Here is a 112,445-nt window from a genome sequence, read left to right as displayed (position 1 = left end):
GGCGAATCCATGGCCCTGGTGCGCCTGGTCAGCGTGGCGCTGATCATCTGTGGCCTGGTCGGGCTCAAGGTCAGCGCCAGCTGACCCCGCCCTGCCCTGTCAGCGTGAGTCGCCGCGCAAGGCGCTGACCCGCTCACGCAACAACGCCGGCTCTGCCGCTTCCACCGGGACGGCAGAACCGGCCACCAGGGTCACCCGCGACCACAAGCGGCGAAAGAAACCCTTGGCCGGATCGCGGCTGAAGAAACTCCCCCACAAGCCCTGCAACGCCATCGGGATCACCGGCACCGGCGTCTGCTCGATGATCCGCCGCAGGCCGCCCTTGAACTCGTCGATTTCACCGTCACTGGTCAGCTTGCCTTCAGGGAAGATACACACCAGCTCGCCATCGGCCAGGTACGCGGCAATCTGCTTGAAGGCCCGCTCGTAGGTCTGGGCATCTTCATTGCGCCCGGCAATCGGGATCGCCCCGGCGGTGCGGAAAATGAAGTTGAGCACCGGCAAGCGGTAGATCTTGTAGTACATGACGAAGCGGATCGGCCGGCGCACCGCGCCACCGATCAGCAACGCATCGACGAACGACACATGGTTGCACACCAGCAGCGCTGCGCCCTGGTCCGGAATCTGCTGCAGGTCGCGGTGCTCGACGCGGTACATGGAATGGCTGAGCAGCCAGATCATGAAGCGCATGGTGAATTCAGGCACGATGCGGAAGATGTAGAAGTTCACCGCAATATTGAGCAGCGACACCACCAGGAACAACTGCGGGATGCTCAGCTTGAGGACACTCAGCAGCACCACGCTGAAGATCGCCGAGACCACCATGAACAGCGCGTTGAGGATGTTGTTGGCAGCAATTACCCGCGAGCGTTGATCCTCGGGGGTGCGCGACTGGATCAGCGCATACAGCGGCACGATATAGAAGCCGCCGAACACGCCCAGGCCGAGAATCGACCCCAGCACCCACCAGGCCTGGCCAATACCCAGCACCGCCAGCCAGTCATACGGCGCGGCCGCCGGCTGGATCTCGCCGGAGTGCCACCACCAGAGCAGGCCGAACAGGCTCAGGCCAAAGGAGCCGAACGGCACCAGGCCGATTTCCACCTTGTGCCCGCTCATGCGCTCGCACAGCAGCGAGCCGACAGCGATGCCCACCGAGAACAGGGTCAGGATCAGGGTCACCACGGTCTCGTCGCCATGCAGCCATTGCTGGGCGTAACCGGGAATTTGCGTCAGGTACACCGCACCGACGAACCAGAACCACGAGTTGCCGACAATCGAGCGCGACACCGCTGGCGTCTGCTTGAGGCCCATGCGCAAGGTGGCGATCGTCTGGCTGGCGATGTTCCAGTTGATTTTCAGCGCCGGCGTGGACGCAGCGGCGCGCGGGATGGCGCGGCTGGACAGGTAGCCGAGCACCGCCACCAGCAGAACTGCCGACGACGCCCAGACGCCGTAATGGGCGCTGGACATCAGCACCCCGGCACAAATGGTGCCGGCCAGGATCGCGAGGAAGGTGCCCATTTCCACCAGGCCATTGCCGCCGACCAGCTCTTCTTCGCGCAAGGCCTGGGGCATGATCGAGTACTTCACCGGGCCGAACAGCGCCGAGTGGGTGCCCATGCCGAACAACGCCAGGAGCATCAGCCCCGGCATCTGGGTCATGATGCCCATGGCGCCGACCGCCATGATGGCGATCTCGGCCAGCTTGATCACGCGGATCAAAGCGTCCTTGGCGTACTTCTCGCCAAACTGCCCGGCCAGCGCCGAGAACAGGAAGAACGGCAGGATGAACATCAAGGCGCAGGCATTGACCCAGATGGCAGTGTCCTGACCGTGGGGGCTGGCGATCTTGTAGAGAAACAGCAGGATGACCGACTGCTTGAACAGGTTGTCGTTGAACGCACCCAGCGACTGGGTGACGAAGAACGGCAAGAAGCGCCGTTTGCCAAGCAGGCTGAATTGTGAAGACTGACTCATCGTCCGTGTACCTGAGTGGGGCTTTGTTATTGGATACGCGCAGGCCGCACAAAGCCACAAACACCCAGGTAAATGCAATCTACTTGTTCAGCCCGGCAATGCACGGCGATACAAACAGCTCACCGCGCCAGGCGCCACGCAGGGTCAGGGCCGTGACCAGCAACCACATTGCCGCCAGCGCCAGCACCAGTAGCATGCCCATGTGCTGGAAGAAACCGAGGCCCAGCCAGGCCGCCAGCTTCAGGGTGGCCAGGGTGTACACCCCGAGCGGGAAGGTAAAGCCCCACCAGCCGAGGTTGAACGGCATGCCATGGCGGATGTAGCGCAGGGTGATCAGCACGGCGGTCAGCAACCACCAGAGCCCGGCGCCCCACAGCACGATACCGGCGATCAGGCCCAGGCCACGGGCGATTTCACCCAGGCTGCCGAGGCCGTTGGCGGCGAAGATCGCCGGGGCATCGGCGCCCAGCAGCAACATGCCCAGCGCACCGGTACCGATCGGCCCCAAGGCCAGCCAGCTCGATGCGGCCATGTTGGCATGCGGCAATTTGTGCAGGGCCATGCGCAGCATGAGGATGGTGAGGATGCTGAACGCCACCGGCAACGACACCGCCCACAGCACGTAGCTGGTGATCAGCACCTGGAACTGCGCATGGGCATCCACCAGGTGCGGCGCCAGCAGGCCGCCACTGGCAGCGGCGACTTCCGCGGCCACCACCGGCAGCAACCACACCGCGGTCATCTGGTCGATGCTGTGTTCCTGGCGGGTGAACATCAGGTAGGGAATGGCCACCCCGCACAGCAGCGCCAGGCCGACGTCGAACCACCACAGCGCTTCGACCCACGGCAGGATCCCTTCGCCCCAGCGATTGATGCCGAACACCAGGCAGCCGTTGAGGATGGTCGCCAGGCCCATGGGGATGGTGCCGAAGAACATCGATACGGTGGAATGGGCGAAAATCCGCCGCGCTTCGTCGAAGAACATGACCCACCGCGCGGTGTACAGCAGGGTAAACAGCACGAACAGGCCGATGGTCAACAACCACAGCGATTCGGCCAGGCCACGCAGGCCGGGTACATCGACCTGTGCCAGGGCCAGGGCGAGCACGCCGGTGCCCATGGTCGCGGCGAACCAGTTGGGGGTGAACTGACGGATCACTTCACGCGGGTGCGCCAGCTGGCTCAGCGGGCGTAACGGCGAGGTGCGGGTTTGGCTGCAAGACATGATGGATTCTCCTGTCCTCCGGTGAGGTTGTATCCATCTTAGGCCGGGAAAATATATCTATATAACGGGTATTTTCTCTATCTGTTATCGGTTTTACAGATATACAGATTTCACTGCCCGCGGCGTATGCTCGGCAGCGATAACAACAAGGACGTGGCCACTCAATGCTCACCGCTATCAAAGGTTACTCGGCGCAGGTACGCCTGCTGCTGGCAACTACCTTCATCCTCACCCTCGCCCGTGCAATCACCCTGCCCTACCTGGTGGTCTACCTGGCGCAGAACTTCGCCCTGGATATCAGCGGCATCGGCCTGATGATCGGCGGCGCGCTGATTGTCGCCTCGTTGCTGAGCCTGTATGGCGGCTACCTGATCGACACCCTGCGCAGCTACACGGTGATCATCGCCGCGACCCTGACCTTTACTTTGGCCTTTGTCGGTGCGGTGGTCAGCCGCGAACTGAGCCTGTTCTTCACCTGCCTGGTGCTGATCAATCTGGCCCTGGCGGTGGTGGACATCGCCGCCAAAGCCGGCTTCTGTGCACTGCTGCCGCTGGAAGAACGCAGCGAGGTGTTCTCGATCAAGTACACCCTGAGCAACGTCGCCTACGCGGTCGGGCCCTTTGTCGGCGTGGCGCTGGTGCTGCTGGACGATCACTTGCCGTTCCTGCTCTCGGCGCTGCTGGGCCTGGCCATGTGCCTGAGCTACCAGCGCTGGGGCGAGCGAGCGGCGCGGGCGCGGGTCGAAGGCGGCGAACAGGCCGGTTTCTTCAGCGTTGGCGTGCAACTGGTCAAAGATCGCCGGCTGATCTGCTTCACCCTCGGTGGCGCCTTGAGCGCGGTGGTGTTCGGCCAGTTCACCGCCTACCTGTCGCAGTACCTGGTGGTGACCAGCAGCGCCAGCGAGGCGGCGCGCTACATCAGCTACCTGGTGGCCACCAACGCGGTCACGGTAATTGCCCTGCAGTACGTGATTGGCCGGCGCATCAGCAGCCGCCAGTTGATGCCCTGGCTGATGGCCGGCATGGCGCTGTTTCTGGTTGGCCTGCTGGGCTTCTCGCTGGCGCAAACGCTGCTGGCCTGGTGCCTGGCGATGCTGGTGTTCACCCTTGGCGAGATCATCGTCATCCCCGCCGAGTACATGTTCATCGACAGCATCGCCCCGGAACATCTGCGCGGCGTGTATTACGGCGCGCAAAACCTGTCCAACCTCGGCGCGGCGCTGGGCCCGGTGATCTGCGGCTTTGCCCTGGCGCACCTGGTGCCGGTGGCGACCTTTTACCTGCTGATTCTTTCGGTGTTGCTGGCGGCGCTGTTCTATTACCTGGGGGCCCGGCGAGCGCCGAATTAAAGCATCGCGGGGTCTACGATGAACCAGTGGGAGCGGCGGTGCGGCGACCCGACTTGCCCCGCGATGAGGCCAGTACCGTCAGCCGCGGGACAAAGCCCGCAGCGGCAAACTCAGAACCGCCGCAACGGCGCACAAAATGATCACCGCCAAGGCATACACCTCGCCGGTCGGCACCAGGCCGAAGCTGCGCACCATCCACCCCGCCAGCATGGCCGGCACGCAGAACGCCAGGTAGCTCAGCACATAGAACGTCGCCATCAGCCCGGCGCGTTCGTGGGCCTCGGCCAGCGGCATGATGCTACGCAACGCGCCAAGGAAGCTGGCGCCAAAGCCGATGCCGGTGACTACAGTGGCGAGGAAAAACAGCCCCAGCTCACCGCGATGCAACGCCAGCAGGATCAACAGCATCCCGACCGGCAACACCCCTGTGCCCAGGCGCAGGATCTGCCCGGCCGGACGCAGCCGCAGGTGGTAGATCGCCACGGCGCCGGTCACCGTCAACGCCGCCACTAGGCCACCGCCCACCAAATTCGAGGTCGCCCCGGTGGCCTCGCGCGCCAGTGATGGCGCCAGCGACAGGAAGAACCCGCCCAGCGCCCAACCGGCGACGTTCACCGGTAGCATGCGCAACACTGCAGCCCGCGCCTGGGGCGGTACATGCAGGGCCGGACGCAAGGAGGCCAGGGCGCCGGGCTGGCGGCTGACGCTCTCGGGCAGATGCCACACCAGCAACGCCAGCGTGACGAACAAGCCGAGCAACAGCCAGTAGGCCAAACGCAGCGGCCACGGCGCAAATTCCACCAGCAGGCTGGTACCCAGGGCGCCGCTGGCCATGCCGAGCAAGGGCGTCAGGCTGTTGACCAACGGCCCCTGCTCGCGATCGATATCCAGCAACGCAGCGCCCAGCACGCTGGTAGCCATGCCAGTGGCGAAGCCTTGCAGAATGCGCGCAGCAATCAACCAGCCGACACTGTCGGCCTGCAGGAACAACAGCATGGAGACGCTTTCCAGCACCAATGCAGTGAAGATCAGCGGCCGCCGCCCCAGGTAGTCCGACAACGAACCGACTGTCAGCAGCGCCGCCAGCAAGCTGACGGCATACACCGCAAAAATCAGCGTCAGGGTTACCGCCGAGAACTGCCAGGCTTGCTGGTACAGGTGATACAAAGGCGTCGGGGTGCTCGAGGCGGCGAGAAAGCCGAGCAAGGCAAGTGCCAGGAACATCAGACGAAAACGCCGTGAGGCCGGGGATTTGAACAACATGAACATGATCAGCACTCCGCTAAAGCAATTATTTAGCTTTTGCGCAGTCTGCTCGCCTTCATTCCTTAACGCAAACCCTTTGTGTTAAGGTCGACCGATGGCGATTAAAGAAGGTATCCGCACGGGTGGGCGCAGCGCCCGTGTGCAGGCATCGGTACATGCGGCGGTACGCGAACTGCTCAAGGAGCAGGACCGCGCGAGCCTGACCGTGCCGCAAATTGCCGCTCGCGCCGGCGTCACCCCGTCAACTATCTATAGGCGCTGGGGCGAATTGGCCGCCCTGCTCGCCGATGTCGCCGTCGAGCGCGTGCTGCCTGACGTGGCGCCGCTGGACACCGGCGAGCTGCGTACCGACCTGCGCGCCTGGACCGAACAGTACCTCGACGAAATCACCTCCGAACCAGGCCGCAACCTGATGCGCGACGTGCTCAGCAGCGCCTGCCCGGGTTACTGCACCAACATTCTGCGCGGGCAACTGCAGGTCATCCTCGACCGCGCCCAGGCGCGCGGCGAGGCCCTGCCAGACATCGAACGCCTGCTGGATCTGCTGGTCGCACCGACCGTCTACCGCACCTTGTTCGCCGAAGCCCCGCCGACCCTGGAACAGCTCTACAGCCTGCTTGACCTGGCCTTGCCCGGCTAAGGCCCTGCGACGCTCTGCCACTGCGACCATCGTCGGCGCTGACGAAGCCTTTGCGGCGTGCCAGACTGATTGATCGAGGTTCGCTGTCAGGCTGAATCACCCTTTTGTTTCGGAGTTGTCATGTCGCTGTCCAGTGGGCTGATCGCCGTGGTCGCCCTGGCCTATATGGCCATCATGTTCGCCATCGCCTTTTACGGCGACCGCCGCAGCACACCGCTGCCGCCGCGCCTGCGTGCCTGGGTGTACAGCCTGTCGCTGGCGGTGTACTGCACCAGCTGGACCTTCTTCGGCGCCGTCGGCCAGGCCGCCGAACAACTCTGGGCGTTCCTGCCGATCTACCTGGGCCCTGTGCTACTGCTGCTGTTCGCGCCCTGGGTGCTGCAGAAGATGGTGCTGATCAGTAAACAGGAAAACATCACCTCGATCGCCGACTTCATCGCCGCCCGCTACGGTAAATCCCAGAGCCTGGCGGTGGTGGTGGCGCTGATCTGCCTGATCGGCGTGCTGCCGTACATCGCCTTGCAGCTCAAGGGCATCGTGCTCGGCGTCAACCTGCTGATCGGCGCAGGCGCCGATGCTACTGGCAGCCGTGTGCAGGACACCGCGCTGGTGGTGTCGCTAGTGCTGGCACTGTTTTCGATTGTCTTCGGTACCCGTAGCCTGGACGTCACCGAACACCATCGCGGCATGGTCCTGGCGATTGCCTTCGAATCGCTGGTCAAGCTGCTGGCGTTCCTCGCCGTCGGCGCCTTCGTCACCTTCGGCCTGTTCAACGGTTTCGAAGACCTGTTCAGCAAGGCGCAACTGGCGCCACGCCTGGAAGGCTTCTGGAACGAGACCATCAACTGGCCGTCGATGATCGTGCAGACCGGCGTGGCGATGATGGCGATCATCTGCCTGCCGCGCCAGTTCCATGTCACCGTGGTGGAGAACATCGAACCCCAGGACCTGCGCCTGGCGCGCTGGGTGTTCCCGATGTACCTGATCCTCGCCGCGCTGTTCGTGGTACCAATCGCTCTGGCCGGGCAGATGCTGCTGCCCGACTCGGTGCTGCCCGACTCCTTCGTGATCAGCCTGCCGCTGGCCGAGGCGCATCCGGCGCTGGCCCTGCTGGCCTTTATCGGCGGCGCGTCGGCGGCCACCGGCATGGTCATTGTCGAGGCCGTGGCGCTGTCGACCATGGTTTCCAACGACATGCTGCTGCCCTGGCTGCTGCGCCGCAACAACGCCGAGCGCCCGTTCGAAGCCTTCCGCCACTGGATGCTCTCGGTACGCCGGGTGACCATCGTCGTCATCCTTTTGCTGGCCTATGTCAGCTACCGCCTGCTCGGCTCTACCGCAAGCCTTGCGACCATCGGCCAGGTGGCGTTTGCCGCCGTGACCCAGCTGACCCCGGCCATGCTCGGCGCCCTGTACTGGAAGCAGGCCAACCGCCGCGGAGTGTTCGCCGGCCTGGCCGCCGGGGTGTTCCTGTGGTTCTACACCCTGGTGCTGCCGATTGCCGCCCATAGCCTGGGCTGGTCGCTGGAGCTATTCCCGGGCCTGGCCTGGCTGCACGGCAACCCGCTGAACCTGCCGATCACACCACTGACCCAAGGCGTGGTGCTGTCGCTGGCGGGTAACTTCACCCTGTTCGCCTGGGTGTCGATCCTCTCGCGCACACGGGTGTCCGAGCACTGGCAGGCCGGACGATTCATCGGCCAGCAGACCAGCGCCCGCCCTAGCAGCCGTTCGCTGCTGGCGGTGCAGATCGACGACCTGTTGCACCTGGCCGCACGTTTTGTCGGCGAAGAGCGCGCACGACAGAGCTTCATCCGTTTCGCCTACCGCCAGGGCAAGGGTTTCAACCCCAACCAGAATGCCGACGGCGAATGGATCGAACACACCGAGCGCCTGCTCGCCGGCGTGCTCGGCACCTCCTCGACCCGCGCAGTGGTCAAGGCCGCGATCGAAGGCCGCGACATGCAGCTTGAGGACGTGGTGCGCATCGCTGACGAAGCCTCGGAAGTGCTGCAGTTCAACCGCGCCCTGCTGCAAGGGGCAATCGAGAACATCAGCCAGGGCATCAGCGTGGTCGACCAGTCGCTGCGCCTGGTGGCCTGGAACCGCCGCTACCTGGAGCTGTTCAACTACCCCGACGGGCTGATCAGCGTCGGCCGGCCGATTGCCGACATTATCCGCTACAACGCCGAGCGCGGCCTGTGCGGCCCGGGCGAGGCCCAGGTGCACGTGGCCAGGCGCCTGCACTGGATGCGCCAGGGCCGTGCGCATACCTCCGAGCGCTTGTTCCCCAACGGCCGGGTGATCGAGCTGATCGGCAACCCGATGCCCGGCGGCGGCTTTGTCATGAGTTTTACCGACATCACCCCGTTCCGCGAAGCCGAACAGGCGCTCAAGGGCGCCAACGAAAGCCTTGAGCAACGGGTCGCCGAACGCACCCACGAGCTGTCGCAACTGAACCAGGCACTGAGCGAAGCCAAGAGCCACGCCGAGGCCGCCAACCAGTCCAAGACCCGCTTCCTCGCAGCGGTCAGCCACGACCTGATGCAGCCGCTGAACGCCGCGCGGCTGTTCTCGGCGGCGCTGTCGCATCAGGGCGATGGCTTGTCGGCCGATGCCCAGCAACTGGTCCAGCACATGGACAGCTCGCTGCGTTCGGCCGAAGAGCTGATCAGCGACCTGCTGGACATCTCGCGCCTGGAAAACGGCAAGATCACCCCGGACGTCAAACCCTTCGCCCTCAACGAACTGTTCGACACCCTCGGCGCTGAATTCAAGGTTCTGGCCCAGCAGCAAGGCCTGGATTTCCGCCTGCGCGGCAGCCGCCTGCGGGTGCAGAGCGACATGAAACTGCTGCGCCGGATTCTGCAGAACTTCCTCACCAACGCCTTCCGCTATGGCAAAAGCCCGATTCTGCTCGGCGTGCGCCGCCAGCAGGGGCGCTTGTGGCTGGAGGTCTGGGACCGTGGCAGCGGCATCGCCGACGACAAGCTGCAGGTGATCTTCGAGGAATTCAAACGCCTGGACAGCCACCAGACCCGCGCGGAAAAAGGCCTGGGCCTGGGCCTGGCGATCGCCGATGGCCTGTGCAAGGTGCTTGGCCATCCGCTTGAGGTGCAGTCGTGGCCGGGCAAGGGCAGCGTGTTCCGCGTCAGCGTGCCGCTGGCCACGGCGCCGGCGGCCCCGGTGGCCAGCCCTGCCGAACAGGCCGGGCAGCCATTGGCAGGCCTGCAGGTGCTGTGCGTCGACAACGAAGACAGCATCCTCATCGGCATGAACAGCCTGCTCAGCCGCTGGGGCTGCCAGGTATCCATCGCGCGCAATCGCGCCGAGTGTGAAGCCTTGCTGGCAAGCGGCCTGCGCCCGCACCTGGCGCTGGTGGACTACCACCTTGACGACGGCGAGGTCGGCACCGAGCTGATGGCCTGGTTACGCACACGCCTGGGCGAGCCGGTCCCCGGCGTGGTGATCAGTGCTGACGGGCGCAGCGAGATGGTCGCCCAGGTGCATGCCGCAGGGCTCGACTACCTGGCCAAGCCGGTCAAGCCGGCGGCCTTGCGCGCCCTGCTCAATCGGCATCTGAGCCTGGTCCAGTAAGGGCGCTGGCAGCCAGCGGGTCGCCTTCGCTCATGGCCCGCTCGAGCAGGTCGGCCGGCAGGCTCTTGCTGGCCCGGGCACCGAGCAGCTTGAGCTGTTCGCTGCGGCTGATCAGGTTGCCGCGCCCTTCGCAGAGCTTGTTGCGCGCCGCGCTATAGGCTTTGTCGACCTGCTGCAGGCGGCTGCCAAGCTCGTCCAGGTCCTGGATGAACAGCACGAACTTGTCGTACAGCCAACCGGCACGCTCGGCGATCTCCCGGGCATTCTGGCTCTGGCGCTCCTGCTTCCAGAGGCTGTCGATAACCCGCAAGGTGGCCAGCAAGGTGGTCGGGCTGACGATCACGATCTGGCGGTCGAAGGCTTCCTGGAACAGGTTCGGCTCTGCCTGCAAGGCGGCCGAAAACGCCGCCTCGATAGGCACGAAGAGCAGGACGAAATCCAGGCTGTGCAGGCCTTCGAGGCGGTTGTAGTCCTTGCCGGACAAGCCTTTGACATGGTTGCGCAGCGACAGCACGTGTTGCTTGAGCGCGGCCTGGGCAATCTCGCTGTCGTCGGCGCCAACGTACTGCTGGTAGGCGGTGAGGCTGACCTTGGAGTCGACCACCACCTGTTTGTCGCCCGGCAGCATGATCAGCACGTCGGGCTGAAAGCGCTCGCCGTCGGCGCTCTTGAGGCTGACCTGGGTCTGGTACTCGCGGCCCTTCTCAAGCCCGGCGTGCTCCAGCACCCGCTCCAGAATCAGCTCGCCCCAGTTGCCCTGGGTCTTCTGGCCCTTGAGCGCCTGGGTCAGGTTGGTGGCCTCATCGCTCAGGCGCAGGTTGAGCTGCTGCAGGCGTTCAAGCTCCTTGGCCAGCGAGAAGCGCTCGCGGGCCTCTTGCTGATAGCTGTCTTCGACGCGCTTTTCAAAGGCCTGGATGCGCTCCTTGAGCGGGTCGAGCAACTGCCCCAGGTGCTGCTGGCTGGTCTGGGCGAAGCGCTGTTCGCGCTCATCGAAAATCTTCGTGGCCATTTCGGCGAACTGCGCCCGCAGCTCGTCACGCGAGCCCTGCAGGTCGTCGAGGCGTTGCTGATGGCTTTCCTGCTGTTCGCGCAGCTCGGCGCTCAGGGCTGCGCTCTGGGCGTCCAGGCGACGCAATTCGGCTTCGCGGCTGGCGCGTTCGAGCTGCCAGGCATGGGCGGCATCGCGCGCTTCGTCGCGATCGATCTGCAGCAATTCAAGCTCACGGGCCTGAGCGGCCAGCGTCGCCTGCTTGGCGGCATTGGCCTGGCTCAGGTCGCTGATTTCGTCGCGGCTGGCATCGAGCTGGGCGAGCAAGCCTTCCTGGGCCAGCTGCACACTGCTCAGGCGCTCCTCAAGCAAGGCCGCGTCGGCCTGGCGCGCACTCAGGCGCCGTTGCACCTGCAGCACCAGCGCCAGCGACGGCACAGCTGCCACCACAATACCCAGCACAATGCTGGTCAGATCCACTGCCATAGCCACCCCGATCTCCCTCGGCCAACGATCAACGGCTCAGCTTATCAGCCTTGGGCGCACGCGCCGCATTCAGGCTTCAGGCAATTGCCTGAGCAGGCGCAAGGCCTCCTGCGAACCCTGGGCAGCGGCCTGTTCGAGCCAGTAGCGGCCCTGGGCGGGTTCGTTCAGTTGCCCCAAGGCGCACAGCCGGCCGTACTCGAGCTGGGCCCGGCGATCACCGGCGCGCGCTGCCTGGCGCAGCAGTTCGTGGCCGATCCGGCGGTCGCGGGCATTGCCGCAATCACGGCAGAGCATCTGCCCCAGGCGGCTCTGGGCCACCACCACGCCCTGGCGCGCTGGCTGCTTGAGCAAGCGCCCGGCAAAGTGCTTGACGTTGGGGTTGTCACCCAGGCGCGGGCTGTCGAGCAACCACAAGGCCACTTTCAAGGAGAAGCGCTTGGGCTCGGGCAGAGGCGACTGGGCAGTGGGGGCAACGAGGCTTTTGGAGCGAAACTTCATAAAAAACAGCGAAGGCAACTCGAGAGGCGCGCCACTCTACTCCATTTTTCTGACAATGGCCCGGTGCTTTTCTGCACTTTTTTCAAAATATTTCAGTGTTTTTTTCTTGACGTCAGGACGGGTATTTTGTCCCTGACGGAAGACTGTCGAAGGATTGTCGGACACCGGCCAAAAAGCTGGCACGCCCGTCCTAGAGCAAGCGCTCGGGACAATCCACAGAAGCTGTGGATAACTCGGTGGACAACCCCCTAAACCTCCCCGCAAACCCCTATGGAATGGGGCTTTCAGTCAAACTGTCGATTTTTTCACCAGCTAAAATAAGTGTTTTTTTTCATTGACTTAAGGCAACGGCCAAGTCATTGGCGGCCACTTGCCGCCTTGTTGCAGCGCTGTAACAAGGGCTGCCCCAAGTGTGCACAACCGCCCTTTAGCGAGGCATTTCCCTGCACGAAATTGGCACGTTCCCTGCCTTGTTGCACTGCAAAGCCGGCGAATTAGCCCTTCACAGACAGCCTGGAACGCGACATACTGATCGGCTCGCCAGACGAAAAGCCAAAAAGCTTGCCAGCAACGCAAAACTGCGGTAGTCTTGCCGCCGTTAGTACCAAGCTGAAAGTCAATTCTGGCCAAAGCAGTCCTTACAGTGCCCTGCCCCCTCACATCGGACAGGCCTGTTGAAACCAGGACCGGCCCACTCGATGGTTCCCCAGGTAAATCACTTCTTACTCTGACCGAACCAACCTGCAGATTGATCAGGATCTTCACCCAGCGGCATTGAACCCGACCCTGGCTGTTGCCTGTCCTCTGACGTACCTACCAGTCAGCCCCAGCGCCACATGATAAATGCGCCCAAAACTGGCTGCCCTGTTCCAGTCAGGTTCTTCGCACCGGCTTAAATGCTCGCGTTACTGGAACGTTTTATATGTGCACGGATCGAAACCGTGTCTATTGCAGGAACATCTAATAACTATGAATCACTCTACTCATACTCAGGCTGCCATTCGCACCCTTTCCCAGGCATTTGCCCCTCTGAACTGCTTGATCCTGGCGTCGCGCAAAGGCGGCTTCAGCTTCACCCTGGTCAACGAGCACGGCATTGCCCGGCACAGCGAGCGCCTGTACCCGGAGCAATACTCCGAAGCCGAGCCGCTGCAGGCCGTTATCGAGCGCACCCGTCAGGCCCTGGTGGCCTGATCCGCACGACGCTGCAAACGCTCAAGCCCCGCCCTCTGGCGGGGCTTTTTTATGCCTGGCGCCCAGCAATCACTAATTGCCGCACGGCATATGATTTATAACTAAAAGCCGCAAATGTTTTAAAAACAGGCCTTTACAGCGCGAATATGACACTACACTTCAACTCAAGCGGCAAAGGCCGCTTCCGGCGGGCCTGACCGACTCTCCAGCTGCCAAGCTCCAGCGTCCGCCGGCCAATTTCAAGTTCGAGGGCATCATGGGTATCGCCGCGAGCGAGTTGAGCCAGTTTGTCATTCGTCCGACCCTGATCTACCTGGGTCGCCACTGCGCCAGCGCCGAAGCCCTGCTGCTCGGCGTCGCCGCCAGCCAGTCAGCACTCGGCTCAGCATTGCACGACCGCCGCGGCCACGGCCTGTACCGCATTGGCGAACTGCGCCACCAAAGCCTCTGGGACCAGTTCCTGGCCCGCGACCCGGATCTCGCCAGCCTGGTCCGTGGCCTTGCCAGCCAGCATGCCTTCCTCAGCGGCCCACACCTGGAACTGACCGTAAACCTGCGCTATGCCACCGCCATCGCCTGGATGTTGATCGAAGAACAAGCCCCCGAACTGCCCGCCGCCGACGATCTGCTCGGGCTTGCACGTATCTGGCGACAAACCTTCCAGCCTCAGGGGCGCCTGCGCGATTTCACCTGCGCCTGGCAAACCTGCATCGCCCCTGTGACTCTTCAGGCCTGCTGAGAGTCACTGCTTTCCATAATCGGAAAATTCCCGCCATTTTGGTCGGATTGTCCTACAAAACCGCTCTATCTCCTGCGATACAGCCTATAGCGCTGCGGGCGAACTGATGGTAATTTTCGCCCCGGAGATCCCAAGGAGTTCTAATAATGAAAAAAGTAATGCTCAAAACCTCTCTCAGCCTCGCCGTCACTCTCGCCTCGACTCAACTGTTCGCCAGTGGCTTTGCCCTCAACGAACAAAGCGTCAGTGGCATGGGCACAGGTTTCGCGGGTCGTTCTTCTTCTGCCGATGATGCCAGCACCGTATTCGGCAACCCTGCCGGTATGTCGCGCCTGAAACGCGAGCAGATCACCGTTGGCGGCGCCGCCGTCATCGCCAAGTCCGATATTTCCGGCGGCGGGCGCCCAGGTGGCACCACCGACGGCGACATGGTGCCGTTCGTTGGCGTACCCATGGGCTACTACGTCAAGCCTCTGGATGAACACTGGACCGTCGGTTTCGGCGTCTACGCGCCGTTCGGCCTGGTCACCGATTACGAGAGCACTGCCGCCAGCCGTTACTGGGGCAAGAAAAGCCACGTTGAAGTGGTCACCTTCCAGCCAACCATCAGCTACGCCTTCAATGACAAGGTGTCGATCGGTTTCGGCCCGACCATCAACAAGATCAAGGGTGAGCTCAGCGCCAACACCCTCAACCCGCGCACCCCGGGTTTCAACGATGGCGAAGTGAAAATCAAGGGTGACGACACTGCCGTCGGCTACAACATCGGCGTGCTGGTCCAGGCCACCGACAAGACCCGCCTGGGCCTGACCTACCACTCGATGGTCGACTACAAGCTCGAAGGCAACACCAAGATCAACAACGCCCTGATCGGCCCGTTCAGCGGCAGCAAGTTCGACGCTGAACTGAAGATCAAGACCCCTGAATCGGTCGACTTCTCGGTTACCCACGAGCTGGATGACCAGTGGACTATCTACGCTGGTAGCACCTGGACCCGCTGGAGCCGCCTGGAAGCCATCACCGTCACCAACAAGGTTCCTGCCCCGCTGGCCGGCCAGTTCGGCACCATCAGCGAAGAGCAGAACTGGCACGACACCTGGGCCCACGCCATCGGCGCGTCCTACAAGCTGAACAAGGAGTGGGTACTGCGTACCGGCTTCACCGTCGACCAGTCGCCGACCAACAACCACGACCGTTCGCCACGCATCCCGACTGGCGATCGCAAGATCTTCAGCCTGGGCGCCGGCTACAGCCCAACCGACGACATGACCATCGACGTGGCGTACTCCTATCTGTGGGAAGAAGACACCAAGGTCAACCTGGCCAGCCCAACCAAGGGTTCGTACAACGCCAAGTACGAAAACAGCGCTCACGGTATTGGCGCGTCGCTGACCTATCGCTTCTGATAACAGCGCCGCAACGAAAAACCGCCGTCATCGGCGGTTTTTTTATGCCTGAGCAATCGGCCAGGCGTGCCCGACTTCCAGCTGGAGGTACTCCATGAACGCCCGCACCTTGGGGCTCAAGGCGAAACGGTCGGCCACGCACAGGTAGATATCCATCGGTTCGGTCTGGGCGTAGGCCCGTGCCGGCTGCGAATACTCGAACAACGCCACCAGCTGGCCGCGCTCGAGCAAAGGGCGGGCGACGAACTCGGCCAGGCGAGCGATACCGCCATCGCGCACCGCCATCTGCGTCAGTACGTCGATGTCATCGCTGATCAGCACCTTGTCGAACTCGGCATCAAAACGCAGCCCCTCGCGGATAAAGCCCCAGCGCAAAAAGCGCCCATCCACCGGGTAGCGGAACACCAGGCAGCGGTGCTCCTTGAGCTGCTCGGGCGATTGTGGCCAACCGGCCGCCGCCAGATAGCCCGGGGAAGCGCAGCAAATGAACGGCACCCGGGCAATGTGCCGGGCCAGCAGGCCGTCTTCGAGCTGTGGCTGGATGCGGATACTGACATCAACGCCTTCCTGGGCGTGGTTGACCCGCCGATCATTCGTAACCAATTCAATTGAAAGCTGCGGGTAGCGTGCACTGAAGGCCGGAATCAGCGGCGCCAGTACATGGCGGCCAAAGGCCGACGATGAAGCGATGCACAAGCGCCCCTTGGGCTCGCAGTCCGGGGCGGTGACCGCCTGCTGGGCCTGCTCGAGGTCGCGCTCGATGTGCTTGACCTTGTCGTAGTACAGGCTGCCACTGGGCGTCAGCACCATACTGCGCGTGGTACGCGCCAGCAGGCGCACCTGCAGGTGGGCTTCCAGGCGGGCGATATTCTGGCTCACCGCGGCGGCACTCAAGCCCAGGCTGCGAGCGCCACCGGCGATGCTGCCGGCCTCGACCACCTTGATGAAACTCTTGATCGAACCGAGCAGGTTCATGACGGCATCCAGGCATTCGTAAGATCTTCTTTATAAAGACCTAAGTCCAGCTCGTCTACCGCAGTCCAACGCCCCCTTGCTAGGCTGCCCCCTCACCCACCAGAAGGAGTCAGCATGACCTTCCAGACCAGCGCCCGCCCCCGGCGCAAACTCGGCGTTCGCGCCACCCCCTACGTGTTTGCCTTCTACATGTCGGCAATCATGGCCCTGTTGATGTGCTTCGTGATTACCGCCGCCAACGCAGGCATCAACGAGCAGTACCTGGGCAACGTGCTCAAAGCCTATCAACTGGCCATGCCAGTAGCCTTTGCCTGTGTGCTGGTGGTGCGCCCGATCGTGCTCAAGCTGGTGGCCTGGACCGTGCATCCGAGCCACTGACGCAGCTCAGGGCCGGGAAGCAATGGCCTTTTCAATCGCCGCCTTGAACGCCGGGTCATCCGGCTTGGTCAGGCTGGTGAAATTGGCCACAACCTTGCCCTGGCGATCAACCACGTACTTGTAGAAATTCCACTTCGGCGCACTGCTCTGCGCGGCCAGTTCCTTGAACAGCGGCGTGGCATCGTCGCCACGCACGGGCCGGGCCTGGGTCATAGTGAAGGTCACGCCATAGTTGGCGTAGCAGACCTTGGCGGTTTTCTCGGCATCGGCGTCTTCCTGCTTGAAGTCGTTGGACGGCACCCCGAGCATTTCCAGGCCCTGTTCGTGGTACTCCTTGTAGACGCTTTCAAGTCCCTCGAACTGCGGGGCAAAGCCGCAATAGCTGGCGGTATTGACCACCACCAGCGGCTTGCCTGCAAAACGCTGGCACAGGTCGATCTGCTCCTTGCCGCGCAGCTCCGGCAACGAGCCCTTGAGCAGCGCCGGGCAATCGGCGGCCAGGGCATTGGCCGCAGCGGCCAAGGTCAACAACGGAACCAACATCCAGCGTGCGCGCATCGTCTCTCTCCCTCGAACGTTCCCGAAGTATTCAGAGTACTCCTAGCACACGCCCATGCCCAACTGCATCAACGCCAGGCCGCCCTCATGCCAGCCCCACCAGGCCAGCGCCAGCAGCAATAGCGCGGCGAGGCCGAGCACGCTGCCAATGGCGACCCGCTTCATGCTGCCTGCGCCTGCAAGCGCGCTACCGGGCGTTCGCGTACTGGCCAGTTCAGCGCTGCGGCGAGCAGGCTGAGGAGGATGGAAATTTGCCAGACCAAATCGTAGTTGCCGGTGCGGTCATACACCACCCCGCCCAGCCAGCCGCCCAGAAATGCCCCCAACTGGTGGAACAGGAAGACGATACCGCCGAGCATCGACAAATTGCGCACACCAAACAGGGTGGCCACGGTGCCGTTGGTCAAGGGTACGGTCGACAGCCACAGCAGGCCCATGGCAATGCCGAACAGGTAGGCGCTGAACTGGCTGATTGGCGCCCACAGGAACAACACGATGACTACCGCGCGCAGCAGGTACAGCGCGGTCAGCAGCCGCGGCTTGGACATGCGCCCACCCAGCCAGCCGGCGGTGTAGGTGCCGACGATATTGAACAGCCCGACCAGCGCCAGCACTGTGGTGCCGATGGTCGCCGGCAGGTGCTGGTCGACCAGGTAGGCCGGCAGGTGCACGCCGATGAACACCACCTGGAAACCACAGACGAAAAAGCCCAGGGCCAGCAGCCAGAAACCGGAGTGCGAGCAGGCTTCGCGCAGGGCCTGGCCGAGGGTCTGGTCATTGCCCTGACTGGGCAGCGGACGATCACGCAGCAGCCCTACCAGCGGCACGATAAAGGCCACCAGCAAACCCAGCACCAGCAAGGCCGCCGACCAGCCCAGCCAGCCGATCAGGCCGAGCGTACCCGGCAGCATGGCGAACTGGCCGAAGGAGCCGGCGGCGCTGGCAATGCCCATGGCCATGCTGCGTTTTTCTGGCGGCACGGCACGGCCAACCACGCCGAGGATCACCGAAAACGAGGTGCCCGACAGGCCGATACCGATCAACAAACCGGCACTGAGCGACAGGGTCAGGGCCGAGTCGGACATGCCCATCAGCACAAGGCCAGCGGCATAAAGCATACCGCCGACCATCACCACCTTGGCAGCACCGAGGCGATCGGCCAGGGCTCCGGCAAACGGCTGGGCCAGACCCCAGATCAGGTTCTGCAAGGCAATGGCAAAGGCAAACACGCCGCGCCCCCAGCCAAAGTCGGCGCTCATCGGCGCCAGGAACAGGCCAAAGCCGTGCCGCACGCCCAGCGACAAGGCCAGGATCAGCGCCGCGCCAAGCAGAATCCACCCACTGGTTCGCCATACTGATGTCATTTTTGTTGTCTCCAGTGCCGCAAGGTTATGCGGGTATATACCCGCTTATACTCGTAAAAAGCTCAGGCCAACAGCTCCAGCAGGCGCACCAGTTCGTCACGCTGACCTTCGCCGAGGGTCTCGATCAAGCCGCTTTGCGCTTGCTCCCAGGCCGGCTCCGCCGCTTGCAGGCGTGCCCGGCCCTGCTCGGTCAGCAACACGATACGGTTGCGCAGGTCCTGCCCTTCGGCCAGGGCCACCAGGCCCTCGGCTTCCAGTACCCGCAGGTTGCGCCCCAAGGTGCTGCGGTCCAGGCCCATGGCCTCGGCCAGGGTGGAAATACTCGGTTGATCCAGGCGGCGTAAATGACGCAACAGGGAAAACTGCGCGACATTGATCCCGAAGCCTTCGAGGGCCTCGTCGTAGTGTCGGCTCACCCCACGGGCGGCGCGACGCAGGTGGGTGCAGATGCATTCGCTGGTCAACATAATGCGTGTATATACCCGCACTTTGGCAACTGCAAGCTTTTATTCGCCGCTCACAGCACCAAAGCGATCAATACCGCCAGCTCCAGCAGCTCGAGCAGGGCCCCGGCGGTATCACCGGTGGTGCCACCCAGACGGCGCACCATCACGTGGCGCAGCCAGGCGAAGACGATGGCGGCAACCAGCAGCACCCACAGGCCCTTGAACCCTGCCAGCAGCACACAGGCCAACGCACTGACGAGCATCACCAGCTGGCCCGCCCGACGCGGCAAATGATCGGCAAGCGCCTGGCCGAGCCCGCCGCTGCGCACATAGGGCGTGCACAGGAACAAGCCCAGTAACCCCGCGCGGCCGATCAGCGGTGCGAGCAACAGCAGCAGCCCGTCACCGCGCTCGATCAACGCCAGTAAGGCGCAGAACTTGAGCAGCAGCACCAGTACCAGGGTGACCACGGCAATCGGCCCGCTGCGCGGGTCTTTCATGATCAGCAAGGTACGTTCGCGGTCGCCGAAACCGCCGAGCCAGGCATCGGCGCTGTCGGCCAGGCCGTCCAGGTGCAAGGCGCCGCTGAGCAGCACCCAGGCGCTGAGCAGCAAGGCGGCGTGCAACAGCACCGGGCTACCCGCCAGCAGCGCGTTCCCCCCCCAGAGCACCACCCCGAACAACAGCCCTACCAGCGGGTAAAACAGCAATGAGCGGCCCATTTGTTCCGGCGCCGGCATGCCCGGCAGGCGCACCGGCAAGCTGCTGAGAAACTGCAGGGCGATCCAGAACCCCAGCATCTCAGCACACCTCGCGCAGGCTGCCGTCGGCCAGCAGTTCCAGGCGGCACAAGGCGCCATGGACCACTTCGACCTGCAGCAGCTGTTCACGCGGCAGGCCACGGGCGCGGGCCAGCAACAGGCGCATGACGCCGCCGTGGGTGACCAGCAGCAACTGCTGGCCGGCATGGGCCTGGTGCAAGGTGCTGATGGCCTGCAACACCCGTACGGAGAAATCCGCCACCGGCTCGCCACCTGGCGGTGTGTAGGCATAAGGGTCAGCCCAGAACCGGCCGAGCTCGGCTTCATGGGTGAGCATCAGCGCTGCCGCGCTGCGCCCTTCCCACTCACCGAAATGCAGCTCTTGCAGCCCCGGCGCCAGCTGCAGCGGCAGGTTCAACTGCGCGCCCAGCTCCTGGGCAAAGCGTGCGCAGCGCTGCAATGGCGAGCTGACCAATGCATCCCAAGGGCCGGCATCACTCACCGCCGCGCGCATCTGCGCCCAGCCCTTGTCAGTCAGGGCATCGTCGAGGCTACCGCGCAGGCCGCCGCCCAGTTCGGTTTCTCCGTGGCGCAGCAGGTCGATGATCATGCCGGGCGGTCCGCTACCGCAGCTTCGGCGAAGGTCGCCATCTGCCCGTGCAGGTCACAGGCCAGGCGCAACAGCGGCACCGCCAGTGCCGCACCACTGCCCTCGCCCAGGCGCAGGCCCAGCTCCAGCAGCGGCTCGGCGTCGAGTTCGGCGAGCACCCGGCGATGACCGGGCTCGGCGCCGCGATGACCGAACAGCAGCCAGTCGCGGCAACCCGGATTGATACGCGTCGCCACCAGCGCGGCAACGGTGCAGATAAACCCATCCACCAGCACCGCAACACCAGCCTGGGCGCAACCCAGGTAGGCGCCGACCAGCGCGGCGATCTCGAAACCACCAAAACACAACAGCCGCTGCAGCGGGTCGTCGCCAAGATTGGCATGCTGCAGCAAGGCGCGCTCGATGACCTCGGCCTTGTGCCGCACACCGGCGGCGTCCAGGCCGGTACCCGGACCACTGAGCTCGCTGGCCGGACAACCGAGCACGGCGCAGGCCAGGGCGCTGGCGGCGGTGGTGTTACCGATGCCCATCTCGCCGCCGATAAACAACCGGGCGCCGCTGGCGGCCGCGCGCAGGGCACTCTCGCGCCCGCCTTGCAGAGCCTGCAGGCCTTGTTCGTAGGTCATCGCCGGTACCCGAGCGAAGTTGGCCGTGCCCGGGCCGACGCGCAGGTGGCGCACGTCCGGCAGGTCCAGGGCCAGGTCGATGGTACCCAGGTCGATCACTTCCAGTTGAGCATTCAGCTGCCGCGCCAGCACGCTGATCGCAGCGCCGCCGCTGACGAAATTGAGCAGCATCTGCCCGGTCACCGCCTGCGGGTAAGCCGAGATGCCTTCGGCGACCACACCGTGATCGCCGGCAAAAATCGCGATCCACACCTGCTCGACGCTCGGCTTGAGCTGGCCTTGCAAGCCGGCCAGTTGCACTGCCAGCTGCTCCAGGCGACCCAGCGAGCCTGCCGGCTTGGTCAGTTGCTGTTGCCGCGCCAGGGCCTGTTCGCGAACAATCGGGTCGACAGCTCGACAGGCTTCACGCCACCAGGTTTGACTCATAGTGCAGGTCCTTTCAGGGTAAGCGGCAAGCCGGCGACAGTCAGCACCACGCGCTGGCAGCGCTCGGCAATGGCCTGGTGCAGCGCGCCTGCTTCATCGACATAACGGCGGGTCAGCTCGCCCATGGGCACTACGCCCAGGCCGGTTTCGTTGCTGACCAGTATGATTTCGCCCGGCAACGCTGCCAGGCACTCGAGCAGCGCCGTGCGTTCGGCCGCCAGGCGCTCAGGGTTGTCGAGCATCAGCAGGTTGGTCAGCCACAGGGTCAGGCAATCGACCAGCAGGCAGCGCTCGGCACTGGCAGTGGCACGCAGCACCCGCACCAACTCCAGCGGCTCTTCGATCAATCCCCACTCGGCCGGACGCCGCTCGCGGTGCAACTGCACCCGTGCATTCATCTCGCCGTCGAGCGGTTCGCTGGTGGCGATGTAGGTGACCGCCAGGCCGCTCTGCACCGCCAGTTGTTCGGCCAGGCGGCTCTTGCCCGAACGGGCGCCGCCAAGGATCAGGTTGAGCATTTCAGTTCTGTCCGCAGAGTTGGCGCAGGCGCGCGGTGTCCAGGTGCTGCTCGACCAGGTCGGCCAGGCGCTCGATGTCGCGTTCGCGCAGGGCGTGGTAGTCGATCTGCTCGACCTCCTGCAGCCCGGCCCAGCGCAACAGCGCGGCGCAGCAATGCGGCGCCTCGAACAGGCCATGCAGGTAGGTGGCGAGGATCTGCCCGTCGGCGCTGATGGCGCCATCGGCGCGGCCGCCGTCGAGCAACACTGCCGGGCGCTCCAGCGCCGGCCCCTGGGTTACCCCGGCATGAATCTCATAGCCGCTGATGGCCGCCTGCTCCAGCTGCAGGGTGCCGGCGACATTGCGCAGCTGCTTTTCGGCTTCGAGCACGGTGACAAAATCCAGCAGACCGAGGCCATCGCTGGCCCCCGCTGGGCCTTCCAGGCCCAAGGGGTCTTCCACCCGCTGGCCGAGCATCTGCAGCCCGCCGCAAATGCCCAGGACCTTGCCGCCGTAACGCAGGTGGCGACTGATCGCCTGGTCCCAACCACGCTCACGCAATTGCGCCAGGTCGCCGCGCACGCTCTTGGAGCCAGGCAAAATGATCAGGTCAGCGGGCGGAATCGGCTGACCGGGGCCGATAAACTGCAGATCGACCTGCGGGTGCAGGCGCAGCGGGTCGAAATCGGTGTGGTTGCTGATGCGCGGCAGCACCGGCACGATCACCTTGAGCTGGCGCCCGGCCTTGAGGCCCTGGCGCTGGTCGATACCGTCTTCGGCTTCCAGGTGCAGGTCCAGCACATAGGGCAGCACGCCCAGCACTGGCTTGCCGGTACGTTCTTCAAGCCAGTCCAGACCCGGCTGGAGCAAGGCGATATCGCCACGAAAACGGTTGATGACAAAGCCTTTGACCCGCGCCTGTTCGCTCGTCGAGAGCAACTCCAGGGTACCGACCAGATGCGCAAACACCCCGCCCCGATTGATGTCGGCAATCAGGATCACCGGGCAGTCGACTGCCTCGGCAAAGCCCATGTTGGCAATGTCGCCGGCACGCAGGTTGATTTCAGCCGGCGAGCCGGCGCCTTCGACCATTACCACCGGATAGGCCGCGCTCAGGCGCTGGTGCGAAGCCAGCACGGCCTGCATGGCGATGGCCTTGTAGTCGTGATAGGCCACGGCGTTCATGCTGGTGACCGCGCGGCCATGGACGATCACCTGGGCGCCGGTGTCGCTGTTGGGCTTGAGCAGCACCGGGTTCATGTCGGTGTGGGGCGCCAGGCCCGCGGCCTGCGCCTGCACCGCCTGGGCGCGGCCGATCTCGCCGCCCTCGGCGGTCACGGCACTGTTGAGCGCCATGTTCTGCGGCTTGAACGGCACCACGGCAATACCCTGGCGCAACAGCCAGCGGCACAGCGCGGTCACCAGGGTGCTTTTGCCGGCATCGGAGGTGGTGCCCTGCACCATCAGGGTGGTCATGCTTGTTCCTTGCGGTAATCGCTGAAAGCCTGGGCCAGGCGCTGAAAGTCCGGTTCACTGGCCGGCAGGCCGAAACGCAGGCTCGGCGGCTGGCTGAACAGGCGCAGGAGGATGCCGCGCCGGGCCATGAATTCATGCAGGCGCGGCGCCTGCTCGGTGACCAGGTACTGGAACAGGTCGCAGCTGCCGCTGGGGGCGAAACCTGCCGCACTGAGCACCTCGGCCAGGCGCTGGCTGGCAGCGGCGCAGCGGATGATCTGCTGCTGATGGGCGGCGCCGTCGAGCAGGCAGGCCTGGCCGAGGATCCGCGTCGGGCCGCTGATGGTCCAGGGCCCGAGCTGTTCGGCGAGCAGTTGCAACAACTGGCGCTCGGCCAGAACAAAGCCCAGGCGTACGCCGGCCAAGCCGAAGAACTTGCCGAACGAGCGCAGCACGATCAACCCGCTGCGCTCGGCATGGGCGCCAATGCTGTGTTGCGGGGTGTTGTCCATGAACGCTTCATCAACCAGCAGCCAGCCGCCACGGCGGGCCAGGCGACCATGCCATTCCAGCAGTTGCTCGGCAGCAATCAGCTGCCCGGTGGGGTTGTTGGGGTTGACCACCACCAGCACGTCGAGGCTGTCGAGGTAATAATCGACCTGGTCCAGCGGCAACTCGCGCACCCGGTGCCCAGCGCGGCGCCAGCCTTCGGCGTGTTCGGCGTAGCACGGCGACAGCACCCCGACCGTGCCGGGGCGACGCAGGCGTGGCAAAGCCTGGATCGCCGCCTGGGAGCCGGCCACTGGCAACAGTTGCTCGACCTGATAGTAATCACGGGCCGCCTGCTCGAGGCCGTCTTCGGTTTCGGGCAAGCGCGCCCAGGCCCGCAGCGGAATCTCAGGGATGGAATAAGACCACGGGGCGATGCCGCTGGACAGGTCCAGCCAGTCTTCGCGGGCGATGCCGTATTGCTGCACTACGCGTTGCAGGCGACCACCGTGTTCAAGCATAGAATTCAGCCCCCAGGCACAACAGCAGCAACCACAACCACACGCCCTGGCAAACCAGGCGCCAACCGCGTTCGATGGCGTCGGCATCGGCCTGCGGGCCTTCGCCCAGTTGCGGGCGCTCGTGCAGCTCGCCGTGATACACCGCCGGCCCGCCCAGCTCGACGCCCAGGGCTCCGGCCCCGGCCGCCATCACCGGCCCGGCATTGGGGCTGTCCCACAACGGCGCCTGGCGCCGCCAGCAGCTCAGGGCCAGGCGGGTCTTGCCCAGCAGCGCGTAAGTCAGCGCCACCAAGCGTGCCGGAATATAGTTGAGCACATCGTCGATCTTCGCCGCAGCCCAGCCAAAACGCTCGAAGCGTTCATTACGATAGCCCCACATGGCGTCGAGGGTGTTGCTCAGGCGATAGAGCACCACCCCCGGTACGCCGGCAACGACAAACCAGAACAGCGCGGCGAACACCGCATCGCTGCCGTTCTCCAGCACCGACTCGGTGGCGGCGCGGGCCACGGCGGTTTCGTCCAGCTCGCGGGTTTCGCGGCTGACCAGATAACCGACGCGCTGGCGGGCTTTTTCCAGGTCGCCCTGGCGCAGGGCTTCGGCCACCGGCGTTACGTGCTCGCCAAGGCTGCGCAGGCCGAGGGCGCAGTACAGCGCCAAAACTTCAATCAGCCAGCCAATGTACGGCAGCCAGGACAACAGCATGGCGATGAAGGTCAGCGGCACCACCGCCAGGAACCAGGCGCTGACGCCGTGGCTGCGCCAGCCTCGGCCGCCGGCATTCAAGCGCTGTTCCAGGCGCCCGGCCAGGCGCCCGAAGGCTACCAGCGGATGCCGGCGCTTGGGCTCGCCCAGCAGCGCATCCAGCGCCACCCCGGCCACTGTCAGCAACGCCACGCTCATCAAGACTCCCCCCACTGGTTTTCAAACAGCATGTCGTGCAGCGGCCGCGCTGTGGTCCAGCCTTCAAGCACCAGCATCGGCGCCGGGTAAAATTCGTGAACCGGGCCCAGGCAGAGGATTGCCAACGGCTTGGCACCGGCCGGCATGCCGAGCAGCTCGGCCAGGGCCCGGGGCTCGAACAGCGACACCCAGCCCATGCCCAGACCTTCGGCGCGGGCCGCCAGCCACAAGTTCTGGATCGCACAGGACAACGACGCCAGGTCCATCTCCGGCAAGGTCCGGCGGCCGAAGATATGCGCTTCGCGCTCATCCATCAGCGCCGCCACCAGCAGCTCGGCGCAGTCGTTGATACCTTCGACCTTGAGTTTCATGAAGTCATCGGAGCGCTCGCCGAGCGCCTGCGCTGTACGCAGGCGCTCCTCTTCCACCAGGGCCTGTATCCGCTGGCGCAGTTCGCGCTGGGTGATACGGATGAAACGCCAGGGCTGCATCAGCCCGACGCTGGGCGCCTGGTGCGCGGCCTCAAGCAGGCGCGCGAGCAACTCGGGGGCGACTTCGCCGCCACTGAAGTGACGCATGTCGCGACGCTCGCCGATGGCGCGGTAGACCGCCGCACGTTCGGCCTCGGTAAAAGCATGTTCAGTCATGGACACAGCAGCGCCGCCGACGCCTGGGGGTTGGAAGCAAAATAGAAATGCACGTAGGAGGCGGTCAAGCGCCCCTGGCGGTACACCGCCTCGGCACCACGACCACCGTTGGGGCTCTGGCCGCGGGCAACCGGCTCAAGCTCGGTATGGGTCAGCGAATGATGATAGGTGTGCCCGCGCAAGGTGCCTTCAGGCAGTTCTACGGCCTGCAGGGCCAAGGCGGCCAGGCGCTTTTGCATCACTGCCTCGCCTGCCAGCAGGCCGAGCAGTTCGGCACGCTCGCCGGCAACATCGGTGAGCGCATCAAGCAGGTAGAGCATGCCGCCGCATTCGGCGAGCAACGGCTTGCCGGCGTGGTGATGGGCGCGGATAGCCTCGAGCATCGGTGTGTTGGCCGCCAGCGCCTGGTGATGCAATTCGGGGTAACCGCCGGGCAGGTACAGGCTGTCAGCGGCTGGCAAGCTTGTGTCATGCAGCGGCGAGAAAAACGCCAGCTGCGCGCCCATGGCCCGCAGCAGATCGAGGTTGGCGCCATAGGTAAAGGCAAAGGCTTCGTCGCGGGCAACGGCAATACGCACACCTTGCAGCAACGGCTCGATGGCAAACTCGGTCGGCGCGGCAAAGCGCACCGCTGGCGGCAACGCCGCATCGCAACTGGCGCCCAGGGCCGCTGCGGCAGCATCCAGCCGCGCATCAAGGTCGTTCAGTTCACTGGCTTGCACCAGCCCCAGGTGACGGCTCGGCAATTCGATGCCGGTTTCTCGCGACAGCCCACCGTACCAGCGCAGCCCCTCGGTCAGGCTGCCTTCAAGCAACTGGGCATGGCGCAGGGTACCGACACGGTTGGCCAACACCCCGGCAAACGGCAGGTCCGGCTGATAGCGCGCCAGGCCCAGGGCCAGGGCGCCGAAGGTCTGGGCCATGGCGGTGCCATCGATCACCGCCAGCACCGGCACGCCAAAATGCCGGGCCAGGTCGGCGCTCGATGGCGTGCCATCGAACAGGCCCATGACCCCTTCGATGAGGATCAGGTCGGCCTCGCCCGCCGCCTCCCACAATAGCCGGCGGCTTTCCTGCTCGCCGACCATCCACAGGTCGAGCTGATACACCGGCGCACCACTGGCGCGCTCGAGGATCATCGGGTCAAGAAAGTCCGGGCCGCACTTGAACACGCGGACCTTGCGCCCCTGGTTGCGATGCAGGCGCGCCAGTGCGGCGGTCACCGTGGTCTTGCCCTGGCCGGAGGCCGGTGCGGCGATCAATACCGCCGGGCAATGGCGCGCATCACTCATAGTTCGACGCCCTTCTGGGCGCGGATGCCGGCCTGGAAGGCGTGCTTGATCATGCCCATTTCGGTGACGGTGTCGGCCAGTTCGATCATTTCATCCTTGGCCGCGCGACCGGTGACGATCACGTGCTGCATCGGCGGGCGCGCCTGCAGGTCGCTGAGCACCTGGTCGAGGTCGAGGTAGCCGTGCTTGAGGGCGATGTTCAGTTCATCAAGCACCACGAAGGCGATCGACGGGTCCTGGAGCATCTGCCGCGACACTGCCCAGGCAGCTTCGGCGGCAGCGATGTCGCGCTGGCGGTCCTGGGTTTCCCAGGTAAAGCCCTCGCCCATCACGTGGTAGCGCACCTGCTCGGGAAAGCGCCGGAAAAACAGCTCTTCGCCAGTGCTGTTGCGGCCCTTGATGAACTGCACCACGCCGCACTGCATGCCGTGGCCCATGGCCCGGGCGAGCATGCCGAAGGCCGAACTGCTCTTGCCCTTGCCGTTGCCGGTAAGTACCAGCAGCAAGCCGCATTCGTTGGGCGAGTTGGCGATGCGCTCGTCGATCACGGCCTTTTTGCGCTGCATGCGCGCCAGGTGGCGTTCGTCGCGCTCGGTGGATTCAGTCATGAGGTTCTCCGCAAACCACTGTCGGCCGATCTGCAACGAACGCAGCAGCCGACGGCTGCTCAGCATATCGAAGGAACGTGCGTGACAGATGAATGGATATGGCAGACGGAAAACGCGCAGGGCTGCGGCACAGGCCGGAGGAACCGCGCATCACCCTCCGTGATGCCGTTGGCTGTTACAGGCCGGTCTCCGGGCTTGTGAGCGGGGCCATCGACACCCGGGGCTGCGCGCCTTCCCGGGCATGAATGCCCAGTGGCCCTGCACAGCCTTGACTCACCTACCGTTGCGGGGGCAGCGCCGGATTCGCGCGTTTTACGCGCCCACCGGCTTCCCTGTTTCACCCTGCCAGGCCATCGCCTGCAGAGCACCTGAAACAAGTCGCGAAGGTTAGAGGGTTGCACCCGGAGCGTCAATGAAAGGCGCTGCACTGGCCTGGATCAATGGCGCCTTTGTCATCTTGTGCAACACTGACTTCAGTGATATCAAATAGCCATACCTCGGCTGTACTCGATCACAACTATAAGGGAGAGCAGCATGCAAGGCCTGATCATCAATAACGCGCGCCTGGAGTTCCTGCGCCCGGCCCTGGAACGCTGGGTCGATTGCATCGACCGCTTCAACCAGACCCTCGGTGACGGTGAGGCGCCCTATTGGCACGGCGCCCAGGCCAACCTCGGGCTGCTCTCGGCCGCCGCCTGGCAGGCCGAGCTGGTGACCCTGCAGCAGCACCAGAGCAAGAAGCAGCGCGATGACGGCGATCGCGAAGGCCGCTGCGACCTGTACATCGCCAACCGCGAAGAGGCCGCCTACCTGCAGGCCAGCCAGCGCTGGCCACGCATCGCCAAGCTCGACCTGAATAACGCCCTGGGCGAAACCGTCCAGGCTGCTCGGCAAATTGCCGCGCCCAGCCAGCTTAAAGTCGCTGCGCTGTTCGCCAGCCCCTGGAAAGCCGGCCAGCACGCCAGCCCCGAAGAGCTGCAGGACCTGGTCGACGACCTGCAAAAGCATAACGCCTGCGCCATCGCCTGGTACTTTCCCTACGCCTACCGCAAGCTGCACAACGAAGCCGGCCAGTATCACCCCGGCATCGCCCTGTTGCTCAAGCAGGCCTGACCCGGGGAACCTCCCACCCCTGGCGTGCCTCTACTGGCAATAGCGGCCATCATTGCGAGGGAAACGACATGGGTATCAAGCCGATTGCACTGCTGCTGGCAGTGACTGCGGGGTTAAGCGGCTGCGGCGAGAACGCCCGCCTTGAGGTCAGCGACGGGATCGGCCCGTCGCCGCAATTGCCCGAACCGAACAAGACCCTGATCCCCACCGTCAACATCGCCCCCGCCATTGGCTGGCCCCAGGGCATGACGCCCAAGGCCGCGCCCGGCACCCAGGTGGCGGCCTTCGCCGCAGGCCTGGACCACCCGCGCTGGCTCTATGCCCTGCCCAACGGCGACATCCTGGTAGCCGAAACCAATGCCCCGCCCAAGCCCGATGACGGCAAGGGTATTCGCGGCTGGGTGATGGGCAAGGTCATGGACCGCGCCGGCGCCGGCGTGCCCAGCGCCAACCGCATCAGCCTGCTACGCGACAGCGACCACGACGGCGTGGCGGAAACCCGCACGACCTTTATCGAGAACCTCAATTCACCGTTCGGCATGGCCCTGGTCGGCAATGACTTCTACGTTGCCGACACCGATCGCCTGCTGCGCTTTCACTATGAACCCGGCGCGACTTCGATCAAGGGCCCGGGTACAGCCGTGGCCGAACTACCGGGCGGCACGCTGAACCATCACTGGACCAAGAACGTGATCGCCAGCCGTGACGGCAAGAAGCTCTACGTCACCGTCGGCTCCAATAGCAATGTCGGCGAGAACGGCATGGACCAGGAAAAAGGCCGCGCGGCGATCTGGGAAGTCGACCCGGCCAGCGGCCAGACGCGGATCTTCGCCTCGGGCCTGCGCAACCCCAACGGCCTGGCCTGGGAGCCGCACACCGGACAGCTGTGGACCGCAGTCAACGAGCGTGACGAGATCGGCAGCGACCTGGTGCCCGACTACATTACCTCGGTCAAGGATGGCGGCTTCTATGGCTGGCCCTACAGCTATTACGGCCAGCACATCGATCAGCGGGTCAACCCGTCTGATCCGAACCTGGTGGCCAGCGCCATTGCCCCGGACTATGCGGTGGGGCCGCACACGGCGTCGCTGGGCCTGACCTTCGCCGAAGCAGGGGTGCTGCCGGCACCGTTCGAGCAAGGCGCGTTCATTGGCCAGCATGGCTCGTGGAACCGCAAGCCGCACAGCGGCTACAAGGTGATCTTCGTACCCTTCAGCACTGCCGGCAAACCTGCGGGCAAGCCGATCGACGTGCTCAGCGGGTTTCTCAATGATGAAGGCAAGGCCATGGGCCGGCCGGTCGGGGTGATCAACGATCAGCGCGGCGGCTTGCTGGTAGCCGATGATGTCGGGAACACGATCTGGCGGGTGAGCAAGGCCCGGTAAGCCGGGGGAGCTTAGCGTTTGCGGCAGAGGGTCAAGCCATCGCCAATCGGCAGCATCGACAGGTCCACCCGTGGGTCGTCCTTGAGCGTGCAGTTCAAGGCCTGAATGGCGCGGGTGTCTTCGCTGTGCGGGTTTTGCTCAAGCACCCGCCCGCTCCACAAGGTGTTGTCGAACAGTACCAGCCCGCCCACTCGCAGCAGTCGCAGGGCCTCATCCAGATAGTGCGGGTAGTTGGCCTTGTCGGCATCGATGAAGATCAGGTCGTAGCGCGCTGATGGCAGTGTCGCCAGGGTCTGCAACGCCGGTGCCAGGCGTAGCTCGATGCGCTCGGCGACTCCAGCCTCCTGCCAGTAGCGCCAGGCCACGGCGTTGTAGCTGCCCTCAAGGTCGCAACAAAGCAACTGCCCGTGCGCCATGGCCTGAGCCATGCACAAAGCGCTGTAGCCGGTGAAAGTACCCACCTCGATCACCCGCTCGGCACCGATCAGGCGCACCAGCAGCGCCAGCAACTGGCCTTGCTCCGGTGCCACCTGCCAGCGTGCTTCGGCCAGGGCCTGGGTTTCTTCACGCAAACGGGCGAGCAACGGCGTCTCGCGCAGCGACACGCTTTGCAGGTAGTGGTAGAGGGGGTCGTCGAGGTAGAGCGTCTGGGCGGTCATCGTCTACCTCGCACAGGTCAGGGGTTGCGCGCCAGGTGCGCTGGCTGCAGCACCCGCTTGGCGTTCAGGTAGGTCTTTTGCCAATAGCTGTTGGACAGGTAGTCCAGGCGCACCGTTCCGCCGGTGGCCGGGGCATGGACGAAGCGCCCTTCGCCGACATAGATACCGGCATGGCTGACCTGCGAGCCACCATTGGTGGCAAAGAACACCAGGTCGCCGGACTGCAGGTCGTTGCGCTCGATGCTCGGTGCGCGGATGCCGATCATCTCCCGGGTCGAACGCGGCAACGAGATGCCCGCAGCATCACGATAGACGTAGCCAATCAGGCCGCTGCAGTCGAAACCCGAATCCGGGGTGTTGCCGCCCCAACGGTACGGCGTGCCGACCAGGCCGAGGGCGCGGAACAGCACGTCTTCGGCAACCGGGGAGAAATACACTTGCGGGGCCATGACTGCCGGCTCGACCACTTTACGCGGGGCCGGGGCATGACTTGAGCAGGCACCGAGCAGTGCTGCGAGGGAAAGTAGAGCGAAGCGCGCCATCATCGCCATGGTCAGAACATCCTGTCTGAAGCCGCTTCGGCCAAGAGCCGAAAAGAGTTGAGAATTTAGATTAGACGCTTTCTGTAAACACGCACGGCGACGAGCTTTTCAGCTACGTCGCCGTGGTCAAACCTGTCGAAGGATCAGTTGCGCGAGAGCGTGGTCGCGGCCGGAGCCATGGCCAGTGCACGCTTGGCTTCGATGAAGGTCTTGCTCCAGTAGCGATCACCGAGCTTGTCGATGCGCACGCCACCGCTGCGGCGGCTGCTGGAGTGGATGAACTGATCGTCGCCGAGGTAGATACCGGCGTGGCTGACGCGGCCGCGACCATTGGTGCTGAAGAACAGCAGGTCGCCTGGCTTGAGGTTGTTGCGAGCAACCAGCGGGGCCTTGACGTTGATCATTTCGCGGGTAGAGCGCGGCAGGTTGAGGCCGGCTTCTTCGCGGAACAGGTAGCCGATGAAGCCGCTGCAATCAAAGCCGGTGTTCTCGGAGGTACCACCGAAACGGTAGCGGGTACCGATCAGCGACATGCCGCGCTCGAGAATGTTGTCGGCCAGGGCTGGCAGCTGGTAAGGCTTGCTGCTGGAGAAATCTTGCAGCTCTTCTTCGGTGGCCAGCTCTTCCTCGAACGTCGCCTGGACGGAGGACTTGGTCGAAACCTGAGCGGAAACCGGTTGCTGCTGAACCTGCTGCTGCGATACGGGACCGGTGGTCGCGCAGCCAAAAAGCAGGGTCACGAGTGCGAGGGGCACGAGGGGTGCGAAGCGATTTAGCATGGGCACGACCGTGTCTGGAATTTAAAGAAGTCGAGACTATGCCTTCTATCGCATCGATTTGCAAATTCAATCGAAAAAAATGTGACTTTTATGTGCCGAGGCTCTAGCCCCTGCCTTACCAGCCCAAAGTTTCTTTCAAGAACGGGATGGTGAGCTTGCGTTGAGCCTGCAAAGAGGCCTGGTCGAGGCGCTCAAGCAGGTCGAACAGTGCGCTCATGCTACGGGTGCCACGGGTGAGGATGAAGTGCCCGACCTCGTCGGTCAGGTGCAGGCCGCGGCGCGAAGCACGCAATTGCAGGGCGCGCAGCTTGTCTTCGTCCGACAGCGCACGCATCTGGAAGATCAGCGCCAGGGTCAGGCGCGACTTGAGGTCGGCGAGCTTGATCGGCAGTTCGCGGGGCGAGCTGGAGGCAGCCAGCAACAGGCGCCGACCACTGTCGCGCAGGCGATTGAAGAGGTGGAACATGGCCTCTTCCCACTCCGGCTTGCCGGCAATGACATGCAGGTCGTCGAGGCAGACCAGTTCATACTGTTCGAGGTTGTCGAGCAATTCGACGCCGCGATCGAGCAATTGCGCCAGGGGCAGGTACACCGCCGGTTCACCCAGTTGCTCGAAGCGCAGGCAGGCGGCCTGCAGCAGGTGGGTGCGGCCCACGCCCTGTTTGCCCCACAGGTAGATCAGGCTTTCGGTCCAGCCGGCGTCGGCTTCGCAGAGTCGCTCGACGTAGCCCAAAGCGGCGGCGTTGGCACCCGGATAGTAGTTGATGAAGGTGGCGTCATCACGCAGACGCACACCCAGGGGCAACTGGATCGGTTTCATGCTGGCTGGGCAGTTCCGGGGAACCGCAAGGGGCCTTTTGTGAAAAGTCTGCAAAGTTTATACCCGTGGAGCCCCTCGCACAATCGGCGCAGACCACAAGTAAAATCAAAGGCTTGCATTAGCGGGTAAAGGCCAATGCAAGCCAGGTGCTATCAAGCTAGAGATCCGGGTCGATTTCACCCGCGTAGATATCCGACTCTTTATACAGGTCATGCACATGGCGCAGCAGCACCATGATCACCGCCGCCACCGGCAAGGCCAGCAACACCCCGGTAAAACCGAACATCTCGCCACCAGCCAGGATCGCGAAGATCACCGCCACCGGGTGCAGGCCAATGCGATCGCCCACCAGCAGCGGTGTCAGCACCATGCCTTCGAGCGCCTGGCCAACCATGAATACGGCTGCGATGCCGAGCAAAGGATAAGGGTCGCCGCCAAACTGGAACAGCCCGGCAATCATCGCCGCGCCGATACCAATAATGAAGCCCATGTACGGCACGATCGCCGCCAGGCCCGCCAGCAGGCCGATCAGCAAGCCCAGCTCCAGGCCCACCAGCATCAGCCCCGAGGCATAGATGATACCCAGGGCCAGCATCACCAGCAGCTGGCCACGGACGAAGGCGCCCAGCACTTCGTGACACTCACCGGCCAGGGCCACCACCCGCTCCTCGCGCTGGCGCGGCAGCAGGCTGCGGATCTTGGCCATCATCAGGTCCCAGTCGCGCAGCAGGTAGAAGCTCACCACCGGGATCAGCACCAGGTTGGCCAGCCAGCCGATCAGGGCCAGGCCCGAAGCCGTGGCCTGGGACAGGATGACCCCGACGATGTCAGTGGTCTGGCCCATGTGCTCGCTGATGGCCGCCTTGATCTTGTCGAACTTCCAGAAGCCGTCGGCCAGGCCCAGGCGCGTCTGCACCCAGGGCAGGGCCTGGTGCTGCAGCCAGTCGAGCATCTGCGGCGCCAGCTCATACAGGCGCACCAGCTGTTTGGCCAGCATCGGCACCAACACCAGCAGCAACAAGGTCAGCAGCAGGGTGAACAGGGCAAACACCACCACCACGCCCCAGGTGCGCGACAGGCCGGCGCGCTCCAGACGGTCGACCAGCGGATCGGCCAGGTAGGCCAGCAAAATGCCGACCAGAAACGGCGAAAGAATCGGGTGCAGCCAATACAGCAAGGCCGCGCACAGCAGCGCCCCGCCCACCCATACCCAACGACGTGTATCAGTCATGAACGGCTCCCGGCCAGGTCAGGGTTTACCAACGAAAACGCAGCCCGCTGAAAGGTTGCGGGGCGGCGGCCTGGGTTGCCCCGGGGTTGGCCGGATCGACGGCTGCAGGTGCCGCGGGCGCATCGGCCGGCAGTTCCTGCAACTTGGCCAGGCCCAGTTGCGCGCGCAACTGATCGCTGTTGCCGGTGACCTGGTAGGTCAGGGTATCGCCCTGCACCACCTTGAGCCGCGCGCCGTAAGGCTCGAGCACCCGGCCCAGTTCGGCATAACGTTCCAGGGTCATGCCCTGGACCTGCACCTGCATTTCGCTGCTGGCCCCTGGACGGGCGACGAAGCGCGGCGCCAGGCGGTTGCTGACGGCGAGCATCACGGCATCGGCCAGGGCCGCCTGATCAGCGCCCTCGGCAGTGCCCTGCTCGCGCTGCTCGCCCAGCCACAGGCGCCACTTACCCTGCCATTTGCCATCGGCTTCGCTGGCGTGCACCGCCAGCAAGGCATCGGCGCCGTAGCGCTCGGAAGCCTCGCGCAGCGGCGCCGGGTCGGTGCCTTCAAGATTCTTGCCGGTTGCCACCAGTTGCTCCTGCAGATCGGCCAGCGGCAAGCGCAGCGGCAGGCCGCGGTGCTGGGCGGCGCGACGCAGCGGTTCGGCGCTGCCCTGGCCGTCGCCGACCAGGTTCGAACCTTCGACGCTGTCGTTCAACCACCAGCCGAGGATCGCTGGCCGGTTATTGCCCCACAGGGCCAGGCCCGCCTGACGCAAGGTGCGCTCGGTGCTGCCCGGGTCGAAGTCGACCAGCACGGTTTCCGGCGGGCCGGCCTCGAAGCCGAACTGGCTGATGATTTGTTGCGGGTCTTTGCGCAGCGCAGCCAGGCCCGGGCTTTGCACAGCCTTGGCGTCGCCGGTGAGGCGCAACACCAGGGTTTCAAGGGCTTTTTCGGTGGCCTGGGTACGGGCTTCGGCGCCCTGGCCGGTGACCGGTTCGCGGACCTGATAAAGGCCGGAGAGGGTTTCGGCCTGAGCCGAGAGGCCGAACAGGGCCAGACAGCCGGCGGCCAGGTAATTACGCAAACGCATGGAGGATTCCTGTCCAGGTAATAAAGAAGCGTGGGCGACAAAAACGGACGCAGCTCAGACCGCAGCACCCGGTAAAACATTCAACCGCTGGCGGCAAATTGCGCCCATCGCCTTTGCTATACCTTATACAGCCTGCGCCGTGGCAACCAGTCGCGCACTGTTAAAGCGTATTTTTCGCAACATTTAAGGCCCTGCCCGTCGGCCTGAGGATGGCCGCTACCGGGCAACCCTGATAAAATCGCGCGCCTTCGCAGACCGGCGACGGTCAGGCAGCCGGATTCCCTCCGCCTTGCCTGGCAGGTCACGGTCGATTCCCCTGAATCCCTCCCCCCTAAAGGCCTGGATCATGAGCAAGCAACCCTCCCTGAGCTACAAGGACGCCGGTGTAGACATCGACGCCGGTGAAGCATTGGTCGAACGCATCAAAGGCGTTGCCAAGCGCACGGCGCGCCCGGAAGTCATGGGCGGCCTGGGCGGTTTTGGCGCCCTCTGCGAGATCCCGGCCGGCTACAAGCAGCCGGTTCTGGTCTCCGGCACCGACGGCGTCGGCACCAAGCTGCGCCTGGCACTGAACCTGAACAAGCACGACAGCATCGGCCAGGACCTGGTCGCCATGTGCGTCAACGACCTGGTGGTCTGTGGTGCCGAGCCGCTGTTCTTCCTCGACTACTACGCCACCGGCAAACTCAATGTCGACGTTGCCGCTACCGTGGTCACCGGTATCGGCGCTGGCTGCGAACTGGCTGGTTGCTCCCTGGTCGGCGGTGAAACCGCTGAAATGCCAGGCATGTACGAAGGCGAAGACTACGACCTGGCCGGCTTCTGCGTTGGCGTGGTAGAAAAAGCCGAAATCATCGACGGCTCCAAGGTTGCCACTGGCGACGCGCTGATCGCCCTGCCATCGTCCGGCCCGCACTCCAACGGCTACTCGCTGATCCGCAAGATCATCGAAGTTTCCGGTGCCGACATCGAAACCGTACAGCTCGACGGCAAGCCGCTGACCGAATTGCTGATGGCCCCGACGCGCATCTACGTAAAGCCGCTGCTCAAGCTGATCAAGGACACCGGCGCGGTCAAGGCCATGGCCCACATCACCGGTGGCGGCCTGCTCGACAACATCCCGCGCGTCCTGCCAAAAGGCGCCCAGGCTGTGGTTGACGTGGCCAGCTGGAATCGCCCGGCGGTGTTCGACTGGCTGCAACAGCAAGGCAACGTCGACGAGCACGAAATGCACCGCGTATTGAACTGCGGCGTCGGCATGGTCATCTGCGTCGCCCAGGACCAGGTCGAGATCGCCCTGAAGGTCCTGCGTGAAGCCGGCGAGCAGCCATGGGTCATCGGCCAGATCGGCATCGCCGCCGAAGGCGCTGCCCAGGTTGAGCTGAAGAACGTCAAGGCACACTGATGCCGAGCAAGACCTGTGATGTCGTGGTGCTGTTGTCCGGCACCGGCAGCAACCTGCAAGCATTGATCGACAGCACCCGCACCGGCGACAGCCCGGTGCGGATCTGCGCGGTCATCTCCAACCGCGCCGACGCCTATGGCTTGCAGCGCGCCAAAGACGCCGGTATCGCCACCGCCGTGCTCGACCACAAGGCCTTCGACGGCCGCGAGGCATTCGACGCGGCACTGGTCGAACTGATCGATGGCTACCGCCCGCAACTGGTGGTGCTGGCCGGTTTCATGCGCATCCTCAGTGCCGGCTTTGTCCGTCACTACCAGGGCCGCTTGCTGAACATCCACCCGTCCCTGCTGCCCAAGTACAAGGGCCTGCACACTCATCAACGAGCGCTGGAAGCCGGCGATGCCGAGCATGGCTGCAGCGTGCACTTCGTCACCGAGGAACTCGATGGCGGACCGCTGGTCGTACAGGCAGTGATACCGGTAGAGTTGGATGACACGCCAGAACGTCTGGCACAGCGGGTTCACAGCCAGGAACACCTGATCTATCCGCTGGCGGTGCGCTGGTTTGCCGAGGGCCGTTTGCGCCTGGGCGAGCACGGTGCTCTACTGGATGGCCAGCCTCTGGCGGCCAGCGGCCACTTGATTCGACCCTAGGAGAAATTATGCGTCGTGCCCTGCTCTTCGCTCTCGCCGTGCTCGCGCTGCCGTTGCAGGCAGCCGATCTGAAGCCATTCTCGGCCAGCTACACCGCCGACTGGAAGCAACTGCCCATGAGTGGCACTGCCGAGCGCAGCCTGGAAAAGAACGCCAACGGTACCTGGAACCTCAATTTCAAGGCGTCGATGATGATCGCCAGCCTGATTGAGCAAAGTACCCTGAAGCTGGACAAGGACACCCTGCTGCCCCAGACCTACCACTTCGAACGTGGCGGCCTGGGCAAGGCCAAGAAGGTCGATCTGGATTTCGACTGGAGCAGCAAGAAGATCACCGGCACCGACCGCGGCGACGCGATCAACCTGCCGCTCAACCGCGGTGTGCTCGACAAGTCCACCTATCAACTGGCCCTGCAGCATGACGTGGCAGCCGGCAAGAAGAGCGTGAGCTACCAGGTGGTCGATGGCGACGAGATCGACACCTACGACTTCCGCGTCCTGGGCAGCGAGAAAGTCACCACCAAGACCGGCCAGGTCGATGCCATCAAGGTCGAGCGCGTGCGCGACCCGAGCCAGAGCAAGCGCATCACCGAGCTGTGGTTCGCCAAGGACTGGGATTACCTGCTGGTGCAACTGCGCCAGGTCGAGACCGACGGCAAGGAGTACGTGATCGTCCTGCAGGACGGCACGGTCGACGGCAAGACAGTCAAGGGCAACTGATTGCCTGACTGCTGGTAACACCCGAAACCCCGCCACGTGCGGGGTTTTTTTTACACCCTTGGTAGGAGCGGGCTTACCCCGCGATCGCAGGCTACCCGTCACATCGCATCGCGGGGCAAGCCAGCCCCCACAGGGACATGAAAGATGTTTCATGCGCCGTTTATTTACTTAGCCTGCTAACAAATTCTATAAAAGAGACCTGCGACACGGTGCCGCAGTTAACTGAAAGTGGAGTTTGCAGATGACTGTCAAAGTAACTGAGCGCGACGAAAGCAAAATGTCTCACGAAGGCCTGGCTGCGGGCGTGCGCATCTGGGATGTGCATCAGCAGGGTGAGCTGGTCGGCATGTTCCACAACGAGCATGAGGCCCACAGCTACCGCATCGAGCTGGAATACCTCGAGAACAGACGGCAACAGCAATAACCCCCTCCAGAAAAAACAAACCCCGCCGAAGCGGGGTTTGTCGTCTTTACCACATCAGATCGTCAGGGATCACGTAGGCCGCGTACGGATCGTCGGCATCCGGCTCTTCAACCTGGGTGTTGAGCAGGACAATACGCTGCGGGTCGCGCTCCTGGATCTTCAGCGCCGCTTCACGAGGGATCACTTCGTAACCACCGCCATGGGCCACGATGGCCAGCGAACCGCTGCTCAGCTTGCTGCGCATCAGGGCGTTGACCGACAGACGCTTGACCTTCTTGTCGTCGACGAAGTTGTAGTAGTCCTCGGTGGTCAGCTTGGGCAGGCGCGAGACTTCGATCAATTGCTTGACCTGGGCGGCGCGGGCCTTCTGCTCGGCCTTCTCCTGCTGCTGGCGGTTGAGCTCCTGGTCGCGCTTGGCTTTTTCCGCCATGGCTTCCTTGGCCAGCCGCTGCTGGGTATCGTCGACCTCGACCTGGCCTTTGTGCTCCAGGCGCTTTTGTTTCTTCTGATCTTTACTGACCTGCTTGACCTGTTTCTGGTTGACCAGACCGGCCTTGAGCAATTGGTCGCGAAGGGAAAGGCTCATCGTTCACTCACTTATGCAACAGCTCAGCCGCAGCTGGGCAGGTTCTTTTCCTGACGTTTGGCTTCGCCCCAGAGCGCATCCATGTCTTCGAGGGTGCAATCTTCAATCGGACGGCCTATGTCGCGCAATGCCTGTTCGATAAAACGGAAACGTCGCTCAAACTTTTTGTTCGCCCCGCGCAGGGCGTTTTCCGGGTCGACCTTCAGGTGGCGGGCCAGGTTGACCGCCGCGAACAGCAAATCGCCAAGCTCGTCGGCCAGGGCCACGCTGTCGTCGTCGGCCATGGCCTGCAGCACTTCGTCGAGTTCTTCGCGAACCTTGTCGAGCACCGGCAAGGCGTGTGGCCAGTCGAAACCGACCTGGGCGGCACGCTTTTGCAGTTTGGCCGCCCGCGACAAGGCCGGCAACGCGGCCGGCACATCGTCGAGCAACGACAACTGCTCGGGCTCGCCCTTCTCGGCGCGCTCCTGGGCCTTGATCTGTTCCCAGCGCTGCTTGACCTGGGCTTCGTCGAGCTTGGGTGTGTCGAGGGCAGCGTAGAGTTCACCGCTTGGGAATACGTGCGGATGGCGGCGGATCAGCTTGCGGGTGATGCTGTCGACCACGCCATCGAACTCGAAACGGCCTTCTTCGCGTGCCAGCTGGCTGTAGTAGACCACCTGAAACAGCAGGTCACCAAGTTCGCCCTGCAAGTGCTCGAAGTCGCTGCGCTCGATGGCGTCGGCCACTTCGTAGGCTTCTTCGAGAGTGTAGGGGACGATGGTCGCGTAGGTCTGCTTGAGGTCCCACGGGCAGCCATGCTGCGGGTCGCGCAGGCGGGCCATGAGGTGGAGCAGGTCGTCTAGGGTGTGCATCAAAGGGCTCTCTCAGGTCTGGCCTCATCGCTGGCAAGCCAGCTCCCACAGGATCGGAGCAACCTGTTTCCTGTGGGAGCCGGCTTGCCGGCGATAGGGCCTCAAGGCGTACGGTTACGCCGCGTCTCGATGATGTTCGGCAGTTGCGAAATCCGCCCCAGCAGGCGCCCGAGGGCATCCAGGCCAGGAATCTCGATGGTCAGCGACATCAGTGCGGTGTTGTCTTCCTTGTTCGAGCGGGTGTTGACCGCCAGCACGTTGATCCGCTCGTTGAGCAGGACCTGGGAAACGTCACGCAGCAAGCCCGGACGGTCGTAGGCACGGATGATGATATCCACCGGGTAGGTCTGTACCGGCACCGGCCCCCAGCTGACCTGGATGATCCGCTCCGGCTCGCGCCCGGCCAATTGCAGCACCGAGGCGCAGTCCTGACGGTGGATGGTCACGCCACGGCCCTGGGTGATGTAGCCAACAATCGCATCGCCCGGCAGCGGCTGGCAGCAACCGGCCATTTGCGTGAGCAGGTTGCCGACGCCCTGGATCTGGATGTCGCCACGCTTGCCCGGCTTGTAGCCGGTGGCCTTGCGCGGCACCAGCTCGACATGATCGCTGCGCTCGGGCTCGACCAGTTGCTGCGCGGCGTTGACCAGGTGCGCCAGGCGCAGGTCCCCGGCGCCCAGCGAGGCGAACATGTCCTCGGCGGTACGCAGGTTGGCTTTTTCCGCCAGGCGTTCGAAGTCGACCTGCGGCAGGCCCAGGCGGTTGAGTTCGCGCTCGAGCAGGGTTTTGCCGGCGGCGACGTTCTGGTCGCGGGCCTGCAACTTGAACCAGTGGACGATCTTCGCCCGCGCCCGCGAGGTGGTGACGTAGCCCAGGTTCGAGTTCAGCCAGTCGCGGCTGGGGTTGCCGTGCTTGCTGGTGATGATCTCGACCTGCTCGCCGGTCTGCAGGCTGTAGTTGAGCGGCACGATGCGGCCGTTGATCTTCGCCCCGCGGCAGTTGTGGCCGATCTCGGTGTGCACCCGGTAGGCAAAGTCCAGCGGCGTGGCGCCCTTGGGCAGGTCGATGGCGTGGCCATCGGGGGTGAATACGTAGACCCGGTCCGGTTCGATATCAACGCGCAGCTGTTCGGCCAGGCCACCGATGTCGCCCAGCTCCTCATGCCATTCCAGCACCTGGCGCAACCAGGAGATTTTCTCCTCGTAGTGGTTGGAGCTGGGTTTGACATCGGTGCCCTTGTAGCGCCAGTGCGCGCAGACGCCGAGCTCGGCCTCTTCGTGCATGGCATGGGTGCGGATCTGCACCTCGAGGACCTTGCCCTCAGGGCCGATCACCGCGGTGTGCAACGAGCGGTAGCCGTTTTCCTTGGGGTTGGCGATGTAGTCGTCGAACTCTTTGGGAATGTGCCGCCAGAGGGTGTGGACGATACCCAGCGCGGTGTAGCAGTCGCGCATTTCCGGGACCAGCACGCGCACTGCGCGCACGTCGTAGATCTGGCTGAATTCCAGGCCCTTGCGCTGCATTTTGCGCCAGATCGAATAGATGTGCTTGGCCCGGCCGCTGATGTCGGCGTTGACGCCGGTGGCCAGCAGTTCGTTCTGCAGCTGGTTCATCACGTCGCTGATGAAGCGCTCGCGGTCCAGCCGGCGCTCGTGCAAAAGCTTGGCGATCTGCTTGTACTGATCGGGTTCGAGGTAGCGGAAGGACAGGTCTTCCAGCTCCCACTTGATATGACCGATGCCCAGTCGGTGGGCCAGCGGTGCGTAGATATCGAAGACTTCGCGGGCGACGCGATTGCGTTTCTCGTCGTCGGCGCCTTTGACCGCGCGAATCGCGCAGGTCCGCTCGGCCAGCTTGATCAACGCCACGCGCACGTCGTCGACCATTGCCACGAGCATCTTGCGCAGGTTCTCGACCTGCGCCTGCGAGCCCAGCACCAGCGACTGGCGCGGGCTGAGACTGGCACTGATGGCTGCCATGCGCAGCACGCCGTCGATCAGTTTGGAGACCACCGGGCCAAAACGCTGGCCGACTTCAGCCAGGGTCACCTTGCCTTCGCGCACGGCGCGGTAGATGACCGCGGCGACCAGCGAGTCCTGGTCGAGCTTGAGGTCGGCCAGGATTTCAGCGATTTCCAGGCCGGCCTGGAAACTCGACGTACCATCGGCCCAGGAATGCTTGGCCGGGTTGCCCTTTTTTTCGATGTCCTGGGCGAACTCGCAAGCGGCCTTGAGGGCCTCCCGGTCCAGCGCCAGGTCGACGCTCACCACATGATCCAGCCATGCTTCGAGATTGATACTGCCGTCGGTGTTGACCGGCTGGTGCACTCTCACCTGTACCATCTTTGTTTACCTTTCCCTACAGCGCATTCGCGATGCGCTTGAAATCACTGGTGCTGCCCCTGCCGGACCCAAGGTGCAGCGCCGAACGCGTCAGCCTGGCTAACCCGCTTCGAATAACGCCATGGCTTCGACATGCGCCGTCTGAGGAAACATGTCGAGAATCCCGGCACTTTTTAACCGGTAACCCTGCCTGACCAGTTCAACGGTGTCGCGGGCCAGGGTCGCCGGATTGCACGATACATAAACAAGACGTTTCGCGCCGAGGTCTGCGATTTTTCGCACAACCTCAAATGCACCATCACGCGGTGGGTCCAAGAGTACCGCAGAAAAGCCTCCTGCGGCCCAGCCCGACGCCGCCAAAGGCTGCGATAAATCGGCCTGAAAAAACTGCGTGTTATGCAAATTGTTGCTACGGGCATTGGCGGCGGCCCGCTCGACCATCGCCTGCACCCCCTCCACCGCCACCACTTCCTTGGCCTGCCGGGCCAGCGGCAAGGCAAAGTTTCCCAGGCCACAGAACAGGTCGAGCACGCGCTCATCGGCCTGCGGCGCCAACCAGGCCAGGGCCTGCTCGATCATCGCGGTGTTGACCTGGGCGTTGACCTGGACGAAATCGCCCGGCCGGTACGCAAGCTCCAGGTTCCACGGTTCAAGGCGGAAACCGAGGCTCTGACCGGCGTCCAGCGGCAAAGGTTCACCCTCGCCTTGCAGCCACAGCTGCGCACCGGCCTCGGCGCAGAACGCCTGCAGGCGCGCCAGGTCGCACTCACCCAATGGCCCGGTGTGGCGCAACAGCAGCGCCAGCGCGGTACCGCTGAACAGTTCGACGTGACCCACCACTTGCGGCTTGCTCAGGCTGCGTAACAGCGTAGGCAGGTGACGCATGATTGATTGCAAGGGTTGTACCAGCACCGGGCAGTCGTCGATGGCGACGATGTCCTGGCTTGCTTCGGCGCGAAAACCGACTTCAAGCTGTTTTGCCTTGTTGTCCCAACGCACCGCAACCCGCGCCCGGCGCCGGTAGCCGAATTCCGGACCGCTCAGCGGCGCGGCCCAATGCTCGGGCTGCACGCCGGCAACCCGCTGCAACTGCTCGGCCAGCAGGCGTTGCTTGAGCGCCAGTTGCTCGGCATGGGGCAGGTGCTGCAGGTTGCAGCCTCCACAGCGGTCGAAGTGCTTGCACGGGGCCTCGCGGCGCGCCGGGCTGGCACTGAACACCCGCTCAAGGCGCGCCTCGACCACCTTGCCGTGGGTGTTGAGCACCCGCGCTTCGACCTCTTCCTCGGCCAGCGCGCCACTGACGAACCAGGTACGACCGTCGAGAAAGGCGATGCCCCGGCCGTCACCGGCCAGGCGCTCGATGCTCAGGCGCTGCTTTTTACCGGTGGGGATCTGTGGCGCGCGGGTGCCACCGGCCGGCTGAAAGCGCAGGCCGCTGTTACGTTTGTTCTTGGACATCAGTTCACTGAATCGAAAATGCCGGTCGACAGGTAACGGTCGCCACGGTCGCAAATGATCGCCACCATCACGGCGTTTTCCAGCTCGCGGGACAGGCGCAGCATGGCTGCCACTGCACCACCGGAGGACACACCACAGAAAATGCCCTCTTCCCGGGCCAGGCGGCGGGTGGTTTCTTCGGCTTCGCTCTGGGCCATGTCGACCACACGGTCAACGCGCTCGGACTGGTAGATCTTCGGCAGGTATTCCTGCGGCCAGCGGCGGATGCCGGGGATGGCCGAGCCTTCCATCGGCTGCAGGCCGACGATCTGCACCGCCGGGTTCTGCTCCTTGAGGTAGCGCGAGCAGCCCATGATGGTGCCGGTGGTGCCCATGGAGCTGACGAAGTGGGTAATGCTGCCCTGGGTCTGGCGCCAGATTTCCGGGCCGGTGCTCACGTAGTGGGCTTCAGGGTTGTCGCCATTGCCGAACTGGTCGAGCACCAGGCCACGGCCTTCGGCCTGCAGGCGGTCGGCCAGGTCGCGGGCGCCTTCCATGCCCTCTTCCTTGCTGACCAGGATCAGCTCGGCGCCATAGGCGGTCATCGCCGCCTTGCGCTCGGCGCTGGAATTGTCGGGCATGATCAGGATCATCTTGTAACCCTTGATCGCCGCCGCCATGGCCAGAGCGATGCCGGTGTTGCCCGAGGTCGCTTCGATCAGGGTATCGCCCGGCTTGATCTGCCCACGCAGCTCGGCGCGGGTGATCATCGACAGCGCCGGCCGGTCCTTGACCGAGCCTGCCGGGTTGTTGCCTTCAAGCTTGAGCAGGAGGGTATTGCTGGTTTCGCCGGCAATGCGCTGCAGGCGGACCAGAGGCGTGTTGCCGACGCAATCGGCGATGGTTGGGTACTGCAAGGTCATGGCGTATTCGCAATCCAGACTGCGGGGGCGCCTATCATACCGGCAAACGGGATTTGCCCATATCACGCAATGTGTTGGGGTTATAGCTGCGAGCTATAAGCAATAAATCTCCGACAGTGGACATGCACTCACCTGAAACCTGTGGGAGCCGGCCTGCCGGCGATGGGCCGCGAAGCGGACCCGCGATCACACTGCTGGCAGCTGCATGTTCAGGCGCAGGCCCTGCCCGGTATTCTGCGCCCACAAGCGCCCGCCCTGACGGACGATGGCGTTACGGGCAATGCTCAGGCCCAGCCCGAAGCCGCCATCGCCGGGGCGCGATCCGTCCAGGCGGGTAAAGGGTGCGAAAATGCGCTCCAGCTCGCTTTCGGCGACGCCACCACCCTGGTCTTCCAGCCAGATCAGCCAGGTATCGCCCTGGCGCCGCCCGTCCAGACGGATCACCCCCGTGGCCGAGGAATGCCGAATGGCATTGCGCAGGATGTTCTCCAGGGCCTGGGCCAGGCTGTTGAGGTTGCCTTGCACCCAGCACGAGGCATCCAGCCCACAGCGCAGTTGCGCGGCCGGCCAGGCGCTTTCGTAGCAGGCGTCTTCAGCGAGCATTTCCCACAGGGCCTGGACCTGGATCGGCTCTTTGCTCAAGGGCGCCCGCTCAGTGTCGAGCCAGGCCAGTTGCAAGGCATCTTCGACCAGATGCTGCATGCAGTCGATTTCGCGCCCCAGGCGTACGCGTAGCTGATTGGCATCCGCCTCGCTGTCGCAGGCCACGCGCAAGCGGCTCAAGGGCGTGCGCAGCTCGTGGGAAAGGTCGCGCAACAGCTGCTGTTGCAAGGCCACCGTGCCCTGCAGACGTTCGGCCATGTCATCGAAGGCACGGCCCAGTTCGCCCAACTCGTCCTGGCGGCTGGTGGTGCTGCTGGCGACCCGGGCCGAGAGCTGGTCGGCACGCCAGGCATTGGCCTGCTCGCGCAACTGGATCAGCGGCACAACCAGCATGCGGTAGAGGCCGACGCATAGCAGCAAGGTAAACAGCCCGGGGATGATGCCGTTGGTCACCACCCGCCACAGCACCCGGTACTGCCCCGGCGCCAGGCGCTGCGGCAGCTCCATGACCAAGGTGCCCAAATGTGGCTGTTGCGGGAACGGCAGGCGCATCCACGGCATGCCAATCGCGCGCGGGCTTACTGGCCAGTCGATGCCGCGCAGAAAGGTCAGGCGCCGGCTTTCAGCCTCGTTGAGCGGCGTGCTGCTCAACGACTGCAGGTTCGGGCCGATCACCCCGACCCAGCCGCTTTCCTTTTCACCCACCGCCGCCAGCCAGGCGTCGATACCGACCTGCCCGCCTTGCAGCCAGGCCTGCTCGGCTTCGCTGGCATAGCCTTGCAGGATGCTTTTGGCCTGTTCGGAAAGGAAGGCGTTCTGGGTGTCCATGTGCCGGCCCCAGGTCCAGCTCAGGCCGATCATCAGCAGGCAGAAGCCCACCAGCAGGATCGCCAGTTTCCAGAACACGGAATGACGATTGGGCACCTCAGTGCACCTCAACGCTACTGAGCACGTAGCCCTTGCCCCACACCGTGCGCACCTCGCGCTCCAGGTAGCCGATGGCCTTGAGCTTGCGGCGGATCTGGCTGACGTGCATGTCCAGGCTGCGATCGTGGCGAGCATAGCCGCGCTGCAACACCTGCTGATAAAGGAAGGCCTTGCTCAGCACCTCTTCATCGCTGCGCTGCAGGGTGTCGAGCAGGCGGTACTCGCTGAGAGTCAACCCCGCCCACTGCTGGCCATAACAGACATCGCTGGCCTCTTCGTCGAAGCGCAGTTCACCGGCCAGCATCGCAGCCGGTTGCTGGTGGCGCCGCTCCAGCGCTACCCGGCGCAGGATCGCTTCGATGCGAACCTGCAGCTCGACCATACTGAAGGGCTTGGGCAGGTAGTCATCGGCGCCACGCTTGAAACCGCTGATGCGGTCGGCCTCGGCGCCCAGCGCCGACATCAGGATCACCGGCGTCGAGCTGCTTTTGCGCAACTGCGCCAGTACATCCAGGCCGTTGAGGCCGGGCAGCAGGATATCCATCAGCACCACATCAAAGCGGCTGCTCTGCGCGACCTGCAGGCCCTCCTTGCCATTCTGGCACCAGGTGACCTTGAAGCCGCCGCGTTGCAGCTCTTCGCGCAGGTAGGCACCCAGGACCGGATCGTCCTCGATGGCAAGGATGTTGGAGGTGCTAATAGATACAGGAGTCATTGGCCGATGCTAGCAATTCTCAATCACGCGATTATTCGGCATTCCCCGTGCACAGGCAACCGCAGCTCGACCAAAGCCCCGGTTATCCTTGGCAACCGACAAAAGCAGATACAAATGAGTGCATTACGCGAGTAGGCGCGGTACTTTTCCGACTTGGTCCGTCAGCAGGAGCTGGCGGAGGCTTACAGCGCTTACCGGGCACAGGAGAGTGGCGTGCTGAATAGATTGGGGATCAGAAGCCGCGTGCTGTTGCTCGCCTTGTTGCCAGCCGGCCTGATGGCGCTGGTGCTGGGCGGCTACTTCACCTGGTTGCAGCAGAGCGAGCTGCAGACCCAACTGCTGCAACGCGGCAAGATGATTGCCGAGCAACTGGCCCCGCTGGTGGCGCCGGCCCTGGCGCGGCACGACCCGGCGCAGCTGGAGCGCATTGCCGCCCAGGCCCTGGAGCAGTCCGATGTGCGTGCCGTGGCTTTTCTCGGCCCCGACCGCAACGCCCTGGCCCACGCCGGCCCGAGCATGCTCAACCAGGCACCCACCGGTGGCGGCACGCAGTTGCTGCAGCGCACCGGCAATGACGCCACCCGTTACTTGCTGCCGGTGTTCGGCCGCCACCGCGACCTGGCCGGCGAGCTGATTCCCGGCGAAGCCGATCGCCTGCTCGGCTGGGTGGAAATCGAGCTGTCCCACGACGGCACCCTGCTGCGCGGCTACCGCAGCCTGTTTACCAGCCTGCTGCTGATTTTCCTCGGCCTGGCCGCCACCGCCCTGCTAGCCCTGCGCATGAGCCGCACGATCAACGGCCCGATCGGCCAGATCAAATACGCAGTCACCCAGTTGAAAGACGGCAACCTCGAAGAACGCTTGCCGGCAATGGGCAGTTACGAGCTTGATGAACTGGCTGCGGGGATCAACCGTATGGCCGAAACCCTGCACAACGCCCACGAAGAGCTGCAGCACAGCATCGACCAGGCCACCGAAGACGTGCGCCAGAACCTGGAAACCATCGAGATCCAGAACATCGAGCTGGACATGGCGCGCAAGGAGGCCCTGGAGGCCAGCCGGATCAAGTCCGAGTTCCTCGCCAACATGAGCCATGAAATCCGTACGCCGCTGAACGGCATTCTTGGTTTCACCCATTTACTGCAAAAAAGCGAACTGACCCCGCGCCAGCTCGACTACCTGGGCACCATCGAAAAGTCCGCCGGCAGCCTCTTGGGCATCATCAACGAGATCCTCGATTTCTCCAAGATCGAGGCCGGCAAGCTGGTGCTCGACAGCATTCCGTTCAACCTGCGCGACCTGATCCAGGACACCCTGACCATCCTCGCCCCGGCGGCCCACGCCAAACAGCTGGAGCTGGTCAGCCTGGTGTACCGCGATACACCGCTGTCGCTGGTTGGCGACCCGCTGCGGCTCAAGCAGATCCTTACCAACCTGGTCAGCAACGCCATCAAGTTCACCCGCGAGGGCACCATCGTCGCCCGGGCCATGCTCGAGGACGAGCGCGAAGACAGCGTGCAGTTGCGCATCAGCGTTCAGGACACCGGCATCGGCTTGTCCAGCCAGGATGTGCGGGCACTGTTCCAGGCCTTCAGCCAGGCCGACAACTCGCTGTCGCGCCAACCCGGTGGCACAGGCCTGGGCCTGGTGATTTCCAAGCGCCTGATCGAACAGATGGGCGGTGAGATCGGCGTCGACAGTACGCCCGGCGAAGGCTCGCAGTTCTGGATCAGCCTGAGCCTGCCCAAGGCCCGCGACGACGCCGAAGACCTGCCAACGCAACCGCTGGTGGGCCGCCGCGTAGCAATTGTCGACAGCCACGAGCTGGCGCGCCAGGCCCTGGAGCATCAACTGGAAGACTGTGGCCTGAGCGTCAGCCTGTACACCACGGTCGAACAACTGCTGCACGCGGTCGAAGCCGCCAGCCTGGCCGGGCAACCCTTCGAGCTGGCGGTGCTTGGGGTCAACCTCGACAGCCTCTCGCCGGAGCGCCTCGGTCAGTACATCCAGCAACTGGAAAACCTCGCCTGCCAGGCCCTGGTGCTGTGCCCGACCACCGAACAGGCGCTGTACCACCCTTACCTGCCCAATGCTCACGGCCAGTTGCAGGCCAAGCCTGCCTGCACGCGCAAATTGCGCCGGGCCCTGGTCGAGATGGTCCAGCCGCGGCGCCCGGGCAGCGAGAGCAAGCCGGTGTCCGACCAGCCGTTGCCGAAGGTGCTGTGCGTCGACGACAACCCGGCCAACCTGCTGCTGGTGCAAACCCTGCTCGAAGACCTCGGTGCCGAAGTGCTGGCGGTCGACAGCGGCTATGCGGCGGTTCAGGCGGTGCAGGACGAGCGCTTCGACCTGGTGCTGATGGACGTGCAGATGCCCGGCATGGACGGGCGCGAATGCACCGAGCAGATCCGCCAGTGGGAAACCAGCCAGAGCGGCCCGGCGCTGCCAATCGTGGCGCTGACCGCCCACGCCATGGCCAACGAAAAGCGCGCCCTGCTGCACAGCGGCATGGACGACTACCTGACCAAACCGATCAGCGAGCGCCAACTGGCCCAGGTGGTGCTCAAATGGACCGGCATGGCCCTCGGTGCGCCGCGCCCGGAACGCCCGCTGGAGCGCACGCCGGACAGCAGCGAACTGAAGGTGCTCGACCCCGAGGAAGGCCTGCGCCTGGCTGCCGGCAAGCCGGACTTGGCCGCCGACATGCTGGCGATGCTGCTGGCGTCGCTGGAGTCCGACCGCGAAGCGATTCGTGTCGCCCGCGAGGCAGCCGACCGCAATGGCATGATCGAGCGCGTGCACCGGCTCAATGGCGCCTCGCGCTACTGCGGGGTGCCGCAACTGCGCGCCGCCTGCCAACGCAGTGAAACCTTGCTCAAGCAGGATGACCCACAGGCGCCGCAAGCGCTGGACGAACTGGACCGGGCCATCACCCGGCTGACTGCCCAGGCGCGCATGAGCGCCTGAACCCTGGCTGACCTGGGGCAAGGCCCGATCCTTGCCCCTTGGTTAAACTTTCAGGCAAAGCCTTCAGGAACATCCCATGCGCGTATTGTTTTTCAGCAGCCAGACCTACGACCAGGACAGCTTCACCAGCGTGGCACCGGCGCCAGAGATTGAGCTGCACTTTCAACCGGCGCGCCTTACCGAAGACACCGCGCCGCTGGCGGCCGGCCACGAAGTGGTCTGCGCCTTCATCAATGACGACCTAGGCGCTGCGGTACTGGAGCGCCTGGCGGCCGCTGGCACGCGCCTGATCGCCCTGCGCTCGGCCGGCTACAACCACGTCGACCTGGCCGCCGCCAAACGCCTGGGCCTGGCCGTGGTACGGGTGCCGGCCTACTCGCCACATGCCGTGGCCGAGCATGCGGTGGCGCTGATCCTGGCGCTCAACCGGCGCCTGCACCGGGCCTACAACCGCACCCGCGAAGGCGACTTCACCTTGCACGGCCTGACCGGCTTCGACCTGCACGGCAAGACCGTCGGCGTGGTCGGTACCGGGCAGATCGGCGCGGCCTTTGCGCGGATCATGGCCGGTTTCGGTTGCCAGATGCTGGCCTACGACCCCTACCCCAACCCCGACCTGCTGGCGCTCGGGGCACGCTACCTGAGCCTGCCGGAGTTGCTGCGCCAGGCCCAGGTCATCAGCCTGCACTGCCCGCTGACCGACGACACCCGCCACTTGATCAACGCCCAGAGCCTGGCCGACCTGCAACCCGGGGCCATGCTGATCAATACCGGCCGCGGCGCCCTGGTCGACACGCCGGCGCTGATCGAGGCGCTGAAAAGCGGCCAGCTCGGCTACCTGGGCCTGGATGTCTATGAAGAGGAAGCCCAGCTGTTCTTCGAAGACCGCTCCGACCTGCCCTTGCAGGACGACGTGCTGGCGCGGCTGCTGACTTTCCCCAATGTGATCGTCACCGCCCACCAGGCCTTCCTCACCCGTGAAGCGCTGGCGGCCATCGCCGCCACCACCCTGGACAACATAAGCCGCTGGGCGGCAGGCAATCCGCAGAACTTGGTCGAGGGTTGATGCTAGGATACGCGGCAGATTTGGAGGACCCATGGTCGAACACGATTTCCGCTACACCCTGTTTAACCCGCAACACACCCTGATCGAGTGCCGCGCCCTGGTGCCAGGTCGCTATCAAGTGACCGGCAACGGCGGCTCGATCCAGAAGAACGACGTTCTGCTGGTGACCCTCAAGGGCAGCAAGGACTTGTCCATGCGCCTGACCGTGGAGTCGGTGCGCCACTTGATCAACCCGACCGGCCAATGGGTCGCGGTAGCCAGCGGCCCGGTGTTCGGCGAACTGGCGATCCACACCTGGGAGGTCAACTGCGACAGCTGCCAGGCCGCCCTGAGCTTCGAATTCGCGGTCGACGCCAAACTGGGTAAAAAAGCCCAGCAACCGGCCGCCAGCGCACGCATCGCCGAGCTTGGCTGGATCAGCCGCGGCGACAAACACCTGTGCCCGAAATGCAAGGAGACGGCCCAGTGAAAACGCTGTTGCTCTCAGCCCTGATCGGCACCGCCCTGCTGGGTTGCGCCGCCGAGCCGATGAAGCTGGAACAGGAACGCAGCTACCTGCTGGAGTGGATTGGCGAACGTCCGCTGATGGACTACAGCCACCTGACCCTGACCCTCGCCGCCGACGGCCGCGCCTATGGCAACGGCGGCTGCAACCACTGGTTCGCGCCGTACCAGCTGGACGGCGACAAGCTGAGCTTCGGCAGGGTCGGCAGCACCCGCAAGCTGTGTGCGCCGGCGCTGATGGAGCAGGAAAAACGCTTCCTGCAGGCGCTGGAAACCGTGCAGCGCTGGGATATCTCGCCGATCGAGCAAGTGCGCTTCTGGCCCGCCGAGGGCAAGCCGCTGCGTTTCTGGCCTGAGGAGGGTTGACTTAAGCGGCAAGCTACAAGCTTCAAGCCGCAAGTAAGAGCAGACTGTGCACGGTCTTGCTCTATCTTGCAGCTTGTCGCTTGTAGCTTGAAGCTGCTGTCATGCGCCTTTCAGCGCCTTGATCTTCTGGTTCAGGCCCTCCAGAGTCTGCTCGCCCAGCAACTGCTCACGCACCTTGCCCTTGTCATCGATGATGTAGGTCACCGGCAAGGCTTCGCTGCGCGGCAATTGGTAACGCTCGGCCGGGTCGCTGGCCAGTACGGTGAAGCCGATACCCAGGGCTTCGCTGGCCTTTTTCAGGTCTTCACCCTGCAGGCCGTCGAAGTTCACCCCCACTACCTGCACGCCCTGCCCCTGCCATTGCTTGGCCGCGGCGTTGAGTTCGGGAATTTCGATACGGCACGGGCCGCACCATTCCGCCCAGTAGTTGAGCACCAGCCAGTGCCCTTCAATCTGCTCGGCTTTCACTGCCTGGCCGTGCTGGTCCAGGCCGTAATCTGCACCGCAACCGCCAAGCAACAGGCTCGCGGTGATGGCCAGTGCTGCTGCCAAACGCCTTGTCATGGGTCAATCCTTCTCGAAGATTCAAGCAAAATGCGAAGTCGCTGCGGTTAGAATAGCCGCCACACCCTGCTGGATGCGACCCGAACATGACTGACCTGACCCTCTATCACAATCCGCGCTGCTCCAAATCCCGTGGCGCCCTGGAGCTGCTCGAAGCCCGCGGCCTGGCCCCGACCGTGGTGCGCTACCTGGAAACCCCGCCGACCGCCGGCGAGCTCAAGGCCCTGCTCGGCAAGCTTGGCATCAGTGCCCGCCAGCTGCTGCGCAGCGGTGAAGACGAATACAAAACGCTCAACCTGGCCGATGCCAGCCTCAGCGAGGCGCAGTTGATCGAGGCCATGGTCCAGCACCCGAAGCTGATCGAGCGGCCGATCCTGATTGCCGGCAATAAAGCCGCGATCGGCCGGCCACCAGAGAAGGTGCTGGAGATCCTGCCGTGAGCGCGCCGTATATCCTGATCCTGTTCTACAGCCGCCACGGCTCGACCAGCGAGATGGCCCGGCAGATTGCCCGCGGCGTCGAGATGGCCGGCCTTGAGGCACGTATCCGCACGGTACCGGCAATTTCCACCGAGTGCGAAGCCGTCGCCCCGGACATCCCCGACACCGGCGCCCTGTATGCCAGCCTCGACGACCTGCGCCACTGCTCGGGCCTGGCCCTGGGCAGCCCGACGCGCTTTGGCAACATGGCCGCACCGCTCAAGTACTTCATCGACGGCACCAGCAGCCTGTGGCTGAGCGGCGGCCTGGTCGGCAAGCCAGCGGCGGCGTTCACCTCCACCGCCAGCCTGCACGGCGGCCAGGAATCGACCCTGCTGTCGATGCTATTGCCGCTGATGCACCACGGCATGCTGATCATGGGCCTGCCCTACAGCGAGTCGGCATTGCTGGAAACCCGGGGCGGCGGTACACCCTATGGCGCCAGCCACCATGCCGGCGCCGACGGCAAGCGCGACCTGGATGCCGACGAAATTGCCCTGTGCCGCGCCCTGGGCCAGCGCCTGGCGTCTACCGCCAAACTGCTGGAGAACGGCCGTGGCTAAAAAGCCCAAGGTATTGCCGTCGCTCGAATGGCTGGCGCCGCGCCTGCGCCTGACCCGGGCGCTGAGCCTGGCGAGCTTTTTCGGCCTGGTCGCCCTGCTGACCCTGAACAACCTGCTGTTCGCTGACCTTCATGGTGCGCGGGTCGGGGTGATCCTGGCGATCGAGCTGGTGCCGCTGGCCCTGCTGCTGCCGGGCATGCTGCTGGGCAACGCCCGCGCCCATGCCTGGACCTGCTTTGTGGTCAACCTGTACTTCATCAAGGGCGTGCTCGCTGCGTTCGACCCGGCGCGGGCGCTGTTCGGCTGGCTGGAAGTGGCGATCAGCCTGGCGCTGTTCGTCAGTGCCTTGCTGTATGTGCGCTGGCGCTTTCAGTATGAGCGGCGGTTGGCCGGGGAAGGTTCGAACTAAGAGTTGAATCCATCGCTGGCAAGCCAGCTCCCACAGGGTTTTGTGGGGGCTGGCTTGCCAGCGATGGCGGCACCACCGATTTCAGTGATTGACGGTGTGCGCCAGCATCACCGACAGCTGGCACAGCGGCCGACCGCTCTCGGAATGCCACTGGTTGAAAGCTTCCTGCACCAGGGCCAGGTCGCGCTGGCTGGTCGGCGGCTTGTCGATGATGTCCTGGGCAATCAGCGCCGCGGCCATGTCATTGCTGGGGATGAAGGTGTCCTTGCCGCACATGCGCAAGAAGCGCGGCGCCGACAGCCCGCCCAACTGGTTGCCATGCTTGGCCAGGTACTTCCACAGGCCGACGATGTCGGTCACCGGCCAGTCGGCAATGAACGCGCCGAAGCTGCCGTGTTGCTTCTCGATGTCGAGGATCATCTGCGCATTGCGCGGCACGCTCTTGAGTTTGCCTAGGTGGCGGATGATGCGCGTGTCCTGCATCAACCGCTCCAGGTGCTCGGCGCCCATGAGCACGACCTTTTGCGGGTCGAAGCCAAAGAACACCTGCTCGAACGCCGGCCACTTGGCGTCCACCAGGCTGTGCTTCAAGCCGGCACGAAACACCCGCAGGGCCAGGGTCGACAGGTAGCGGTCGGCACCGATCTCACGCAACTGCCCGGGGCTTTTCGCCTGGGGCAGGTGCGCTTCGAGGGCGGCGGCCGAGCCGAAGCGGTTCAGGCAGTACTCATGCAGCCATTGGTAATCACGCATGGCCGTCAGATGTTCAGCACGTCGACAAAGCGCGGGGTGGCGGTCTCGTCGATCTTCAGGCTGGTGAAGTCGAACAGGTTGCGGTCAGCCAGCTGCGACGGCACCACGTTCTGCAGGCCACGGAAGATGTTCTCGGTACGCCCCGGGGTCTTGCGCTCCCACTCCACCAGCATGTCCTTGACCACCTGGCGCTGCAGGTTTTCCTGGGAGCCGCAGAGGTTGCACGGGATGATCGGGAATTCCTTCATGTCCGAGTAGGCCTGGATGTCCTTCTCGCTGCAGTAGGCCAGCGGGCGGATTACCACGTTGCGCCCGTCATCGGCACGCAGCTTGGGCGGCATGGCCTTGAGGGTGCCGTTGAAGAACATGTTGAGGAAGAAGGTCTCGACGATGTCGTCGCGGTGATGCCCGAGGGCCATCTTGGTTGCGCCGATTTCGTCGGCGAAGGTGTACAGGGTGCCACGACGCAGGCGCGAGCACAGCGAGCAGGTGGTCTTGCCTTCCGGGATCAGTTCCTTGACCACCGAGTAGGTGTCCTTCTCGACGATGTGGTACTCGACGCCGAGGGCCTCGAGGTAGGCCGGCAGCACATGCTCGGGGAAGCCCGGCTGCTTCTGGTCCATGTTCACCGCGACGATGTCGAACTTGATCGGCGCCACTTTCTGCAGGTGCAGCAGAACATCGAGCATGGTGTAGCTGTCTTTGCCGCCGGACAGGCAGACCATGACCTTGTCACCGTCTTCGATCATGTTGAAATCAGTGATGGCTTCGCCGGCGAGACGACGCAGGCGTTTTTGCAGTTTGTTCTGGTTGACCGAAAGGGTGCCCATAGCGCTTGGAATCCGCGAGGTGTGACAAAAGCCGAGCATTTTACCCTTAAACCGCCAGTGGGCGTAGGCCAATCCGATAAAGACTGCATCGTGATTAAGCACGGCCCTGACAGCGCGATTTGCTCTAAAAAGCCGGCTTTATGCGGCGAACGCCTTCCTATACTGCGACATAAGGCCACACAAAGGTGACCTCCAACCTCTGGCCCAGACTTGGGGCCGCAAGCGCTCCAGTGGGGGGCGATGGCAACAACGAAAGGAGTGACCGGCATGATCCATCACGTTGTTGGGCTATTTACCCATCCCGATCAGGAATGGAAAGAAATACGCGGTGAAGAAGAAAGCATCAGCCACATGTACCTGACCCACACGCTGATCCTCGCCGCGATCCCGGCGGTTTCGGCGTTTATCGGCACCACCCAGGTCGGCTGGGTCATCGGCGATCGCGCACCGGTCATGCTGACCCAGGAAAGCGCGCTGTGGATGACCATCATGTCCTACCTGGCCATGCTCGGCGGCGTGGCGGTGATGGGCGCGTTCATCCACTGGATGGCCCGCACCTACGATGCTAACCCAAGCCTGGCGCGCTGCATCGCCTTTGCCACCTACACCGCGACGCCCCTGTTCGTCGGCGGCCTGGCGGCGCTGTACCCGCACCTGTGGCTGGGCATGATCGTCGGCACCGCAGCGGTGTGCTACACGGTGTACCTGCTGTATGTCGGCTTGCCGACCTTCATGAACATTCCTTCCGATGAGGGCTTTCTGTTCTCGAGTTCGGTACTGGCGGTAGGGCTGGTGGTGCTGGTCGCCATCATGGCCTTCACCGTGATTGTCTGGGGACTGGGCGTGGGGCCCGTCTACACCAACTGACCTGAATTATTAGAAACAGCAACATAGGTGCACTCACCATCAGGCCGCCGCAAGGCGGCCTGATACTGTGCGCTGACAGGTGGCTCGGCAGCGCCGCCGCGGTTGCGGCATAATTGTCGGCCAGGAGTGTTCCCCGATATGCCCGAACTGCTCAAATCCCGCGTCGAAACCTGTTACCAGCAAGCCGAAACCTTTTTCAAACGGCCCTTCCCGCGCCCCGAAGTCAGCTTCAAGCTGCGCGGCCAGAAGGCCGGCGTCGCGCACCTGCACGAGAACCTGCTGCGCTTCAACCTGCAGCTGTACCGCGAAAACAGCGAAGACTTCCTCAAGCAGACCGTACCCCACGAGGTCGCCCACCTGGTGGCCCACCAACTGTTTGGCGAGCGTATCCAGCCCCATGGCGAGGAATGGCAACTGATCATGCGCGGCGTGTACGAGCTGCCGCCACACCGCTGCCACAACTACGCGGTCAAGCGCCGCACGGTCACCCGCTACATCTACCGCTGCCCGTGCGCCGGCAGCGACTTCCCGTTCTCGGCGCAACGCCACAGCCTGGTGCGCCAGGGGCGGCGCTACCTGTGCCGGCGCTGTCGCCATACCCTGGTGTATAGCGGCGAGACCCGGGTGGAGTAAAAGCATCGCGGGGCAAGCCCGCTCCCACCTCATCTGCAGGAGCGGGCTTGCCCCGCGATGAAGCCCCCGCAGACACAAAAAAGCCCATCCGAAGATGGGCTTTTTGCGCTACGCAGCCTGCCTGTTAGCGAGCAGGGCCTTCAGCCACACCGAGGTCATCCATCGGGCGGGTGTCGGTCAGCGGCGAGCCGCCGGACGCCAGCTCGGCGTGCAGCTTGTCTTCGTCCAGTTCCTTGACCCACTTGGCCACGACCACGGTGGCCACAGCGTTGCCGATCAGGTTGGTCAGGGCGCGGGCTTCGGACATGAAGCGGTCGATGCCAAGGATCAGCGCCAGGCCGGCAACCGGCAGGTGGCCAACGGCCGACAGGGTTGCGGCGAGGACGATGAAGCCACTACCGGTAACGCCGGCAGCACCTTTGGAAGCAACCAGCAGCACCAGCAGCAGGGTGATCTGGTGGGTGATGTCCATGGTGGTGTCGGTGGCCTGGGCGATGAACACCGCGGCCATGGTCAGGTAGATCGAGGTGCCGTCGAGGTTGAACGAGTAGCCGGTCGGGATCACCAGGCCAACCACGGATTTCTTCGCGCCCAGACGCTCCATCTTGGTCAGCATGCGTGGCAGCGCCGACTCCGAGGAGGAGGTACCGAGGACGATCATCAGCTCTTCACGGATGTAGCGGATCAGCTTGAGGATGCTGAAACCGTGGGCGCGGGCGATACCGCCGAGCACCACCAGGATGAACAGCACGCAGGTGACGTAGAAGCAGATCATCAGCTGGCCCAGTTGCACCAGCGAACCGACGCCGTACTGGCCGATGGTGAAGGCCATGGCACCGAAGGCACCGACCGGCGCCAGCTTCATGATCATGTTGATGATGTTGAACATGACATGGGCGAAACGGTCGATCAGGTCCAGCAGCGGCTTGCCGTAGGCACCCAGGCGATGCAGGGCGAAGCCGAAGATCACCGAGAACATCAGCACTTGCAGGATGTCGCCGTTGGCGAAGGCGCCGACCACGGTGTTGGGGATGATGTTGAGCAGGAAGCCGACGGTGGTCTGCTGCGCGCCGGCGGCGGCGTAAGCGGCCACGCTGCTGGCGTTGAGGGTGCTGACATCGATGTGCATGCCGGCGCCAGGCTTGACCACGTTGACCACCACCAGGCCGATGATCAGGGCGATGGTCGAGACAATTTCGAAGTAGAGCAGCGCGTAGCCACCGGTCTTGCCGACCGATTTCATGTTCTGCATGCCGGCGATGCCGCTGACCACGGTACAGAAGATGATCGGGGCGATGACCATTTTGATCAGTTTGACGAACCCGTCACCCAGTGGCTTCAGGGCCACGCCGGTTTCAGGGTAGTAATGGCCCAGCAGGATACCGATGGTGATCGCTACTAACACCTGGATATACAGCGATTTGTACAGTGGCTGACGCGTCGTCATGGCTAATTCCTCAAGGGTACCGGCTCATCCTTCCCAGGATGCGGGGTACCTAAAGCGCGAACCCTCCTGCACTGGAGGGATTTGTTGTGTCGAGCTGCCTGGCAGAACTCTGATGAGTCCATAGCAAGCCCGATGCCAAAATGCGCTTTAACGGTGCAAGCCCCGGTTTTACGGGGCTGCGATGCACAAAGAGGTTGCAGGTCGAGGGGCTGGGGTTGGCGGATTTCCGCACGCCATGCAAAGGTTTGTGACAATGATGGCGGTAATCCGCCTAGGTATTTCGCTCCAGCTCAAAACGGATGCGAAAGGCCGCACCGCCCAGCGGCGAGTCATCGAGGGTCAGGGTGGCGTCGTAGCTTTCGATGATGTCCTTGACCACCGCCAGGCCAATGCCCTGCCCCGGGTTCTGCCGGTCGAGGCGCTCGCCACGCTGGAGGATGCGTTCGCGCTGGTCGGGCGGCACGCCCGGGCCGTCGTCCTCGATGCACAGCACCACCTGTGCCTCATTGGCCTGCAGGCTGATGCGAACCTGGCCCAGGCACAGGCGGTAGGCGTTCTCCAGCAGGTTGCCGAGCAACTCGAGCAAGGCGCCCTGCTCCATAGGCACCATGGCGTTGGCCGGCACGTCCACGCTGATGTGCACATGTTTGTCGCGGTAGACCTTGGCCAGGGTGCTGCACAGGCTGTCGAGCAATGGTCGCAACTGCACCTGGTGGCGCACCAGGCCGCTCTTGCGCAGGCTGGCGCGCTGCAACTGGTAGTCGATCTGCTGGCTCATGCGCTCGATCTGGCTTTGCAGCACCCGCGCCTGCTCACGGTCTTCGCGGCGCTGGGCCATGCTCTCACTGACGCCCTGGAGCACGGTCAACGGGGTTTTCAGGCTGTGGGCCAGGTCGCCGAGCGAATCCCGATAGCGCCGGCGCTGCTCGCGTTCGCTGCGCAGCAGGCGGTTGAGCGAATCGGTCAGGCGCAGCAACTCCCGCGGGTGCTCACCGCTCAGGCCTTCGCGGGCACCGGATTCGACATCATCAAGCTCGCGGCTCATCTGCCGCAGCGAACGCAGGCCCCAGGTCAGGCCGGCCCAGAGCAGCACCAGCAACGCCAGCAACGCCGCGCCAAAGCCCAGGTAGAGTTTTTCGCGCAGCCCGTCGAGGGTGTGCTGGTATTCACGCACCGGTTGCAGGGCGACGATGCTGAAGGCGGCGGTCTTGCCGCCAAGCAGCTTGACCTCGACGTCGTAGACGAAGAACTCCTCGCCGTTGTCCTGGCGAATCCGCGCAAATTCGTTGCCGCGCCCGTCGTAGCGCGGGGTGTAGTTGATGTTCTCATCCGCCGTGGCCCGTGAGCGCCACACCAGGTTGCCCTGGCGGTCGTAGATGTAGCCGAGCAGGCGGCTGTCGGGCAGGTTGAATTTCTCGTCGGGTAACAGCACCGGCATCTGCAGGTTGCCTTTCTCGATGCGCGCGGCGGAAATCAAGGTAGTGACGTCCGAGGCCAGGCGCTGCTCGATCGATTCCTGCAAGGCCAGGCTGAAGGCCTTCTGCAAGGCCGGCAGCAAGCCGAGCATGAACAGCAGCGCCAGCACCGCGGCCGCCAGCATCAAGCGCAGACGTAACGAACGGATCATCGGCAACGCTCGGTGAACAGATAACCCAGGCCGCGCACGGTATCGATCGGCTTGAAGCCGTTGCTGCCCTCAAGCTTGCGCCGCAGGCGGCCGACCAGCACCTCTATGACATTCGGGTCGCGCTCGTCGTCGTCCGGATACAACTGCTCCATCAGGCGGTCCTTGGCCACCACCTGCTGGTGATGACGCATCAGGTACTCGAGGATGCGGTATTCATAGGCGGTCAGCGCCAGCGGTTGTTCGTCGAGGGTGGCCTGCTTGCGATTGAGGTCGAGCACCAGCGGACCGGCGGCAATGGTCGACTGGGTAAAGCCGCTGGAGCGGCGCAGCAAGGCGTTGAGACGGGCTTCGAGTTCTTCGAACTGAAAGGGTTTGACCACATAGTCGTCGGCGCCGGCGGCCAGGCCTTCGACCTTGTCCTGCCAGTTGCCACGGGCGGTAAGGATCAGGATCGGGAAACTCTTGCCCTGGGAACGCAATTGGCGGATCAGGTCGAGCCCGCTCATGCCCGGCAGGCCCAGGTCGATCACCGCCAGGTCATGGTTGAACTGCTCGGCCTGGTACAGGGCCTCCTCGGCATCGGCCACCGCTTCGACCACATGCCCGCTTTCCGTCAAGCGGCTGTACAAGTGATGACGCAAGAGTGCCTCATCCTCGACCACCAGCAGTTTCATACGCTCCTCCAGACCCGTGCCGGCCTTCATTGGCCAGTCAATTTTGTAGACGAATGCAGAATAACAGCGAACCGGCCGTGCGCATGCAGGCCGGTTCGGACATCGCCAGGCGACTTAGAACGCGTAGTTGGCCGACAGGTAGGTCTGGGCGCTGCTGTTCAGGCGCAGGCTGCCGACTTTCGGACCGTCATGTTCGGACAACTCGGTGCTGGCGTTGCTGCGCAGGTAACGGTAGCCCAGTTCCACCGAGGCATTGTCGCTGACTTGCTGCAGCACGCCGGCTTGCAGGCCGATGGCGTAACCGGTGTCGGTATCGCGGCTGTAGCCGGAGGATTCCATGCTCATCTTGGTCAGGCCGGCGCTGGCGCCACCGAACAGCTTGGTGGTGTTGCCCAGCGGGTAGAACATGTCGTAGCTGCCCAGGAGGTTTTCCTGGCGTACTTTCAGGCCGCTGTGATCGTTGGAGACGTTGTCGTAGGTCAGGTAGTAGCGGCCCTGGTCGTTCATCTGGCCGACGCGGATGCCGTAGGTGCTGTCCTTGCTGATGATGCCGTCGGTGTTCAGGTGATCAGTGTTGCGGGTCAACAGGCCGGACTTTTTCATCTTGTCGCTGGTCTGACCATAAGTGACGCCGGCGAAGGTGGTGTCAGCGGCCTGGGCGGCGGCGCTGGCGCCAAGGAAAGCAACGGTGAGCAGCAGGGTGTTGAGCTTTTTCATCGTGTGGTACTCCAGGTGATGCACTGTGTTGGTGTGGAAGCTAGAGTAAGCAAGCCCTCCTGAACCGCCGCTGAACCCTGGCTGAACCTCGGCTGAACAGCTGCACTGAGAGCAAAACCGACTGCAATCAAGGAGTACGACCATGCGTTGTCTGCTCGCTCTGGCCCTGATCGGTGCCGCCAGCCTGGCCCAGGCGGCGGTGCAAACCCGTGAGATTCCCTACCAGGATGCCGATGGCAAGCGCCTGGTCGGCTATTACGCCTACGACGACGCCGCCGAGGGCAAACGCCCGGGCGTGGTGGTGGTGCATGAGTGGTGGGGGCTCAACGACTATGCCAAGCGCCGCGCCCGCGACCTTGCCGGGCTTGGCTACAGCGCCCTGGCCATCGACATGTATGGCGACGGCAAGCACACCGAGCACCCGGCCGATGCCCAGGCGTTCATGGCTGCCGCGCTGAAAGACCCGAGCGCGGCAGCCGAGCGCTTCGATGCCGGGGTTGAACTGCTCAAGCTTCAGCCACAGACCGATAAAGAGCAGATCGCCGCCATCGGCTACTGTTTCGGCGGCAAGGTGGTGCTCGACGCCGCGCGCCGTGGTGAAGCGCTGGCCGGGGTGGCCAGCTTCCATGGTGCGCTGGTCACCAACACGCCGGCGACAGCGGGCAGCGTCAAGGCCAAAGTGCTGGTAGAGCATGGCGCCAGCGACAGCATGGTGACCGCGGAGCAGGTGGAGAAATTCAAGGAAGAAATGCACGCAGCCGGGGCGACCTATGAGTTCGTCAGCATTCCCGGGGCCAAGCACGGCTTTACCAACCCCGATGCCGACCGCCTCAGCCATGGCGAGCATGGCGGGCCGGATATTGGCTACAACAAGGCGGCGGATGAAAGCTCGTGGGCGGACTTGCAGGCGTTCTTCAAGCAGATCTTCAAGTAAACCGAACACAGTGAAGCACTCTGTGGGAGCTGGCTTGCCAGCGATGTGGCCGGTGCAATCGACGCAGAATGCACTGCCTGAATCGCGAGCCCTTTGCGCTCGATCGCTGGCAAGCCAGCTCCCACAAGAACGGCCCGTGCAAGTTGTCTGGTCAGCCCTCGCGCACCACGGCACAATACCAGCCATGAACCGACTGCCCTCCTGCTGCGCCCCGCTCCTGCACCACTGGCCCCTGCCGCGTCCGGTCCCCGGCGCGATCCTGGTCAGTTGCCCGTTCGACCCCGCCCTGCTTGCCAGCGACGACTTCGCTCGCGCCGGTATCGAGCAAACCGCCAGCCTGCAACGCTCGGTGGCCAAGCGCCAGGCCGAGTACCTGGCCGGCCGGGTGTGTGCCCGCGCCGCCTTGATGCAGCTCGATGGCCGCGACTATGTCCCCGGCACCGATGAAGACCGCGCGCCGATCTGGCCGGCCGGCATCTGCGGCTCGATCACCCACGGCAAAGGCTGGGCCGCCGCCGTGGTGGCGCGCAGCAGCGATTGCCAGGGCCTGGGCCTGGACCAGGAATGCCTGCTCAGCGACGAGCGCGCCGAACGCCTGGCCCGGGAGATTCTCACTGACGCCGAACTGCAGCGTATGGACCCCAGCCAGGTAGGCCTGACCGTGACCCTGACCTTCTCGCTGAAAGAAAGCCTGTTCAAGGCGCTCTACCCGATCGTCAAGCAGCGCTTCTATTTCGAGCATGCCGAAGTGCTGGAGTGGTCCGCAGACGGCCATGCGCGCCTGCGCCTGCTGACCGACCTGTCGGCGCACTGGCACCACGGCCGGGAGCTTGAGGGGCAGTTCTGCCTGCAGGATGACCAGCTGTTGAGCCTGGTCAGCGTCTGAGTTTCAGGGCAGCAACGGGCAATGCTCGCAATGCCCGACCCAGTCGACCTTGTAACTCAGGCAGCAGGTGCGGCGCCGACGCCGTCCTCGAGCATCCTGGCTGACGGCGGCATACAAAGGGCTGCCGGGCGTTGACAGCAGCACCTGCAAGCCTGAGCTGTCGCCACTGCCTTGCAGCAGTTGATCCAGGCAATCACCGGCATTGCCCCACAACACCGCCGTTGCCAGCGCGCCCCGCTCGGCCAGGCGCGCAACCAGCGGTTGCAGATGCTCAGCCAGCAGGTCCTGGCAGGGGGCGCCGTCGGCGATCAGCGCAAGCGGCAAGCCGCGCTCATCCAGCAGCAGCGATGTCTGGCTGAAAGCCGCCAGGCTTGCACCCTCGCACAACGTCCGCCAGAGCAGCGCGAAATAGTACTTGGACCACTGCGAGACCAGCACCGGCCGCTGCGCTGGCATCAGTTCGGGGCCATACAATGCCAGCAGCAAGGCATCGAAGCGGGTTTCGTCGAGCAACGCCTGCAGGGTGATCGGCGAACTCATGCGCCGTCCTGGTTGCGCGGCCAGTTGAGGCTGAAGCAGGCGCCGCCCAAGCGCTCGCTGCGCCCCACAGACGCCCGCCCGCCATGCCAGTAAATGATCCGCCGCACGATCGACAAGCCCAGGCCATGCCCGCCAGAGGCACGCGTGCGGCTGTCGTCGAGGCGGGTAAAGGGGGTGAAGATGCGCTCCCAGACGCTTTCCGGCACGCCGGGGCCATCGTCCTCGACATCGATCCGGCACCGTTGCAGGCCCAGCTGATAGCTGAGGCTGACCTGTGATTCGGCGTGGCGCATGGCATTGCTGACCAGGTTCTGTAGCGCCCGGTGCAGGTAGCGCGGCTCGGCCTCGACCCACGGCCCCTGCCCGTCCGGCCCCTTTTCGCCGCCCTGGCAGGGACCGCGCAGCACCCGCACCTCGCGGCGCAGCGGCGCCAGCTCGGCGATCACCTGGTCGAGCAAGGCATCCAGGTCGACGCGCTGGAAATGCAGGGCCGGCGCGCCCTGCTCCAGGCGCGCGTAGGTGAGCATCTCATCGACCAGCTTGTCGAGGTCCTGGATATCGCCGTCCATGCCAGTCAGGTACTTGTCCCGGGCCTGGTCATTACTGGCGCTGGCGATCATCTCCAGGCCAAAGCGCAAGCGCGCAACCGGCGTGCGCAGCTCGTGAGACACCGCCCGCACCAGCTCGCGCTGGATGGTCAGCGAGCGCTGCAGGTGTTCGGCCATGCCATTGAACGCTGCGGCCAGGCGCCCGACCGAGTCGGCGTCGTCGGCCGCCACGCGGGTTTCCAGGCTGCCCTGGGCGATCAGCGTTGCCGCGGCCTCAAGCCCCGACAGGCGCCGCTCCAGCTGGCGCACCAACAGGTAGACGATCAGGCCGATCAGGCACAGGCCCAGCACCGCAATCAGTACCAGCAACTGCGGCGGATAGGGGTTCATCTGGTACAGCGGGCCGATTTCCAGTACCCAGGGCGTTCCGACCAGGCCGGCGAACACGCGGATCGAGTCACCGTCCTTGCCCAGGGCCATCACCGTGTCGCCTTCATCGATGCGCCGGCGCTGGTCTTCGTCCATGTCGGTCTGGTTGACCCGCTGTAGGCGCAGGTCGAAGCCAAAACCCTTGCTCTGCTTGAGGGCGGCCAGGCGCTGGGGCTGCTCGGCCACCGGGTAGCGCACCAGTTCATCGGCGAGCAGATAAATAGTGGCGCGGGCCAGTTGCTCGCTGATCTGCTGCACCTCACCGACCAGCAGCAAATCCTGATCACCGACCTGGCGCAGCACCTTGGCCGCGTGCGGGCCGGTCTTCTCGACCAGTACCTGCCCACGCTGCAAGCCGCTGCGCTGGCTACCGTCCAGCGCAGTACTGCTCAGCGCCTGCAACTCCAGGGGAATCCCCAGCAGGCGCTCCCAGATCAACAGCGCGCGCTTGCGCTCGACAGCATCCAGCGGCGCCAGGTTGTCAGCCATCAGGGTAAAGGTGCCGTGGGCCAGGCGTTCGCGGTACTGGCCGGCGCGCACCTCGTTGAGCAGGTGCAGGCTGAGCACGCCAAGCACCGCCACCAGCACCAGGGCGGCAAGCATGCCGCCATAGATGCGCAAAAAGATCGAGTTCATGGCACCTGGCCCATAGCTTGGGCCGCTTCACGAACGAACAGGTAGCCTTTGCTGCGGATGGTCTTGATCATCCGTGGATGCTCCGGGTCGTCGCCTATTTTCGGGCGGATGCGCGAAATACGCACATCAATGGATCGATCCTGGCCGTCATAGCCGACGCCGCGCAGGGAGGTGAATATCTCCTCGCGCGACAAGATGCGCCCGGCGTTGCTTACCAGCAGCCATAAAAGGTCAAACTCGGCGCTGGTCAGTTCGATGCCGCTGTCGTACAGCCAGGCCTCGCGCAAGGTGTTATCGACCCGCAACGGGCCAAACTGCAAAGCTTGCGGTACTTGCGGCTCGGCCGCAGCCTCGCTGCGCCGCAGCAGGGCGTTGATGCGTGCCAGCAGCAAGCGCGGGCGCACCGGCTTGCACACGTAGTCGTCGGCGCCCAGGTCCAGGCCCTGGACCTGGTCGAGGTCGTCGCTGCGCGCGGTGAGCATCAGGATCGGCCCGGGGTACTGCTTGCGCACCTTGCGGCAGATACTCAGGCCGTCCTCGCCAGGCAGCATCAGGTCGAGGATCACCAGGTCGGGCTGCTCGGCGATGATTCGCGCCGCCGCCCGGGCGCCATCGCCCTCCACGTCCACGACAAAGCCATTGGCCTGCAGGTATTCACGGGTCAGGTCAGCCAGCCGCTGGTCATCCTCGACGATCAATACCCGACTGCTCTGCTCCACGGCTCACCTCAACAGCTTGTTGTTATAAAGAGTGCCCAGATCACCAAAAGGCAACATTGGCCCCGGATACTACGTCGGGTACCGGCGCCTGCCAACCGCCGTTACCCGCAGTAAAAAACCAGTGGGCAAGGCGCTCGGACAAGCCGATTTTTTGTGATAGGGTTCGCGCCCGCAAAATCCGCCTGCGACCCTTTGCCCCGCGAAAAAATCGGTGACGGGCGGTCATTGCGCGCTAAGACGCGGCCTACAAGGGGTTGAGTGAAATCACTCACAAAATACGCACAAGTTATCCACAGACCGCGACCTTGCATTACCCCCAAGACCGCATTATCTTGTATCCCAAGCGAAACAAAACACTACATCTTGGGGTTTCCTGAAAATCCCAAGCACAAGTCAAGCAGAGAACTCAAGCCCTCAACGGCTAGATTTTTTGCTGGAACTTTAGAAGAGATCAGCAGCCAAACCGCTCCTGCGCAGGCTTCCGTTGCAAACCCTTGGAGGGTGTTGTTTCGGGTACGGGTGTTGCAAGCCATCGGCACACCCGACAGCAACAGTTTTGAGTCGTAGATTCAAGACCTTTGACTTCGGCCAGGGAGCGGCAAGCATTTGCCCTAATTCCTGAACTGTCCCGAAGTGAGTATGCCCGACCTGTGCGGCATGCCGGAACGCTCGTTCCTGCGCGCCCTCAAGGTCGGTTGTTGGGCTTTCGGACGGAACGGTTGGCGCTCACAAAGCGCCTAAACATACTTAGAGAACGTGGAGACACCCATGCAAACCGACACAACTCGCGAGAACCCGCAGGCTTTGGCGCCGCAGGCCGCTGATTCGAACCAGGATCTGGCTGCCACCGCTCCGGGCCAACTGCGCGTGATCAAGCGTAACGGCACTGTCGTCGCCTACACCGATGACAAGATCACCGTGGCCATCACCAAAGCGTTCCTCGCAGTTGAAGGCGGCACCGCCGCCGCCTCGTCGCGCATCCACGACACCGTTGCCCGCCTGACCGAACAAGTCACCGCGACCTTCAAGCGTCGCATGCCTTCGGGCGGCACCATCCACATCGAAGAAATCCAGGACCAGGTCGAACTGGCCCTGATGCGTGCCGGCGAACAGAAAGTCGCCCGTGACTACGTGATCTACCGCGACCAGCGTGCCAAGGAGCGTGCCACCCGTGGCCACGCCGAAGACGCCGGCGTGCAGCCGCACCCAAGCATCCGCATCACCCGCGCCGACGGCAGCCTGGCGCCACTGGACATGAACCGCCTGAACACCATCATCAGCGAAGCCTGCGAAGGCCTGGCCGAAGTCGATGGCGACCTGATCCAGCGCGAAACCCTGAAGAACCTCTACGACGGCGTGGCCCTCACCGACGTCAACACCGCCCTGGTGATGACCGCCCGTACCCTGGTCGAGCGCGAGCCGAACTACTCGTTCGTGACCGCCCGCCTGCTGATGGACACCCTGCGCGCCGAAGGCCTGGGCTTCCTCGAAGTCGCCGAGAGCGCCACCCACCACGAAATGGCCGAGCTGTACGCCAAGGCCCTGCCTGCCTACATCGCCAAGGGTGTCGAGTTCGAACTGCTCAACCCTGCCCTGGCCGACTTCGACCTGGAAAAACTGGGCAAGGCGATCAACCACGAGCGCGACCAGCAATTCACCTACCTGGGCCTGCAGACCCTGTACGACCGCTACTTCATCCACAAGGATGGCGTACGCTTCGAGCTGCCTCAGGTGTTCTTCATGCGCGTGGCCATGGGCCTGGCACTGGAAGAGAAAGACAAAGAAGCCCGTGCCATCGAGTTCTACAACCTGTTGTCGTCCTTCGACTACATGGCCTCGACCCCGACCCTGTTCAACGCCGGTACCCTGCGTCCACAGCTGTCGAGCTGCTACCTGACCACCGTGCCGGACGACCTGTCGGGCATCTACCACGCGATCCACGACAACGCCATGCTGTCGAAATTCGCCGGTGGCCTGGGCAACGACTGGACCCCTGTGCGTGCACTGGGCTCCTACATCAAGGGCACCAACGGTAAATCCCAGGGCGTCGTGCCGTTCCTGAAAGTGGTCAACGACACCGCCGTCGCCGTTAACCAGGGTGGCAAGCGCAAGGGCGCTGTCTGTGCCTACCTGGAAACCTGGCACCTGGACATCGAAGAATTCATCGAGCTGCGCAAGAACACCGGTGATGACCGTCGTCGTACCCACGACATGAACACCGCCAACTGGATCCCTGACCTGTTCATGAAGCGCGTCTTCGATGACGGCAAGTGGACCCTGTTCTCGCCATCGGAAGTGCCAGACCTGCACGACCTGACCGGCAAGGCCTTCGAAGAGCGCTACGAGTACTACGAAGCCCTGACCGAGTACAACAAGATCAAGGTGTTCAAGACCATCCAGGCCAAAGACCTGTGGCGCAAGATGCTCTCGATGCTGTTCGAGACCGGCCACCCATGGCTGACCTTCAAGGACCCGTGCAACCTGCGTTCGCCGCAGCAGCACGTGGGCGTGGTGCACAGCTCGAACCTGTGCACCGAGATCACCCTGAACACCAACAAGGACGAGATCGCGGTCTGCAACCTGGGCTCGATCAACCTGCCGAACCACATTGTCGATGGCAAGCTGGACACCACCAAGCTGCAGCGCACCGTCAACACCGCCGTGCGCATGCTCGACAACGTGATCGACATCAACTACTACTCGGTGCCGCAAGCGCGTAACTCGAACTTCAAGCACCGTCCGGTCGGCCTGGGCATCATGGGCTTCCAGGACGCGCTGTACCTGCAGCACATCCCTTACGGCTCCGACGCTGCCGTCGAGTTCGCCGACAAGTCGATGGAAGCGGTCAGCTACTTCGCCATCCAGGCGTCCTGCGACCTGGCCGACGAGCGTGGCGCCTACGAGACCTTCCAGGGCTCGCTGTGGTCCAAAGGCATCCTGCCGCTGGATTCGCAACAGATCCTGATCGAAGCCCGTGGCCAGAAGTACATCGACGTCGACCTGAACGAAACCCTGGACTGGGCGCCGGTGCGTGCCCGCGTACAAAAAGGTATTCGTAACTCGAACATCATGGCCATCGCGCCGACCGCGACCATCGCCAACATCACCGGCGTATCGCAGTCCATCGAGCCGACCTACCAGAACCTGTACGTGAAATCGAACCTCTCGGGCGAATTCACCGTGATCAACCCGTACCTGGTTCGCGACCTCAAGGCCCGCGGCCTGTGGGACTCGGTCATGATCAACGACCTGAAGTACTACGACGGTTCGGTGCAGCAGATCGAGCGCATTCCGCAAGAGCTCAAAGACCTCTACGCGACCGCCTTCGAAGTGGAAACCAAGTGGATCGTCGACGCCGCCAGCCGCCGTCAGAAGTGGATCGACCAGGCCCAGTCGCTGAACCTGTACATCGCCGGCGCTTCGGGCAAGAAGCTCGACGTGACCTACCGCATGGCCTGGTACCGTGGTCTGAAAACCACCTACTACCTCCGTGCCCTGGCCGCGACCAGCACCGAGAAGTCGACCATCAACACCGGCAAGCTCAACGCCGTCTCCAGCGGTGGCGACAGCGCCCCGGTACAGGCAGCGCCAGCCGGCCCTGCTCCGGTACCAAAGGCCTGCGCGATCGACGAGCCGGATTGCGAAGCCTGCCAATAAGCGCCTGAAGGCCCGCTCCCTGTAGGAGCGGGCTTGACCCGCGAAAGGGCCGGCCCTGCCGCCCCCTTTCCAAAGCGCCGAACAACAAGGTCGGGGCCACCCCGACCTCCCCCGAGGGCCTCAGCCCGGGGAAGCATTCCAAGTTTTTGCGTGCACCGCAGTACCCAACCGCAAGCACCGCAACCAAGATCCACCGGCCATACTGATATGGCCCTCAAGCAGGAGACCCACCATGCTGAGCTGGGACGAATTCGATAAAGACGAAGGCGAAGAAGCCGCAAAAGGCACTACCGCCACTCAAGCTGCTGCCGCAGGCATCGACAAGCTCGATAACGCTGGCGGTGTTGCTGCCCTGGAAGCGCGCGCCGTGACTGCCGACGACTCCGAAGCGGTCAAACGCGCCAAGGCGGCCCTGGACAAACTCGACATCGCCGAAGGCCTGGCTGAGCTGGAAGGTTCTGCTGCCCGCGTCGCGGTTGACGAAAAGCGCATGATCAACTGCCGCGCCGACCTCAACCAGCTGGTACCGTTCAAATACGACTGGGCCTGGCAGAAGTACCTGGACGGCTGCGCCAACCACTGGATGCCGCAAGAGGTCAACATGACCGCGGACATCGCCCTGTGGAAAAACCCGGAAGGCCTGACCGACGACGAGCGTCGCATCGTCATGCGCAACCTGGGCTTCTTCTCCACCGCCGACTCCCTGGTTGCCAACAACCTGGCCCTGGCCGTGTACCGCCTGATCACCAACCCCGAGTGCCGCCAATACATCCTGCGCCAGGCCTTCGAAGAGGCGATCCACACCCACGCCTACCAGTACTGCATCGAGTCGCTGGGCATGGATGAAGGCGAGATCTTCAACATGTACCACGAGATCCCGTCGGTCGCTAAAAAAGCCGCCTGGGGCCTGAGCTACACCCGCGCGATCTCCGACCCTGAGTTCAACACCGGCACCGTCGAGACCGACAAAGAGCTGCTGCGCAACCTGATCGCCTACTACTGCGTCCTGGAAGGCATCTTCTTCTACTGCGGCTTCACCCAGATCCTGTCCATGGGTCGTCGCAACAAGATGACTGGCGTTGCCGAACAGTTCCAGTACATCCTGCGTGACGAGTCCATGCACCTGAACTTCGGTATCGACGTGATCAACCAGATCAAGATCGAAAACCCGCACCTGTGGGATGCCGAAATGAAGGAAGAAGCCTCGCAGATGATCCTGCAGGGCACCCAGCTGGAAATCGAATACGCCCGCGACACCATGCCGCGCGGCGTGCTGGGCATGAACGCAGCGATGATGGAGGACTACCTCAAGTTCATCGCCAACCGTCGCCTGTCGCAGATCGGCCTGAAGGAAGAGTACCCAGGTACCACCAACCCGTTCCCATGGATGAGCGAGATCATGGACTTGAAGAAAGAGAAGAACTTCTTCGAGACTCGGGTTATCGAGTATCAGACTGGTGGGGCGTTGAGCTGGGATTGATTTCCCTGCCTTCACTTTTCACGATGACTGAGACTTTTTTCAGAAATCTGAGACTGATCGCACCAAATAAGCGCACGAAATGAAAAAGCCACCTACGCCGCAAGGGCAAAGGTGGCTTTTTTGCATATAGCTTTTTGCATCCGGACTCACGGGCACGCGCTCCTAAAGCTAAGCCTCAGAACCCATCCGCTTCAGAGCTTTAATTTCATCCCGGATTTCGTTCAAAAGCGCGTCTTCATCTCCACCCAGGCCAACCTGCATCACAACAATCAAGGTCGCAGGATTCACGCCTAGCCGCTCAGCAAATTCTTCCATTTTTTCGATCGTCGGGCTGCGAATCCCGCGTTCTACTGTGGAGACAAAAGACTGGCTTGCCCCAAGCTGTTCTTGTGCGATCTCCTTTCTCACCCGCACTTCTTTTAGCGCAGAGCCGAAAGCCAACTTGCGTTCCATCTTGTTATCCACAAAAGGAACGATAAAGCCCTGATGCGCACACAAACACTATGCTGCATACAGCATATATGAGAAAATTATTTGCTCTGTAAATTAATCAGTACCGCCCCATTTCATCACCGCTTTAATCGAGGCTTCAAACCGTGTTCGTTTCAGATCCCCAGGAAGAAATCATTACTCTTATAGGTAAGGTCGACCCCGACTACAAAAGCTGGCCCCGAGTTGATACCAGTGAGACATTTTTCCACGTGCATGCGAAGCAGCGAGGGGAGTCCAGCGTAACCGTAGGTGTAGTACTCCTCGCGACACCGCGAGCACTCCTTGATTTTCTGGTGTGCTGTCAACAAGACGAACAGCTAAGAATTGAGCAAATTGTTATATCCACTCCTCCTCATGCTAACCAAACCCAGCTTTGGCGCACGGAGGCACTCTGCAAGCTTGAAGTAAGCCTAGATGAATATGAGGTCCCAAACATGATCATCTACCACACCCCTACGGAAATCTACTATGAGGACCGTGTATTCGGGAGATGCAAAGCCCAAGAGCAGCACAACCTGAAAACAGTGTACAAAGCGCGTTCCAAACGTCCGGCTAAATCAGAAAAACCGAGCCATCGCTAATCACCTTGCCAAGCTGCAATTCCTGGGCTTCGGATTTCAGCCTGGAAACGTGCAAACGCCACACTTATTTGCAGAACTTAAATTAGCTATTGCCCGCGCGCGACGACTAGCATTTTCGATATTAGATGCATTTCAACTCACTTCTTGATGACCGTAGATTGGCTGGCGCACTTCAGTTGCTATCTTATGCGCCAGCTCAAACCTCAAAAGTACTGTTTCTTACCGCTGCGCTCAATCGGCCGGCCTTTGAACACCTGTGGACCATCGACAGTGAGTTCCAGGTTGCCACCCTTACGAGTCAACCATGGCGTAGCTTCAGACCCGGTTTTTGAAGTGATACCGCTTGGGCTGATCGTGATGGCATCACCCTCGATTTCAATGGTTCCCAGCACGTACGTATAGACCATGCTGCTGAAGAACCCGCTTTTGAACTCAAAAGCGCATTCGACAATCTGGTCGCCATATTCCATGCGCATCTTGGGCTTCAGCGAAGCTACTGAGACCGCACCATTGTCGACGGCGGAATAGACGCTGCAGACCAGTGCCACCCTGCCCCCCATTAAGTGGGAAATCTCGGGATTGATCTCCACGGTTTCGACCCCCGGCGCAGATGCGCTGGCGCTAACCACATCGCCGGTATGGAAGACGTAGGGGTCAGACCCAAGAGCTCCACGCTTGTCAGGGGCCTGGATGATAGACATCCGGCCGTCCGGCCGCAGAATGCCAATGCGCAGGTCAAGGTCATCGTTATCGCGACCGTCCCCATTATCCACCCAAGTCGCGCTGACCTTGATTACCTTTGGAGCAGTTGCACCTTTCTCTAACGACACCTTGTGAGAAGCTCCAGGCTTCTCGAGGGTGACGACAGATTTGGTGATATTGACTGGCTTTGGCTGGACAGGCTCTGGTGCCGGTGCCGGCGGCTCGTCATCCACCTCGACGCCATACATATTGCAGAGCCCGGCCAGACCGGAGGCAAATCCTTGCCACACCGCGCGGATCTTCCACTGGCCATTACGAACGTACAGTTCAAGCACAGTGATACCCGTCTCGCCTTCAAACGAGCCAGGGGTGAGTTCGATGACTTGGTCACCGCTTTCGACCTTGGCCCTGAGGTCCTTCACTTGTGCGAAGTCGCCGCCACTTCCGTCCTGGGTGAGCGTAATAGCGATCTTGCTGATGTTCCCGGGGAGTCGACTTAGATCAAAGCTGATGCTGTGACTCACCTTCCCTGCCTGGTTGATTGGTGGCGAAAATGCTGCGGATCCCGACGCATGTTCTGGCGCATTGAAAAACACCATGCCGCTATCATCGAGTACCTTACCGGCGTCAGTCACCAGAAAGGCCGTCAGGTTCACATCCAGATTTGCCCCGGCCGCATGCGTCACCAAAACTTGGCCATTGGCAACACTGAGGCTCGTGTTCTCGCCTGGTTTAATAGATAGAGTCAAAATTGATCGCCTATTCCATTGGTATCTAATCTTTCAGTGTAACGAGTCCTCCGCAAGAAGAAAGCCAGAACAGAAGATCGAAACGTTTAGGCGCCGGCGGAGTAAACCCACTCCTGGCAAACACGCAACTGAAAGGTGCGTGTAAGCAAGGGATTGGCCACTGGCAATCTTCATGATCGATCAGCGATTTCTGATCGGCATCGCAAGCTTGCTACACGTACTTCTCAGCACGGTAGCAAGTTGGTCATAGGATCTGTAGTGGATTAAAGGGGTAGGCCTGCAAGGGACATGACGTCCCGCTGCGAGAGTAGGCTCGAGCTGCCCCTACGCGTTCGCGCACCCTAGACCCCATACGCTAATCACGTCAAAAGCACGATCTCGAAGAAGCTCAGCAGCGTTAGCACACGCGTACTCCAGCGACATAGGCCCGGAGGCGATTGAGAACGCTGCAACGATGCCTATCTCACGCAGCTGCTGGTAGCCCTGGCCCAGAGTGCCGGCAATGGCGATCGTAGGAACGCCTGCGGCAGATGCTACAGCCGCCACGCCAGCTGGGGTTTTGCCGAATAGGGTCTGCTGGTCCAATTTACCTTCGCCGGTGATCACAAGGTCAGCTCCCTGCACAGCATCTGCCAGGCCGGCCAGATCAGCTACCAATTGCACACCCGGGCGGAAGTCAGCGTTCAGGAACGCCTTAGCGGCAAACCCAATTCCGCCCGCTGCTCCTGCACCTGGTGCATTCCGCTCGTCCTTGCCCAGCAATTCAGCCGCCACGTCAGCATAGACGCCTAGCGCTAAGTCGAGCTCACGGACCTGGGATGGGGAAGCCCCTTTCTGCGGGCCGAAGACATGGGAAGCCCCGTTCTCACCGGTGAGGGTGTTGTCGACATCACAGGCGACTTCAAACTGGACGTCCTGCAGGCGTGGGTCCAGGCCTTCAAGATCGATATTGGTCAAATGCTGAAGCGCCAGGCCGCCGGCCGGTAACTCAGTACCAGACTCGCCAAGGAACCTGGCGCCGAGTGCGCGAAGCATACCTACACCACCATCGTTAGTTGCGCTTCCGCCAAAGCCCATGATTATCCGGTGAGCACCAGCCTGAAGTGCCGCTTGCACTAACTGGCCGGTACCGAACGTTGAAGCTAGCGTTGCGTCGCGCTGGCCGGCAGGCACGAGGTGAAGGCCGCTGGCTTCTGCCATCTCGATCACAGCGGTGCGTGTGTCTGCAAGCCAACCCCACATTGCCGTGACCACATTCCCGCGTGGTGTAGATTTTCCGCTTGATTCGCTCCCGTTTTAGAGGCTGGAACAAGCTCTCGGCCACAGCATTGTCATGACAGTTGCCTCGGCGACTCATACTGGCAACCAAATTGTTTGCCCTCAAAAAACTGCGCCAATCGGAGCTGCTGTACTGGCTGCCTTGGTCGGAGTGGACCATCACCTCCTGCTTCGGTTTTCGTCTCCACACCGCCATTAATAACGCAACAATGGCCAAATCACTGGTCACCGCGGCTTCATTGACCAGCCAACGACCTGACGCGAAAACAGATCCAGCACCATAGCTAAATACAACCAGCACTCATACGTACGAATGTAGGTGATGTCAGTGACCCAAACTTTGTTGGGCTCTACGACATCGAACTGGCGCTTCAGCAAATTGGGTGAGGCGACCGCTGGCTTACCGCCGTGCTTTCCAGGGCGTCGTCGATACCCGGTCTGACAACGCAGACCTTCGAGACGTATCAGCCTCGCCACACGATGCCGACCACAAGACGTGCTGCCACATCAGCGACAGGCAGCTTCTTTTCAGTCACTTGATTGACCGCTTGGATTTTGAGTTCTTCGGGGTAACGCGGGTTGCTCATGGAACCTCCTAATTGGGTTCAGTTTAAGGCAAAGAGGTTTCTACGAAACCCGGGGCGATTCACTTTACCTAAATGTCCGGCTGCCGATACATGAACAGTCAGGGTTAGCAGTCTTAAGGAGATGGACATGTTTACACAGGGCGCACTGGCGCTGGTGCTAGGTTTCAGTGTGGGGAGCGTCTCAGCAGCAAGCTTTGACTGTTCAAAAGCGTCGGGCTTTGCGGAATCGGAGATATGCCGCGACGGTTATCTATCTGGAGTCGATGAAGTTCTCAATCGAACCTACACGAAGGCCATCTCAGCCTCTTCAAATCCCGAAGGCCTGCGTCAGACGCAGAGACAGTGGCTGGTGGTTCGCAACCAGTGCCAAGACCAGACATGCCTTGATCGAGCCCTCGGCAATCGGATTCAGGCACTCGAAGGCATCATCCGAGACGAACAGATCAAAGCGCGCCAGGCTCAAGATGAAAGAGCCGCTGCGCAGCGTTACGCTGACGATGCTGAGCGCGAAAGACAAAAGGCCGTTCTGGCTCAGCAGCAGCGTAAATCAGCCCAACCGTTACAGCGTACGCCTTCGCAAACGGCCTCCAATGTGCCAGCAGTCCACGCGAACGGCGCCAATACTCAGCAGGCAAACCCGGTGACAACGTGGTTCATCAATGGGCCTGGTTGGAAATACACCCTGGTGCTGGGCTTTCTTCTCTCCGCCTGGGCTGTTGTACGCCATCATCGTGGGTCAGCGACCATCTACAGTGACTATACCGATGCTCTGATCACGAACTTGCTTCCCGCCCTAGGGATCGTAATTGCCGGGATATGTCGATGGCTGGAGATGCCAGGTATGGTCTCAACCATATCGGTGATTGCCGGCTTCGTACTGTCTATCTCCTATGCGGTCTACTCAACGGTGAAAAACAACCGAGGCGCTCTGAGCATCTTCCTGACCATCATGGCAAAGCTGACACTAATTTCTGTGTTCTACGCTGTCATCGGACTGCTGATTGCATCGCTGTTCTCCAGTACGCGCCGCAAGGGCGAGTCACAGGCCAGGGCCGATTCGCGTAATCGTCGCGAGCGAAAAGCTACCATGGCGATGATCGCTGCCCTCTCTGCTGCATACAGCGCTCTGACTGTCTGGATCTGTCGTAACCCAAAGTTCACCTCCGTAGGCGAATGCCTCGAGTTCAACCGGGTGCCTGAACTGCCCTAGCCCATCACCTGCCGTGCGCCCCCGGCGCACGCGCACTTTTCCCCACGCAACGCGATCTCTATACGCTCGGCCGATGATTGTGCCTAGCTAGACCGCGCGCGGTCCACAATCCCCCTTTTAGGCGGCCAAGTGGCTTCAGCGCCGAAATCGATGGGTGGGGAACAGCTAGGCCCCATCGACTTGTTATGGCAGCATCAGCAGCCGATAGAAACGTGAAGTAGTTTGCAACAACTCTCCAGCGCAGCTGGACCAATTTCCCTGCATATTTGCCAATTTCTAAAGAGTGATCACTTTATGCCCTGGGTAAAACGTACGATTGGTATCCTCAGCTTGGTGCTGATTGCACTAGCCGCTCTGTGCTTCCACCACTACTTGCCGCGGCATGAGATCGTTCATGTCACCGGGGTCGAGGTCAAGCGCATGGATGCGGATGGCGTAATCAGTGCGGAAAACCCGGCAGATGGACCAACACGGGACGTGTATTTCATCAATACCGTTTCGACCGACTCGAAGCGTGAAGTAGTGGTCTATCGCAATGAAGACACCGGATGGGGATTCCCCTGGTACTTCAAATTCGATAGTGCCGATCTGCAGGCCAAGGCCCAAGACTACTCGAGAGACCCAAATCAACTGGCCGTGATTCGATACTACGGCTGGCGCTTCCAGATCTTCTCAATGTTCCCAAACATCACCGACATCAAAGCAACTACCAGCAAGTCCGAACCGCTTCCGATCTTCAATATCATCTTTTTCAGCGTGCTGCTCATCCTGGTGATTTCAGCCACCCTCCTCGTGCGCCGTAAACTCCGCCGCAGTAATAGGCCAATGGTTCCGCGCGATTCGGTTAACCCCCCATCGAATTAAACCTCCTAGGCGTTAAGCTGAGTTAGGCCCGCCAGGACGCTTGTCCTGGCAACACAATGCCTGACCTGACCCAAAAGGACGCAGTATGCAAATTACACAGGGCCAGCGCCTGCCGCTGTCCAGCATTGGTATCTCTGATCGCCTCACGATTGCGGTCTCCATCCAGTCAAACCATGAGATCGACGTAGCCTGCTTTGGCCTTGATGCTCAGTCAAAGCTGTCTGACGACCGCTTTATGGTGTTTTTCAACCAGCCCTCTGCCCCTGCGGATGCAATCAGGTTGAACGGCCCCGGTCAGTTTGAGATCAACTTGGCCGCGCTGCCGGCAACGATCGACCGTATGGTGTTCACGGCCGCCATCGATGGCGCTGGTGCTATGAAGGACATCTCATCGAGTCGCTTCGTTATAAGTGGACCTGGTGCTCCTAGCGCTGCGACGTGCGAGTTTTCCGGCAGTACCTTTAGCGTGGAGAAAGCGATCATGGTCGCCGACGTTTACCGCAAGGGTGGTGAATGGCGTCTGCAAGCCAACCTACAGGGTTTCAGCGAGGGTCTGGGCGCACTGGTGCGCCATTTCGGGGGCGAGGTCGATGATGAGCCTGCACCTGTCTCCCCGGCAACGACTGCACCGCCTCCCGTCCAGGCCACATTCTCTCTCGAGAAAAAGGTCGCTGCTCAAGCACCAGCATTGATCAGCCTGGCGAAAAAAGCACAGATCAGCCTCGAGAAGAACAACCTCACCGCAGTGAAAGCGAAGATTGCTTTCGTCCTCGATGCCTCAGGGTCCATGAATGGGCAGTACAGCCGCGGCCGCGTTCAGGAGGCCCTGAATCGCCTGATGCCACTTGCCGTGGCGTTTGATGATGACGCCGAGCTCGATGTCTTCGCCTTTGGTGCCAAGCCTGTGCAGCTCTCGCCTGCCAATCTGTCGAACTACGCCAATTACATCGACACCGATCACGGTGGGTGGCGCAAGTGGGATGTTGGCCAGCGCATCAACGATGAACCCAGAGCGATGCGAATGGTGATGGACTACTACAGTCAAGCCGGGAACAAGACCCCGGTTTACATCATCTTCATCAGTGACGGCGGCGTGCATCAGAACCGTGAAATCACACAATTAATGATAGAAGCTTCCCGCCGGCCGTTCTTCTGGCAGATTGTTGGTTTGGGTGGGCGAGGCTACGGCATCCTGGAGCGACTCGACGATTTGGCTGGCCGAGTTGTCGACAACTGCAGCTTCTTCGCAATGGATGACCTCCATGACCTTACTGAAGACGCTTTGTACGATAAGCTGATGAAAGAGTTCCCGGCATGGCTTAAGGAAGCCAAGTCGAAAGGGATCATCGGTTAGCAATTGCATGAGGCTGCGGCAGTTTAATGCCGCGGCTTGCTTCATCCCAGCTGGTCAATTTCGTATGGCTGGATCTCCCTGAAACGCGAGGCTCGGTCCAGATCAACTCTAGCCCCTAAGCGATTCAGCGTATCTGCAGGGTCGATGTGCTCAATCCGTTCAAAGTCCAGCAGATCCCAGTCCTCGCGCCGAACCACAACCGACAAGATATAGGGCTCTTCAAGACGCCCGGTCGCAGGGTCGTTTCGCTGGATGTAGCCTGAAACCAGACAACGATTGATTGCAGGCAATAGCGCGAACACCTCCCCAGCAACCCTGAACAACGACCCATAACACATGCCTACGAAGTCACGTCGAACCTGGGCGTCGCTTCGGGTTTTGAAGGTGAGCTTCCCGTTTCCCTTGGCCTCGGCTGTACGCCGGGGAATATCCCCCTTATCAGGCAAGTCCACATCTAGCGCAAGCCCTGCAGCATCCTGGGTGAACTGATAGGCCACGATCGTCTCCTTGGGCCAGGAGATTCCGCTCAGCACATAATCCAGAGCCTTCTCCATGTGTGCGCTGAACCCTTGGGCCGCAAGACGAAAGGCCTTTTGAACTTCGGCACGTTCCCCTTCCTGCGCATCTCGGGCAGTGGTCCAGTCGGCCAGGTCCTGCTGGTGCTGCTGCTCGATCGCTATGCGGTCGGCCTCGAGCTTACCTGTTCTGAACAGCCGATCCATTAGACCAGGCTCCAGAGGAGCTGGCTCAGCTGGCATTGGTAGAGAAAATGGTGGTGGGAGTGTTGGAGCGTCACCTGGCCGCGGTGTTCGCACATGCACACTCAGGCACTCGGTGAGCTCTTGATTGACCTTCTGTGCCGCCTTGTTGAGCAGCTTCTCAATCGCATCAGCCTGCTCACTCTTCGCGCGCTTGGCGAGCGCCGGCGGAAGCGGGTTGTCAGTCTCATCGGTGATGGAGACCGTGCCGTCGTCTTCCACCCTGATCCGGATTGATCCTGAGTAGGCACTAGGATCAAAAGCCGGTGCTGGGTTTGACTGGCGGCTGCCATCCAGGCGTTGGCGGTACGAGAGGCCCGTGCCTGGTAAACCGGCGTTGAGAAACGTGCCACCACGACCCATCGTCATGCTCAGACCCCGGGGGCCAATGGAAGTCGAGACACCACGTGGACTAATGTTCAGCCTCAAACCCGGCACGATTGTGATCCGTTTACTAAACCGAAAGCCCATCCTTTCTTCCCTTCTAGTGAATGATGGCAAGTCCCTGCTACACCGCTGCATGACAGGGAAAGGGAATCGACTTTGTAAAGGAGTCGACACCCTCCTCCGTACCCGGACAGAGCCTAGCGCCCCCATTCCTTCCTAACCGTTAGCATCTGGGAGTTGGACGAACTTGTCTCCGCTCCACTGGTAGCGTTGTGGGAATGGTTCTGTTGGGCAGCAACGGGGATCATCGTCGCCTTGGACCACTGCGTCTACAAGAATGGTACGGCCACCAACTGCGGTTACCTTGCGTACACTTCCGGTAATCACGGCATCGCCACCTTGGGCTTGCCAGCCATTAGATTCCCGGTAGAACGCGGCAAGTGTCTGATACGCCATTTGTGACCCACCAGCCCCTTCAATGGTGTAGAGCACGGCCGCATCGAGTTCGCCATCACCGTTCAGATCAACTTGGACGATCTGACGACCCTCGGTGTACTCCACACCTCCATCAGTATCAAGGGAAGCAACGTACGAATTGATCGCTGATGCCAGCTCGGGAAACGCTGGGGACGCGGCCTTTTGATCCTCAGGGCCGGCTGCCGTGGTAACGATTGGTTCATTCAATTGCGGCTCGCCAGCACCACCACCGTTCATTGCGTTCCCGCTCTTGGCTGCCTCCGCCTGGGCATACTCGCGAAGCAATTTCTCGTTAGGTACTAGGCCTTCCTTCTTAGCCCGAATAGAGAAAGTTCTCTGCAGTTCCTGCTCCGCCTCAGTCATGTCGGATGGACTGAAAGCCATCACCCGGCCCTTCGGAGAGGGCGGTTGAGAGTCACCAAAGAAAATACGAGCGAAAATGTTCGGCCGAAGGTCCTCGAGCATGTCGATTCCTTCTTGCACAAATTCATCAGCGACGTCCTTGTACAGCGACCAACCCTCGTCGCCGAACAGCTTGGTGATGCCATTCTTCGCTACATCGCTCTTGAAATCAGTCAGCTCAAGAACCTTTTGGTTGAAATCAATAGTCTGACTTCGGCAGTCGTATGTGTCATTGCCAAAGCAGTTTTGACGAAGTTCATTGAGTGCCAGCGACAAACGAGCGTCATTGGCGGCCTGGCCGCACCCGGCCAGTATGGTGACTACAGCACTGGAAACCAAAAATCTCTTGACCATGAAAACTCCGCAATCCATGCGCATGCATGTGCGCTCAAATGTAAAAAAGGGTACTGCAGTATTACCAGGCGGCACCTAGAATTGGTTTCTTTGCTGCTGGCCAGGGCTCATGGAAATGACGTAATCAGGCTTAAGACACACCCACCCATTCCTAGGCCAGAAAAGAACTCCCCCTGCCTGATTGCAAGCTTCAAACACCTGCTTGTCCTGAGCCTGGGGGTCTGAAAAATCGCAGCTGCTTGAAATGCAAACGTAAATGAGCTGCCCAAAAAAAAGCCCCTGCCGCTAAGCAAGGGCTTTTCTGACAACATGGGTTAGCCGATGCTTACGCCGTGAGCTTCAGCAAGCGGCTTCAGGCCACCAGCAAAACCTTGGCCGATCGCTTTGAACTTGAATTCGTCGTTGTGACGGTACAGCTCGCCGAAGATCATCGCGGTTTCGGTCGAGGCGTCTTCGCTCAGGTCGTAGCGCGCCAGCTCCTTGCCGTCCGCCTTGTTGACGACGCGGATGTAGGCATTACCCACCTGACCGAAGCTCTGCTTGCGGGCTTCAGCGTCGTGGATGGTCACCGCGAACACCAGCTTTTTGACTTCTGGAGCCAGGCCGGTCAGCTTGACGTTGACTTGCTCGTCATCGCCTTCACCCTGGCCGGAGCGGTTGTCGCCCAGGTGTTCAACAGAACCATCTTTCGAGGTTTTGTTGTTGTAGAAAATGAAGCTGGCGTCGTCCAGAACCTTACCGCTTTCGCCGGTGACGAAGATCGATGCATCGAGGTCGAACTCGGTGCCGTCAGTTACGCGAGGGTCCCAGCCCAGGCCAACGATTACTTCGGAGAGACCTGGAGCTTCTTTGGACAGCGATACGTTGGAGCCTTTGGTCAGCGAAACAGCCATTAGATAGTTCCTTGAGAAAGTAGTTAAAACGTTAGCAGCACCTTGCTGCTAACGCCGCAGTGGTGTTTAGAAGTTCATGCCGTACGAGTTAGCAAGGGCCTTCAGGCCGCCGGCGTAGCCCTGGCCAACGGCGCGGAACTTCCACTCGCCGTTGTTACGGTACAGCTCTGCGAAAATCATCGCGGTTTCGGTCGATGCGTCTTCGGCCAGGTCGTAGCGAACCACTTCGGCACCGGTCACTTCGTTGGCGATGCGGATGAACGAACCGCCAACCTGGCCGAAGTTCTGCTTGCGAGCTTCTGCATCATGGATGGTAACGGTGAAGGCGACTTTTTCAATGTCGGCGGGCACGCGGCTCAGGTCGACCTTCAGTACTTCGTCATCACCGTCGCCAGCGCCAGTACGGTTGTCACCGGTGTGCTCGATCGAACCGTCTTGGCTTTTCAGCTGGTTGTAGAAAATGAAGTCAGCTTCACCGCGAACTTTGCCGTTTGCACCCAGCAGGAATGCACTGGCGTCGAGGTCGAACTCAGTACCGTCAGTAGAACGCGGATCCCAGCCCAGGCCGACAATGATCTTGGTCAGCGATGGGTCAGTTTTGGTCAGGGACAGGTTGCCGCCTTTCTGCAGTGTCAAAGCCATTACTCAAACTCCTTGTTGGGGTACCAATGATTCAGTTGGATTCTGCCTGAGTGTCTTCCTTTTCAGGGAAGACCACACTTGCAAGGACGCCGATTACCAACACCACCATCACGATGAGGAGGCTGGTGTTTGGGTCGATGTTGTAGCCGTGGTGGAACATATGATCTGTGGCGTTAAGACCCAGTTTTACCGCGATGAAGAACAGAAGTGCAACGACCGCTTTCTCCAGGTGCACCAGATAACGCTTCAGGGCCTCAAGAACGAAGTACATGGTACGCAGACCCAAAATGGCGAACAGCATAGCGGAGTACACGATCAGAGGCTCGCGGCTTACTGCGATGACGGCAGGTACGGAGTCGAAGGCGAACAGCACATCGGAGACTTCTGCCACGACCAGGCACAGGAACAGTGGGGTTGCGAACAAGCCACCTTTAGCCGCCAGGCTCATACCCTTGTTTTCAGGCTTCAGCAGCTCACCTTCGAGCTCTTTGCGGCTAACAAAGAACTTGTTGCCGTGCAGCTTTGGCCATACTGGGAAGAGCTTTTTGGCAAAACGATATGCGATGTGCTTGGAGTAGTCTTCCTCCTCCTCTTCATCACCACCGCTACGGAGCATCATGACAGCGGTCCAGGCAACGATCAGTGCGAACACGATCTCCACCCAAGGGCCAAACGCCAACAGGCCAGTACCGATAGCAACGAAGACGCCGCGGAACACGATCGCCCCGATGATGCCCCAGTAAAGCACGCGGTGGCGCAAGCCATCAGGCACTTTGAACCAAGCAAAGATGGCCATGAATACGAACAGGTTATCGACGCTGAGAACCTTCTCAAGGGCGTAGCCGGTAACAAACAGACTGGCGACGTCAGGACCGTGCTGAACATACAGGAACCCTGCAAACGCCAGCGATATTGCAATCCAGAACACCGACCAAACAGAGGCTTTCATTAGCGAGATTGGCTTATCGCCGCGGTGCGTAACCATGTCGAGCAGCAATGCGCCTACGGCGATGCCGACGAAAACCGCCATGGTCAGCGGGGGAAAACCGAGATGGGTAACTTCCACAGATCAGTACCTTAAAGTTCGAAATCAGCTGGGGACAGGCCCAGCTCTAGGCAGATCAGACGGCAAGCCGCCTTTTCCTTTTCATCAAAGTCGCCATCGGATGAACCGATGGAACAGGTAACGCGAACAAGAAGGCGAGAAGCCCCTTCGTTGTCCTTGATACAACCGATCACCTTCAACGCCTCGGCCTGACCAATTTGAGGGTCAAACTCGAACTTGCTCATCGAGTCGTTGAAGACGGCCAGAACGTCAGTCAGGCTGAATACCTTCAATTCTGGCGAGTTGTTGATGAAACCAACCATCTTTTGCTTTTCTTCAGGGCCAGCACCGTTGCTCGCAACAGCAACCATTGCACAACCGTTGGCCATTGCTTCCATGAACTTGCGGTTCTTGTGCTTGCCAACTTCAGCAGTGAGTGTCTCGCGTGCTTGCGCACCTTTAGCTTTCAACCAGCTGAGCATTGTTCGTACCTCAAATTGCGGGGCCAGGCCCCGCGAAAAAGTAGATTACTTAGAACCTGCGCTCCAGCGCAGGCCCCAGCGGTAGGCATGATCCATGGGCTCTTGGTTCTTATGGAAATCAACCCTTCGAGACACCTTAACGGCACCATTGTCATTTTCAAGGAGAGCGATCGCACAACAGCCCAGACGCCCACCCTCCTCGTTCAGTCGCACCTCAATTTCTGGCTGACCAGGAATGAAAATGGTGACTACACCATCGGTTTCAGCCCAGTTCGGGGCACCTTCGTAGATGAATGCGTAAACCAGGATCCGGCGGATATCGCCCCACTTCGCCCCATTGATGTGAATCCACTCACCACCAGCAACGGAGCCGGTTCGGTCGTCACCCATGAGTTGAATGTAGGGTTTGCGATCAAGGTCACCGAAGGCATTTCCGAGTGCCTGCACTACACCTTTGGTGCCATCCTGCAGTTCAAACAGGCACCCAACGTCCAGATCAATAGATTTGCCCCGGCCAAAGAAACCAGACTTGCCTTTGTTCCAGTTCAGGTTCACTCGGATTTCTCCGAAGCCCCCCGCAGTCTTCTCCAGACTGATCGAGGATCGGGTTTTGTCCAGGGTCACTTTGCTCAGACTGATTGTCGACTTGGGAGCAGGTGGCGGAGCTGGGGTCGGTGCTGGTGCAGGGCTCGGCGCAGCGCTCGGGGTCGGTGATGGAGCTGGAGCTGCAATGTCGACGCCAAAGTGGGTTGCCAGCGGCGCAAGGCCACCGGCAAACCCCTGAGCGACACAACGGAACTTCCAGGCACCCTGGCGACGGTAAAACTCTCCGAGGATGAGCGCGGTTTCCTTCATCCCCGAGGTAGGGATTTGGGTCTCAATGCCACCAGACACGGTGACAACGAGCATAGAGACGCGATCAAAGCTGGCCTTGTTGTCATAGATGGTCGCCGTCAGGGCGACCTTGTCTATAGCTGCGTCCAAGCGACTGAGATCAACCGTAAAGACTGCGCGACCAGCTGCAGTTTCGACCAGCTGGACCGATCCACCTAGAACACTAGGCTGGCCATAGAAGCACATGTCGTTGTCGCCACGGACTTTACCGGCTGCAGTCAGTGCAAATGCAGACACATCGATTTCGGCTCCTGGAATCGGCGAGTAGCCAACTTCCACTCGAAGACTCCCGGTCGCTACCGGTGCGTTACCACCAGGGACCAAGGTTGTCATGCGCGCACCGCCTGAACTGCCAGACTGACGAGATCGTCGGCGGTACGACCGTTGGTGGTCTTGCCGATCGCTTTGAACTCCCAACCGCCCGGGCCGCGAGACAGATTGGCCATAACCACACCAGTGTGGCTACCTTGGTCAGTCAGGTTGAAGCGTGCCAACTCCTGCTTGTTGGTGTCATTGATAATTCGGCAGTAGGCGTTCTTGATACGCTCGAAATTCTGACCGGTGAACGAGTTCACAGTGAAAACGAGGTGCTGAACGGATGCAGGAAGTGTATTCAGGTTTACGGCGATCGACTCATCGTCACCCTCACCCTCACCCGTGCGGTTGTCGCCGGAATGGCGGATCGAACCATCACGGGACTTCAGTTGGCGGAACCACACCAGGTCGACTGGCTTCAATTCGCCGTCCAGCATGATGCAGGATGCGTCTAGATCAATGTCGCCGCCGCTGCCAAACATCTTGCCAAGAAAACCAGCCTTTTCAGGATCCCAGCCCAGGCCCAGGGTTACTTTGGTCAGACCCGATCCTGCGGTTTTTTCCAGAGAAATGGACTGATTTTTCGAAAGGGTAAGTGCCATCGTTACGCTCCTTGTTGATCATCGTGCTGCTGAGTGCCTGAAGAGACACCCGTAACTGAATTCGTGGGCGCATCGCTCTTCTGAACGCGCGACTCAATGTGTACTATTTTCATTCGTCCCCGCTGCCAGCGGGGATGGAAGTGCCGCCAGTGCGGCTCTTGGGCTGCAGCAAGCAGCTCTTGGTCCCCACGAGTGTCACCCCAAGCGCGGAGCCTGTATTTCTCCAGCGGGCCATACACAGCTTCTAGGCGGAGCACTTTCGCTTCGCACCGGCAATTACTCCCACTGATTGCCCCTGTTAGCTTGCCTTCAACCACCTCTAGCTCGGTCGCAATCAACTTGATACCCAACTCCTCCGCGAAGGGCATGAGCACTATCCGCGGCGAAGCTGAACAAATTGTTACCTGGGCGCCGCTGGCAATCTCGGCAGCGACGGATTTTAGCCCCGCCGGACGCATAAGCCGTACCCAAAACACCGCTTTGAATTCCGCAGCCTTGCGCTTCACCCATGCCTCTTCAACACCGGTCAAGAAGGTCGCGACAAGTACAGCTTTCAACTCGTCGCGACTCATACCCTTACCTAGATATCGAATGCATGCTGGCAGCATACGCACTACCCGCGCTGCGAACTTCCTCTTGCCAAAAGCGAACATCAGAAATGGGACGAAGCTGTCACGACGCGTGAGCGTGCCGTCAAAATCGAACACCGACAGTACCTGGCCGCCGGCCGGGCCAGCCTCCATCATTTCCTGAGTCATCGAGCGGCCTCGGCCAGGCGTACTGGCTCGGCGATCCCAGCTTCTGCAGGTTTCACGCCGTGCCATTTGACTCTCTCGATGATGTTGATTGCCCAGTTGTAATGGGTAGCTGGTTCAACCATTGCGTCGTTGTGCTTGAAGACGGCCGGTGCTGAGCCATCTACGATCAACTTGGCGCAGTTGTAATCGTCAAGCGGCACTCGGAAGCCATCATGGATCTGCGCGATCTGCGACGGGTGAATAGCAGTTTTGCCTACAAGGCCGTGGGCAATATCCAGCTCCAGTTCTTCAGCAAGCAGCTGGGGTGTTGCGAGCTGCTCGAACACAGGCGCGGTGAGTGCAAACCCTTGAGCCCCGAGTACCCCGGTTAGCATAGGGATCACGTAACCCATTGGGGTCTGATACAGAGTGGTGGCCGGGTTACGGCGCAGCCCCAAACAGCTCATGAGGTCGTTACCACCGATTCGCAAAGCCAGGATTCGATCACCCAGTTCTGAGCGCAGAGCGCTACCCAACTCGGCCATCGAGCCGGGGTTGTACACGTCGCTGGTTTCCAGTGTCGGCATCAGCAACAGTTCGGGATTGGTAACTGCACGCACCCACTGCCCCAATGTGGCCAGGGATAGTTTTGGGACAACGAATCCATGCGCAGCAGTAATCTCAGGCCAATCGTTGAGCGCTGCCGCCATTTCACAATCACGCGGGCGAACGAAAACAAGCGGACTTCTGGCAGGGCGACTCCCGCGGGGGCCAATGGCAGTCAGGATTGCATGCAGCGATCGCAGTGCATGTTCAACGTCAGTAGCGGCAATAGCATCCTCCAAGCAGATGACCAGAGAACGAAGGCCAGGCTGCTTATCACCGCGTATCACCTCAACGATGTCTGCACGGGTTGCAGGCATATAGAGAGTGGCGCCCAACGCCCAAGGAGAAATGCGTTCCATTAGCTGACCCCCCGGATGACAGTAACCGCACGGTACGGCCCCAGATCTTCACCAGCTTCCTGCACTTGGATGCCAGCACGATCTGTCAGATGGATCAGCAGTTGAACGTCGGCGTCGCTACGATCCCTGACCAGCACCTGGTCTGGAACTCGGCGCAGCACAGCACGAGTTGCTTCAGCGATTCCAGGCTTGATGCGGTTCAGATTTGTCACGCCGAATCGTTCAGCAAGTTGGCTGACGACACCAAGGGCACTGATTTGTAACTGCTCAGCCTCCTTTGGAGTCCACGGCGAAGCGGGGCTGACTTCAACAGAAGCGCGGGCAGCTTCGATCCGATCTATAAATGGCCGGGTCACGTCATGCTCTTGCAGGTGGTCATAAACCACGCAGCCATGCAACCCGCCATCACTCGGCCAGATTGACCGCGAGACAAGCCCGGATACAGTCGCACCGAGTATGCCGGATGGGATGATCCAGTCTTCTGCCGACGCGGCTAGCCATGCCCGGCCGCAAGGATCTGCAAGCACGACCAGGCGCGGATCTTCTGGGAAGCGACTATCGCCAGCAAGGCTACGCTTGATCTCACCAGAGATTGCGCCTTTACCAGTCCAGCCATCGACGAACACGATGTTCTCTGCACCGTGAGCAGCGATGATCGATTCGAGGGCGACCGTGTCAATACCACGGTCACGGACGATGCTGATTCCGTAATGATGAGCGTCGCGACCCAGGCCAATCAGCGCACGACGCAGCAGCACGCCAAGAGGCAGGCCGGCGCGCACAAAGGATACGAGCGCAATGGTCGGCCCCTGATATCGCTCCTCCAAGGCCAAGGCCAGTGACTGGACGTCGGCCGCCATACGCACGCCATTTTGAGACATGGCTCGCTCAAACAGCTCCATATGAGTCGCTGAAGGCGCATCTTCCTGGCTGATCATTTCCGAGTAATGCTTTTGCTTGGACTGGATGAGCCGCTCCTTCTCCAGCACATCAGTCATATCGATGCTCACGGAACGCAGCAGGAAATGAACATCCTCTGGCAAGTAGCTTCCGCTACCCACGGTCATCGATGTCAGGACTGGGTTAAGCATTGACGTGGGCCTCCACCAAAGCTGCAAGCTGGCTTCGAGCCGGAGTCGACCAGAAATTGCAAAGGTTCATGTAACCAAGATCGGTGATGCTGTCGCCAAAGCCGAGCACAGGTCGCTCCCCGTTCAACTCCCGGTCCAGCTTCAAGTAGTGCTCCACAGCAACACGTTTGGACAGGCTGGCAGGCAACAAGGCAAGATTATTGCCGTTGGAATGAGTGTGCATTCCATCGAGAAGGCCTGCTTCACGGAGCTTGTTGAGCACAAGAATCAAGTCCGCGTCAGAACCATTATTGTGCTTAACGACAACGTAATGGCGCTGATCTGCTTCTTCCACAACCCAACCTCGAAGCGACACACCCTGCTCATCACCTATGCGCAAAGCAGTCTCGCAGAGAGCTGGCAAGCGCTCTTGGAAGTCCGAGAGGATGCCGGTCATGACACCATGCCATTCCATGTTAACAGTACGGTCTGGATTGAGGATCAGGCCACCGTGGGAACAGATTGCCGCCCCCGAAAAGTCCAGGCGTACGCGACTGAAGGCTTCGGCGCTGCGCGCAGTTACAGGAACCACATCAGTGGTGCTCAGAAGCCATTCAAGGAACTGCTTCTGCATATTCGTCTGGTAGCCACTCACTTCACCGCTGACGTCAAAGGAGGCTGGATGACGCGAGGTGCCCGGGGGCATTTTTCTCGCAGTCTGGAAAAGTGTGTCGTCCAGGTCGACCAGGGCCAGGGGGCGCTTAATTACCATCGACGATCACCTCCGCGTTCAAAGCTTCGATCAACGCCGCCGGTACCGCTTTGGCGTCAGTTTCACTGCAGATCAGCACTCGGTCGAACTGCCCGGGTGCAACGTTGTAGAGGAAGTTGACGATTCCAAGACCGTAGTTGTCCGAGAAATTCAGCGCGTACCCGATCGAATGACCAAGTGCGATCGGCGAGCGGGTAGTCGAACTGAAATGCACATCCGCACCGGCGCGCTCCAGCCGCTCGGCCAGCAGGAAGGGCTTCCAGACGAACTCGCCGGTACCGAGGACAATCACCCGCTCACCTGGTTTGACATTTAAACCACGCCCCAGGGTGTCTGCGACCTCGCGTGTTCCGAGTCGGCCCCAGTCATATTCAGGGTTCACAGCCCATTCGCCCGCTGCCACCGTGCCGGTGTCGGGCATATCAGGAAGTGGGGCTTCAGGATCCTCGGTGAATTGATACGCGCCACTCAGGAGGGAAACCTGATCAGCAGCCTCGCCGATGCTCTTTGATACGGCACCATCAGACCAGTCAGTCAGAACGCAGGTCACTACGCGCTCAACCCGGTTGAGGCCTGCATCGACAAGGGCGCGATGGAGATTGATGAACGTGCGGCCGGTCGAGGCTTCATCATCAACGAGCACCAGCGACTTGGTGCTGCGCATCATCTCAGACAGCTGAGGATCACTAGGCTCATGAATCAGATGAGCGCTAGCGTGGCTGTGTTCTTCTTCAAAGCGCGCGAAAATCTGGTCTCCCACGGGGTGGCGGGTGCTGACGATGTACATGCTGTCAGGGCGCGATTTGCTGAATGCACGATGAACGCCTGCCCCGAGACCAACAGCGGTCTCAGCCATTCCGATAACCAGTACCGGGCCTGGCAGGTCGGCGGGGATTTGTGCTGCCAGCGCCTCGTAGGAGTGCTGCATCACCGAAGGTTTGACAGGAATATGCTTACCCAGCACCCGAGAAACAAACAGAAATGCCCGCTTCGGGTTGCGGCGTTCTGCAAACCCAAACAGCGATTCGGGTGAAACCGAAGCTTGATGTACATCAACTTCGAGCACGCCGCGTTTAAGCGAGGCGCTGAACTTCGTAGACTCTTGATTCACTAAACTATGCTCCATGTTGGAGTTCCGTGGACGATAGTAGTGAACCTAACGTGCGCACTTGTGATTTCAATGGCATGTAGCATTTAAATTCGAGCTTCAATTTTCCAGAGCGATGGCTGTACAACCCTTGCTATATCAGCAGGTGTCTGCGCCGTATTAGATTCATTGAGCGAGATAGGGATGTGACATGCTTCTAGGAAGGCGCCGAGCAAGTGGGACTTGACGGCGAAGTTCATGTTCTGTGCATCCGGTACAGTTGAGGTGACCATACCGACCACACTCCCGCGGGAGTCGAAAAGTGGGCTGCCACTTGACCCTGGCTGAATCGCCGCAGTGAACTGCAACAGTCTTGCGTCGTTTCGCAGGCCAAAAAGTGCGGATACGCCACCCTGTGTAACATGAGCTCCGCCGCCAGCAAACCCCGACATTGGGAAACCAACCGCGGTCACCGAATCACCCAAGGAGCAGCAGCGGGTTGCCGCGAAAAGCACAGGCTTCAGGGGTGCACCTTCTACTCGAAGCAGGGCAATGTCGTTGGAAGTGTCGACCATGACTGGCTCAGCACGGTATCGACCATTGAAGGAGCTGATCTCGATTGAAGTCATGCCCTCGATGACATGCGCACAGGTGAGCAGAACATTGCTGGACACAGCGAACCCGGTACCGGTCGCGCCAGTGGCCCCACCGTTTGGCCGGGGGTTTGCGCTCCCAGCATCCGAGTGATCTGGATTGGCTTCATCGATGTCCAGCCCAATTCTGCGACCAAATGCCGCCAGGCCATAGGCTGAGCCCTCTGCCAGCGCTCGAAACTTCCATTGCCCAGATCGTGAATAGAATTCGCCCAATATCAACGCACTCTCACCATAGGCGGAGGTGTCGAGGTCGTAGGTGATAGCATCATCGACCTTGAGGTGGAGAGTCCCCAGTGAACTGACTGGGCCGAGGTTGGAATACCTGTAAACGATCAGAAGAACCCGTTCGCTCCCAGCCGGCAGACTGCCCAACTGCAGCGTGCAGCCTACCTTTGCTGGATTACCGCTCCAGGACATCCAGGGGGTCTGTTCAATGTGGAAAAGCGCGGCTGCGCCTTTTGGCGTTCTCTTGTCATCTACAGGGATCAGCGCGACAGCAGCCGTCGAGCCAAAAGCACTCTGGTGTGTGGACTCCAGTGTCCAAGATGCTTTAGCTGAAGAAAGTGCAACGTTCGCGCCCGGCGTCAGCATGTCTCGCTCCCTGAGTAGAAAGAATCTCTAGATAAAAACTGGGTACATTATGTACCTAAAAGATGGCCATTCTATCATCCGCCTGGAGTCGGAACGGCAATGGTGATCGCCCGAACTCTCACGCCTTCTTTCCATGAAACCTCAGGCTCCGCGAAGCCAAGCCGGCGAGCAGCGAAGATACCGGCCAGGTTGACTCCAACCTCGCGGGTGTACCCGATACCACCTGAATAGCGGGGGTTGATCTCGAGTAGCATAGGATGTCCATCAGCGTCATCTCGGGTCTGAACGTTGACGACACCGTCACAGCCGAAGTGCTCAGCAGCGGCGACGGCCAGGGCGGTTGCCGGAGTATCGCGCTCGAAAGTCTGGTGCGCGCCGGCCTTCCGGCGGCCGACATACGCTACGACCTTGCCGCTTTCGCAGACCATGTCGACGGAACACTCGGGGCCAGGCAGGTAAGGCATCACCAACATTGGCTCACGCTCAGGGCCTGCAGCGTATATCCGATGGTAGGTTTCGAAGTCGACTTCGCGAGAATCGGGGTTAGCCAAGCAGCGGAAAGGGTCGACACCAGGCTTGAACCGCCAGAAGCCCTGGCCATAGATACCAACCACCGGCTTGATGCAGACCTCAGAGTTCGGGCTCAGTAATTCATATGCTGCGCGAAGCTGATCTGGGCTCTGTACTGTGATCGCCGGGATGCAAGCGAGGCCGGCGCGCTCAGCTTCGGCAGTGAAATTCGCCTTGTCATCGACCAGTTCAAAGGTGCGTGAGCTCATACCGCCAGTGACCAGGGTAATACCTGCTCGCTCGAAATCGGCTCGACGGGCCTCATAGCCCCCCCCAACGCGACCAGCCAGAATCACCTTGATCGAATTTTGTACTGCTGTTTGGAGAACCCAGTCTATACGCTCTTCACGGTCCTCGGGCTCCTTGAAGCTCCCGTGAGCCAGGCCTGTAATCTCAGGTCGGTCGCCGCCGTGGGAGGCAAACACGCGTACGCTTGTGGGGAGAGCCTCCAGGGCACCGAGAATGATGTCTCGCTGAGAAGCCTGACCCTGTAGAAACCAGATCATTAAAACCACCTTGAATTAGGGCAATGGACTTTTGGATCTGTTCGATCCGAACCTTGGGCGAGATGTTAACGGCGCGATCGGCGGCTTCAAGGGGCTGACATTATGATCTGTAGCCCTACATGGCGCAGTGAATCAGCCGCCAACTTGTGGCAAAAAGTGTTGCGATATATGAATTGTGGCGGGAGTCTGCTGCAACACGCTACGACTGCAGGATCGCGGCCAGGTCCCCGAGTTGAAGTCTCCACGCTACTTCTCCCACGGTCTCGGCAACAGCCCAGATAGCGCTCATCCGAGGTGTGAGCTCCATGGCCAATTCTTTACGGTAGGCGGTGTTTAGACGATGCCCCATCCTGACCGAAGGTTGTGCTAATGGCAACGCGGGAGTACACACGGACTGTTTACTCAGCTGGGCTTGGGCATGCGTAGTTACCCAAGTCTGTCAACAAAGCAATGTCCGCTTTGGGTCGATATATCCACCGGACTTTCATCTGGTCTTATGCTTACCTAGAGGATGCGGTGACCCGGCGGAGCAGTCGACTGCTTGTGAGTGGGGCTTGAGGTTCCCAAGCAGGAAGTCTCGTATTAGACCATGAGGATCGCGAACAAGGCATGCTCGCGCCTGTTTCAGTCGATATGCAGGCGGTTACGTCCTGTGTTCTTCGCGATGTATAGCGCCTGGTCGGCGCGCGCAATCAGTACCTGCACGTTCTCCAAGTCGCGGCCGCTGGCGTAGGCGATGCCGATGCTCACGGTCACCTGTGCAAAGGGGCTGTCACGGTGGGTTATAGGTTCATTGCCCAGGTATTCTAGTATCGTCCGAGCAACGCTGGCCGCTCCAGCACTGTCAGTGTCGGGAAGAATCACCGCAAACTCCTCGCCACCGTAACGAGCCAGCAGGTCGGGCGGCCGACGCATGCAGACCGACAGTCGCCTGGCCACTTGTTGCAGGCAGTCATCACCGGCCAAGTGGCCATAGCTGGGGTATCCCTAGACGTGGGCTTTTACTACATGTCCAACGCCCTAGGCCGCTTGATCGGCACATTGCTGTCTGGCTAGGTTTACCAACGCAGCATCACGGACCTGCTCGATCGTCTCGACGCGGCGAAGGCTTTGCGCGAGGCGCAATTGAGCAGCGCGGACGTTGTCGAGCAGCAGGCACTTGCTGTGGTCGCGCTGTACAAGGCAGTCGGCGGAGCGAGTCTGGAGCCGGTTCAGTAGCTTTGCGCGACCGTGATACTTAGTTGACCGCTTTAAGACAGCCGATCAGGGTTTCGATAAATAGCTGCAGCGAGGGTGGCAGTGTGCGTTTCGGCATGGTCAGCACTTGAATGGTCCGGTCGGAAAATCGGGGGGGTCGACAGCGGGACCGAAATAAGGTCATTACTGGCATTCACCCGCTGGCTAATTGCGCCACCCAACGCGATCGTGTCGGTGTGGCGGACAAACTCATGGATGGCCCCGGAGTAGTTGCAGGTCATCACGTGATTGAAGGCCAACCCCTCCATTTCGCAGACCAGGTCGAACAACTGCCTCTGGGTCGTGCCTTTGGGTGTGAGCGCCAAGGGGAACGGTACGAGCGAGCGCAGAGGCAATTGCTTGAGCGTCGACAGCGGATGACCGGCTCGCATGATCGCACGAATCGCCGAGCGGCTTGAATAAAGGATCTCGACACCTTCGGTAGGCTCTGTGCTGAACGTCAATCCCATGTCGGCATCACCGCGTTTCACTTTCTCTGCGCATTCGAACGGTGACATTACTTCTAGCACGTACTGGAAAGCCGGATATTGCTGGTAGTGCTGGATCAACACGTGCGGTAGAAAGTAACGTGATAGTCCCTCTGTCGTAACCAGGCGAATAACGCGCGCGCCGGGATAATAACCGCCGCGCAGCTCCGACAGCAGGGCCTGTTCTTCCAACGAGACGCGCCTGGCGTGGTGAGTCAAAGCGCTACCCGCGGCCGTCGGTTCCATGCCCCGTGGCCGACGCTCGAACAACGGTACGCCGATACTCTCCTCCAGGAGGGCGATCTGACGGCTGACAGCGCTCGGGGCGATATGCAAGCGCTCACCGGCAGCAGCCAGCGAACCTGAATCAAACACGGCCAGAAAATAACGATAATCCATGGGCGGGAGCGCTAGCATGGTCGCCTGGCTCAAAAAGACTGTTCACCCGCCGCTCCTGTTTGAAATAAGCCAAGGTTGCGAAAAAGCACTGCTCGCAGAGATGCAGTTCATAGCGCTCGCCATCATGCTGAGTTCCCCCCTAATGCGCCCTGAGCGTGGCGAACTGAAGTCCACCGGAAGCAACAAGCGTCGAGCTTTGGCACATGTCGCATTGCACGTCCGTGACTGCTTCAACCTCAACACGCCCTGTGATCTTCATCGTTGCGCCATCGTTTGGCCGTGATCAAATAGTCAGCACATAGGCTTCAGCAATATTGGGCCTACCACTCGGCATGATCTGCTGATGAAATCCTCACTTCACCAAAGTCCTGACACAACAGTCGCGACTCGCTGCTAGCGTTCAATGCCTCCTCGCTGACACGCCCCCAGCGATAAACTCCACGAAATAACGGCTATTGGTGAGCTCTGACCACTGCACGACCGGACACAGGTATTCAGCGCAAGCACGTTAAGCTGACGACTGCGGTTCTCGCGGGCGATCTTGCGGATATTCAGGAACAGCTGCATCCCTTTCCCCTCTCGAATCTACACATGGCCCATCTCTCCATCCCCGCCTCGCGCGCAGATGCAGATACAGTGCCGGCTGCTCGCTGTGTAAATCGGCGCGCAACCCCACCGGGATCAGTCAGAGGCTTTGAATGTGGGTTCACGGAGCGGTTACCATCGATCTACAATGAGACGAGCTCAGTGGAAGGCAATCGCGTTGCCATTGGCGTGTTTGGAATACATCTGCATCCATGACATCCAAATGCAGCTTCAAGAATCCGATGATCTGATAATAAGCTGAAGGAGAGGATGATGACGACCCCCAGTGAGCGCAGTCGTGCGGTAATCCAAACAGAGGCCTTTCTCAAAGAGTTATCCAAAGACGCCTCCCTTCCCGAAAAAGTACGCAGTGATGCGAAGTTTTTGTTACGGCATTTTCCAGCCAGATCAGACGTCATCCTAGCGGGACAGCTTGAAGAGGAAGCAGTCACCCTGCCAATTCCATTTCTATTTCCAGTCTTTAGTTCCTCCATTGTTGAGTAGGTTCGGGACGCATCCACAGCCCTCGAGTTACGCCAGCTCACCTGGAGGTGAAAACAGCCAAAATTGTTTCGCCCTGATTGAGGATTAACCTCATCGTTAGTGATACACGCTACTGCCCCCTCGAGTGGGGCGCTCCTCTAGTGAAGGGCAATGAATGAAAGAAAGGGATAGGCGTCCGAAATCATTGGACCTCTGCAATGTGTACGACATTCGATATCCACGCTGGAGCAGTATCCTTAGCGAGTGAGCGCCTACGCTTCCCGATCTCCCAAGGCGAGAAGTGAGACGATTTGGGTGTGTGTTGCGTTTGAGCTCCACTTTTGGTTGTGAATTCAACCAAATAGTTACCCCACCCGGCTACTTGCACGGAATACACTTCATTGCCGGATAAACGTTGGGCAGTGAATATCCAGCAATGTCCGTGACAAAGGAATGATGGGATGGCCTAAGTCGTCGGTCGCTCGGCCGCCTCGAAGAAATGTAGGACTGCAGCTTTTACTCAGCCTCGCTGTGGCACCAGTTCCGCCATCACGTCGAAGTGTCGTTGCTCACAGTGGTTTCGACAGTGCACCCTGGACTGCTCATCACGACGCCTTAATCCTCCCCTACGCCATTCCCCTTACCGCATCGCTTGCCGGTTCAATAGGATTTAAGGATCAGTCTCATGGATATGGAGAACATCTTCAAAGCCGCTACCGCCATTGCTGCCGTCATCGGCGGCGCTAGGGTCATCTATGAGCTCACACTTGGCACGCATAGTCGGCTGCGCGACGAGTACCGCTTCGCCAAAGAGTTTCTCCATGACCTGTGCGAGACAAACGCCTCCAAGAAACTTCAGCCTCTGGCTATCGAAAGGGGCTATTACGCCCTCGCCGGAACCCGTACGATCCCGGCCCAGGACATTGCTTACCTCATTAAACTGCGTGACCCGGACAAACGACTCAAAGATTATGTGTTGTCCCGCGTTTACGTAGAGTTTGACAGCGCCTCCCACCGCATTCGCTACCGAAAAAAATATCGTCATAGTCTCTCCCGACTGTGGCGCAAAGGGTCCTGGTTGCTGACCTACCTAGCGGCTTCGGTGTTGGCCATGTCGCCGCTGCTGATCGCCGGCCCCCTGCAAGCTGGCACGCAGTTCATGTTGTGGTCGCTCGTGACCATTCCATTGTTCGGTCTCGCCGCTGGCCAGGCCCTGCGTAACTTTTTCGCTATCGGTCGGGGCGAAGCGTTGGTCAACGAACAGCAAAAACATACGCCGATCATCGAACATCCGGCGTCGGTCAAGCGCTTGCGTCACTAAGCCAGAAACGCGAGAGTTGATACCGCAGCAGCAAGGGGAATCAGCGGCGTGCCCACTCTCCGAACGGCGCGTCCGCCTCTATGTAGCGGGCAGCAGATTGCACGTCGCGCCAGCCGACATAGTCCATCAGCGCTTTGTGACTCCACTGGTTGCGGCTGGCCCAGGTAGCGAAGCCGCGCCGCAAGGAATGTCCACTGTACGACGAATTCGGCGCCCCGCTGCGGGCAAAGGCCTGGCGTAACACGCGGGAAATACTGTTGGCATTGAGCGCTTGCTCACCCACGTGCCCCCAACGATCTATCGCTCGGAACACGGGCCCTCGTTGCAAACCACTGGCAGCCAACCAATGCTCATACGCCACCACCGGACAGAGCCGCTTCAACGCCGGCATAATCAGGATTCGTCCACGATTGCCACGGTCGGTTTTACTGCTGGCCAGATAAATCTCCAGCCCCTCCCCAACATTGAGTTTGATGTGCTCGACTTGCAGCCGGCACAGTTCGTCACCGCGAAACGCCCGCCAGAATCCCAGCAGGATCAGTGCTCGATCCCTCGCGGCGCGCAAACGTAGGGTCGGCTTAGTGCTCATCAGCTCCACTTCCAATCCGCCGACACAGGTTTCCAGATCCTGTAACGCCAGGACTGCCGCCTGCTGCACCGGCTGGGGATGCTCCGCCTGGATGCCACGCAGCGTATCTCGCACCCGAGCAGCTTTGGTAGGGTCAGCGAAACCATGCTCGCTGTGCCACTGCGCCAGTGCGGCCAGGTGAGTGCGCAGCGTACTGCTTGAAAGCAATGCACCGTATGCCGCGAGGTAACGCACGATGCTCTCGCTGGAGGCCGGCAGCAGCCCACCCCACTCGCCTTCGAAGTGGTCTATCGCTTGGGCGTAGCGACGCTGCGTGCTGGCCCGGCGGGCCGCCTGCAGATAACGCTGGGCCGAATCGCTCACTTGCCCTCCTACGTACTGCAACTGCGGGCTGTTTATTGAAAAACGCCTATGACGTTCGAGAAATCAGGCTTCTCAAACGTCAGTTTGTCTGATTATTTTGACAGAATCAGGCGTCTGTACACGTGTACTTCCATACTGGTTGAACAGTACGAAAAAGTCGGAGCAGACACATGGCCCGCGCCGGTATCAACAAAGCCCTCGTGCAGCGCGCACGTGACGCCCTACTCGCCCGCGGCCTGGCGCCCAGCATCGAGGCCGTGCGCGCAGAACTTGGCCACACGGGTTCGAAGACCACTATCCTTCGCTACCTGCGTGAACTCGACGTGGCGGAACCGCACCCGCCGCAGGTGAATCTGTCGGAAGAGTTGCAGGCGCTCCTGCAGAGTCTAGCTGAGCGTTTGGCCGACGAAGCGCAGGCGACGGTCGCCGGTGAGCGCGCCCGTTTGGAACGCCAACAAGCGACCTATCAACAGCAGCGCGCCGTCGATACGGCGCGCCACGAGCAGCTGCAGATTGCGCATGCGGCGGAAGTAGCGGCACATCAGCAGCTTCGCCTTCGTGAACAGCGACTGCTTGACCAGCTGCAACTGGCGGAGGGTGAGCGACAGCGTCTTGAGGAAGCCTGCCGGCAACAGTTGCAACTCCTCGAAGAGCGTGCGACGACGATCCAATCGTTCGAGGCCAAACACCAGCAGGCGCGCGAATCGCTGGAGCACTTTCGCCAACAGCAGCAGTTGCAACGCCAAGAGGAACTACAACGTCATGATCAGCAGCTCGGTCAACTGCAAGCCGAGGTGCGGGGACTGCGTGAACAACTCGCCGTCCGTCAAGAAGAGCTGACGCAGCTCTACCGAGACTTGGAGCGTTCTACCAGTACGCAGAGCTACCAACATCAACAACTCCGTCAACTCGAGCGTGAGTTGAACTCCGCGCAACAGCAATTGGCCGCCGAGACGGTTCTCGTGAACCTAGCGCATCAGCAGGGGGAAAAAATGGCGAGTGAGATAACCCAGCTGCGAGAGAAGTCCAAGTATTACCTACTCGCACACCGCCATGATCTGCGCCTCCTACGTCTCCAAGCGCAACAACTGGCACGCCTGCAAGGTTCACTCGAACCAGGATCGCATGACAATTCAATCCCTCAATGAGAGGCCGAATCATCCACCACAATTGGAGATCCAAGCGCGTTACCGGCCCGCCTGCCATCTCCAGGCGCGCGCCGCCCGGCGACGTATTCGGAAGCACCACGGAGAATGCCTCACCGCCATACCGGGCCGGCAGATCCGCTGTCCGGGATTCGGCTGTGGGGAGAATGCCCTTACAAACGTGCAAAATTATCTGCAATAAAATGTGTAGAAACCTGTTACGACAAGCCTATGCGAAAGCGATGAAAGTCCCGAACCTGTTGAGGTAGAGTGGCTGAAAATATGTGCAAAAAAATGTGCACACTTGCACGTCCATCATCAGGATTTGCTGGCGGCGTCCGATGAGGCATACGTGGACAGTTAGAGAGAATTGCCCGTGTACCCATGTGGCGGCAAGTCCCTGTATTAGAGATTGCAGGGCCTACGGTTGACTCACGCTCAGGCATTTTCATGCAAATTGCCCAGGCCGATCCACCACCGCCCTCAAAGCAGATGAACCGCCATTAAGGCGTACGAGTAACACGCATTTTTGGCTAGGCTTCAGCGAACTCCGCGCTGTTCAGCGGTCAGTGGCTAGCAGACACATCCGCCCACGCGCCCCCCTACTCCACCGCCCTCATTTCGGTAGAGTTTCTGCGCAAGATGCCCTGTTGCATCACTGTCGCTCCGCCAGTGCTCGCCTTCTGCTGTCGGTAAAAACTGCATCGCTTTCTTCTTCGCGCTTGCCGTCTCTGTGGCCGATTGCGGGGGACGGCTGTGCATTAAGGCATTTACAATGCCTTCACCGCACGGTGCTGACACCGCTGAGAATACCCGGCAAGCCGCGCTGGTAAGGTCTCAGGCCTTACAGCTGCTCATACTCCCGAGGCTTCAGCCCGGAACGCTAATGACCGTGCTCGCCAGCTTGGCCAATGTGCGCCTGACGCGCATATACAGGTCATTCGGCTTGTCGACGGAAGCGCCGTCGACCACCGATCGTAAAGCCTCCACCGTGCCGATGTAGGAACGCTCACCTAGGTACCAAAGCCACACTACACAGTCGTCAGTCCATCCAGATACCCACCCCTGGCTGATAAGGCACTCTCCTAAACGGGCTTGACCCTGCAAAATACAATCAAAAGATTCTGCGCTGATGGGCCAGTAGTCGATGTCCCCCAACATTCCTTCTTCCACTAAGATATTGATCGCGCTCCAGAGCGGCACCGCCAGCTTCCTATCTGGAGGTCGCAGGCACATCAACGTGCAAAAGGCCGCGAAGTTCTTACGTAACCAGCTTCTCTGGGAACACCGTTCGTGAGTCGGAGACCTCAGGATCGCTAAAAGGGGGGCAAGCATGAGCCAGCCCGGACAAGCGCAGAACAGAGGCAATGACCTTGAGTGAAATACCTCCAGTGCCCTGCCGTCCAGGCGCGTGCCGCCTGCCATCTCGTCAATACATTGCAGCCGGCACTCAGGACTCAACAGTAACCACATCGATGAATCGAACATAGCTCGAAGGCTCGGAAATCGCTGATACAGCATGGCTCTAGCCGGCTCACAGGCAACAGCTCCGTTGAACCGGCGCCGCCACACACGCAATAGTTCCGGCGGGGCCGCAGCACCGGGAAGACCTGCAATGTCGAGTGCTGCTTCACGGCCAGCCACTTCCCGCGAATCACTCGCGCATCCATACACCTTGGCGACGCAAACCGAGAACGCAATCGCACGCGCTCGCCTGACTTCAGGCACAGCCAGTCTTGTATGCCTCATGAGCAGGTAGTCCTCCAAGCAACCGGATAGTCATGCGGCCACAACGGGATTGAGGTTTACCCATCATGTAGCTGCACTACAAAAATGTAGCTCGACTACATCGGTTCGCCATGAAGTCCGATACTCAAAGCTTCGCTCTGAAGCTTTTAACAAATGCGAAAGTTTCTGCATTTGTTAAGTAGTTGATTTTTAGACCAAAAGCCCTTTCAAGATCGATAGATTTTGGAGTCGCTAGGGTCTGGAGTTCTGGATGATCATCGGCGACGATAAATGCGAGGACATTTCGGACGATTCGCTCGGTTTTCGCCAGACATGAGCGCCATAGAGCGGTGCAATGAGCAATCGGCAGCCACCTTATAGCGACCGGCGCTTTTGGGGGATTTGGCGTACCGCGATACCTGCCCGTGGTTCTACCGAACATCTCGGGCGTTGTGCTTCAAACAGACCGGAGACATGCCGATGGAAAAACTGAGTGCTAAGAGCTGCGCGTCGACGCCTCGGAACTGTGCACCTGCCTCTACGCGATCCGCGTCAGCAGGACACTCGCAGCCCGACAGTAGCCAGCGACTCGAGCCCGAGTGGCATCTTACCTTGGCGCGATGCAGGTTAGTTCCGCAGCTGCACTCCGAACGCTGCGACAAAGCGAGAAATGATCGCACAACCCGGTAGGAGCAGTTTTGATCCCAGCGAGATCGCCATGATGAACGAGAAGGGAACATACCGCCACGTAACGCTTGTTGGATCCGACCGAACTTCGATAACCGCCAAGGGGTGGCCGCGTTCCAGATCGTGCATGGCGACAAACATACCTGCCCGGAAGGTCTTGATCCCGCGCATGCTCTTGAGCAATGACGATGCTTGTCGCCACCCCGCTCAATCATTTATGCGTGCGATACAACCGAGAAACACTTGAGATTGTTCAGAAGTTAGCTTTAGACAAAACTCTGGATTTGACGAAACTAGTCGGAGCGCAGCTAATTACAATAGCTAGATCGAGATCCCGATGCTATCCGTCATTATCACTACGAGGGTCAACGAAAGGAACGCTCGATATGGATCCCATACATGAGACGATCTCCGACGCGGTATGCTTGGTAGCGAAAAAGCCATTAACCACAGGAAGGCGGTACTTAAGAGTGACGCACTTTCCGTCGCTAAAAAACAGCATGATGGTCCCCTGCGGATCGCTGTTGAATGCCAAATTCTGTGTCCATTTCGAATATGAAAAGGGCATCATCAGTTATGTCACCCGCCCCTGTGCTGTTCGCTTTCTCAAGCGCAACCTTACAGTCCACCCGGATTTTTCTGCGACATGGGAAGATGGAACGCAAGTTTTCTACCAAGTCTGTCAAGATATATCGGTACTAGCGCAATACAGCCTTTCACAGATCGCACGGGCTAAGGATGCATTCCTAGACGCAGATTTGGCATTTGAGCTCATCAGTGTCGCGGAGGTCCAGAACACTATATGGACCGACACACTCCGAACGCTGTATTTTCATTCGCAGGGAGGCCTGTCGTCAGAAAGCCTCGGCATTAACGAAGCCCTTATACGCCACTTTGGGGGGCGCGCAAAATTTCGGGAATTAATCGAATTAGGCATTCCCACGAATCACATTGCCCATGGAGTCTTCCATCAGACACTAGGCGCCAGCCTGACATCTCCGGCGAATCTTGAGATGATCATCGAGGCTCGTGTTTGAACGTAAAACTTTGACTGTCATATGGCGCACAGTTTGCTGTTTAGACTAATTACTGGCTGAAAAAAGAACATTCGATGATTCACCTGAAAACATGCTCAGGTGCCAATCTTAGGCTGGTTGTTATTAAACAGCGCCTAGCGATAGTCGTCTGCGCGAGCAGCTCAAACGCAGATGTCTAAGCAGCCGGAGGCAGCATGCTGATAAGTAAGTCATTAGAAATCAAAGTCGGCGAACGCTATACGTTGAGAGGCAGAAACTATCAGATTGAAGCGATCGACGGCGATGAAGTTCAGTTGCGGGGGGTGGACGGGCCTTGCTCCGTGACATTCCAGACATTGGCTGCGTTGCAACGAGCGCACGATCGAGGACACCTGAGAAAGATCCAGGAAGCGCCGTTCAGCATGTCACCCGAGAAAATAGTCGCGGGGCTCAATAAGAGTCAGGCGGAGAAATTCAAAATCCGCAATGCTTACATACAGACTATTACGCATTCATATAACGGTATTTTCTCTCGAAGTGACTTCACAGAACTTCAGGCAGAAGTGACGAAATGGATCGGTGAGCACGTGCGCCCCGCCTATAGCACCGTTTCTGCATGGAGGCGACGTTACCTGAAAGCTGGGGGTAATCCGGTTGCGTTGCTCCCTAACACCTACAAACCCCATCGAAAGCATTTATCCAATCAGCCGGAGGGCGTGCAAAAGCTCATTATTGACACTTTAGAAGAAGTATATTGGGTAACCACGCCTTTTTCGAAAAAAGACACCTCCACAGCAATACAGCTAGCCGTAAAGGATGAGAACAAATATCGCTCGGCGCGCAGCAAATACAAAATTCCTTCACTCAGCACGCTCTGGCGGATTATTTGCGAGCAGGACCACCACCGGACGTTACTAAAGCAAAAGGGGGTGCGTATAGCGGCCAAAGCGCATCATGCGGGCGGAAGTCTCCCTGAACCTACGAGGCTGTTTGAACTAGTTGAGGCGGACTCGCAGATGCTTCACCTCTTCGCCTTTGATGAACGTTCAGGAGTAGTAGCCAAGCCGCATATCACTATTTTTCTCGAGATCAAATGCAGATACGTGATCGCCTGGCACATTTCTTTTGATCCGCCGTCTGAAGACACCACCCTGCTCACCTTGAAAAAAGCCATAAGTTCATCGAACCCATATGGCGGCGCAGCGGAACGATACACCTTTGACAACGGCCCAGAGAATGTTGGCGAAGATTTGCGTCACCAAATCGAACTGTATTTGGGAGAAGCATCGTTCTGCGAACCCTACACACCAAACGAGAAGGCTCGCATCGAGCGAATGATTAAAACTTTCACGTTACGACTGATACATAGAATGAAAGGCACAACTTTCTCAAACCCAGTGGAGCGCGGCGACTATGACTCAGCAAAAAACGCCCACTATACAATAGACCAACTTCGACATTATTTTTCTGAATATATAGAAAGGTATCATAATGAATATCACAGCACCCTGGAGATGTCTCCAAATGAGGCATGGTCAAAATGCCAAAAGTTGGAGTTGGAACCACGCCGGTTCAGTGAAGACGACCTGCGTAGACTATTCTGGCGCAAGGTCGTCGTAACACCACACAATGGACGGGTCCGGGCACATAATTTGCTATGGCACGGCGCTGGCGTTGCAGAGCTGGCAAACCGATATCCAGCGTCCAAAACCTTAGATCTTTATTTTGACCCCTGTGATGTCGGGCAAGCATGCGTCTGCCACCCTAAATATCCACAGGATAAAAAAACCGTCGATCCTTTGAGGCCGGCGTATCAAAGCGGTTTAACGCTCTCATTTCATCGACTGATCCATGCGCGCAAACTGGAACTGCGTCAGCAGAAAAAATATGTATCGGCGAATGAGGCCATGGTACAGCTTCTGCTCGAGATAGCGCGTGAAAACGCAGCGGCCGGTAACAAAGTATCTGGGAAAACTGTGACTGCTAAAACCTCAACAGGTAACTTTGGAGCGCCATTGACGCCTGATGCCCAGGCAGAACATATACCTGAGAAATCCCACGACACACGTAAAGATACCCCTGAAGATTTCGCAGTGAGGAAAAAATAATGAGCGATTCGATCATAGAGCTTCATCCGTTGCTGAGAGAGTTCAGTCAGATTACGATCTACTTTCCTGAATTTGCAATTGCGTTTTCGAAGCTCTGTAATGCAATCGAGCTCTGCAATCTAAATAAGTCACCCATGTCCGCAATTATTTGCGGACACTCAGGCGTAGGGAAGACTACTCTATTATACGAGGCTTTCATCAAATACGCCCAAAAGTCTCCAGAGGAAAAAGCCGATGGCATTTACATTCGTGATAAAGCTGTATATTTCGAGGTTCCCGAGCCTATAACGATCAGGGAATTGGTTGATAACATGCTTATCAGATTGGGGGTTACTAACGCACGAGGCTCAGTAGCCCACCTTACATCAATGTTGATTACCCAATTGCAAACTAAAGGAACGCAGGTTATTTTTCTCGACGAAATCCAACGACTTTGTTTTTCAAACGCAGATAAAGTCAGAGTTCCTATACTGAATTGGCTAACCAACTTCATGAACAAATTGGAGATACCGGTTATCTTGGCCGGCACGCAGGAGTGCCGTTATATAACCAACTACGACCAGCCATTCGCCAGCCGCTATCCCTGGATGATCGTTTTGAATCCACTTGAGTATGAACGCCGGCCTGATTCGCACTATCATCGAATTCTGGAAAAGTTTGACGAGACCATGCATGAACTTTGGCCTATGGCTAGTGAAGTGCATTTGAACGACGTCGAAATTGGAGCGCAACTTTTCATTGCCACCTCAGGAAACCTGAAGCAAATTAGCATGATTCTTATCCTCGCATTTTATCGTTGTTTGGGTCGAGCTAAAAGCTGCGGACTGACACGTGAGGACTTGAAATATGCTTGTGACCAATTAATTCTAGATCACAACCTAACCTCGCACAATCCTTTCTTATTAGATTTGCGGACATGCACTAAAATCATTGCAGGTACCGAAGAAACAAGACAAAAAATTCGGGTTCCTGTATGAACAAACTTTCTTTTATTCCACTCCAATTTCCAGAGGAAAGCCCCACAAGCATGTTGAGGCGCTTCGCGCTGCGTCATGGTTGTGAATACCCGGCTGACCTGCATAATCTTACATCTATTACTAATTTAGAAAAACTCACCAATAGTAGCGAAAGCCCGTTAGCACTGTGGATCGCTAATCGAGCAGAAAATTACCGCGAGCAGTTCTTGGAAGGATTTTATAAACCAGTCGGGCGCCTTGCCGAAAATATGCCTTATCGGGTATTCGGAACGCTCGTTCCTCACACCATGATTAGGTTTGCAGGCAGCGCTTTTTGCTCCGCCTGCCGCAAAGAAGGCCACGACCGTTTTGTAAAAGACCTCCGTCCAGCCCTATTCTGCCCTTACCATCGTCGCCGATACCTATTCCGATGCCCCAGTTGTAGCAGGAAGCTGAGATGGATCAACCCGATCTTAGACAAGTGTACTTGCGGACATATTCTCGAGTGTTCCGATTGCTCCGAACAGGATTGCGTTCCAGAGCAGCACCTCCGCACTATGGTCCTTGAAAAGCAGGACAATGCCTTTGAAACTCTCAAGCGTACGCTCACAATTTTACGCTACGACAAAACCTTACCACCCGACAACATTGAAAACCGTAAAATATTTAGAGTTGCCTTAGCTATCATCAGGGCTGACCGCGCCGGAATCCAGGATTATCTCCAAGACCTTCAGTCCCTATACCCTGAGATGCCTAGTGCTGCAATTGGTGCCAAGCTCGCAGGCATCAAGACACCAGAAGTTATAGAAGCTCGCAATCAATATTTAAATTGGACGTTAGCGGAACCAATAGAAAGGTCCACTGAGCTTATAGCCCGTTCGAAATTCTCACTGTACAAATCACAGATCAGAGACACCGTCGCTATCCGCAGCATCAATCTGACCAAAATAGCAGCCGAAAACTGCGCAGCTTGGATAGACTTCCCAAATCCCAAGAAGATACCACCGACAATATTCCTTCCCCTAGTACAAAAATGTAGCGAATGGAAGCTCAATGCCAGGAAGGATCTCACTAACCCTACTGATTTTGTGAGCATAGAGGAAGCCAGTTGTATGGTTATGGTGAAACCATACTTCATAAAAAAATTGGTTGACAATGGCGACCTCTGCCCCTTGAGAAAACCCAATCAAAAACTTAAAATTAGAAGGACTGAAGTCGAAGACTTTATTCAATCCTTCGAATCTATTAATTCAATAGCAACCCGCCTCGGCATACCAAGAAATAAGGTTAGAAGGATTCTCGACGAATACAGTTTAACCCCTATACAGGTGGCGCGTTCCAGCCGACCAACCATTTATCAACGGAAAGATGTAGATACTCTCCTAGAGCTCCTGAGAGATTCAAAAAGCGGTTATACGTTCAAAAGGCTCACCGGCAGGAAGATCATCACTAGAAAACTTACAGCGTACTGTACGTTTGCAGAGGCTGCAAGAACCCTGCAGATCAGCGTACTCATCCTGAGACATTACGCGCAATCCGGGTTATTTCCAACTTACAAACATCCTACGAAGTCGCATTCTATGCTGTTTAGAGAAGACATTGATTCCTTTCATCAAAAGTATGTATTACCAACGGAACTTGGCCAGATAATTGGAGTAGGCGCTCCTGTTGCAGCACGGACGCTCAAGGACTTAGGGCACACTACGGTTCTCAGTGGCGCTACTCATGATTTCAAGATCATGTGCCGCACTCCCATGTTTCTGCGCTCTGATATTGATGCGCTGTACATGAAACGGAATTCAACTGGAGCAGACTATCTTACTATCAGAGAGGCTGGCAGCGAGCTGAGGCTTTCTGACAAGACTGTCATCTACCTGATTTCCTCAGGAATCTTAGCTATTGATAGCGATTCCCAAACCCTGCCATGGGCTAGCAAGTCAAAAGTCTATAATTTTTTTGACTCCTATGCCAACGGCGTTCAAACTGCAAAACTGTGCAATATCCCCGTGAGGAATATTCAGCGGTCTCTTCTGAAATTCAAAATAAAGCCATTATGTGGCCCTCTCATAAATGGCTGCCCAGAGGTTATTTATCGGATCGCCGACATTATAAACCATGCAGGCAAGGTCCCTTCATTTCAGGTCACGCCTAAATGCTCGATAGAGGACTTTAGAGCTATTACAATACTCACCAACCGCTATGATATTACAAGATCAAATTTTACCCGCACTTTTATTCAGTCCGGTCTAATCAAGACGCTACAGATAGGCAAAGAGTTATTTTTAACTTCTAAAGACTTCATTTTAGTCGAGGATATTCTAAAAAACAATCTAACCTTACCCATGACAGACCGCCAATTGAAAACGCATAGATATGCGCACGTACTGCTGAAGGATGGACGTTTATCACAACCCAAAAATCTTCCATCCGAACTCGATAGCTGCACCTTCGTAACAAGGGAATCACTGAACAAATTCCTAAAAACGCGTCCCCACCGGCCTGACTAGTTCCATTCGCACTCCCTTAGCTGGTCGCCTTGGTAGTCTTTAAATGCGGAACGGGTATGGGCATTACCGTTTATTTCCTCGCTACGACTCTGGGTTCACCTAGCTTCAGGCCCCTCCAGGTTTACAGGGATGTCAACACCCCTAGATTCAGTAGGAATACGGTCGCTCTCGGCTGACCCGCTTAGGCGGCGAAACTGCTGAGGCTTTTTAATGCCCGCGAACTGCACGTGATCACTGAAGCTCGCATCCAACTGGTGCCCCCCTGAGTTGATTGATCAAATCGTCTCGAATCCTATTTTCCTGAAAAACCGAGGCTGAAAGCCTTTGAAAAAAGCCCGAAAAATCAATAGTGGCCAGTCCGCATAAAGATGAAAAATGAAGCCTGCCCGCTCAAAATCGCTAATTCGTGAAACCTTCTCGCTTATTGTGAAACAGTTACACCAAAAAGGGCTGCCATTGGGCAGCCCTTTTTTATTCTCTAAACGGCGATGCTCATTTGATTTTGGGGCGGTGGAACCACATGAATTTTCGGGCTGTAGGTGACGACTTATACAATCGAGCCCATTTTTCTGATGTACCCATACGCACATATACCCAGTCAAAAAAGCCTTCCCTTGTAGCCTGCCGGCGCAGCTTTTAACTGCTTTGGTACCCTCGCAGGCTTAGTCGATTTGAAGGGAGCAGGGTCAAGTTCGAACACACTGACTGCGACCTGGTTACTACCGTGGATGTGTGCGACCAGACGATCATGCTTCGGCAGTGGTACCTGGGCTGTAGAGCCGCCGAACTCTCCAGAGTTGGCAAGCACCACAGGCTGATACATGTGGAAATGCAGTGCCGCGACCATATTGTCGAAGGTTTGCACATCTTGATTCAAGGCCGCGACCAAGAAAACGTCTGAGCGATCCCTTAGGTCCGCAACCAAATCAAGATCAGTAGCGTCGTAGCAGATTGCTGCGGCGAGACGTGTGGGCGACGTCGTCCCTATAGGCAACTCCACTAAGGTCACATGAGGTCGATACCCCTTGATTCCCATTTGCCGCTCAAGTTTCATCGGATGGAGTTTTCCTTGCCACACATATTGAATACTGCGGCCATGATCCGGTGCATCTGTGCGTATCAGCCACAGCCCCTGATTGATCGGCCCTCCGCACTTATCGGAGTGCATGAATGTTAGCCCAGCAAAGATATTTGCCTGGAGCTTGTCAGATAGACGCCGTAGAAAGAACACATGCTCTGGATGCACAGCCAGTTCGGGGAAAAGAATCACATCTACGGCAGGTGCTTCGCTTTCTCCCTCTTGCCGCGGCCTTGCCGAAGCCCACGCACGCAACTTAGCGTGAGCCAGACGGCAAACCTCAGCCAGGTGACGTCGATGCTGGGACAACATTGCCGGAGTCCAATGTGTAGGATCCTTGATATCGAAGTCTTCCATCTTCGGGAGAAGGGTTTGGACTATCGCCACGCGCAAGGGACGATCAACAAGCGGAACATTGTCACCTGTGGGAAGCACATAAATCGGCGTCTTACTCCGCTCCCCATACAAAGCGCGCTGCACCGCGATACGTTTTTCCAAGAGCGCCAACAACTCACCTGGCGTACGCACCGCAGCGACGGGGGCCGCATCGTTTGCCTTGAACTCGATACCCGGCCACTGGAGCAAAGTGGAAAGGAAACCGGACAGCCAAGGGGAGATTGGTGCGGGCTCATCCATCAATCCGCTAACGGAATTGAGCATTCCGAAACGTCGTTTATACCAACTACTCCGAATTCCTTTGTAGCGCCCAACTTCCTCGGTCACAAGAAAACGACGGTTTGTGAAGTCAAACTCCCCAGTCAGGGCAGATCGAAGGAGCCTTCCCAAGCCATACAACCAAGCCCCCTCCTTGCTCACCCACTCTGGCCGCTCATATAGCGGATTAGCGGGCCCCTCATCCTCAGTCAGACTGGCTTCTAGAAACCCAGCCCCCTATGGTAGCGCATGGATCCCGGACCAGTCAGCACACTTCAAAATAATATCGACTGGACTGAGTCCGGCCGACAGGCGCACCTCAATATGCGGCACGCTCAGTAGCGCTTTAGCTAGCATGAGAAGTCCATTCTCCTGCCCAAAAACATTGAATGGGTCCTTCATGACCCGCAACAAGTGGCAAGCTGGCAAAGTACTTCCGTCCTTTTGCTTGCCGGAGCTGATGCGGCTAATTTCCACGAGAGACTGTGGAACAAACTCTCTCCACTTGGGGTGGCGCCCACCGCGCTTACCTATCGCCTCTAGGAGGAGGTCCGGCCTCTCAAGCGCAACCGTGTTCACGATTTCCTGGAGCAAGACCTCATCCTGAGTGGCACGGAGCCCCTCGGACAACCAGGCACCGAAACGACGTGAGTTTGGATGCATTTGCTGGGTAACTAATGCTGATGGAAGTATTTCCAACAAGTCCATAGATGCTGTAGGTTCGAAGAGCATGGCCCTTCGAAGCTTGTTGTAGGCAACACCTACCAAAGGCTCGGTAATAGCATTTACAGCTAGGCCACAGTCGCCGATTGAGGCCAAATACAGAAAAGCTTGCTGCAATAGGTACCATGGCGAGCCAGCTCGCTCGATGACAATTCTCCTGGCAAAAACACCTAGTTCTTCTCTATAGCCTTGAATATCGATTGCCTCCGGGTACTCCTCCATATCCCGAAAACCTGTCTCGACAACACCAGCCCGCAGCAGATCAGCGGCAACATATTCAGCAACGCGAATCTCACGCAACTGCTCGGGTTTTAGCCGACTGGGAGTCACGTCATAAAGCTTAGAGTTCAGTGCCTCCAGGACCGGCGCGAGCAACCGGGGATGAGGAAACAAGTCAAGTCCACATCGCAGTAGCAAGACTAAAGCAGGGTTCTCAGCCCAGCATTTTATGAGCTTGCGAGCTGTTGTAGTGGTCAACTAATCCCGGACACTGCGTTAAGTTTTTCTTCGGCAACAGCGGGCGCTAGCCCGCTGTTGAACTGATGCGGTCGCTGCCAGTTGTAGCGCTGCATCAGAAACCGACCAATATCCTGCTGTGCTAGCGAAGCACTCATATAGCCCACGGTCGGTACCCATTCCGTTTTCAGGCTGCGAAACAACCGTTCCATCGGTGCATTGTCGTGGCAGTTTCCACGTCGACTCATGCTCTGTTTGAAGCGATAGCGCCACAGTCGCTGACGGAAGCCTCGGCTGCCGTACTGGCTTCCTTGGTCGCTGTGAAACAGAACGTTCTGAGGCCGACCACGCTGCTCATAGGCCATATCCAAAGCATTGATAACCAGGTCAGCGTCAGGCTTCGATGAAAACGCCCAGCCCACCACGCGACGGGCGAACAGATCGATCACAGCCGCCAAATAGTGCCAGCGACCTTGAGCCCAGACATACGT

General features: G+C 60.4%; 105 protein-coding genes, 3 pseudogenes and 1 riboswitch (1 of these 109 running past the window's edge). Of the genes and pseudogenes, 38 read left to right on the top strand and 70 right to left on the bottom strand.

The genetic code is table 11. The features are described from left to right. Nucleotides 1-84, top strand: the 3' end of a protein-coding gene (sugE, locus tag ACIOVF_RS17810) for a quaternary ammonium compound efflux SMR transporter SugE (RefSeq protein WP_038993957.1). Its footprint begins 234 nt before the window's first position; 84 of the gene's 318 nt are visible here — the last part of the coding sequence; the start codon falls outside the window, past its left edge; it ends in the stop codon at nt 82-84. A gap of 15 nt (nt 85-99) precedes the next feature. Here the strand turns inward: sugE and ACIOVF_RS17805 are convergent, their stop codons facing one another. Both ACIOVF_RS17805 and ACIOVF_RS17800 read right to left on the bottom strand, forming a co-directional pair. Next, entirely contained in the window at nt 100-1,980 is a 1,881-nt protein-coding gene (locus ACIOVF_RS17805; RefSeq protein WP_401291195.1) for an MFS transporter, read from the bottom strand. Between the two features lie 79 nt (nt 1,981-2,059). Next, nucleotides 2,060-3,205 carry a TDT family transporter gene (locus ACIOVF_RS17800; protein ID WP_195884824.1) on the bottom strand — a complete coding sequence of 382 codons (1,146 nt, stop codon included), beginning with the start codon at nt 3,203-3,205 and terminating at the stop codon, nt 2,060-2,062. Nucleotides 3,206-3,369: 164 nt separating this feature from the next. Here ACIOVF_RS17800 and ACIOVF_RS17795 point away from each other — a divergent pair, with 164 nt between their 5' ends. Beyond that, nucleotides 3,370-4,554 carry an MFS transporter gene (locus ACIOVF_RS17795; protein ID WP_401291192.1) on the top strand — a complete coding sequence of 395 codons (1,185 nt, stop codon included), beginning with the start codon at nt 3,370-3,372 and terminating at the stop codon, nt 4,552-4,554. A gap of 78 nt (nt 4,555-4,632) precedes the next feature. Here ACIOVF_RS17795 and ACIOVF_RS17790 read toward each other — a convergent pair whose 3' ends face one another. Beyond that, the gene (locus ACIOVF_RS17790) at nt 4,633-5,823 is read right to left on the bottom strand and encodes an MFS transporter (protein ID WP_401291189.1); all 1,191 of its coding nucleotides are present in this window, start codon (nt 5,821-5,823) and stop codon (nt 4,633-4,635) included. A gap of 91 nt (nt 5,824-5,914) precedes the next feature. Here ACIOVF_RS17790 and ACIOVF_RS17785 point away from each other — a divergent pair, with 91 nt between their 5' ends. Together ACIOVF_RS17785 and ACIOVF_RS17780 are read left to right on the top strand one after the other, a co-directional pair. Further along, nucleotides 5,915-6,460 (top strand): TetR/AcrR family transcriptional regulator, encoded by a 546-nt coding sequence (locus ACIOVF_RS17785; protein WP_093380335.1) that lies wholly within the window; start codon nt 5,915-5,917, stop codon nt 6,458-6,460. 120 nt (nt 6,461-6,580) lie between these two features. Further along, nucleotides 6,581-10,057 carry a PAS domain-containing hybrid sensor histidine kinase/response regulator gene (locus ACIOVF_RS17780; RefSeq protein ID WP_093380333.1) on the top strand — a complete coding sequence of 1,159 codons (3,477 nt, stop codon included), beginning with the start codon at nt 6,581-6,583 and terminating at the stop codon, nt 10,055-10,057. On the opposite strand, the gene rmuC is transcribed toward ACIOVF_RS17780, so the two are convergent. Both rmuC and ACIOVF_RS17770 read right to left on the bottom strand, forming a co-directional pair. Continuing rightward, entirely contained in the window at nt 10,029-11,417 is a 1,389-nt protein-coding gene (gene rmuC / locus ACIOVF_RS17775) for a DNA recombination protein RmuC (protein WP_176794326.1), read from the bottom strand. The genes ACIOVF_RS17780 and rmuC overlap by 29 nt on opposite strands. A 183-nt stretch (nt 11,418-11,600) precedes the next feature. Then, nucleotides 11,601-12,029: a tetratricopeptide repeat protein gene (locus ACIOVF_RS17770; protein ID WP_401291184.1), complete on the bottom strand. Its 429-nt coding sequence runs from the start codon at nt 12,027-12,029 to the stop codon at nt 11,601-11,603. A 969-nt stretch (nt 12,030-12,998) separates the two neighbouring features. Between ACIOVF_RS17770 and ACIOVF_RS17765 the strand changes: the two genes are divergently transcribed. From ACIOVF_RS17765 to ACIOVF_RS17755, 3 genes are all read left to right on the top strand, one after another. Continuing rightward, nucleotides 12,999-13,223: a hypothetical protein gene (locus ACIOVF_RS17765; RefSeq protein WP_045195514.1), complete on the top strand. Its 225-nt coding sequence runs from the start codon at nt 12,999-13,001 to the stop codon at nt 13,221-13,223. A 256-nt stretch (nt 13,224-13,479) separates the two neighbouring features. Further along, entirely contained in the window at nt 13,480-13,962 is a 483-nt protein-coding gene (locus ACIOVF_RS17760) for a hypothetical protein (protein WP_045195516.1), read from the top strand. A 146-nt stretch (nt 13,963-14,108) separates the two neighbouring features. Next, complete coding sequence (locus tag ACIOVF_RS17755) at nt 14,109-15,368, top strand: OmpP1/FadL family transporter (protein WP_123567137.1); 1,260 nt, start codon at nt 14,109-14,111, stop codon at nt 15,366-15,368. Between the two features lie 42 nt (nt 15,369-15,410). Here the strand turns inward: ACIOVF_RS17755 and ACIOVF_RS17750 are convergent, their stop codons facing one another. Beyond that, the gene (locus ACIOVF_RS17750) at nt 15,411-16,343 is read right to left on the bottom strand and encodes a LysR family transcriptional regulator (protein ID WP_195884830.1); all 933 of its coding nucleotides are present in this window, start codon (nt 16,341-16,343) and stop codon (nt 15,411-15,413) included. A gap of 114 nt (nt 16,344-16,457) precedes the next feature. Here ACIOVF_RS17750 and ACIOVF_RS17745 point away from each other — a divergent pair, with 114 nt between their 5' ends. Continuing rightward, nucleotides 16,458-16,721 (top strand): DUF2798 domain-containing protein, encoded by a 264-nt coding sequence (locus ACIOVF_RS17745; RefSeq protein WP_045195522.1) that lies wholly within the window; start codon nt 16,458-16,460, stop codon nt 16,719-16,721. A gap of 6 nt (nt 16,722-16,727) precedes the next feature. On the opposite strand, the gene ACIOVF_RS17740 is transcribed toward ACIOVF_RS17745, so the two are convergent. The 14 genes from ACIOVF_RS17740 to cobO form a co-directional block, all read right to left on the bottom strand. Further along, a complete protein-coding gene (locus tag ACIOVF_RS17740; protein ID WP_093380328.1) occupies nt 16,728-17,279 on the bottom strand; it encodes a glutathione peroxidase in 552 nt (183 codons plus the stop codon). A 42-nt stretch (nt 17,280-17,321) separates the two neighbouring features. Then, nucleotides 17,322-17,444 (bottom strand): hypothetical protein, encoded by a 123-nt coding sequence (locus ACIOVF_RS17735; RefSeq protein WP_256326709.1) that lies wholly within the window; start codon nt 17,442-17,444, stop codon nt 17,322-17,324. Further along, nucleotides 17,441-18,643 carry an MFS transporter gene (locus tag ACIOVF_RS17730; RefSeq protein WP_401291177.1) on the bottom strand — a complete coding sequence of 401 codons (1,203 nt, stop codon included), beginning with the start codon at nt 18,641-18,643 and terminating at the stop codon, nt 17,441-17,443. The genes ACIOVF_RS17735 and ACIOVF_RS17730 overlap by 4 nt, the downstream gene beginning before the upstream one ends. Nucleotides 18,644-18,705: 62 nt before the next feature. Beyond that, nucleotides 18,706-19,110 carry a MarR family winged helix-turn-helix transcriptional regulator gene (locus tag ACIOVF_RS17725; protein WP_045195528.1) on the bottom strand — a complete coding sequence of 135 codons (405 nt, stop codon included), beginning with the start codon at nt 19,108-19,110 and terminating at the stop codon, nt 18,706-18,708. A 50-nt stretch (nt 19,111-19,160) separates the two neighbouring features. Then, nucleotides 19,161-19,889: an adenosylcobinamide-GDP ribazoletransferase gene (locus ACIOVF_RS17720; RefSeq protein ID WP_401291174.1), complete on the bottom strand. Its 729-nt coding sequence runs from the start codon at nt 19,887-19,889 to the stop codon at nt 19,161-19,163. Nucleotide 19,890: 1 nt separating this feature from the next. Then, complete coding sequence (gene cobC, locus ACIOVF_RS17715; RefSeq protein ID WP_213603477.1) at nt 19,891-20,460, bottom strand: alpha-ribazole phosphatase family protein; 570 nt, start codon at nt 20,458-20,460, stop codon at nt 19,891-19,893. After that, a complete protein-coding gene (gene cobT, locus ACIOVF_RS17710) occupies nt 20,457-21,512 on the bottom strand; it encodes a nicotinate-nucleotide--dimethylbenzimidazole phosphoribosyltransferase (protein WP_093380322.1) in 1,056 nt (351 codons plus the stop codon). The genes cobC and cobT overlap by 4 nt, the downstream gene beginning before the upstream one ends. Then, a complete protein-coding gene (cobU, locus tag ACIOVF_RS17705) occupies nt 21,509-22,030 on the bottom strand; it encodes a bifunctional adenosylcobinamide kinase/adenosylcobinamide-phosphate guanylyltransferase (protein WP_401291170.1) in 522 nt (173 codons plus the stop codon). The genes cobT and cobU overlap by 4 nt, the downstream gene beginning before the upstream one ends. Nucleotide 22,031: 1 nt before the next feature. Then, nucleotides 22,032-23,486 (bottom strand): cobyric acid synthase, encoded by a 1,455-nt coding sequence (locus ACIOVF_RS17700; protein WP_045195538.1) that lies wholly within the window; start codon nt 23,484-23,486, stop codon nt 22,032-22,034. Next, a complete protein-coding gene (gene cobD, locus ACIOVF_RS17695; protein ID WP_401291166.1) occupies nt 23,483-24,475 on the bottom strand; it encodes a threonine-phosphate decarboxylase CobD in 993 nt (330 codons plus the stop codon). Before cobD ends, ACIOVF_RS17700 begins: the two co-directional genes overlap by 4 nt. Beyond that, the gene (cbiB, locus tag ACIOVF_RS17690) at nt 24,468-25,376 is read right to left on the bottom strand and encodes an adenosylcobinamide-phosphate synthase CbiB (RefSeq protein WP_045195541.1); all 909 of its coding nucleotides are present in this window, start codon (nt 25,374-25,376) and stop codon (nt 24,468-24,470) included. Before cbiB ends, cobD begins: the two co-directional genes overlap by 8 nt. Beyond that, entirely contained in the window at nt 25,376-26,029 is a 654-nt protein-coding gene (gene bluB, locus ACIOVF_RS17685) for a 5,6-dimethylbenzimidazole synthase (protein ID WP_401291162.1), read from the bottom strand. Before bluB ends, cbiB begins: the two co-directional genes overlap by 1 nt. Beyond that, nucleotides 26,020-27,315 carry a cobyrinate a,c-diamide synthase gene (locus tag ACIOVF_RS17680; RefSeq protein ID WP_093380310.1) on the bottom strand — a complete coding sequence of 432 codons (1,296 nt, stop codon included), beginning with the start codon at nt 27,313-27,315 and terminating at the stop codon, nt 26,020-26,022. The genes bluB and ACIOVF_RS17680 overlap by 10 nt, the downstream gene beginning before the upstream one ends. Beyond that, nucleotides 27,312-27,923, bottom strand: a complete 612-nt coding sequence (gene cobO, locus ACIOVF_RS17675) for a cob(I)yrinic acid a,c-diamide adenosyltransferase (protein WP_010220352.1) — start codon at nt 27,921-27,923, stop codon at nt 27,312-27,314. Before cobO ends, ACIOVF_RS17680 begins: the two co-directional genes overlap by 4 nt. Nucleotides 27,924-28,085: 162 nt before the next feature. Then, nucleotides 28,086-28,310: riboswitch (cobalamin riboswitch) on the bottom strand. A 147-nt stretch (nt 28,311-28,457) separates the two neighbouring features. On the opposite strand from cobO, the gene ACIOVF_RS17670 reads away from it, so the two are divergent. Then, entirely contained in the window at nt 28,458-29,036 is a 579-nt protein-coding gene (locus ACIOVF_RS17670) for a hypothetical protein (protein ID WP_045195550.1), read from the top strand. A gap of 68 nt (nt 29,037-29,104) precedes the next feature. Next, on the top strand, nt 29,105-30,421 hold the full coding sequence (locus ACIOVF_RS17665) for a PQQ-dependent sugar dehydrogenase (protein ID WP_401291157.1): 1,317 nt from the start codon (nt 29,105-29,107) through the stop codon (nt 30,419-30,421). Nucleotides 30,422-30,432: 11 nt separating this feature from the next. Here the strand turns inward: ACIOVF_RS17665 and ACIOVF_RS17660 are convergent, their stop codons facing one another. The 6 genes from ACIOVF_RS17660 to ACIOVF_RS17635 form a co-directional block, all read right to left on the bottom strand. Next, nucleotides 30,433-31,080 carry an O-methyltransferase gene (locus tag ACIOVF_RS17660; protein WP_401291154.1) on the bottom strand — a complete coding sequence of 216 codons (648 nt, stop codon included), beginning with the start codon at nt 31,078-31,080 and terminating at the stop codon, nt 30,433-30,435. Nucleotides 31,081-31,097: 17 nt separating this feature from the next. After that, nucleotides 31,098-31,631, bottom strand: a complete 534-nt coding sequence (locus tag ACIOVF_RS17655; RefSeq protein WP_093380304.1) for a C40 family peptidase — start codon at nt 31,629-31,631, stop codon at nt 31,098-31,100. 134 nt (nt 31,632-31,765) lie between these two features. Then, nucleotides 31,766-32,401 carry a C40 family peptidase gene (locus ACIOVF_RS17650; protein WP_045195558.1) on the bottom strand — a complete coding sequence of 212 codons (636 nt, stop codon included), beginning with the start codon at nt 32,399-32,401 and terminating at the stop codon, nt 31,766-31,768. Between the two features lie 115 nt (nt 32,402-32,516). Beyond that, on the bottom strand, nt 32,517-33,221 hold the full coding sequence (gene hda, locus ACIOVF_RS17645) for a DnaA regulatory inactivator Hda (RefSeq protein WP_010220358.1): 705 nt from the start codon (nt 33,219-33,221) through the stop codon (nt 32,517-32,519). A 157-nt stretch (nt 33,222-33,378) separates the two neighbouring features. After that, on the bottom strand, nt 33,379-34,452 hold the full coding sequence (locus ACIOVF_RS17640; RefSeq protein WP_045195560.1) for an AI-2E family transporter: 1,074 nt from the start codon (nt 34,450-34,452) through the stop codon (nt 33,379-33,381). Between the two features lie 25 nt (nt 34,453-34,477). Next, a complete protein-coding gene (locus ACIOVF_RS17635; RefSeq protein WP_401291147.1) occupies nt 34,478-35,527 on the bottom strand; it encodes a DUF2066 domain-containing protein in 1,050 nt (349 codons plus the stop codon). 346 nt (nt 35,528-35,873) lie between these two features. On the opposite strand from ACIOVF_RS17635, the gene purM reads away from it, so the two are divergent. The 4 genes from purM to ACIOVF_RS17615 all read left to right on the top strand — a co-directional run bounded on the left by purM (nt 35,874) and on the right by ACIOVF_RS17615 (nt 38,728). Continuing rightward, nucleotides 35,874-36,932: a phosphoribosylformylglycinamidine cyclo-ligase gene (purM, locus tag ACIOVF_RS17630; RefSeq protein ID WP_195884836.1), complete on the top strand. Its 1,059-nt coding sequence runs from the start codon at nt 35,874-35,876 to the stop codon at nt 36,930-36,932. Further along, nucleotides 36,932-37,585, top strand: a complete 654-nt coding sequence (purN, locus tag ACIOVF_RS17625) for a phosphoribosylglycinamide formyltransferase (protein ID WP_093380297.1) — start codon at nt 36,932-36,934, stop codon at nt 37,583-37,585. The genes purM and purN overlap by 1 nt, the downstream gene beginning before the upstream one ends. Before the next feature lie 8 nt (nt 37,586-37,593). Then, the gene (locus ACIOVF_RS17620) at nt 37,594-38,304 is read left to right on the top strand and encodes a DUF3108 domain-containing protein (RefSeq protein ID WP_045195566.1); all 711 of its coding nucleotides are present in this window, start codon (nt 37,594-37,596) and stop codon (nt 38,302-38,304) included. A gap of 241 nt (nt 38,305-38,545) precedes the next feature. Beyond that, a complete protein-coding gene (locus ACIOVF_RS17615) occupies nt 38,546-38,728 on the top strand; it encodes a hypothetical protein (RefSeq protein WP_038993913.1) in 183 nt (60 codons plus the stop codon). A gap of 46 nt (nt 38,729-38,774) precedes the next feature. Here ACIOVF_RS17615 and ACIOVF_RS17610 read toward each other — a convergent pair whose 3' ends face one another. From ACIOVF_RS17610 to ACIOVF_RS17580, 7 genes are all read right to left on the bottom strand, one after another. After that, a complete protein-coding gene (locus ACIOVF_RS17610) occupies nt 38,775-39,314 on the bottom strand; it encodes a DUF2058 domain-containing protein (RefSeq protein WP_045195569.1) in 540 nt (179 codons plus the stop codon). A 23-nt stretch (nt 39,315-39,337) separates the two neighbouring features. Further along, nucleotides 39,338-40,168 carry a nucleoside triphosphate pyrophosphohydrolase gene (gene mazG, locus ACIOVF_RS17605; RefSeq protein WP_045195571.1) on the bottom strand — a complete coding sequence of 277 codons (831 nt, stop codon included), beginning with the start codon at nt 40,166-40,168 and terminating at the stop codon, nt 39,338-39,340. Between the two features lie 101 nt (nt 40,169-40,269). Next, entirely contained in the window at nt 40,270-42,510 is a 2,241-nt protein-coding gene (relA, locus tag ACIOVF_RS17600; RefSeq protein WP_045195574.1) for a GTP diphosphokinase, read from the bottom strand. 99 nt (nt 42,511-42,609) lie between these two features. Then, complete coding sequence (gene rlmD, locus ACIOVF_RS17595) at nt 42,610-43,968, bottom strand: 23S rRNA (uracil(1939)-C(5))-methyltransferase RlmD (RefSeq protein WP_401291139.1); 1,359 nt, start codon at nt 43,966-43,968, stop codon at nt 42,610-42,612. Further along, nucleotides 43,968-44,870, bottom strand: coding sequence for a cysteine synthase CysM (gene cysM, locus ACIOVF_RS17590; protein ID WP_045195576.1), 903 nt, complete (start codon nt 44,868-44,870; stop codon nt 43,968-43,970). Before cysM ends, rlmD begins: the two co-directional genes overlap by 1 nt. Nucleotides 44,871-45,056: 186 nt before the next feature. Continuing rightward, entirely contained in the window at nt 45,057-46,397 is a 1,341-nt protein-coding gene (locus tag ACIOVF_RS17585; RefSeq protein WP_401291135.1) for a histidine kinase sensor domain-containing protein, read from the bottom strand. Between the two features lies 1 nt (nt 46,398). Beyond that, complete coding sequence (locus ACIOVF_RS17580; protein WP_045195578.1) at nt 46,399-47,115, bottom strand: response regulator transcription factor; 717 nt, start codon at nt 47,113-47,115, stop codon at nt 46,399-46,401. A 213-nt stretch (nt 47,116-47,328) separates the two neighbouring features. On the opposite strand from ACIOVF_RS17580, the gene ACIOVF_RS17575 reads away from it, so the two are divergent. The 4 genes from ACIOVF_RS17575 to ACIOVF_RS17560 all read left to right on the top strand — a co-directional run bounded on the left by ACIOVF_RS17575 (nt 47,329) and on the right by ACIOVF_RS17560 (nt 52,018). After that, nucleotides 47,329-50,082 carry a response regulator gene (locus ACIOVF_RS17575; RefSeq protein WP_045195580.1) on the top strand — a complete coding sequence of 918 codons (2,754 nt, stop codon included), beginning with the start codon at nt 47,329-47,331 and terminating at the stop codon, nt 50,080-50,082. Nucleotides 50,083-50,158: 76 nt separating this feature from the next. Next, nucleotides 50,159-51,148, top strand: coding sequence for a 2-hydroxyacid dehydrogenase (locus tag ACIOVF_RS17570; RefSeq protein ID WP_401291132.1), 990 nt, complete (start codon nt 50,159-50,161; stop codon nt 51,146-51,148). Between the two features lie 31 nt (nt 51,149-51,179). Beyond that, a complete protein-coding gene (locus tag ACIOVF_RS17565; RefSeq protein WP_045195583.1) occupies nt 51,180-51,617 on the top strand; it encodes a hypothetical protein in 438 nt (145 codons plus the stop codon). Further along, the gene (locus ACIOVF_RS17560) at nt 51,614-52,018 is read left to right on the top strand and encodes an META domain-containing protein (RefSeq protein WP_401291127.1); all 405 of its coding nucleotides are present in this window, start codon (nt 51,614-51,616) and stop codon (nt 52,016-52,018) included. The genes ACIOVF_RS17565 and ACIOVF_RS17560 overlap by 4 nt, the downstream gene beginning before the upstream one ends. 99 nt (nt 52,019-52,117) lie before the next feature. Here ACIOVF_RS17560 and ACIOVF_RS17555 read toward each other — a convergent pair whose 3' ends face one another. Beyond that, a complete protein-coding gene (locus tag ACIOVF_RS17555; RefSeq protein ID WP_093380276.1) occupies nt 52,118-52,582 on the bottom strand; it encodes a TlpA disulfide reductase family protein in 465 nt (154 codons plus the stop codon). Between the two features lie 86 nt (nt 52,583-52,668). On the opposite strand from ACIOVF_RS17555, the gene arsC reads away from it, so the two are divergent. From arsC to ACIOVF_RS17540, 3 genes are read left to right on the top strand one after another with little or no spacing between them, the layout of a single operon-like run. Continuing rightward, nucleotides 52,669-53,022 carry an arsenate reductase (glutaredoxin) gene (gene arsC / locus ACIOVF_RS17550; protein WP_195884842.1) on the top strand — a complete coding sequence of 118 codons (354 nt, stop codon included), beginning with the start codon at nt 52,669-52,671 and terminating at the stop codon, nt 53,020-53,022. Beyond that, nucleotides 53,019-53,624: an NAD(P)H:quinone oxidoreductase gene (wrbA, locus tag ACIOVF_RS17545; RefSeq protein ID WP_093380271.1), complete on the top strand. Its 606-nt coding sequence runs from the start codon at nt 53,019-53,021 to the stop codon at nt 53,622-53,624. Before arsC ends, wrbA begins: the two co-directional genes overlap by 4 nt. Further along, entirely contained in the window at nt 53,617-54,033 is a 417-nt protein-coding gene (locus tag ACIOVF_RS17540; protein WP_045195592.1) for a DUF2069 domain-containing protein, read from the top strand. The genes wrbA and ACIOVF_RS17540 overlap by 8 nt, the downstream gene beginning before the upstream one ends. A gap of 81 nt (nt 54,034-54,114) precedes the next feature. On the opposite strand, the gene ACIOVF_RS17535 is transcribed toward ACIOVF_RS17540, so the two are convergent. Further along, the gene (locus tag ACIOVF_RS17535; protein WP_401291122.1) at nt 54,115-54,786 is read right to left on the bottom strand and encodes a DNA-3-methyladenine glycosylase I; all 672 of its coding nucleotides are present in this window, start codon (nt 54,784-54,786) and stop codon (nt 54,115-54,117) included. A 5-nt stretch (nt 54,787-54,791) separates the two neighbouring features. Further along, on the bottom strand, nt 54,792-55,616 hold the full coding sequence (gene ttcA, locus ACIOVF_RS17530) for a tRNA 2-thiocytidine(32) synthetase TtcA (protein ID WP_038993896.1): 825 nt from the start codon (nt 55,614-55,616) through the stop codon (nt 54,792-54,794). 267 nt (nt 55,617-55,883) lie between these two features. On the opposite strand from ttcA, the gene ACIOVF_RS17525 reads away from it, so the two are divergent. After that, nucleotides 55,884-56,483: a Yip1 family protein gene (locus tag ACIOVF_RS17525; protein ID WP_093380265.1), complete on the top strand. Its 600-nt coding sequence runs from the start codon at nt 55,884-55,886 to the stop codon at nt 56,481-56,483. A gap of 138 nt (nt 56,484-56,621) precedes the next feature. Then, nucleotides 56,622-57,116 carry a SprT family zinc-dependent metalloprotease gene (locus ACIOVF_RS17520; RefSeq protein ID WP_045195598.1) on the top strand — a complete coding sequence of 165 codons (495 nt, stop codon included), beginning with the start codon at nt 56,622-56,624 and terminating at the stop codon, nt 57,114-57,116. 124 nt (nt 57,117-57,240) lie between these two features. Here ACIOVF_RS17520 and ACIOVF_RS17515 read toward each other — a convergent pair whose 3' ends face one another. From ACIOVF_RS17515 to ACIOVF_RS17500, 4 genes are all read right to left on the bottom strand, one after another. Further along, on the bottom strand, nt 57,241-58,563 hold the full coding sequence (locus ACIOVF_RS17515) for a dicarboxylate/amino acid:cation symporter (RefSeq protein WP_045195599.1): 1,323 nt from the start codon (nt 58,561-58,563) through the stop codon (nt 57,241-57,243). Nucleotides 58,564-58,834: 271 nt separating this feature from the next. Further along, nucleotides 58,835-60,190, bottom strand: a complete 1,356-nt coding sequence (locus ACIOVF_RS17510) for an ATP-binding protein (RefSeq protein WP_093380262.1) — start codon at nt 60,188-60,190, stop codon at nt 58,835-58,837. Then, complete coding sequence (locus tag ACIOVF_RS17505) at nt 60,187-60,864, bottom strand: response regulator (RefSeq protein ID WP_045195602.1); 678 nt, start codon at nt 60,862-60,864, stop codon at nt 60,187-60,189. The genes ACIOVF_RS17510 and ACIOVF_RS17505 overlap by 4 nt, the downstream gene beginning before the upstream one ends. Before the next feature lie 114 nt (nt 60,865-60,978). Further along, nucleotides 60,979-61,581 carry an outer membrane protein gene (locus ACIOVF_RS17500; RefSeq protein WP_045195603.1) on the bottom strand — a complete coding sequence of 201 codons (603 nt, stop codon included), beginning with the start codon at nt 61,579-61,581 and terminating at the stop codon, nt 60,979-60,981. A 142-nt stretch (nt 61,582-61,723) separates the two neighbouring features. Between ACIOVF_RS17500 and ACIOVF_RS17495 the strand changes: the two genes are divergently transcribed. Both ACIOVF_RS17495 and ACIOVF_RS17490 read left to right on the top strand, forming a co-directional pair. Further along, nucleotides 61,724-62,515, top strand: a complete 792-nt coding sequence (locus tag ACIOVF_RS17495; protein ID WP_401291115.1) for a dienelactone hydrolase family protein — start codon at nt 61,724-61,726, stop codon at nt 62,513-62,515. Between the two features lie 184 nt (nt 62,516-62,699). Further along, nucleotides 62,700-63,401, top strand: coding sequence for a 4'-phosphopantetheinyl transferase (locus tag ACIOVF_RS17490; protein ID WP_045195606.1), 702 nt, complete (start codon nt 62,700-62,702; stop codon nt 63,399-63,401). 3 nt (nt 63,402-63,404) lie between these two features. Here the strand turns inward: ACIOVF_RS17490 and fhuF are convergent, their stop codons facing one another. From fhuF to ACIOVF_RS17475, 3 genes are read right to left on the bottom strand one after another with little or no spacing between them, the layout of a single operon-like run. Further along, a complete protein-coding gene (gene fhuF, locus ACIOVF_RS17485; protein WP_052676498.1) occupies nt 63,405-63,941 on the bottom strand; it encodes a siderophore-iron reductase FhuF in 537 nt (178 codons plus the stop codon). Next, on the bottom strand, nt 63,938-65,554 hold the full coding sequence (locus ACIOVF_RS17480; RefSeq protein ID WP_045195608.1) for an ATP-binding protein: 1,617 nt from the start codon (nt 65,552-65,554) through the stop codon (nt 63,938-63,940). Before ACIOVF_RS17480 ends, fhuF begins: the two co-directional genes overlap by 4 nt. Then, on the bottom strand, nt 65,551-66,273 hold the full coding sequence (locus tag ACIOVF_RS17475) for a response regulator transcription factor (protein WP_195884845.1): 723 nt from the start codon (nt 66,271-66,273) through the stop codon (nt 65,551-65,553). Before ACIOVF_RS17475 ends, ACIOVF_RS17480 begins: the two co-directional genes overlap by 4 nt. Nucleotides 66,274-67,041: 768 nt before the next feature. Here ACIOVF_RS17475 and ACIOVF_RS17470 point away from each other — a divergent pair. After that, nucleotides 67,042-69,930 (top strand): ribonucleoside-diphosphate reductase subunit alpha, encoded by a 2,889-nt coding sequence (locus tag ACIOVF_RS17470; RefSeq protein WP_045195612.1) that lies wholly within the window; start codon nt 67,042-67,044, stop codon nt 69,928-69,930. A gap of 232 nt (nt 69,931-70,162) precedes the next feature. Beyond that, nucleotides 70,163-71,410, top strand: a complete 1,248-nt coding sequence (locus tag ACIOVF_RS17465; RefSeq protein WP_045195614.1) for a ribonucleotide-diphosphate reductase subunit beta — start codon at nt 70,163-70,165, stop codon at nt 71,408-71,410. Nucleotides 71,411-71,578: 168 nt separating this feature from the next. Here the strand turns inward: ACIOVF_RS17465 and ACIOVF_RS17460 are convergent, their stop codons facing one another. From ACIOVF_RS17460 to ACIOVF_RS17440, 5 genes and pseudogenes are all read right to left on the bottom strand, one after another. Further along, nucleotides 71,579-71,863, bottom strand: coding sequence for a helix-turn-helix transcriptional regulator (locus tag ACIOVF_RS17460; RefSeq protein WP_342624551.1), 285 nt, complete (start codon nt 71,861-71,863; stop codon nt 71,579-71,581). A gap of 823 nt (nt 71,864-72,686) precedes the next feature. Further along, nucleotides 72,687-73,934, bottom strand: a complete 1,248-nt coding sequence (locus tag ACIOVF_RS17455) for a TerD family protein (protein WP_401291108.1) — start codon at nt 73,932-73,934, stop codon at nt 72,687-72,689. 324 nt (nt 73,935-74,258) lie between these two features. Further along, nucleotides 74,259-75,230, bottom strand: a pseudogene (locus ACIOVF_RS17450) (glycerate kinase); the annotation flags it as partial. Next, a pseudogene (locus ACIOVF_RS17445) lies at nt 75,172-75,707 on the bottom strand (IS3 family transposase); the annotation flags it as partial. The pseudogenes ACIOVF_RS17445 and ACIOVF_RS17450, both read right to left, overlap by 59 nt. Continuing rightward, nucleotides 75,677-75,799: a transposase gene (locus ACIOVF_RS17440; RefSeq protein ID WP_401291105.1), complete on the bottom strand. Its 123-nt coding sequence runs from the start codon at nt 75,797-75,799 to the stop codon at nt 75,677-75,679. The pseudogene ACIOVF_RS17445 and the gene ACIOVF_RS17440, both read right to left, overlap by 31 nt. Nucleotides 75,800-75,926: 127 nt before the next feature. Here ACIOVF_RS17440 and ACIOVF_RS17435 point away from each other — a divergent pair, with 127 nt between their 5' ends. From ACIOVF_RS17435 to ACIOVF_RS17425, 3 genes are all read left to right on the top strand, one after another. Continuing rightward, entirely contained in the window at nt 75,927-77,009 is a 1,083-nt protein-coding gene (locus ACIOVF_RS17435; RefSeq protein WP_401291102.1) for a hypothetical protein, read from the top strand. 294 nt (nt 77,010-77,303) lie between these two features. Next, nucleotides 77,304-77,873, top strand: a complete 570-nt coding sequence (locus tag ACIOVF_RS17430) for a DUF1523 family protein (RefSeq protein WP_401291100.1) — start codon at nt 77,304-77,306, stop codon at nt 77,871-77,873. Between the two features lie 85 nt (nt 77,874-77,958). Beyond that, nucleotides 77,959-79,227 carry a VWA domain-containing protein gene (locus ACIOVF_RS17425; protein ID WP_401291097.1) on the top strand — a complete coding sequence of 423 codons (1,269 nt, stop codon included), beginning with the start codon at nt 77,959-77,961 and terminating at the stop codon, nt 79,225-79,227. Nucleotides 79,228-79,268: 41 nt separating this feature from the next. Here ACIOVF_RS17425 and ACIOVF_RS17420 read toward each other — a convergent pair whose 3' ends face one another. The 17 genes and pseudogenes from ACIOVF_RS17420 to ACIOVF_RS17340 form a co-directional block, all read right to left on the bottom strand. Further along, the gene (locus ACIOVF_RS17420) at nt 79,269-80,456 is read right to left on the bottom strand and encodes a DUF4236 domain-containing protein (RefSeq protein WP_401291094.1); all 1,188 of its coding nucleotides are present in this window, start codon (nt 80,454-80,456) and stop codon (nt 79,269-79,271) included. 132 nt (nt 80,457-80,588) lie between these two features. Continuing rightward, on the bottom strand, nt 80,589-81,605 hold the full coding sequence (locus ACIOVF_RS17415) for a hypothetical protein (protein WP_401291092.1): 1,017 nt from the start codon (nt 81,603-81,605) through the stop codon (nt 80,589-80,591). A gap of 314 nt (nt 81,606-81,919) precedes the next feature. After that, nucleotides 81,920-82,498 (bottom strand): TerD family protein, encoded by a 579-nt coding sequence (locus tag ACIOVF_RS17410; protein ID WP_401291089.1) that lies wholly within the window; start codon nt 82,496-82,498, stop codon nt 81,920-81,922. Between the two features lie 66 nt (nt 82,499-82,564). Continuing rightward, nucleotides 82,565-83,140, bottom strand: a complete 576-nt coding sequence (locus tag ACIOVF_RS17405; RefSeq protein ID WP_401291086.1) for a TerD family protein — start codon at nt 83,138-83,140, stop codon at nt 82,565-82,567. A gap of 31 nt (nt 83,141-83,171) precedes the next feature. Beyond that, nucleotides 83,172-84,206 carry a TerC/Alx family metal homeostasis membrane protein gene (locus tag ACIOVF_RS17400; RefSeq protein WP_401291083.1) on the bottom strand — a complete coding sequence of 345 codons (1,035 nt, stop codon included), beginning with the start codon at nt 84,204-84,206 and terminating at the stop codon, nt 83,172-83,174. A gap of 11 nt (nt 84,207-84,217) precedes the next feature. After that, the gene (locus tag ACIOVF_RS17395; protein ID WP_401291080.1) at nt 84,218-84,667 is read right to left on the bottom strand and encodes a tellurite resistance TerB family protein; all 450 of its coding nucleotides are present in this window, start codon (nt 84,665-84,667) and stop codon (nt 84,218-84,220) included. Between the two features lie 45 nt (nt 84,668-84,712). Further along, nucleotides 84,713-85,894 (bottom strand): TerD family protein, encoded by a 1,182-nt coding sequence (locus tag ACIOVF_RS17390; RefSeq protein ID WP_401291077.1) that lies wholly within the window; start codon nt 85,892-85,894, stop codon nt 84,713-84,715. After that, on the bottom strand, nt 85,891-86,478 hold the full coding sequence (locus tag ACIOVF_RS17385; protein ID WP_401291074.1) for a TerD family protein: 588 nt from the start codon (nt 86,476-86,478) through the stop codon (nt 85,891-85,893). Before ACIOVF_RS17385 ends, ACIOVF_RS17390 begins: the two co-directional genes overlap by 4 nt. Nucleotides 86,479-86,480: 2 nt before the next feature. Then, nucleotides 86,481-87,236 (bottom strand): HAD-IB family hydrolase, encoded by a 756-nt coding sequence (locus ACIOVF_RS17380; protein ID WP_401291071.1) that lies wholly within the window; start codon nt 87,234-87,236, stop codon nt 86,481-86,483. Further along, nucleotides 87,233-88,180 (bottom strand): HpcH/HpaI aldolase/citrate lyase family protein, encoded by a 948-nt coding sequence (locus ACIOVF_RS17375; RefSeq protein ID WP_401291068.1) that lies wholly within the window; start codon nt 88,178-88,180, stop codon nt 87,233-87,235. The genes ACIOVF_RS17380 and ACIOVF_RS17375 overlap by 4 nt, the downstream gene beginning before the upstream one ends. After that, complete coding sequence (locus tag ACIOVF_RS17370; RefSeq protein WP_401291066.1) at nt 88,180-89,271, bottom strand: cysteine protease StiP domain-containing protein; 1,092 nt, start codon at nt 89,269-89,271, stop codon at nt 88,180-88,182. The genes ACIOVF_RS17375 and ACIOVF_RS17370 overlap by 1 nt, the downstream gene beginning before the upstream one ends. Further along, nucleotides 89,264-90,022, bottom strand: a complete 759-nt coding sequence (locus ACIOVF_RS17365; protein WP_401291063.1) for a trehalose phosphatase — start codon at nt 90,020-90,022, stop codon at nt 89,264-89,266. Before ACIOVF_RS17365 ends, ACIOVF_RS17370 begins: the two co-directional genes overlap by 8 nt. Beyond that, the gene (locus ACIOVF_RS17360; RefSeq protein WP_401291060.1) at nt 90,012-91,148 is read right to left on the bottom strand and encodes a phosphoribosyltransferase domain-containing protein; all 1,137 of its coding nucleotides are present in this window, start codon (nt 91,146-91,148) and stop codon (nt 90,012-90,014) included. The genes ACIOVF_RS17365 and ACIOVF_RS17360 overlap by 11 nt, the downstream gene beginning before the upstream one ends. A gap of 68 nt (nt 91,149-91,216) precedes the next feature. Further along, a complete protein-coding gene (locus tag ACIOVF_RS17355) occupies nt 91,217-92,356 on the bottom strand; it encodes a trypsin-like peptidase domain-containing protein (protein WP_401291057.1) in 1,140 nt (379 codons plus the stop codon). A gap of 74 nt (nt 92,357-92,430) precedes the next feature. Continuing rightward, nucleotides 92,431-93,432 (bottom strand): ATP-grasp domain-containing protein, encoded by a 1,002-nt coding sequence (locus ACIOVF_RS17350; RefSeq protein ID WP_401291054.1) that lies wholly within the window; start codon nt 93,430-93,432, stop codon nt 92,431-92,433. Nucleotides 93,433-94,056: 624 nt separating this feature from the next. Continuing rightward, a pseudogene (locus ACIOVF_RS17345) lies at nt 94,057-94,410 on the bottom strand (diguanylate cyclase domain-containing protein); the annotation flags it as partial. Nucleotides 94,411-94,682: 272 nt separating this feature from the next. After that, nucleotides 94,683-95,555: a LysR family transcriptional regulator gene (locus tag ACIOVF_RS17340; protein ID WP_401291051.1), complete on the bottom strand. Its 873-nt coding sequence runs from the start codon at nt 95,553-95,555 to the stop codon at nt 94,683-94,685. Nucleotides 95,556-95,571: 16 nt separating this feature from the next. Here ACIOVF_RS17340 and ACIOVF_RS17335 point away from each other — a divergent pair, with 16 nt between their 5' ends. The 3 genes from ACIOVF_RS17335 (at nt 95,572) to ACIOVF_RS17325 (ending at nt 97,944) form a co-directional block, all read left to right on the top strand. Then, the gene (locus ACIOVF_RS17335) at nt 95,572-95,838 is read left to right on the top strand and encodes a hypothetical protein (protein WP_401291048.1); all 267 of its coding nucleotides are present in this window, start codon (nt 95,572-95,574) and stop codon (nt 95,836-95,838) included. 575 nt (nt 95,839-96,413) lie between these two features. Further along, nucleotides 96,414-96,644 carry a BPSL0761 family protein gene (locus tag ACIOVF_RS17330; protein WP_401291045.1) on the top strand — a complete coding sequence of 77 codons (231 nt, stop codon included), beginning with the start codon at nt 96,414-96,416 and terminating at the stop codon, nt 96,642-96,644. Between the two features lie 664 nt (nt 96,645-97,308). Further along, nucleotides 97,309-97,944 (top strand): hypothetical protein, encoded by a 636-nt coding sequence (locus tag ACIOVF_RS17325; protein WP_401291043.1) that lies wholly within the window; start codon nt 97,309-97,311, stop codon nt 97,942-97,944. A gap of 40 nt (nt 97,945-97,984) precedes the next feature. Here the strand turns inward: ACIOVF_RS17325 and ACIOVF_RS17320 are convergent, their stop codons facing one another. Further along, a complete protein-coding gene (locus ACIOVF_RS17320; protein WP_401291040.1) occupies nt 97,985-98,896 on the bottom strand; it encodes a site-specific integrase in 912 nt (303 codons plus the stop codon). A gap of 170 nt (nt 98,897-99,066) precedes the next feature. Between ACIOVF_RS17320 and ACIOVF_RS17315 the strand changes: the two genes are divergently transcribed. Beyond that, a complete protein-coding gene (locus tag ACIOVF_RS17315) occupies nt 99,067-100,044 on the top strand; it encodes a DNA-binding protein (protein WP_401291037.1) in 978 nt (325 codons plus the stop codon). A gap of 867 nt (nt 100,045-100,911) precedes the next feature. Here the strand turns inward: ACIOVF_RS17315 and ACIOVF_RS17310 are convergent. Further along, complete coding sequence (locus ACIOVF_RS17310) at nt 100,912-101,244, bottom strand: hypothetical protein (RefSeq protein WP_330079588.1); 333 nt, start codon at nt 101,242-101,244, stop codon at nt 100,912-100,914. A gap of 1,598 nt (nt 101,245-102,842) precedes the next feature. Between ACIOVF_RS17310 and ACIOVF_RS17305 the strand changes: the two genes are divergently transcribed. The 4 genes from ACIOVF_RS17305 (at nt 102,843) to ACIOVF_RS17290 (ending at nt 109,043) form a co-directional block, all read left to right on the top strand. Further along, entirely contained in the window at nt 102,843-103,493 is a 651-nt protein-coding gene (locus ACIOVF_RS17305; protein ID WP_401291033.1) for a hypothetical protein, read from the top strand. Between the two features lie 194 nt (nt 103,494-103,687). Beyond that, nucleotides 103,688-105,580, top strand: coding sequence for a hypothetical protein (locus ACIOVF_RS17300; protein WP_401291030.1), 1,893 nt, complete (start codon nt 103,688-103,690; stop codon nt 105,578-105,580). After that, nucleotides 105,580-106,557 carry a TniB family NTP-binding protein gene (locus tag ACIOVF_RS17295; RefSeq protein WP_401291027.1) on the top strand — a complete coding sequence of 326 codons (978 nt, stop codon included), beginning with the start codon at nt 105,580-105,582 and terminating at the stop codon, nt 106,555-106,557. The genes ACIOVF_RS17300 and ACIOVF_RS17295 overlap by 1 nt, the downstream gene beginning before the upstream one ends. Beyond that, entirely contained in the window at nt 106,554-109,043 is a 2,490-nt protein-coding gene (locus tag ACIOVF_RS17290) for a hypothetical protein (protein WP_401291024.1), read from the top strand. Before ACIOVF_RS17295 ends, ACIOVF_RS17290 begins: the two co-directional genes overlap by 4 nt. A gap of 598 nt (nt 109,044-109,641) precedes the next feature. On the opposite strand, the gene ACIOVF_RS17285 is transcribed toward ACIOVF_RS17290, so the two are convergent. From ACIOVF_RS17285 to ACIOVF_RS17275, 3 genes are all read right to left on the bottom strand, one after another. Continuing rightward, entirely contained in the window at nt 109,642-110,781 is a 1,140-nt protein-coding gene (locus tag ACIOVF_RS17285; RefSeq protein WP_401291022.1) for a hypothetical protein, read from the bottom strand. Nucleotides 110,782-111,012: 231 nt separating this feature from the next. Continuing rightward, the gene (locus tag ACIOVF_RS17280) at nt 111,013-111,891 is read right to left on the bottom strand and encodes a hypothetical protein (RefSeq protein ID WP_401291019.1); all 879 of its coding nucleotides are present in this window, start codon (nt 111,889-111,891) and stop codon (nt 111,013-111,015) included. An 80-nt stretch (nt 111,892-111,971) separates the two neighbouring features. Next, nucleotides 111,972-112,445: IS3 family transposase (locus ACIOVF_RS17275; protein ID WP_401291016.1), on the bottom strand; the 474-nt coding region annotated here is incomplete at its 5' end.

This window comes from Pseudomonas sp. NPDC087612 (genome assembly GCF_044743505.1).
Taxonomy (GTDB): Bacteria; Pseudomonadota; Gammaproteobacteria; order Pseudomonadales; family Pseudomonadaceae; genus Aquipseudomonas.
Note: the sequence above shows the minus strand (reverse complement) of the source record. Positions and strands in the feature narration are given on the sequence as shown.

Bases quoted from the DNA above. Each gene is read 5' to 3' on its own strand.
- ACIOVF_RS17805 (WP_401291195.1), bottom strand. From the start codon at position 1,980: ATGAGTCAGTCTTCACAATTCAGCCTGCTTGGCAAACGGCGCTTCTTG.
- ACIOVF_RS17800 (WP_195884824.1), bottom strand. From the start codon at position 3,205: ATGTCTTGCAGCCAAACCCGCACCTCGCCGTTACGCCCGCTGAGCCAG.
- ACIOVF_RS17795 (WP_401291192.1), top strand. From the start codon at position 3,370: ATGCTCACCGCTATCAAAGGTTACTCGGCGCAGGTACGCCTGCTGCTG.
- ACIOVF_RS17790 (WP_401291189.1), bottom strand. From the start codon at position 5,823: ATGTTCATGTTGTTCAAATCCCCGGCCTCACGGCGTTTTCGTCTGATG.
- ACIOVF_RS17785 (WP_093380335.1), top strand. From the start codon at position 5,915: ATGGCGATTAAAGAAGGTATCCGCACGGGTGGGCGCAGCGCCCGTGTG.
- ACIOVF_RS17780 (WP_093380333.1), top strand. From the start codon at position 6,581: ATGTCGCTGTCCAGTGGGCTGATCGCCGTGGTCGCCCTGGCCTATATG.
- ACIOVF_RS17770 (WP_401291184.1), bottom strand. From the start codon at position 12,029: ATGAAGTTTCGCTCCAAAAGCCTCGTTGCCCCCACTGCCCAGTCGCCT.
- ACIOVF_RS17765 (WP_045195514.1), top strand. From the start codon at position 12,999: ATGAATCACTCTACTCATACTCAGGCTGCCATTCGCACCCTTTCCCAG.
- ACIOVF_RS17760 (WP_045195516.1), top strand. From the start codon at position 13,480: ATGGGTATCGCCGCGAGCGAGTTGAGCCAGTTTGTCATTCGTCCGACC.
- ACIOVF_RS17755 (WP_123567137.1), top strand. From the start codon at position 14,109: ATGAAAAAAGTAATGCTCAAAACCTCTCTCAGCCTCGCCGTCACTCTC.
- ACIOVF_RS17750 (WP_195884830.1), bottom strand. From the start codon at position 16,343: ATGAACCTGCTCGGTTCGATCAAGAGTTTCATCAAGGTGGTCGAGGCC.
- ACIOVF_RS17745 (WP_045195522.1), top strand. From the start codon at position 16,458: ATGACCTTCCAGACCAGCGCCCGCCCCCGGCGCAAACTCGGCGTTCGC.
- ACIOVF_RS17740 (WP_093380328.1), bottom strand. From the start codon at position 17,279: ATGCGCGCACGCTGGATGTTGGTTCCGTTGTTGACCTTGGCCGCTGCG.
- ACIOVF_RS17735 (WP_256326709.1), bottom strand. From the start codon at position 17,444: ATGAAGCGGGTCGCCATTGGCAGCGTGCTCGGCCTCGCCGCGCTATTG.
- ACIOVF_RS17730 (WP_401291177.1), bottom strand. From the start codon at position 18,643: ATGACATCAGTATGGCGAACCAGTGGGTGGATTCTGCTTGGCGCGGCG.
- ACIOVF_RS17725 (WP_045195528.1), bottom strand. From the start codon at position 19,110: ATGTTGACCAGCGAATGCATCTGCACCCACCTGCGTCGCGCCGCCCGT.
- ACIOVF_RS17720 (WP_401291174.1), bottom strand. From the start codon at position 19,889: ATGCTGGGGTTCTGGATCGCCCTGCAGTTTCTCAGCAGCTTGCCGGTG.
- cobC (WP_213603477.1), bottom strand. From the start codon at position 20,460: ATGATCATCGACCTGCTGCGCCACGGAGAAACCGAACTGGGCGGCGGC.
- cobT (WP_093380322.1), bottom strand. From the start codon at position 21,512: ATGAGTCAAACCTGGTGGCGTGAAGCCTGTCGAGCTGTCGACCCGATT.
- cobU (WP_401291170.1), bottom strand. From the start codon at position 22,030: ATGCTCAACCTGATCCTTGGCGGCGCCCGTTCGGGCAAGAGCCGCCTG.
- ACIOVF_RS17700 (WP_045195538.1), bottom strand. From the start codon at position 23,486: ATGACCACCCTGATGGTGCAGGGCACCACCTCCGATGCCGGCAAAAGC.
- cobD (WP_401291166.1), bottom strand. From the start codon at position 24,475: ATGCTTGAACACGGTGGTCGCCTGCAACGCGTAGTGCAGCAATACGGC.
- cbiB (WP_045195541.1), bottom strand. From the start codon at position 25,376: ATGAGCGTGGCGTTGCTGACAGTGGCCGGGGTGGCGCTGGATGCGCTG.
- ACIOVF_RS17680 (WP_093380310.1), bottom strand. From the start codon at position 27,315: ATGAGTGATGCGCGCCATTGCCCGGCGGTATTGATCGCCGCACCGGCC.
- cobO (WP_010220352.1), bottom strand. From the start codon at position 27,923: ATGACTGAATCCACCGAGCGCGACGAACGCCACCTGGCGCGCATGCAG.
- ACIOVF_RS17670 (WP_045195550.1), top strand. From the start codon at position 28,458: ATGCAAGGCCTGATCATCAATAACGCGCGCCTGGAGTTCCTGCGCCCG.
- ACIOVF_RS17665 (WP_401291157.1), top strand. From the start codon at position 29,105: ATGGGTATCAAGCCGATTGCACTGCTGCTGGCAGTGACTGCGGGGTTA.
- ACIOVF_RS17660 (WP_401291154.1), bottom strand. From the start codon at position 31,080: ATGACCGCCCAGACGCTCTACCTCGACGACCCCCTCTACCACTACCTG.
- ACIOVF_RS17655 (WP_093380304.1), bottom strand. From the start codon at position 31,631: ATGGCGATGATGGCGCGCTTCGCTCTACTTTCCCTCGCAGCACTGCTC.
- ACIOVF_RS17650 (WP_045195558.1), bottom strand. From the start codon at position 32,401: ATGCTAAATCGCTTCGCACCCCTCGTGCCCCTCGCACTCGTGACCCTG.
- hda (WP_010220358.1), bottom strand. From the start codon at position 33,221: ATGAAACCGATCCAGTTGCCCCTGGGTGTGCGTCTGCGTGATGACGCC.
- ACIOVF_RS17640 (WP_045195560.1), bottom strand. From the start codon at position 34,452: ATGACTGATACACGTCGTTGGGTATGGGTGGGCGGGGCGCTGCTGTGC.
- ACIOVF_RS17635 (WP_401291147.1), bottom strand. From the start codon at position 35,527: ATGCGTTTGCGTAATTACCTGGCCGCCGGCTGTCTGGCCCTGTTCGGC.
- purM (WP_195884836.1), top strand. From the start codon at position 35,874: ATGAGCAAGCAACCCTCCCTGAGCTACAAGGACGCCGGTGTAGACATC.
- purN (WP_093380297.1), top strand. From the start codon at position 36,932: ATGCCGAGCAAGACCTGTGATGTCGTGGTGCTGTTGTCCGGCACCGGC.
- ACIOVF_RS17620 (WP_045195566.1), top strand. From the start codon at position 37,594: ATGCGTCGTGCCCTGCTCTTCGCTCTCGCCGTGCTCGCGCTGCCGTTG.
- ACIOVF_RS17615 (WP_038993913.1), top strand. From the start codon at position 38,546: ATGACTGTCAAAGTAACTGAGCGCGACGAAAGCAAAATGTCTCACGAA.
- ACIOVF_RS17610 (WP_045195569.1), bottom strand. From the start codon at position 39,314: ATGAGCCTTTCCCTTCGCGACCAATTGCTCAAGGCCGGTCTGGTCAAC.
- mazG (WP_045195571.1), bottom strand. From the start codon at position 40,168: ATGCACACCCTAGACGACCTGCTCCACCTCATGGCCCGCCTGCGCGAC.
- relA (WP_045195574.1), bottom strand. From the start codon at position 42,510: ATGGTACAGGTGAGAGTGCACCAGCCGGTCAACACCGACGGCAGTATC.
- rlmD (WP_401291139.1), bottom strand. From the start codon at position 43,968: ATGTCCAAGAACAAACGTAACAGCGGCCTGCGCTTTCAGCCGGCCGGT.
- cysM (WP_045195576.1), bottom strand. From the start codon at position 44,870: ATGACCTTGCAGTACCCAACCATCGCCGATTGCGTCGGCAACACGCCT.
- ACIOVF_RS17580 (WP_045195578.1), bottom strand. From the start codon at position 47,115: ATGACTCCTGTATCTATTAGCACCTCCAACATCCTTGCCATCGAGGAC.
- ACIOVF_RS17570 (WP_401291132.1), top strand. From the start codon at position 50,159: ATGCGCGTATTGTTTTTCAGCAGCCAGACCTACGACCAGGACAGCTTC.
- ACIOVF_RS17565 (WP_045195583.1), top strand. From the start codon at position 51,180: ATGGTCGAACACGATTTCCGCTACACCCTGTTTAACCCGCAACACACC.
- ACIOVF_RS17555 (WP_093380276.1), bottom strand. From the start codon at position 52,582: ATGACAAGGCGTTTGGCAGCAGCACTGGCCATCACCGCGAGCCTGTTG.
- arsC (WP_195884842.1), top strand. From the start codon at position 52,669: ATGACTGACCTGACCCTCTATCACAATCCGCGCTGCTCCAAATCCCGT.
- ACIOVF_RS17535 (WP_401291122.1), bottom strand. From the start codon at position 54,786: ATGCGTGATTACCAATGGCTGCATGAGTACTGCCTGAACCGCTTCGGC.
- ttcA (WP_038993896.1), bottom strand. From the start codon at position 55,616: ATGGGCACCCTTTCGGTCAACCAGAACAAACTGCAAAAACGCCTGCGT.
- ACIOVF_RS17525 (WP_093380265.1), top strand. From the start codon at position 55,884: ATGATCCATCACGTTGTTGGGCTATTTACCCATCCCGATCAGGAATGG.
- ACIOVF_RS17520 (WP_045195598.1), top strand. From the start codon at position 56,622: ATGCCCGAACTGCTCAAATCCCGCGTCGAAACCTGTTACCAGCAAGCC.
- ACIOVF_RS17515 (WP_045195599.1), bottom strand. From the start codon at position 58,563: ATGACGACGCGTCAGCCACTGTACAAATCGCTGTATATCCAGGTGTTA.
- ACIOVF_RS17510 (WP_093380262.1), bottom strand. From the start codon at position 60,190: ATGATCCGTTCGTTACGTCTGCGCTTGATGCTGGCGGCCGCGGTGCTG.
- ACIOVF_RS17505 (WP_045195602.1), bottom strand. From the start codon at position 60,864: ATGAAACTGCTGGTGGTCGAGGATGAGGCACTCTTGCGTCATCACTTG.
- ACIOVF_RS17500 (WP_045195603.1), bottom strand. From the start codon at position 61,581: ATGAAAAAGCTCAACACCCTGCTGCTCACCGTTGCTTTCCTTGGCGCC.
- ACIOVF_RS17495 (WP_401291115.1), top strand. From the start codon at position 61,724: ATGCGTTGTCTGCTCGCTCTGGCCCTGATCGGTGCCGCCAGCCTGGCC.
- ACIOVF_RS17490 (WP_045195606.1), top strand. From the start codon at position 62,700: ATGAACCGACTGCCCTCCTGCTGCGCCCCGCTCCTGCACCACTGGCCC.
- fhuF (WP_052676498.1), bottom strand. From the start codon at position 63,941: ATGAGTTCGCCGATCACCCTGCAGGCGTTGCTCGACGAAACCCGCTTC.
- ACIOVF_RS17480 (WP_045195608.1), bottom strand. From the start codon at position 65,554: ATGAACTCGATCTTTTTGCGCATCTATGGCGGCATGCTTGCCGCCCTG.
- ACIOVF_RS17470 (WP_045195612.1), top strand. From the start codon at position 67,042: ATGCAAACCGACACAACTCGCGAGAACCCGCAGGCTTTGGCGCCGCAG.
- ACIOVF_RS17465 (WP_045195614.1), top strand. From the start codon at position 70,163: ATGCTGAGCTGGGACGAATTCGATAAAGACGAAGGCGAAGAAGCCGCA.
- ACIOVF_RS17460 (WP_342624551.1), bottom strand. From the start codon at position 71,863: ATGGAACGCAAGTTGGCTTTCGGCTCTGCGCTAAAAGAAGTGCGGGTG.
- ACIOVF_RS17440 (WP_401291105.1), bottom strand. From the start codon at position 75,799: ATGAGCAACCCGCGTTACCCCGAAGAACTCAAAATCCAAGCGGTCAAT.
- ACIOVF_RS17435 (WP_401291102.1), top strand. From the start codon at position 75,927: ATGTTTACACAGGGCGCACTGGCGCTGGTGCTAGGTTTCAGTGTGGGG.
- ACIOVF_RS17430 (WP_401291100.1), top strand. From the start codon at position 77,304: ATGCCCTGGGTAAAACGTACGATTGGTATCCTCAGCTTGGTGCTGATT.
- ACIOVF_RS17425 (WP_401291097.1), top strand. From the start codon at position 77,959: ATGCAAATTACACAGGGCCAGCGCCTGCCGCTGTCCAGCATTGGTATC.
- ACIOVF_RS17420 (WP_401291094.1), bottom strand. From the start codon at position 80,456: ATGGGCTTTCGGTTTAGTAAACGGATCACAATCGTGCCGGGTTTGAGG.
- ACIOVF_RS17415 (WP_401291092.1), bottom strand. From the start codon at position 81,605: ATGGTCAAGAGATTTTTGGTTTCCAGTGCTGTAGTCACCATACTGGCC.
- ACIOVF_RS17410 (WP_401291089.1), bottom strand. From the start codon at position 82,498: ATGGCTGTTTCGCTGACCAAAGGCTCCAACGTATCGCTGTCCAAAGAA.
- ACIOVF_RS17405 (WP_401291086.1), bottom strand. From the start codon at position 83,140: ATGGCTTTGACACTGCAGAAAGGCGGCAACCTGTCCCTGACCAAAACT.
- ACIOVF_RS17395 (WP_401291080.1), bottom strand. From the start codon at position 84,667: ATGCTCAGCTGGTTGAAAGCTAAAGGTGCGCAAGCACGCGAGACACTC.
- ACIOVF_RS17390 (WP_401291077.1), bottom strand. From the start codon at position 85,894: ATGACAACCTTGGTCCCTGGTGGTAACGCACCGGTAGCGACCGGGAGT.
- ACIOVF_RS17385 (WP_401291074.1), bottom strand. From the start codon at position 86,478: ATGGCACTTACCCTTTCGAAAAATCAGTCCATTTCTCTGGAAAAAACC.
- ACIOVF_RS17380 (WP_401291071.1), bottom strand. From the start codon at position 87,236: ATGACTCAGGAAATGATGGAGGCTGGCCCGGCCGGCGGCCAGGTACTG.
- ACIOVF_RS17375 (WP_401291068.1), bottom strand. From the start codon at position 88,180: ATGGAACGCATTTCTCCTTGGGCGTTGGGCGCCACTCTCTATATGCCT.
- ACIOVF_RS17370 (WP_401291066.1), bottom strand. From the start codon at position 89,271: ATGCTTAACCCAGTCCTGACATCGATGACCGTGGGTAGCGGAAGCTAC.
- ACIOVF_RS17365 (WP_401291063.1), bottom strand. From the start codon at position 90,022: ATGGTAATTAAGCGCCCCCTGGCCCTGGTCGACCTGGACGACACACTT.
- ACIOVF_RS17360 (WP_401291060.1), bottom strand. From the start codon at position 91,148: ATGGAGCATAGTTTAGTGAATCAAGAGTCTACGAAGTTCAGCGCCTCG.
- ACIOVF_RS17355 (WP_401291057.1), bottom strand. From the start codon at position 92,356: ATGCTGACGCCGGGCGCGAACGTTGCACTTTCTTCAGCTAAAGCATCT.
- ACIOVF_RS17350 (WP_401291054.1), bottom strand. From the start codon at position 93,432: ATGATCTGGTTTCTACAGGGTCAGGCTTCTCAGCGAGACATCATTCTC.
- ACIOVF_RS17340 (WP_401291051.1), bottom strand. From the start codon at position 95,555: ATGGATTATCGTTATTTTCTGGCCGTGTTTGATTCAGGTTCGCTGGCT.
- ACIOVF_RS17335 (WP_401291048.1), top strand. From the start codon at position 95,572: ATGGTCGCCTGGCTCAAAAAGACTGTTCACCCGCCGCTCCTGTTTGAA.
- ACIOVF_RS17330 (WP_401291045.1), top strand. From the start codon at position 96,414: ATGACGACCCCCAGTGAGCGCAGTCGTGCGGTAATCCAAACAGAGGCC.
- ACIOVF_RS17325 (WP_401291043.1), top strand. From the start codon at position 97,309: ATGGATATGGAGAACATCTTCAAAGCCGCTACCGCCATTGCTGCCGTC.
- ACIOVF_RS17315 (WP_401291037.1), top strand. From the start codon at position 99,067: ATGGCCCGCGCCGGTATCAACAAAGCCCTCGTGCAGCGCGCACGTGAC.
- ACIOVF_RS17305 (WP_401291033.1), top strand. From the start codon at position 102,843: ATGGATCCCATACATGAGACGATCTCCGACGCGGTATGCTTGGTAGCG.
- ACIOVF_RS17300 (WP_401291030.1), top strand. From the start codon at position 103,688: ATGCTGATAAGTAAGTCATTAGAAATCAAAGTCGGCGAACGCTATACG.
- ACIOVF_RS17295 (WP_401291027.1), top strand. From the start codon at position 105,580: ATGAGCGATTCGATCATAGAGCTTCATCCGTTGCTGAGAGAGTTCAGT.
- ACIOVF_RS17290 (WP_401291024.1), top strand. From the start codon at position 106,554: ATGAACAAACTTTCTTTTATTCCACTCCAATTTCCAGAGGAAAGCCCC.
- ACIOVF_RS17285 (WP_401291022.1), bottom strand. From the start codon at position 110,781: ATGCTCAATTCCGTTAGCGGATTGATGGATGAGCCCGCACCAATCTCC.